Origin of the sequence: Segatella copri, assembly GCF_026015295.1 — a bacterium.
GTDB lineage: Bacteria > Bacteroidota > Bacteroidia > Bacteroidales > Bacteroidaceae > Prevotella > Prevotella copri_C.
The window spans coordinates 1,439,667-1,555,009 of the sequence record NZ_JAPDUW010000001.1; the positions used below are offsets into that span (position 1 = coordinate 1,439,667).

General features: G+C 47.1%; 92 protein-coding genes, 8 tRNA genes, 3 rRNA genes, 1 other RNA gene and 1 pseudogene (1 of these 105 only partly in view). 41 read left to right on the forward strand and 64 right to left on the reverse strand.

Annotated features, from left to right (window positions below; translation table 11 throughout):
- Together ONT18_RS06235 and ONT18_RS06240 are read right to left on the reverse strand one after the other, a co-directional pair.
- Window positions 1–277 carry the 5' portion of an HNH endonuclease family protein gene (locus tag ONT18_RS06235; protein WP_254963903.1) on the reverse strand. 842 nt of this gene lie to the left of the window's left edge, so only the first 277 of its 1,119 coding nucleotides appear in the window; the start codon lies at window positions 275–277; its stop codon lies off the left edge, out of view.
- 9 nt (window positions 278–286) lie between these two features.
- Complete coding sequence (locus ONT18_RS06240; protein ID WP_264904540.1) at window positions 287–1,321, reverse strand: adenine-specific methyltransferase EcoRI family protein; 1,035 nt, start codon at window positions 1,319–1,321, stop codon at window positions 287–289.
- A gap of 841 nt (window positions 1,322–2,162) precedes the next feature.
- Between ONT18_RS06240 and ONT18_RS06245 the strand changes: the two genes are divergently transcribed.
- The 3 genes from ONT18_RS06245 (at window position 2,163) to ONT18_RS06255 (ending at window position 4,539) form a co-directional block, all read left to right on the forward strand.
- Entirely contained in the window at window positions 2,163–2,768 is a 606-nt protein-coding gene (locus ONT18_RS06245) for an HU family DNA-binding protein (protein WP_264904541.1), read from the forward strand.
- Window positions 2,769–2,885: 117 nt separating this feature from the next.
- Window positions 2,886–3,731, forward strand: a complete 846-nt coding sequence (locus tag ONT18_RS06250) for an N-acetylmuramic acid 6-phosphate etherase (protein WP_264904542.1) — start codon at window positions 2,886–2,888, stop codon at window positions 3,729–3,731.
- Window positions 3,732–3,801: 70 nt separating this feature from the next.
- The gene (locus ONT18_RS06255) at window positions 3,802–4,539 is read left to right on the forward strand and encodes an SDR family NAD(P)-dependent oxidoreductase (RefSeq protein ID WP_264904543.1); all 738 of its coding nucleotides are present in this window, start codon (window positions 3,802–3,804) and stop codon (window positions 4,537–4,539) included.
- Window positions 4,540–4,544: 5 nt separating this feature from the next.
- Here ONT18_RS06255 and ONT18_RS06260 read toward each other — a convergent pair whose 3' ends face one another.
- From ONT18_RS06260 to nspC, 12 genes are all read right to left on the reverse strand, one after another.
- A complete protein-coding gene (locus tag ONT18_RS06260; protein ID WP_264904544.1) occupies window positions 4,545–5,705 on the reverse strand; it encodes an esterase-like activity of phytase family protein in 1,161 nt (386 codons plus the stop codon).
- Window positions 5,692–6,327, reverse strand: a complete 636-nt coding sequence (locus ONT18_RS06265) for a 4'-phosphopantetheinyl transferase superfamily protein (protein ID WP_264904545.1) — start codon at window positions 6,325–6,327, stop codon at window positions 5,692–5,694. The genes ONT18_RS06260 and ONT18_RS06265 overlap by 14 nt, the downstream gene beginning before the upstream one ends.
- Window positions 6,328–6,362: 35 nt before the next feature.
- Window positions 6,363–7,670, reverse strand: coding sequence for a gliding motility-associated protein GldE (gldE, locus tag ONT18_RS06270; protein ID WP_194257030.1), 1,308 nt, complete (start codon window positions 7,668–7,670; stop codon window positions 6,363–6,365).
- A 61-nt stretch (window positions 7,671–7,731) separates the two neighbouring features.
- A complete protein-coding gene (locus ONT18_RS06275; protein WP_006849490.1) occupies window positions 7,732–8,079 on the reverse strand; it encodes a single-stranded DNA-binding protein in 348 nt (115 codons plus the stop codon).
- Window positions 8,080–8,108: 29 nt separating this feature from the next.
- Window positions 8,109–8,645, reverse strand: a complete 537-nt coding sequence (locus tag ONT18_RS06280) for a hypothetical protein (RefSeq protein WP_006849491.1) — start codon at window positions 8,643–8,645, stop codon at window positions 8,109–8,111.
- A 33-nt stretch (window positions 8,646–8,678) separates the two neighbouring features.
- Window positions 8,679–8,751, reverse strand: a tRNA-Gly gene (locus ONT18_RS06285).
- Window positions 8,752–8,771: 20 nt separating this feature from the next.
- Window positions 8,772–8,855 (reverse strand) — tRNA-Leu (locus ONT18_RS06290).
- 24 nt (window positions 8,856–8,879) lie between these two features.
- Window positions 8,880–8,961: transfer RNA gene (locus tag ONT18_RS06295), tRNA-Leu, on the reverse strand.
- A gap of 41 nt (window positions 8,962–9,002) precedes the next feature.
- Window positions 9,003–9,075 (reverse strand) — tRNA-Gly (locus ONT18_RS06300).
- 20 nt (window positions 9,076–9,095) lie between these two features.
- Window positions 9,096–9,179, reverse strand: a tRNA-Leu gene (locus tag ONT18_RS06305).
- Window positions 9,180–9,241: 62 nt separating this feature from the next.
- A tRNA-Gly gene (locus ONT18_RS06310) sits at window positions 9,242–9,314 on the reverse strand.
- A gap of 202 nt (window positions 9,315–9,516) precedes the next feature.
- The gene (gene nspC, locus ONT18_RS06315) at window positions 9,517–10,692 is read right to left on the reverse strand and encodes a carboxynorspermidine decarboxylase (RefSeq protein WP_264904546.1); all 1,176 of its coding nucleotides are present in this window, start codon (window positions 10,690–10,692) and stop codon (window positions 9,517–9,519) included.
- A 108-nt stretch (window positions 10,693–10,800) separates the two neighbouring features.
- On the opposite strand from nspC, the gene ONT18_RS06320 reads away from it, so the two are divergent.
- Together ONT18_RS06320 and ONT18_RS06325 are read left to right on the forward strand one after the other, a co-directional pair.
- Complete coding sequence (locus ONT18_RS06320) at window positions 10,801–11,409, forward strand: thiamine phosphate synthase (protein WP_264904547.1); 609 nt, start codon at window positions 10,801–10,803, stop codon at window positions 11,407–11,409.
- Window positions 11,410–11,492: 83 nt separating this feature from the next.
- Complete coding sequence (locus ONT18_RS06325; protein ID WP_264904548.1) at window positions 11,493–12,431, forward strand: ribose-phosphate pyrophosphokinase; 939 nt, start codon at window positions 11,493–11,495, stop codon at window positions 12,429–12,431.
- A 247-nt stretch (window positions 12,432–12,678) separates the two neighbouring features.
- Here the strand turns inward: ONT18_RS06325 and glgP are convergent, their stop codons facing one another.
- Both glgP and ONT18_RS06335 read right to left on the reverse strand, forming a co-directional pair.
- Window positions 12,679–15,237, reverse strand: coding sequence for an alpha-glucan family phosphorylase (glgP, locus tag ONT18_RS06330; RefSeq protein ID WP_119237078.1), 2,559 nt, complete (start codon window positions 15,235–15,237; stop codon window positions 12,679–12,681).
- A gap of 103 nt (window positions 15,238–15,340) precedes the next feature.
- On the reverse strand, window positions 15,341–17,002 hold the full coding sequence (locus ONT18_RS06335) for a glycogen/starch synthase (protein WP_264904549.1): 1,662 nt from the start codon (window positions 17,000–17,002) through the stop codon (window positions 15,341–15,343).
- A 186-nt stretch (window positions 17,003–17,188) separates the two neighbouring features.
- On the opposite strand from ONT18_RS06335, the gene ONT18_RS06340 reads away from it, so the two are divergent.
- Window positions 17,189–17,557: a hypothetical protein gene (locus tag ONT18_RS06340; RefSeq protein WP_264904550.1), complete on the forward strand. Its 369-nt coding sequence runs from the start codon at window positions 17,189–17,191 to the stop codon at window positions 17,555–17,557.
- A gap of 156 nt (window positions 17,558–17,713) precedes the next feature.
- Here the strand turns inward: ONT18_RS06340 and rrf are convergent.
- From rrf to ONT18_RS06355, 3 genes are all read right to left on the reverse strand, one after another.
- Window positions 17,714–17,826: ribosomal RNA gene (rrf, locus tag ONT18_RS06345) — 5S ribosomal RNA — on the reverse strand.
- A 126-nt stretch (window positions 17,827–17,952) separates the two neighbouring features.
- Window positions 17,953–20,850: ribosomal RNA gene (locus tag ONT18_RS06350) — 23S ribosomal RNA — on the reverse strand.
- A 346-nt stretch (window positions 20,851–21,196) separates the two neighbouring features.
- A 16S ribosomal RNA gene (locus ONT18_RS06355) occupies window positions 21,197–22,728 on the reverse strand.
- The 16S, 23S and 5S rRNA genes sit together here, the layout of an rRNA operon.
- Before the next feature lie 673 nt (window positions 22,729–23,401).
- On the opposite strand from ONT18_RS06355, the gene ONT18_RS06360 reads away from it, so the two are divergent.
- Window positions 23,402–25,099: a SulP family inorganic anion transporter gene (locus ONT18_RS06360; RefSeq protein WP_118080486.1), complete on the forward strand. Its 1,698-nt coding sequence runs from the start codon at window positions 23,402–23,404 to the stop codon at window positions 25,097–25,099.
- Between the two features lie 145 nt (window positions 25,100–25,244).
- Here ONT18_RS06360 and ONT18_RS06365 read toward each other — a convergent pair whose 3' ends face one another.
- The 5 genes from ONT18_RS06365 to ONT18_RS06385 all read right to left on the reverse strand — a co-directional run bounded on the left by ONT18_RS06365 (window position 25,245) and on the right by ONT18_RS06385 (window position 30,325).
- Window positions 25,245–25,985: an amino acid ABC transporter ATP-binding protein gene (locus ONT18_RS06365; RefSeq protein WP_118066845.1), complete on the reverse strand. Its 741-nt coding sequence runs from the start codon at window positions 25,983–25,985 to the stop codon at window positions 25,245–25,247.
- A gap of 31 nt (window positions 25,986–26,016) precedes the next feature.
- On the reverse strand, window positions 26,017–27,576 hold the full coding sequence (locus tag ONT18_RS06370) for an ABC transporter substrate-binding protein/permease (RefSeq protein ID WP_264904551.1): 1,560 nt from the start codon (window positions 27,574–27,576) through the stop codon (window positions 26,017–26,019).
- Between the two features lie 13 nt (window positions 27,577–27,589).
- Entirely contained in the window at window positions 27,590–29,269 is a 1,680-nt protein-coding gene (locus tag ONT18_RS06375) for an NAD(P)/FAD-dependent oxidoreductase (RefSeq protein WP_119230137.1), read from the reverse strand.
- A gap of 124 nt (window positions 29,270–29,393) precedes the next feature.
- Window positions 29,394–29,939, reverse strand: coding sequence for a phosphodiesterase (gene yfcE / locus ONT18_RS06380; RefSeq protein WP_006848732.1), 546 nt, complete (start codon window positions 29,937–29,939; stop codon window positions 29,394–29,396).
- A gap of 131 nt (window positions 29,940–30,070) precedes the next feature.
- On the reverse strand, window positions 30,071–30,325 hold the full coding sequence (locus ONT18_RS06385) for a hypothetical protein (RefSeq protein ID WP_264904552.1): 255 nt from the start codon (window positions 30,323–30,325) through the stop codon (window positions 30,071–30,073).
- Between the two features lie 272 nt (window positions 30,326–30,597).
- Here ONT18_RS06385 and thrA point away from each other — a divergent pair, with 272 nt between their 5' ends.
- The 6 genes from thrA (at window position 30,598) to ONT18_RS06415 (ending at window position 37,563) form a co-directional block, all read left to right on the forward strand.
- Window positions 30,598–33,039, forward strand: a complete 2,442-nt coding sequence (gene thrA, locus ONT18_RS06390) for a bifunctional aspartate kinase/homoserine dehydrogenase I (RefSeq protein WP_264904553.1) — start codon at window positions 30,598–30,600, stop codon at window positions 33,037–33,039.
- Between the two features lie 21 nt (window positions 33,040–33,060).
- The gene (locus tag ONT18_RS06395) at window positions 33,061–34,311 is read left to right on the forward strand and encodes a cofactor-independent phosphoglycerate mutase (RefSeq protein WP_006848736.1); all 1,251 of its coding nucleotides are present in this window, start codon (window positions 33,061–33,063) and stop codon (window positions 34,309–34,311) included.
- 75 nt (window positions 34,312–34,386) lie between these two features.
- Entirely contained in the window at window positions 34,387–35,688 is a 1,302-nt protein-coding gene (thrC, locus tag ONT18_RS06400; protein WP_006848737.1) for a threonine synthase, read from the forward strand.
- A gap of 128 nt (window positions 35,689–35,816) precedes the next feature.
- Window positions 35,817–36,773, forward strand: a complete 957-nt coding sequence (locus tag ONT18_RS06405) for a D-2-hydroxyacid dehydrogenase (RefSeq protein ID WP_022120314.1) — start codon at window positions 35,817–35,819, stop codon at window positions 36,771–36,773.
- A 179-nt stretch (window positions 36,774–36,952) separates the two neighbouring features.
- Entirely contained in the window at window positions 36,953–37,246 is a 294-nt protein-coding gene (locus ONT18_RS06410; protein ID WP_118139958.1) for a hypothetical protein, read from the forward strand.
- The gene (locus ONT18_RS06415) at window positions 37,234–37,563 is read left to right on the forward strand and encodes a type II toxin-antitoxin system RelE/ParE family toxin (RefSeq protein ID WP_153093034.1); all 330 of its coding nucleotides are present in this window, start codon (window positions 37,234–37,236) and stop codon (window positions 37,561–37,563) included. The genes ONT18_RS06410 and ONT18_RS06415 overlap by 13 nt, the downstream gene beginning before the upstream one ends.
- 118 nt (window positions 37,564–37,681) lie before the next feature.
- Here the strand turns inward: ONT18_RS06415 and ONT18_RS06420 are convergent, their stop codons facing one another.
- Window positions 37,682–38,710: an iron chelate uptake ABC transporter family permease subunit gene (locus tag ONT18_RS06420; RefSeq protein ID WP_153093035.1), complete on the reverse strand. Its 1,029-nt coding sequence runs from the start codon at window positions 38,708–38,710 to the stop codon at window positions 37,682–37,684.
- A 40-nt stretch (window positions 38,711–38,750) separates the two neighbouring features.
- Entirely contained in the window at window positions 38,751–40,040 is a 1,290-nt protein-coding gene (locus tag ONT18_RS06425) for an ABC transporter substrate-binding protein (RefSeq protein ID WP_264904554.1), read from the reverse strand.
- A gap of 164 nt (window positions 40,041–40,204) precedes the next feature.
- Between ONT18_RS06425 and ONT18_RS06430 the strand changes: the two genes are divergently transcribed.
- Window positions 40,205–40,834 (forward strand): YhcH/YjgK/YiaL family protein, encoded by a 630-nt coding sequence (locus ONT18_RS06430; RefSeq protein WP_264906816.1) that lies wholly within the window; start codon window positions 40,205–40,207, stop codon window positions 40,832–40,834.
- A 4-nt stretch (window positions 40,835–40,838) separates the two neighbouring features.
- Here the strand turns inward: ONT18_RS06430 and ONT18_RS06435 are convergent, their stop codons facing one another.
- The 3 genes from ONT18_RS06435 to ONT18_RS06445 form a co-directional block, all read right to left on the reverse strand.
- Window positions 40,839–43,583, reverse strand: a complete 2,745-nt coding sequence (locus ONT18_RS06435; RefSeq protein ID WP_264904555.1) for a C10 family peptidase — start codon at window positions 43,581–43,583, stop codon at window positions 40,839–40,841.
- Between the two features lie 138 nt (window positions 43,584–43,721).
- The gene (locus tag ONT18_RS06440; RefSeq protein ID WP_264904556.1) at window positions 43,722–44,117 is read right to left on the reverse strand and encodes a hypothetical protein; all 396 of its coding nucleotides are present in this window, start codon (window positions 44,115–44,117) and stop codon (window positions 43,722–43,724) included.
- Window positions 44,118–44,223: 106 nt separating this feature from the next.
- A complete protein-coding gene (locus tag ONT18_RS06445) occupies window positions 44,224–45,321 on the reverse strand; it encodes a hypothetical protein (RefSeq protein ID WP_264904557.1) in 1,098 nt (365 codons plus the stop codon).
- A 525-nt stretch (window positions 45,322–45,846) separates the two neighbouring features.
- Here ONT18_RS06445 and ONT18_RS06450 point away from each other — a divergent pair.
- From ONT18_RS06450 to ONT18_RS06465, 4 genes and pseudogenes are all read left to right on the forward strand, one after another.
- Window positions 45,847–46,563: pseudogene (locus ONT18_RS06450) on the forward strand (ATP-binding protein); the annotation flags it as partial.
- Window positions 46,564–46,717: 154 nt separating this feature from the next.
- On the forward strand, window positions 46,718–47,770 hold the full coding sequence (locus ONT18_RS06455; RefSeq protein WP_007896891.1) for an IS110 family transposase: 1,053 nt from the start codon (window positions 46,718–46,720) through the stop codon (window positions 47,768–47,770).
- Window positions 47,771–48,036: 266 nt separating this feature from the next.
- Window positions 48,037–49,083, forward strand: coding sequence for an IS110 family transposase (locus tag ONT18_RS06460; protein WP_007896893.1), 1,047 nt, complete (start codon window positions 48,037–48,039; stop codon window positions 49,081–49,083).
- Between the two features lie 247 nt (window positions 49,084–49,330).
- Window positions 49,331–49,945 (forward strand): DUF4143 domain-containing protein, encoded by a 615-nt coding sequence (locus ONT18_RS06465; RefSeq protein ID WP_264904558.1) that lies wholly within the window; start codon window positions 49,331–49,333, stop codon window positions 49,943–49,945.
- A gap of 174 nt (window positions 49,946–50,119) precedes the next feature.
- Here the strand turns inward: ONT18_RS06465 and ONT18_RS06470 are convergent, their stop codons facing one another.
- The 6 genes from ONT18_RS06470 to ONT18_RS06495 form a co-directional block, all read right to left on the reverse strand.
- Entirely contained in the window at window positions 50,120–50,629 is a 510-nt protein-coding gene (locus ONT18_RS06470; protein WP_264904559.1) for a hypothetical protein, read from the reverse strand.
- A gap of 56 nt (window positions 50,630–50,685) precedes the next feature.
- On the reverse strand, window positions 50,686–51,699 hold the full coding sequence (locus ONT18_RS06475) for a CHC2 zinc finger domain-containing protein (RefSeq protein ID WP_264904560.1): 1,014 nt from the start codon (window positions 51,697–51,699) through the stop codon (window positions 50,686–50,688).
- 3 nt (window positions 51,700–51,702) lie between these two features.
- On the reverse strand, window positions 51,703–53,235 hold the full coding sequence (locus tag ONT18_RS06480) for a hypothetical protein (protein ID WP_264904561.1): 1,533 nt from the start codon (window positions 53,233–53,235) through the stop codon (window positions 51,703–51,705).
- Window positions 53,236–53,463: 228 nt separating this feature from the next.
- Window positions 53,464–54,084: a hypothetical protein gene (locus ONT18_RS06485; protein ID WP_264904562.1), complete on the reverse strand. Its 621-nt coding sequence runs from the start codon at window positions 54,082–54,084 to the stop codon at window positions 53,464–53,466.
- 131 nt (window positions 54,085–54,215) lie between these two features.
- Window positions 54,216–55,238 carry a hypothetical protein gene (locus ONT18_RS06490; RefSeq protein ID WP_264904563.1) on the reverse strand — a complete coding sequence of 341 codons (1,023 nt, stop codon included), beginning with the start codon at window positions 55,236–55,238 and terminating at the stop codon, window positions 54,216–54,218.
- Complete coding sequence (locus ONT18_RS06495) at window positions 55,225–56,232, reverse strand: hypothetical protein (RefSeq protein ID WP_264904564.1); 1,008 nt, start codon at window positions 56,230–56,232, stop codon at window positions 55,225–55,227. Before ONT18_RS06495 ends, ONT18_RS06490 begins: the two co-directional genes overlap by 14 nt.
- A 970-nt stretch (window positions 56,233–57,202) precedes the next feature.
- Between ONT18_RS06495 and ONT18_RS06500 the strand changes: the two genes are divergently transcribed.
- On the forward strand, window positions 57,203–57,295 hold the full coding sequence (locus ONT18_RS06500) for a smalltalk protein (RefSeq protein ID WP_022121332.1): 93 nt from the start codon (window positions 57,203–57,205) through the stop codon (window positions 57,293–57,295).
- Between the two features lie 37 nt (window positions 57,296–57,332).
- Window positions 57,333–57,911, forward strand: coding sequence for a DNA-binding protein (locus ONT18_RS06505; protein WP_264904566.1), 579 nt, complete (start codon window positions 57,333–57,335; stop codon window positions 57,909–57,911).
- Between the two features lie 258 nt (window positions 57,912–58,169).
- Here the strand turns inward: ONT18_RS06505 and ONT18_RS06510 are convergent, their stop codons facing one another.
- Entirely contained in the window at window positions 58,170–58,457 is a 288-nt protein-coding gene (locus ONT18_RS06510) for a hypothetical protein (protein WP_153085120.1), read from the reverse strand.
- Between the two features lie 238 nt (window positions 58,458–58,695).
- Here ONT18_RS06510 and ONT18_RS06515 point away from each other — a divergent pair, with 238 nt between their 5' ends.
- The 4 genes from ONT18_RS06515 to nrdG all read left to right on the forward strand — a co-directional run bounded on the left by ONT18_RS06515 (window position 58,696) and on the right by nrdG (window position 64,146).
- Window positions 58,696–60,162: an SLC13 family permease gene (locus ONT18_RS06515; RefSeq protein ID WP_117695224.1), complete on the forward strand. Its 1,467-nt coding sequence runs from the start codon at window positions 58,696–58,698 to the stop codon at window positions 60,160–60,162.
- 45 nt (window positions 60,163–60,207) lie between these two features.
- Window positions 60,208–61,041 (forward strand): type II pantothenate kinase, encoded by an 834-nt coding sequence (gene coaW, locus ONT18_RS06520; protein WP_022121336.1) that lies wholly within the window; start codon window positions 60,208–60,210, stop codon window positions 61,039–61,041.
- A gap of 368 nt (window positions 61,042–61,409) precedes the next feature.
- Window positions 61,410–63,629 (forward strand): anaerobic ribonucleoside triphosphate reductase, encoded by a 2,220-nt coding sequence (locus tag ONT18_RS06525; RefSeq protein WP_153113427.1) that lies wholly within the window; start codon window positions 61,410–61,412, stop codon window positions 63,627–63,629.
- Window position 63,630: 1 nt separating this feature from the next.
- A complete protein-coding gene (gene nrdG, locus ONT18_RS06530) occupies window positions 63,631–64,146 on the forward strand; it encodes an anaerobic ribonucleoside-triphosphate reductase activating protein (protein WP_022121338.1) in 516 nt (171 codons plus the stop codon).
- Window positions 64,147–64,207: 61 nt separating this feature from the next.
- On the opposite strand, the gene ONT18_RS06535 is transcribed toward nrdG, so the two are convergent.
- Entirely contained in the window at window positions 64,208–64,624 is a 417-nt protein-coding gene (locus ONT18_RS06535; protein WP_050758648.1) for a 2-amino-4-hydroxy-6-hydroxymethyldihydropteridine diphosphokinase, read from the reverse strand.
- Window positions 64,625–64,999: 375 nt separating this feature from the next.
- Here ONT18_RS06535 and ONT18_RS06540 point away from each other — a divergent pair, with 375 nt between their 5' ends.
- From ONT18_RS06540 to ONT18_RS06550, 3 genes are all read left to right on the forward strand, one after another.
- Window positions 65,000–65,923, forward strand: coding sequence for a glucosaminidase domain-containing protein (locus ONT18_RS06540; protein WP_022121340.1), 924 nt, complete (start codon window positions 65,000–65,002; stop codon window positions 65,921–65,923).
- A 74-nt stretch (window positions 65,924–65,997) separates the two neighbouring features.
- On the forward strand, window positions 65,998–67,287 hold the full coding sequence (locus ONT18_RS06545) for an IgA Peptidase M64 (RefSeq protein WP_264904571.1): 1,290 nt from the start codon (window positions 65,998–66,000) through the stop codon (window positions 67,285–67,287).
- Window positions 67,288–67,311: 24 nt separating this feature from the next.
- Window positions 67,312–67,794 carry a cytidine deaminase gene (locus tag ONT18_RS06550; RefSeq protein ID WP_117695216.1) on the forward strand — a complete coding sequence of 161 codons (483 nt, stop codon included), beginning with the start codon at window positions 67,312–67,314 and terminating at the stop codon, window positions 67,792–67,794.
- Window positions 67,795–67,909: 115 nt separating this feature from the next.
- Here ONT18_RS06550 and ONT18_RS06555 read toward each other — a convergent pair whose 3' ends face one another.
- The 7 genes from ONT18_RS06555 to spt all read right to left on the reverse strand — a co-directional run bounded on the left by ONT18_RS06555 (window position 67,910) and on the right by spt (window position 72,795).
- On the reverse strand, window positions 67,910–69,352 hold the full coding sequence (locus ONT18_RS06555) for a right-handed parallel beta-helix repeat-containing protein (protein ID WP_264904574.1): 1,443 nt from the start codon (window positions 69,350–69,352) through the stop codon (window positions 67,910–67,912).
- A 42-nt stretch (window positions 69,353–69,394) separates the two neighbouring features.
- The gene (locus tag ONT18_RS06560; RefSeq protein ID WP_006849545.1) at window positions 69,395–70,087 is read right to left on the reverse strand and encodes an LrgB family protein; all 693 of its coding nucleotides are present in this window, start codon (window positions 70,085–70,087) and stop codon (window positions 69,395–69,397) included.
- Window positions 70,084–70,389 carry a CidA/LrgA family protein gene (locus ONT18_RS06565; protein ID WP_233338974.1) on the reverse strand — a complete coding sequence of 102 codons (306 nt, stop codon included), beginning with the start codon at window positions 70,387–70,389 and terminating at the stop codon, window positions 70,084–70,086. Before ONT18_RS06565 ends, ONT18_RS06560 begins: the two co-directional genes overlap by 4 nt.
- A gap of 71 nt (window positions 70,390–70,460) precedes the next feature.
- Window positions 70,461–71,027 (reverse strand): AAA family ATPase, encoded by a 567-nt coding sequence (locus ONT18_RS06570; RefSeq protein ID WP_117695213.1) that lies wholly within the window; start codon window positions 71,025–71,027, stop codon window positions 70,461–70,463.
- Window positions 71,028–71,153: 126 nt separating this feature from the next.
- Window positions 71,154–71,227 (reverse strand) — tRNA-Pro (locus ONT18_RS06575).
- A 37-nt stretch (window positions 71,228–71,264) separates the two neighbouring features.
- A tRNA-Pro gene (locus tag ONT18_RS06580) sits at window positions 71,265–71,338 on the reverse strand.
- Between the two features lie 266 nt (window positions 71,339–71,604).
- Window positions 71,605–72,795 (reverse strand): serine palmitoyltransferase, encoded by a 1,191-nt coding sequence (gene spt / locus ONT18_RS06585; protein WP_118192048.1) that lies wholly within the window; start codon window positions 72,793–72,795, stop codon window positions 71,605–71,607.
- Between the two features lie 195 nt (window positions 72,796–72,990).
- Here spt and ONT18_RS06590 point away from each other — a divergent pair, with 195 nt between their 5' ends.
- Entirely contained in the window at window positions 72,991–74,031 is a 1,041-nt protein-coding gene (locus ONT18_RS06590) for a diacylglycerol/lipid kinase family protein (protein WP_117695210.1), read from the forward strand.
- Window positions 74,032–74,229: 198 nt separating this feature from the next.
- Here the strand turns inward: ONT18_RS06590 and ONT18_RS06595 are convergent, their stop codons facing one another.
- Window positions 74,230–74,970, reverse strand: a complete 741-nt coding sequence (locus tag ONT18_RS06595; protein WP_264904578.1) for a tRNA1(Val) (adenine(37)-N6)-methyltransferase — start codon at window positions 74,968–74,970, stop codon at window positions 74,230–74,232.
- A gap of 223 nt (window positions 74,971–75,193) precedes the next feature.
- Between ONT18_RS06595 and lon the strand changes: the two genes are divergently transcribed.
- The 6 genes from lon (at window position 75,194) to ONT18_RS06625 (ending at window position 84,696) form a co-directional block, all read left to right on the forward strand.
- Window positions 75,194–77,659: an endopeptidase La gene (gene lon, locus ONT18_RS06600; RefSeq protein ID WP_264904580.1), complete on the forward strand. Its 2,466-nt coding sequence runs from the start codon at window positions 75,194–75,196 to the stop codon at window positions 77,657–77,659.
- Between the two features lie 2 nt (window positions 77,660–77,661).
- Window positions 77,662–78,789 carry a tRNA guanosine(34) transglycosylase Tgt gene (gene tgt, locus ONT18_RS06605; protein ID WP_022121351.1) on the forward strand — a complete coding sequence of 376 codons (1,128 nt, stop codon included), beginning with the start codon at window positions 77,662–77,664 and terminating at the stop codon, window positions 78,787–78,789.
- 13 nt (window positions 78,790–78,802) lie between these two features.
- On the forward strand, window positions 78,803–80,044 hold the full coding sequence (locus ONT18_RS06610; RefSeq protein WP_119237464.1) for an LptF/LptG family permease: 1,242 nt from the start codon (window positions 78,803–78,805) through the stop codon (window positions 80,042–80,044).
- Window positions 80,045–80,086: 42 nt separating this feature from the next.
- On the forward strand, window positions 80,087–81,808 hold the full coding sequence (locus tag ONT18_RS06615) for a DEAD/DEAH box helicase (protein WP_264904582.1): 1,722 nt from the start codon (window positions 80,087–80,089) through the stop codon (window positions 81,806–81,808).
- Window positions 81,809–81,840: 32 nt separating this feature from the next.
- Entirely contained in the window at window positions 81,841–83,142 is a 1,302-nt protein-coding gene (locus tag ONT18_RS06620) for a ComEC/Rec2 family competence protein (RefSeq protein WP_264904584.1), read from the forward strand.
- Between the two features lie 219 nt (window positions 83,143–83,361).
- Window positions 83,362–84,696: an NADP-specific glutamate dehydrogenase gene (locus ONT18_RS06625; protein ID WP_006847509.1), complete on the forward strand. Its 1,335-nt coding sequence runs from the start codon at window positions 83,362–83,364 to the stop codon at window positions 84,694–84,696.
- Between the two features lie 84 nt (window positions 84,697–84,780).
- Here ONT18_RS06625 and ONT18_RS06630 read toward each other — a convergent pair whose 3' ends face one another.
- The 5 genes from ONT18_RS06630 to ONT18_RS06650 all read right to left on the reverse strand — a co-directional run bounded on the left by ONT18_RS06630 (window position 84,781) and on the right by ONT18_RS06650 (window position 89,231).
- On the reverse strand, window positions 84,781–85,188 hold the full coding sequence (locus ONT18_RS06630; protein WP_117728661.1) for an N-acetylmuramoyl-L-alanine amidase: 408 nt from the start codon (window positions 85,186–85,188) through the stop codon (window positions 84,781–84,783).
- A 15-nt stretch (window positions 85,189–85,203) separates the two neighbouring features.
- Window positions 85,204–85,713 (reverse strand): DUF5675 family protein, encoded by a 510-nt coding sequence (locus ONT18_RS06635; RefSeq protein WP_264904587.1) that lies wholly within the window; start codon window positions 85,711–85,713, stop codon window positions 85,204–85,206.
- Window positions 85,714–85,831: 118 nt separating this feature from the next.
- Complete coding sequence (locus tag ONT18_RS06640; RefSeq protein ID WP_264904589.1) at window positions 85,832–88,342, reverse strand: YfjI family protein; 2,511 nt, start codon at window positions 88,340–88,342, stop codon at window positions 85,832–85,834.
- A 41-nt stretch (window positions 88,343–88,383) separates the two neighbouring features.
- A complete protein-coding gene (locus tag ONT18_RS06645; RefSeq protein ID WP_264904591.1) occupies window positions 88,384–88,803 on the reverse strand; it encodes a hypothetical protein in 420 nt (139 codons plus the stop codon).
- Between the two features lie 146 nt (window positions 88,804–88,949).
- Entirely contained in the window at window positions 88,950–89,231 is a 282-nt protein-coding gene (locus tag ONT18_RS06650) for a DUF3127 domain-containing protein (RefSeq protein ID WP_118063867.1), read from the reverse strand.
- A gap of 390 nt (window positions 89,232–89,621) precedes the next feature.
- Between ONT18_RS06650 and ONT18_RS06655 the strand changes: the two genes are divergently transcribed.
- Both ONT18_RS06655 and ONT18_RS06660 read left to right on the forward strand, forming a co-directional pair.
- Entirely contained in the window at window positions 89,622–90,488 is an 867-nt protein-coding gene (locus ONT18_RS06655) for an Rpn family recombination-promoting nuclease/putative transposase (protein WP_215652712.1), read from the forward strand.
- 182 nt (window positions 90,489–90,670) lie between these two features.
- The gene (locus tag ONT18_RS06660) at window positions 90,671–91,234 is read left to right on the forward strand and encodes a hypothetical protein (RefSeq protein ID WP_264904595.1); all 564 of its coding nucleotides are present in this window, start codon (window positions 90,671–90,673) and stop codon (window positions 91,232–91,234) included.
- Window positions 91,235–92,588: 1,354 nt separating this feature from the next.
- Here the strand turns inward: ONT18_RS06660 and ONT18_RS06665 are convergent.
- The 5 genes from ONT18_RS06665 to ONT18_RS06685 form a co-directional block, all read right to left on the reverse strand.
- Window positions 92,589–93,953, reverse strand: coding sequence for a hypothetical protein (locus ONT18_RS06665; protein WP_264904597.1), 1,365 nt, complete (start codon window positions 93,951–93,953; stop codon window positions 92,589–92,591).
- 275 nt (window positions 93,954–94,228) lie between these two features.
- Complete coding sequence (locus tag ONT18_RS06670; RefSeq protein WP_264904599.1) at window positions 94,229–97,273, reverse strand: type I restriction endonuclease subunit R; 3,045 nt, start codon at window positions 97,271–97,273, stop codon at window positions 94,229–94,231.
- Between the two features lie 49 nt (window positions 97,274–97,322).
- Entirely contained in the window at window positions 97,323–98,399 is a 1,077-nt protein-coding gene (locus ONT18_RS06675) for a restriction endonuclease subunit S (RefSeq protein ID WP_264904601.1), read from the reverse strand.
- A 2-nt stretch (window positions 98,400–98,401) separates the two neighbouring features.
- Window positions 98,402–99,910 (reverse strand): type I restriction-modification system subunit M, encoded by a 1,509-nt coding sequence (locus ONT18_RS06680; protein ID WP_264904602.1) that lies wholly within the window; start codon window positions 99,908–99,910, stop codon window positions 98,402–98,404.
- Between the two features lie 7 nt (window positions 99,911–99,917).
- The gene (locus ONT18_RS06685) at window positions 99,918–100,328 is read right to left on the reverse strand and encodes a hypothetical protein (RefSeq protein ID WP_264904604.1); all 411 of its coding nucleotides are present in this window, start codon (window positions 100,326–100,328) and stop codon (window positions 99,918–99,920) included.
- Between the two features lie 1,046 nt (window positions 100,329–101,374).
- Between ONT18_RS06685 and ONT18_RS06690 the strand changes: the two genes are divergently transcribed.
- Window positions 101,375–102,049, forward strand: coding sequence for an HU family DNA-binding protein (locus ONT18_RS06690; RefSeq protein ID WP_417159017.1), 675 nt, complete (start codon window positions 101,375–101,377; stop codon window positions 102,047–102,049).
- Between the two features lie 97 nt (window positions 102,050–102,146).
- Window positions 102,147–102,242, forward strand: coding sequence for a smalltalk protein (locus tag ONT18_RS06695; RefSeq protein WP_153072405.1), 96 nt, complete (start codon window positions 102,147–102,149; stop codon window positions 102,240–102,242).
- A 103-nt stretch (window positions 102,243–102,345) separates the two neighbouring features.
- Here the strand turns inward: ONT18_RS06695 and ONT18_RS06700 are convergent, their stop codons facing one another.
- The 3 genes from ONT18_RS06700 to rnpB all read right to left on the reverse strand — a co-directional run bounded on the left by ONT18_RS06700 (window position 102,346) and on the right by rnpB (window position 103,750).
- Entirely contained in the window at window positions 102,346–102,753 is a 408-nt protein-coding gene (locus tag ONT18_RS06700; protein ID WP_117728888.1) for a YkvA family protein, read from the reverse strand.
- A gap of 46 nt (window positions 102,754–102,799) precedes the next feature.
- A complete protein-coding gene (locus tag ONT18_RS06705) occupies window positions 102,800–103,237 on the reverse strand; it encodes a hypothetical protein (RefSeq protein ID WP_200758206.1) in 438 nt (145 codons plus the stop codon).
- A gap of 82 nt (window positions 103,238–103,319) precedes the next feature.
- Window positions 103,320–103,750, reverse strand: an RNA gene (rnpB, locus tag ONT18_RS06710) — RNase P RNA component class A.
- 426 nt (window positions 103,751–104,176) lie between these two features.
- On the opposite strand from rnpB, the gene ONT18_RS06715 reads away from it, so the two are divergent.
- The 3 genes from ONT18_RS06715 to ONT18_RS06725 all read left to right on the forward strand — a co-directional run bounded on the left by ONT18_RS06715 (window position 104,177) and on the right by ONT18_RS06725 (window position 107,289).
- A complete protein-coding gene (locus ONT18_RS06715) occupies window positions 104,177–105,646 on the forward strand; it encodes a Do family serine endopeptidase (protein WP_118191767.1) in 1,470 nt (489 codons plus the stop codon).
- Between the two features lie 184 nt (window positions 105,647–105,830).
- Window positions 105,831–106,694, forward strand: coding sequence for a sigma-70 family RNA polymerase sigma factor (locus tag ONT18_RS06720; RefSeq protein ID WP_264904608.1), 864 nt, complete (start codon window positions 105,831–105,833; stop codon window positions 106,692–106,694).
- Between the two features lie 61 nt (window positions 106,695–106,755).
- On the forward strand, window positions 106,756–107,289 hold the full coding sequence (locus ONT18_RS06725; protein WP_022122022.1) for a hypothetical protein: 534 nt from the start codon (window positions 106,756–106,758) through the stop codon (window positions 107,287–107,289).
- A 107-nt stretch (window positions 107,290–107,396) separates the two neighbouring features.
- Here ONT18_RS06725 and ONT18_RS06730 read toward each other — a convergent pair whose 3' ends face one another.
- The 6 genes from ONT18_RS06730 to mtaB form a co-directional block, all read right to left on the reverse strand.
- Complete coding sequence (locus ONT18_RS06730; RefSeq protein WP_118080799.1) at window positions 107,397–109,586, reverse strand: S9 family peptidase; 2,190 nt, start codon at window positions 109,584–109,586, stop codon at window positions 107,397–107,399.
- A gap of 3 nt (window positions 109,587–109,589) precedes the next feature.
- Window positions 109,590–110,369 (reverse strand): gliding motility protein GldB, encoded by a 780-nt coding sequence (locus ONT18_RS06735; protein ID WP_228113421.1) that lies wholly within the window; start codon window positions 110,367–110,369, stop codon window positions 109,590–109,592.
- A 259-nt stretch (window positions 110,370–110,628) separates the two neighbouring features.
- Window positions 110,629–111,876, reverse strand: coding sequence for a DUF4861 domain-containing protein (locus ONT18_RS06740; RefSeq protein ID WP_264904611.1), 1,248 nt, complete (start codon window positions 111,874–111,876; stop codon window positions 110,629–110,631).
- Window positions 111,877–111,909: 33 nt separating this feature from the next.
- Window positions 111,910–112,926: a glycosyltransferase family 2 protein gene (locus ONT18_RS06745; RefSeq protein ID WP_022122032.1), complete on the reverse strand. Its 1,017-nt coding sequence runs from the start codon at window positions 112,924–112,926 to the stop codon at window positions 111,910–111,912.
- 2 nt (window positions 112,927–112,928) lie between these two features.
- The gene (locus ONT18_RS06750) at window positions 112,929–113,813 is read right to left on the reverse strand and encodes a TIGR01212 family radical SAM protein (RefSeq protein ID WP_264904613.1); all 885 of its coding nucleotides are present in this window, start codon (window positions 113,811–113,813) and stop codon (window positions 112,929–112,931) included.
- 74 nt (window positions 113,814–113,887) lie between these two features.
- On the reverse strand, window positions 113,888–115,318 hold the full coding sequence (gene mtaB, locus ONT18_RS06755; protein WP_264904615.1) for a tRNA (N(6)-L-threonylcarbamoyladenosine(37)-C(2))-methylthiotransferase MtaB: 1,431 nt from the start codon (window positions 115,316–115,318) through the stop codon (window positions 113,888–113,890).
- Window positions 115,319–115,343 lie beyond the last annotated feature (25 nt).

Here is a 115,343-nt window from a genome sequence, read left to right on the forward strand (position 1 = left end):
GTAGATAATATTCGCAAATGGACAGAGTACGTTGCTGACCATCTATCATTTCATAACTTCCATCATCCACAACACTCCAATACATGATATTAAGAGGGTATCCTTTGAGGATTGTCTCTATCACAGCTTGCTGTTGTTTGAGTTCATAACGAAACTCACGCTGATAAGGTGGGCGAATATTCAACTTACCATGATAACCATAAACACCATGATTGGGATCATTCGTATAACCTGCTATAAGGTCACGAACTGCTATTTGTTTTGGTTTTATATCCATAATTGACTCTTATTTTTTCTTGATTAATATTCTGGCATAACAACCAACTAATTTTCCTGTTTCATTGCGATAGCACAACTTACCTTTGCGAAAACTTTTATCTTCACGAAATAAAGCTGCACATTGTTCGACAGTAAGGTTAGCACTTACACCACACTCTACCCCCAATTCACCTCCATTACCTATGCCTATAATTTCGAACTGTTCAGGATTATACTTATCCATAAAAGTAATAGGCACTCCCATAACTCCATCATAATCATATGGTATCAGTTCTGTCTTTGACACCTCAATAGCATCATAATTGATGTATTTCGGGTAAGCGTTAGGCGAATATGTCTTATAGAGGATTAAATCTTCATGACGTTTTTGAATATCTAAATTTGTATACCAAATAGAAGGGACATTTATTATCTTTTCACCATGGATATTTTTTTCCGTTTTACCTTCATAATTAGCTTTAAACCACATTCCACCAGAAAAGCCCCTATACCCAGTCCATAGTTTATTTTCTTGGATCAATGGAAAAATCTCTTTATAAGTAAGAGCATTTTTATTCCCTATAATCAAGAACTTTTTATCATATTCCAGCAATTGAGCCACATACTCACGAAACAAAGAAAAAGGGGGATTAGTTACTACAATATCTGCTTCTTTCAGAAGTTCAATACACTCTTTACTGCGGAAATCACCATCACCCTTTAATGGCTTCACTCCTATTTCTTCCGCATCAGGAATATGATTTCCATTTTTGTCACCTTCATAAACAAGAAATACAGCTTGCTCACTTTTATTCATACTGAACAAATCCATATCTTGATTTTTATAGCAAGTAGTGATAAGTTTCTTCAAACCAAGAAACTCAAAGTTGTATGCGAAATAAGTAAAAAAGTTACTTACACGAGGATCATCACAATTGCATAATACTGTCTTACCACGAAAATGTTCACGGTAATGACGGAGTTCATTATTGATGTCTTCTAGCTGCGTGTAGAATTCATCTTTTTTAGCTGCCTTAGCTTTATCTATGGTTCTTTTTGCCATAATATTTTAATTGATAATTAATGAGTTACAAGCACTAACTATCAATCACGCCAAGACGCAAAAAGGGCGTGATGCTCTTATTGCGTTCAGCTATGAGGCAGCCTCGGAATGGAAACCTCAGTCTACATAATAAGAATACACCACGCCTATAGCGATGGTGCATTGCTAATACATATGTAGACTAAGGCATCCCATACCGAATACCTTATCACAATTATTCCTTGTTACGTTATTTCCAATAAGTTTCCGAGGCTTTTGGCTGAACGCGAAATAATAGCGAATGCTTTTGTTTACCAACGATGTCTTGGAAATGGCAGTAGCCAAATCCACTTGCAAAGATACAACAAATTATTGAAACGAGCACACTTTTCATCGAAAAACTTCTATTAAACCTTACCTTTTTTCTTCTTTAGATGCCAGCAAACAGCTCTCACAACGCCTAAATACACCTTATTATTTCATCACGAAATAAGGAAGGAATTGCAATATGATAAAGGGAGTTACAAATTTTACTGCACAACAACTGTTTTACGCTCGCACAACACGTGTTGTGCAAGCGCATAACAGCTGATATGCAAGCGCACAACAGCTGTTGTGCGACTGACGGAAGTGACTTTCCCGGCAACATATACTTACTGTTCCAACAACTTATCCTACTTCTTCCGACAACTTATAAAGGCTTCTTACGATGCTTATTCCTATTGATAAGCAGTTCTAACCCACATCAATAGCACCGCTCATTCGTATCAATCAAACCGCTCATCCATATTAGTGCCATTTTTATTTGGTAGTTTAAGAATAAAAGATTACCTTTGTATCGCTAAACAGAAAGAAGAAAACGATGGCTATTAAATATGAAATACATTATCTTCCCAATGCTGGAGGAAATGAAGAGACTCGCCGATTCGCCCATATCTTTGAGCAAACAGCTATGACTGACAAGGAGATGATCAGCCGAATCGCCAGACATAGCTGTCTGGGAGAAGGAGAAGTTTCGTCCGTACTCATGAAACTGCGTGATATCATAGAAGAAGACCTGCAGGAGGGAAGACGTGTCAACATTCCGGAAATAGGTTATCTCTCGCTCTCGGTAGATCTGGATATGGATGACCTGAAACCCGACAATAAAGTGAGAGCTGAATATGTAAGCGTAAGAGGCATCAAGTTTCGCCCCAATGCAGACCTGTTGAAACAGGTGAAATATAATACCCATTTCGAGAAATCACAATATACTTCCCGCTCCTACCCTTTCTCTGAAGATGCATTGAAGGAGAAAATAAGAGAGTATCTGAAGCATAACCGTTCCATTAACAGAAAAGTACTGGAAGCGGAATTTCATATCCGTAAACAGACAGCACTCAACTGGCTGAAGAAACTGGAAAAATCCGGATTTCTGATAAAAGAAGGTTCCCGGAATGCGCCGGTTTATTTCCTGGCAGAAGAATAGGAGCCCATCGGATGATAGGTCTCATCATGATAGAACTCTCTAGATGACTGCAAGCCATATCCTCCGCGACCATCTAAGCTTCATTACATTAAATCTACCCCCTAAAGATAAGGTAATATGCCAAATAAAGAAGAAAAGAGAATAACAGAGCAGAGCTCGCTCTACGAACATCTGGAAAAGATGAGCGTAGATGAACTCACCGCTCATATCAATGCAGAAAACAAGAAGGTGGCTGTGGCAATAGAACAAGCATTACCCGCCATCAACCAACTGATTTCCGCCATCGAAGGGCAGCTGAAGAAGGGTGGTAGACTCTTCTATGCCGGTTGCGGAACGGGCGGAAGACTGGCTACGCTCGATACCATCGAAGTGCAGAACACCTATGGCATCGACGGTTCACAGATACAAGCCATCTTCCCCGGAGGCATCGGCTGCCTTACGCAAACCAGGGAATCCAGAGAAGACGACCTGGAGAATGGTTGGCACCAGCTCTGCGACAAGCATATCTCAGAGCAGGATTTCGTACTCGGTTTCTCGGCAAGCGGCACAACCCCCTTCGTGCTTTCCATCTTGCAGCATTGCAAGGAGGCAGGTATTCCTACGGGTTGCATCGTCAACAATCCCCACGCTCCTATCGCCCAGGCTGCAGATTATCCTGTAGAAGTCATCACGGGACCAGAATTCGTAACGGGAAGTACCCGCATGAAAGCCGGTTCTTCGCAGAAGATGATTCTGGATATGATCAGCACTTCTCTCCAGATTCGCCAAGGACGGGTGGAAGGCAACAAGATGGTGAACGCCAAGCTTATCAATCATAAACTCATCGACCGTGCCTGCCGCATCTTCATGGAACGCAATCCGCAATATACGGACTACGAAGAAGTGAAACAGCTGATTCTGGAATCAGGAAGCGTGAAGAAGGCGGAAGACCTGCTGAAGAGTAAAAGCGATTTAGATGTTTAGATAGAGTTAGACAAGACTTCACCTCTATAAAATAGGAATATCAAGATTTCACCTTATATAATAGGACTATATGGCAAAGAAAGCAATTGTAATGGGTGCCACATCGGGCATCGGAATGGAAGTGGCAAAACTGCTTGCTGCAAAAGGATGGCAGGTAGGAATTGCCGGAAGAAGAATCGAAAGATTGCAGGCTCTGATTTCGCAGGGCGGCATTACCTGCTATCAGCAAATAGACGTGACTTCTCCCGATGCTCCTGCCCAACTTCAGGAACTCATCGATAAGTTGGGAGGCATGGACTTGTATTTCCATAGTTCCGGCATTGGCTGGCAGAATAATACACTGGATATAGAAAAGGAGTATAAGACTGTGGAAACCAACGGCTTAGGATTCACAAGAATGGTAGATACGGCATTCAACTGGTTTGCTACTCATCATCAGAACAATTCAAAAGCCCGCATTGCCTGCATCACTTCCATCGCCGGAACCAAAGGTCTCGGTGCTGCCCCTGCCTACTCTGCCACCAAGCGATTCCAGAACCATTATCTGGAATGCCTGTCGCAGCAGGCACGGATGCGTCATCTTCCCATCGCCATCACAGATATCCGACCAGGCTTCGTAAAGACCGACCTTATCGCAGGCAGCAGCTATCCGCTGCAACTCAAACCGGAAGATGTGGCGAAGCATATCGTAAGTGCCATCGAAAACGGAAAGGAAGTTAAGGTAATAGACTGGAGATATGATATACTCGTCTTCCTCTGGCGACTCATTCCTAGATGGTTATGGACGAGATTGAGGATTACAACATAACAACTTTATTCCTTTCTGATGACAATCGTCTTGAACCAGTCTTTCAATACTCCCGCATATTGATCCTGCGAATCAGACAGCAGGATGACAACCTGGGAACCATCTTCCAACTTGGGTCCCAGACACATACCTTCGTAATTGGCAAAGGAACGCTTGGAAAGCGATAAGCCGGTTTTCCATTCCGCGAGCAATCTCTTCTTCAAGAAAGGAGTATATGATGAAAACTTCTCTTTCAAAGCAAACTCCTCAGAATTCAAAGGATTGATCAGATAGAGCTTGCACTTGCAGAAAGCACCAATCTTAATCTTCGGGATAAAGACCTCACGCTCCAAAACCAGAAGCTGTCCATCGGGCAAGGCACAAAGCTCACTCACACCCATCACATAGAAATCTGCTTTCTTATGGGTAGAAGGTTGATCCATCTGATAGGCATAGGCTGTCATGTAACGAGAGGCTTTCTTGCTACTCTCTTGCTCGCTACAGTCTTCCTTGCCATTATTTTCCTTGTTACGATTTTCCTTTATCTTTCCCCAATCATACCTCATCAAACGAAGCTGGTTGGCCAATCCGTTTTGAGGAGTAGCAGGCTGTCCGTCTTTGCGGAGCGTGCTCTCAGAAATCGTCCAGAGATACTGACGGACGGAATCAAAAGCCAGAGACTCAAAATTATAATTTGGATAAAAATCAGAAGAAGGCCATCTGCTCTCCCAAAGGTTCTGATGATAGCTAATCTTGGGAGCATTAGCCGAAATAGGCAGAACAGGATACTCCTTTAAACGGCAATATCCTTCGCTTGTTATCACCAAGGTAGAATCAGAAGCCTTCACGATGGCTTCGTGGTCAAAGCCTTTCTCCTGCCCCTGCCAAAACTTTCCGTCGTTCAGCGTTCCATCTGTTCTCTCGGTAACCCCAAGGTTCTCTACCTGTTCCAGTTCGCCGGTCTTGGGATTCACCTGAATCCGGAAGTTGAAGTACAGGGCACTATCCGACTTGTCGCTTACCACCGCATAGATATCATCATGCAGATGAGCAATGCCACTGTAGTTGCCCGCAGTCACGGTTTTCGGAAAAGCCTTCTGGGGATTCTCTCTCACTACTTTCCAATCCTGTGCCCCAGCCAGCAAGCTGAATGCCAGAAAGATGGACAGGATATTACAGCGCAGCATAAGTCAATACAAAATCCATAGTTAACTCGAAATCTACATGCGCCGTCTTTCTGCTCTTGAGATTCTCCACATCACACGACCAGTCTGCCATCGTATCAAACGGCTTCACCCGCATATCCTCAAACATCAGTTTTTCTTCAGAGAATAACTTGAAGACCGTTTCCTTGGCACACCAATGCACCAGCTTGGCATCCAGATCTTCCGCCTTCTCATCCTTGCGCAGGAATTTGGATGCGATGCGCTCTACCCTATCGCTGAAGTATTCGATATCCACCGCCACTTCCTGATTTTTGGAAAGGATAAGCGCAGCGTAACCCTTGGTATGCGAAACGCTGATATGATAACCACGGAACAATGGCTTGCCAGCCTCGTTGTGGGTAATGTCACCCGCATGAGAAAGCAAGCCCTTGGAAGCCCCGTTCGTCTTGAGCATCTCATACATTAATGCACGAATGGCAAGAAACTCCAGTTTCCTGCCATCGTTCTTATATTTCTCTTCCACCTGAGAGCGGTAAGCCTGCAGATGAGGATACTGCCCGAACAACTGTTCTACAGTTTCATCCATCTGCCATAAACCAAGACTCACTCCCGGATAAACTTCTCGTATATTGACAACTGCCATATTTTTTATATTCTGATATTGATGAATACTGATGATTACTTAGAAGAATCCTCCACGTTATCTTTCAAAGGATGTACCGTCACCTTAATCTTGCTGATGCGACGCTCCTCTATCTGCATAACCTCGAAAGTATAGTTCTTATAATCTATCTTCTCGTGCATACTTGGGAAATCGCCCTTAATTTCCAAGAGCAGACCAGCCAGAGAATCAGCATCGCCCTCAACCTCCTCGAACTCTTCGTCATCTACATTCAGGATTTTGCAGAAATCAGAAAGAAGCGTTTTACCTTCAAAGATAAAGGTGTTGTAATTTAATTTCGAGTAGAACTTCTCCTCCTCATCGTATTCATCATTGATTTCACCTACAATTTCCTCCAGAATATCTTCGAGAGTAACAATACCCGATGTTCCTCCGAACTCATCTACAACAATGGCGATATGAACCTTGTTGTCCTGGAACTCGCGAAGCAGATCATCTATCTTCTTGGTTTCAGGAACAAAGTAAGGAGGACGAATCAGGCTCTGCCAACGGAAGTTGGAAGACTTCGTAAGATGAGGCAATAAGTCCTTGATATACAGTACACCACGAATATTATCTGTATTATCCTGATAAACAGGAATACGACTGTAATTATTCTCTTCAATGCACTTTAATACTTCTGGATAAGAACTACGGATATCCAGGTCAACAATATTCTGTCGGCTGGTCATCACCTCCTTGGCTGTTTCATCGCCAAAGCGGATGATACCCTTCAGCATGCTCTGCTCGTCCTTGATATCATTCTTATCAGTCAGTTCAAGAGCCTGTTCCAAGTCATCAACACTCAGCACATGATTTTCCTTCTGTATAATCTTTTCTGCAAGAATACCACTTTTCAGCAAGATAGTTTCTAAAGGCCAAAACAACTTTCTGGCAAACAGAATTCCCCCTACGCACCGACGACAGAACTTCAGAGAATCCTGACGGGCATACACTTTCGGCATAATCTCACCAAAAAGCAAAAGCAAGAAAGTAAGAATAACCGTAATAATCAGGAACTGAAGCCAATAAGCTTTAGGACCAAACTCTACGATTCCTGCGAATACATAATTAAGGAGCATGATGATTGTGACATTCACAAAATTATTGGTTATCAAAATGGTAGCCAACGTACGTTCAGAATCATCACGCAACATCTGTATTTTCTTATCGGCATCAGTCTTTTCATCCTCAAGTTCCGCAACATCAGTTGGTGATAAACTGAAAAAAGCAATTTCGGAACCACTGGCAAAAGCAGACATGCCTAACAATATAGCTGCAAGTACAGCAGCTACAATAACCCCGGCGGAAGGCTGCATCAGCATCACATCACCAAAGGCATCAGTTATGGTGGATATATCCAATTTCTGAGCTAAAAATTAATAATTATTGTTCTCTAGTAGCAGGGCGAGTACTCAACATCTCCATATTATCTACATAGATTTCTGTAATATATTGTCTTCTACCCTGCTTGTCATCATAGGAGCGGTAGCGGATTCTTCCTTCCACATAAAGGCGGTCACCCTTATGCACATACTTCTCTACTACCTTTGCAAGCCCACGATAAAAAACAAGATTGTGCCAATCTGTATGGTCTGGCACTTGGGTACCATTAGGCAAAGTATATCCTTTCTCTGTAGTTGCGAGAGAGACCTGAGCTACTGCCTGATCTGCTTCAAAATAATGAATGTCAGGATCTTTACCTACATTACCAATTAGCATAACCTTGTTCATGACACGAATCTTTTAAATTTCTGAATATTTTATTTCCACATTCCCAGATAGCGGAAATGGAAATTCTTACCTTTTGCAGATGGGAACTGGCTGCGTGAATCTACACAATCGCGCAGATAATCTACGATGCGATTGTAACAATCCAAACCTGATTCAGCTTTAACATCCGCAACGAAATGAGTATCACGGTACTCAAACTTTCCTGTAGCCGGTACCATCACAACACGCTTGAAATCAAGTGATCCTTCATACCAGCCTGGAGCCTCTTGAGCCAAACTGGCAACAACAGGATTCTCCATTCTCTCTGCAGGAGTAGGAGTACGCAATGCTTTCTTATCCTTAAAATCCTGCATAGTTTGCGCCGTAGTCTTTATCACAATAAAATAAACACGTGGGCGTACCTTATATCTTTTAGGATACGTCAAATCGCTAGCGGCATATTCACGAACATCTGCCTCTAGCTCCGCATCCATCTCAATCTCAGGAATACTCTTTAAAAAACCAATAGCATCATCAACACTAGTAACTAATGTCTCCTGATCAAAATATCTTAAATATAAATTCATAAATGGGTATGTTTCTCGAGTTCTAAAAAAAAGAGCGGAAAACGGGACTCGGACCCGCGACCCCAACCTTGGCAAGGTTGTGCTCTACCAACTGAGCTATTTCCGCTTATAAAACAACAATAAAAGTGAAGAGGAGGAGACTCGAACTCCCACGACACAATTGTCACTACCCCCTCAAAGTAGCGCGTCTACCAATTCCGCCACCTCTCCAACACTAAGCTAATTTAAACATTGTGCCCAAGACAGGACTCGAACCTGCACGTTGTGAAACACACGCACCTGAAACGTGCGCGTCTACCAATTCCGCCACTTGGGCCCTAAACTTAAACCTATCTTGGTTTAATACAAAAATAATCGAGCGGAAAACGGGACTCGGACCCGCGACCCCAACCTTGGCAAGGTTGTGCTCTACCAACTGAGCTATTTCCGCTTGTAAGATAACAATACCAGTGAAGAGGAGGAGACTCGAACTCCCACGACACAATTGTCACTACCCCCTCAAAGTAGCGCGTCTACCAATTCCGCCACCTCTCCAAGTATATTGTCATCAATTATCTAACCAAGATAAAACTTGATGTTGTTTCCCAAAAAAAATGAGCGGAAAACGGGACTCGGACCCGCGACCCCAACCTTGGCAAGGTTGTGCTCTACCAACTGAGCTATTTCCGCAGTTTTTCCTATTACTTAGGAGCGTTCCTCTGAATGCGAGTGCAAAGGTACTACTTTTTTCTGAATTACCAAACTTTTCTTCGATTTTTTTGAAAAAAAATGTGCATTTTGCCCTTTTTAGTGAGCAAAACACACATTTTAAGCCTTATTTTGCCGATTTTCAAACTCATCCGGCAGAAAAATCGGGAAAATAGAAATTATACTAATCCATCCTACTGCGATAATCTTCGTAGCTGAAATCTCTTAGAGTTTCCAATTTTCCATCTAAATGTACGATTCCTATTGATGGATGAGTGATTCCATTAAAGGTATTTGTCTTTACCGTAGTGTAATGCAGCATATCTTCGAAAATAACATTCTCGCCTATTTGCAATTCATGGTCAAATTTCCAGAAGCCCATAAAATCTCCACTCAGACAACTGTTGCCACCTATTCTATATATATGTGCGCCCTCAGGAGCCTTCGTCGGATCATCAACCTCCAAGGTTTCTGCATTTCTGACAGCTGGCATATACGGCATCTCCAGACAGTCGGGCATATGACAGGTAAAACTGGCATTTATGATAGCTGTCCTGATACCTTTATCTTCAACCACATCTACTACTTGAGTTACAAGCGGCCCGGTCTGCCACCCAAAGGCACTACCAGGTTCCATAATAATTTTAAGATGAGGATAACGCTGATGAAATCCCTTTATTATATTAATAAGGTGTTCCACATCATAATCCTTCCTGGTCATCAGATGACCTCCACCGAAATTGATCCATTTCAGCTGCGGAAACCAAGGAGAGAATTTCTCTTCGATATGAGCTAACGTACGTTCAAAGACATCCGCCCCACTCTCGCAGTGACAATGACAATGGAATCCTTCTATATCTGAAGGCAAAGTTTGAGGCAATTTATCTGCCGATACACCGAATCGGGTTCCAGGTGCACACGGATTATACAGCAATGTTCCGACTTCAGAATATTCCGGATTTACTCTCAATCCCAGTCTGATGTCAGAATTTGCCCTACGAACCCGTTCATGATATCGCTCATATTGCGTAAGCGAGTTGAAAGTAAGATGACTTGAGCATTGAGCTATCTCATCAATCTCATAATCGGTATAAGCCGGCGAAAAAGTATGCGCCTTACTGCCAAATTCATGATACGCCAGTTTTGCCTCGCTAAGAGAGCTGGCCGTGGTCGAAGAAATATACTCTCTGAAAATCGGAAATGTCTTCCAAAGAGCATAAGCCTTAAAAGCTAGAATAATTTCCATATCGGCACGCTCAGCCACACTCTTGATGAGCGACAGATTGTGTCGCAAACGTTCTTCCTCTAAAACGTAAATTGGTCGATGAATCTCATTAAAATTTGCTAAATTTACTTGCATAACTTGATAAATATTAATTTTATGGTGCAAAGATAGCTTTTTATCCCGAATATAATTGCTAGTTTGCGTTTTTTTTAATACTTTTGCATCATAAAAATCATTTTGACGATGAAATTAGCGATAATGACCAAGTCCACATTCTTTGTGGAAGAAGATAAAATACTATCCTCGCTGTTCGACGAGGGCATGGACAACCTGCATCTTTTCAAGCCAGGTTCGTCACCAATGTATGCTGAGCGACTGCTCACGTTACTGCCTGAAGACAATCTTCGCAAGATTACTGTTCATGATCATTATTACCTCAAACAGGAGTATGATTTAGCAGGAATCCATATAGACGATCCGCTAGCACCGGTACCGGATGGATACAAAGGCAAATTCAGTCGCACCTGCACAGATCTCTCGATGCTGAAAGAGATGAAGAAGAAATCAAACTATGTGTTTCTGAAAAACATCTTCGACTGTATTGAGTTTAAAGATGAAAAGTCTTCCTTCAATCTGCAGCAGCTTGAGAATGCAGCCAAGGCAGGACTCATAGACAAGAAGGTATACGCCTTGGGAGGCATGAGTCTGGAAAATCTCAAGATAGCCAAGGAACTCGGATTTGGAGGAGTAGTAATCTGTGGAGATCTCTGGAACCGTTTCGACATTCACAACGAGCGCGATTTCAAAGAGCTGATTCTTCACTTCGAGAAATTGAGAAAGGCTATCAGCTAATACTGAGGTTCCCGAAAAAAGATTCATCCCCCTACATGAAAATAGATAAAAATAACTATTAATACACATAAACACTAATAGAAATGAGTGACAAGAACTCTTTTTTGGTATTCTCTGGTACTAACTCGAGATACCTTGCAGAAAAAATCTGCGCTAGTTTAGGTTGCCCACTGGGTAATTTGGTTGTAACCAAGTTCTCTGATGGTGAATTTGGCGTATCTTTCGAGGAGTCTATCCGCGGACGCGATGTTTTCCTCGTACAGAGCACATTCCCTAATTCAGACAACTTGATGGAGTTGCTCCTGATGATCGACGCAGCAAAGCGTGCTTCTGCCCGCAATATTATTGCTGTTATTCCTTACTTCGGATGGGCCCGTCAGGATCGCAAGGACAAACCACGTGTCAGCATCGGCGCTAAACTGGTAGCCGACTTGCTCAGCGTTGCCGGTATCGACCGTCTCATCACCATGGATCTCCATGCCGACCAGATTCAGGGCTTCTTTGATGTTCCTGTAGATCACCTCTATGCATCTGGCGTTATTTTGCCATACCTGCAGAGCTTACGCCTCAAGGATATGGTCATTGCTTCTCCAGACGTTGGTGGTTCTAAGCGTGCCAACACTTATGCTAAGTACTTCGGCTGCCCTCTCGTGCTCTGCAACAAGACCCGTGCTCGTGCCAATGTAGTAGCAAGCATGCAGATTATCGGTGATGTAAAAGACAAGAATGTTGTCATCATTGATGATATGGTCGATACAGCCGGTACTATCACGAAGGCTGCCGACATCATGAAGCAGGCTGGTGCAAAGACTGTTCGTGCATGTGCATCTCACTGCGTGATGAGTGGTCCTGCATCTGAGCGTGTTCAGGATTCAGCTCTTGAGGAGATAGTATTCACTGATTCCATCCCTTACACCAAGCGTTGCGCAAAGGTTAAGCAGATTTCTATTGCAGATATGTTTGCAGAAACCATTCGCCGTGTTGAGGATAACGAGAGTATCTCTTCCCAGTACCTGGTATAAGGAAATATCATCATACAAGTTTACAAGGAGTCTTTCTTTTAAAAAGGAAGACTCCTTTTTTATGATTCCATTCTTCCCCTGTTTCTAATCTACATTCACTTTTCACAATTCACTTTTCACAATTCACAATTCACTGTTCACAACTACAATAACACTGTTCATTGTTCGATTTCAAACAAAAAAATCCTGTATCCCCAAAAGAGATACAGGATTCATATATTTATAATGTGACAATGTCGCTATTATATTAGTTCAACCACTTCACGTAGCAGAAGTCCTGACGGTGTGGCAACTTATCATTCTTAGGATACATACGTACGCCTGTCTTGAATGAACCAGCATTGATTGGCTCAATCTCAGCCTCGAATGTAAAGTTGTTACCCTCGTGACCAACCATCTTGAATGGATAAACAGCATAAACCTGCTTGCCATCCTCTGGCTGCTCCTTCAATACAACAAGCTCCAAACCTACTGCATCGTTCAAACCCTGCTCATCGATAACATACTGAACCTTGATCTTCTGACCAGTCTCAGCAGCCATCAGCATGCAGTCGTCCTTAGATACAACGTGGATACCATCCCAACGCTCTGCAACGCTCTCCTTCCAGAGTGCAATCTCCTTAGCAAGTGCATTGTCGTTAGCGCTCAACTTCTTGAAGCGGGCAGCCTCCTTATTGTAGAACTTATCATAGTAGTCATCCAACTGGCGCTTCATTGTATAGTGAGGAGCGATAGTAGCAATAGAGTTCTTTACTACCTGGATCCACTCCTTGCTGAAGCCTTCCTTATTCTTGTTGTAATACATAGGGATGATGTCGTTCTCCAAGAGGTTGTAGATAGTAGCAGCATCAAGCTGATCCTGGTAACCCTGGTTCTGGTATGTACGCTTCTCAGGAAGAGCCCAACCAGCACCCTCGCGGTAACCTTCTACCCACCAACCATCAAGTACAGAGAGGTTGACAACACCATTCATCTCAGCCTTCTCGCCAGATGTACCAGAAGCCTCCAATGGACGTGTAGGAGTATTCATCCAGATATCAACACCTGAAACCAGACGGCGAGCCAAAGTCATATCGTAATCCTCGAGGAAGATAATCTTGCCGAGGAACTCAGGACGCTGACTGATCTCGAAAATCTTCTTGATCAAGCCCTGACCTGCACCATCAGCTGGGTGAGCCTTACCTGAGAAGAAGAACAATACTGGATGCTCTGGATCGTTAACGATCTTAGACAAGCGTTCCAAGTCGGTGAAGAGCAAGTGAGCACGCTTGTATGTAGCGAAACGACGGCAGAAACCAATCATCAAAGCGTTAGGGTTGATACGCTCGAGCAAAGATACTACACGAGCAGGATCACCCTGGTTCTTCAACCATGTCTGGGTGAACTTCTCACGGATATAAGCTACGAGCTTCTTCTTCAATGTCATACGGGTATTCCAGATTTCTGCATCTGAAACTTTGTAGATGGCATGCCAGATTTCCTCGTTGCTCTGGTCGTTCATGAAGTTCTTGTCGAAATATGTATCGTAGAGCTTACGCCACTCTGTTGCTGTCCAAGTTGGGAAGTGAACACCATTGGTTACATAACCTACGTGGTTCTCTTCTGGGAAATAACCCTTCCAGATGTTAGAGAACATCTGCTGGCTTACCCAACCGTGAAGCTTACTTACACCATTAACCTCCTGGCAAGTGTTGCATGCGAATGTAGAGAGGCAGAAACGCTCGTTGTGATCATCTGCATTTTCACGACCCATACCGATGAACTCATCCCAAGAGATACCAAGGCGCTGTGGATAGCCACCCATGTACTTGCCGAAGAGAGCCTCGTCGAAGTAGTCGTGACCAGCAGGAACTGGAGTATGAACAGTATAGAGAGAAGAAGCACGAACCAGCTCGAGAGCCTGGTTGAAGTTCAAGCCATCCTCCTCGATGTAGTCGCAGAGACGCTGCAAGTTGCAGAGAGCAGCATGACCCTCATTGCAGTGATAAATCTCCTTCTTGATGCCAAGTTTCTTCAAAGTCAAGATACCGCCGATACCCAGCAAGATTTCCTGCTTCAAGCGATTCTCCCAGTCACCACCATAGAGTGAGTGAGTGATAGGACGGTCGAACTCTGAGTTCATATCATTATCTGTATCCAGAAGATACAACTTGATACGACCTACATTCATCTGCCATACGTATGCATGTACCTGATAGTTTGTGTAAGGTACATCAACTACCAATGGGTTACCATTCTCATCATATACTCGCTCGATAGGGAGAGAGTTGAAGTTCTGGGCATCATAGTTAGCAATCTGCTGACCATCCATACTCAAAGACTGCTTGAAATAACCATATCTGTAGAGGAAACCAACAGCACACATATCCACGTTGCTGTCAGATGCCTCCTTCAAGTAGTCACCAGCAAGCATACCAAGACCACCAGAGTAAATCTTAACTACCTGGTTGATACCATACTCCATGCAGAAGTAAGCAACTGAAGGGCGCTTAGCATTAGGCTTCACATCCATGTACTCGCGGAACATCTTATAGACGTTCTTAACCTTAGCCATTGTCTCCTTGTCCTTAACAATAGCCTCCTTGCGGTCGTAGCTCAAACGTTCCAAGAGCAATACAGGGTTAGCATTACACTTCTCGTACAAGTCTGGATCAAGACTCTTGAACAAGTCACGACCTTCATAATTCCATGCCCACCACATATTGTGAGCGATTTCATCCAAGCACTTCAACTCCTTAGGAAGGCTTGATTTAATGGTTGTCTCCTTCCATTGAGGAGCATTAGCATAGTCTGCCTTAATTTTCATTGTGTTTTATTTTTAAGATGTATATTTTCTATCTTGCAAACATAGCGATTCTTGCAGAATCCAAATATTTGTTTTATGGCTAACGCCATCAAGAGAGAGATTATTATTTCTTCATACGAACTTCAGCCTTGCGCAGGGCAAAGTCATAAGCATCATAGTAATACTCGATAAAGTGTTTCCACAATGCTTTTTCTGAAAGAATCTCAGCATTTTTACGACACTTGTTCACCTGTGTCTTGGTGAATCCCGAGTACTTAGCTACGGTATCCTTGATAGCATCAGCTACCTCAGAATAATTATAGTCGGTACGCTTGATAACCTTCACACCATCCTCTATCTCACTGTAACTTCCCTTCTCTGAGTTAGCCCAAAGACCGAAACCAGCCAAATCGGTGGTGATACAAGGCACCTTGAACGCAACAGCCTCCAATGGAGTATATCCCCATGGCTCATAATAAGAAGGATAGATACAGAGGTCATTACCCAACACTACATCATAGTAGCTCTTGTTGATAATGCCATCATCGCCTGTCAAGTAGCAAGGTAAGAATATCAGTTTCACCTTGTCTTCCTTATTATTATGCATGTTGAAGTACTTCAGCATACCCAATACATTATCATGACTCATATTATGCAACCAATGGGTAATCTCCGGAACCTCCAATGGCGTGTCAAACTTCTTACCGCTATTCAGACGATCCAACAGATCCTGACGTGGATCTCCTACCCAACCAGGTACGTCAATGAATGCCAATACATTCTTCTTCAAATTGTTGTCACGAAGCAGTCGGTTCATAGCCTCAATATAGACATCGATACCCTTGTTGCGGAACTCGTAGCGTCCGCTGGTAGAAACGATGAGCGTATCATCATCCAAATCTGTACCCATCAAAGCATTGGCTACATCGAGCAAACGCTTTCTTGCCTCCTTACGTTTCTTTGTAAAGGTACTTGCTTTAGGTACAAAACTATTGTCAAATCCGTTAGGCAAAACGAAATCTACCGGTTTATCGAGCAATTCCTTGCACTCGTTGGCAGTAATATCACTCACTGTTGTGAAACAATCAACATACTTAGCAGTCTGCTTTTCTATAGAATGCTTGCTTTGCATATTGAGTTCCTGCGCCATCTGATCACCATTATAGGCAAAAAGATAATCGTAAAGAGGCTTATTATTACCGGCAATACTACGACCGATACTTGTAGCATGCGTGGTGAACACTGTAGCCACCTCAGGAAGATGCTTGTTCACATAGAGCACACCAAGTCCTGTCATCCATTCATTTCCATGATAGATAACTTTCTTGCCTTTTCCAACGACATGTTTGTAGAAACTCTCTACTACCAGAGCGGCAGCATAAGAGAACATCGATGCTTCGTCATAGTCACCATAAGCATGAAGACTATCAACCTGATAGTCCTGCCATAGTTGTCCATAGATCTGGTCTTTAACAGCATAGTAAGGATTGAAATCTACTAAAACAGCTACTGGCTCTCCCGGTATATTCCATCTACCTACTTTAACCTTTAAGCCCTCTTTCAGAGCTTCTGTTTTCCACGCCGCATAAAGCGTATCATCTTGAGAGAAATAAGGATTCACCTTGTCTCCCCAGCAATCAGGACCAATGAAGATTAGTTGATCCTTTAACCTTTCCGTAAGAGTCTTAGCTCGTGTTGAAAGAACGGTGTAGATACCACCAACTTTATTACACACTTCCCAACTAGACTCAAATATGTAATCTGGAAATAATTTTTTCTTTTCCATATATAATTATCAATAAACACCGCAAAGATAGATAAATATTTGCAAAAAAACGAATTAATCTTATTAAAATCCTAAAAAAAATGCAGTTTTCTTGATTTAAATGAATAACTTTGTCGCAGTTAATTAAAAAAAGAGATGAAAAGAAAGATTTTAGCAACATTATTATGCCTAATTAGTATATCTAGTATGGCACAAACAGACAGCACCCTATTCAAGGGGGAGATTACAAACAAAGAGTATGATGTCTATATGAATATAGACTTCTACCATAAGAACCTCAAGGTTCCAGGACAGGAACTGTTCGGTGAAATGCCCGGATATTTCGGTGACAGACGTGATAGTCGCAAATGGCTGATTACAGATGCTGACATAGAAGGAAAGACCGCTCATCTATCCATTATCAATGATTACGGGAGCGAAGATCTTACTGCCGACCTCATAGCCTTGCCCGATGGTAGTTACGAGTTGCAGCAGAAAGATGGAAGTAACCTGAAAATTGCCCGAAACCGGAAATGGGTGAAGATTCCTAAAAAACTGAAATTCACCAAGCAGTAGACAAAGCACTCAGAATATCGCAGAAATGCCCCTCGCTATTATGGTAAATAGCGAGGGGTTATTATATTATATAGCAAGGGTAATTATACTAAATAGCCAGAGTTATTAAACAGAAAAGCCCCGACTACTTTCGTAATCGAGGCTTCTGAAATTAAAAGGAGGCGGCTACCTACTATCCCGCATTGCATTGCAGTACCATCGGCGCAAGTGAGCTTAACTTCTCTGTTCGGAATGGGAAGAGGTGGGACCTCACCGCAATAACCACCTGATAATGGGTTATGACGTATTTGCACACAAGCAAACGTATAAGTAATGTTGAATGTTGATTGTTGAATGTTGAATTACAACTTTCAGCACCATTCAGACTGTACATACAGTTGAAACTATGAACTTTCTAAAGAAAGTGTTCGGGCAATTAGTAATGCTCGGCTTTGACATCGCTGTCTTTACACCTGCATCCTATCAACGTCATCGTCTCTGACGACCCTCAATGGAGTTCTCATCTTGCGGCTGGCTTCGCACTTAGATGCTTTCAGCGCTTATCCAATCCAGACTCAGATACCCAGCGGTGCGCCTGGCGGCACAACTGGTAAACCGGAGGTCTGTCCATCACGGTCCTCTCGTACTAGTGACGGCACCACTCAAAACTCCCACGCCCACGATAGATAGAGACCGAACTGTCTCACGACGTTCTGAACCCAGCTCGCGTGCCACTTTAATGGGCGAACAGCCCAACCCTTGGGACCTTCTCCAGCCCCAGGATGTGACGAGCCGACATCGAGGTGCCAAACCACCCCGTCGATATGAGCTCTTGGGGGGGATCAGCCTGTTATCCCCGGAGTACCTTTTATCCTTTGAGCGACGGAGTTTCCATACACATCCGCCGGATCACTATGCCCCAGTTTCCTGCCTGCTCGGCATGTCTGCCTCCCAGTCAAGCGCCCTTATGCCATTGCACTCTTTGAGGTCGGTTACCAATCGACCCGAGGGCACCTTTGGAAGCCTCCGTTACGCTTTTGGAGGCGACCACCCCAGTCAAACTACCCACCAAGCAGTGTCCTCGCACTAGCGAGTTAGACCTCAGACAGCCAAAGGGCCGTATTTCAAGGATGGCTCCACGAAAGCTGGCGCTCCCGCTTCGAAGCCTCCGGCCTATCCTACACATCGGATGACCAAGGTCAATGCTAAGCTGTAGTAAAGGTTCACGGGGTCTTTTCGTCCCATCGCGGGTAATCGGCATCTTCACCGATACTACAATTTCACTGAGCTCATGGTTGAGACAGCGTCCGGATCATTACACCATTCGTGCAGGTCGGAACTTACCCGACAAGGAATTTCGCTACCTTAGGACCGTTATAGTTACGGCCGCCGTTTACCGGGGCTTCAATTCAATGCTTCCTCTTGCGAGTGACATCTCCTCTTAACCTTCCGGCACCGGGCAGGTGTCAGGCTGTATACGTCATCTTTCGAGTTTGCACAGCCCTGTGTTTTTGTTAAACAGTTGCCTGGACCTATTCTCTGCGCCTCGCTCATCACGAGGACCCTTTATCCCGAAGTTACAGGGTCAATTTGCCTAGTTCCTTAACCATGAATCTCTCAACGCCTTAGTATGTTCTACCCGACCACGTGTGTCCGTTTGCGGTACGGGTGCCGCATGGGTTAAGCTTAGCGGATTTTCTCGGGAGTATGATTACCCACACTATTGGATTCTTCCGAAGAAGACTCCATACTGTCAAGTTCAGCTCGGATGGTGGATTTGCCTGCCATCCTCAACGCCTACACTCTTCAACGGGGACTTCCGTCGCCCCGCGGTGGTTTCACTGCTCCGTCTCCACGTCGCCCCATGCGGCAGTGACGGAATATTAACCGTCTCTGCCATCGCCATCGCCGTTCGGCTTAGACTTAGGACCCGACTGACCCCGGGCTGATTGGCATTGCCCGGGAAACCTTGGTCTTACAGCGGGAGGGAATCTAACCCTCCTTATCGTTACTTATTCCTACATTTGCTTTACTCACCGCTCCAGGATAACTTACGTACACCATTCGACGCTGTGAGTATGCTCCCCTACCGATACTTTTACAATTGCTATCCCGCGCCTTCGGTGTCTGCCTTATACCCGATTATTATCCATGCCCGGACCCTCGACTAGTGAGCTGTTACGCACTCTTTGAATGAATGGCTGCTTCCAAGCCAACATCCTAGCTGTCATAGGGACCAGACTTCGTTAGACTAACTCAGGCAGAACTCCGGGACCTTAGACGGCGGTCTGGATTCTTCTCCTCTCGGGGACGGACCTTAGCACCCGCCCCCTTACTGCCGGACTGCAGACCGTGAGCATTCGGAGTTCGTCAGGACTCGATAGGCGGTGAAGCCCTCTTGTCCTATCGGTCGCTCTACCTCTCACGGTGACCATCCGACGCGGCACCTAAATGCCTTTCGGGGAGTACGAGCTATCTCCAAGTTTGATTGGCCTTTCACTCCTACACTCGGCTCATCCAGAAGCTTTTCAACGCTTATTGGTGCGGACCTCCATCCCGTGTTACCGGGACTTCATCCTGGCCAAGTGTAGATCACTTGGTTTCGCGTCTACCCCCACTGACTGTGCGCCCTGTTCAGGCTCGCTTTCACTGCGGCTACGTGTCTCATGACACTCAACCTCGCCAGTGACGGTAACTCGTAGGATCATTATGCAAAAGGCACGCCGTCACATCTTACGATGCTCCGACCGCTTGTAGGCGTATGGTTTCAGGAACTATTTCACTCCCCTGCTCGGGGTTCTTTTCACCTTTCCTTCACAGTACTCGTTCGCTATCGGTCTCACGGGAGTATTTAGCCTTACCGGATGGTCCCGGCAGATTCGCGCAGGATTCCTCGTGTCCCGCGTTACTCAGGATACCGCTATGCCTGATCTGGCTTCGTGTACAGGATTATCACCTTCTGTGATGTAACTTTCCAGATACTTCCACTCACCATTTCAGTACAATGTCGCGGTCCTACAACCCCGCTGGCGCCTTGCGACGTCAACGGTTTGGGCTGTTCCCCGTTCGCTCGCCACTACTGGGGGAATCATTCATTTATTTTCTCTTCCTGCAGGTACTAAGATGTTTCAGTTCCCTGCGTTAGCTCTCTTACATTGGTAAGAGTAACCGTCCTTCAGACGGCTAGGTTGTCCCATTCGGAAATCTTCGGATCAAGGGTTATTTGCACCTACCCGAAGCTTATCGCAGCTTATCACGTCCTTCATCGCCTCCGTGAGCCTAGGCATCCGCCATACGCCCTTTCTTACTTTCTTTACGACTGTATTCTTGTTACTCGTTTCCGAATAACGAATAAGTAGCTCATACTTTCAGCTGTATTCTAACAAAGTGAAATCTCATCTTGCGATTTGATTTACTTTAGTCTGAACTAAAGTTCATTACTTACAGTTTTGCTTGTGTCAATATGTCAAAGATCTTCTTGCCTTAAAGGCATAGTGGAGATTGTGGAGTTGAACCATTTTGCTTGAGCCATCTCTATATATTATATAACGTATAGGGAATCCCAGTCTCCTGTATTTAATAAAACAGATGGTGCGTACAAGAAGAGAAGCGAACTTTTAATCAGATTCCTATCTCTTCATAGGAAATTCGTCTCTCCAGAAAGGAGGTGTTCCAGCCGCACCTTCCGGTACGGCTACCTTGTTACGACTTAGCCCCAATTACCAGTTTCGCCCTAGGCCGCTCCTTACGGTCACGGACTTTAGGCGCCCCCGGCTTTCATGGCTTGACGGGCGGTGTGTACAAGGCCCGGGAACGTATTCACCGCGCCATGGCTGATGCGCGATTACTAGCGAATCCAGCTTCGTGGGGTCGGGTTGCAGACCCCAGTCCGAACTGAGACAGGCTTTAAGGATTTGATCGTACTTGCGTACGACCGTCTCTCTGTACCTGCCATTGTAACACGTGTGTAGCCCCGGACGTAAGGGCCGTGCTGATTTGACGTCATCCCCACCTTCCTCACACCTTACGGTGGCAGTGTCCCCAGAGTGCCCAGCTTCACCTGATGGCAACTAAGGAGAGGGGTTGCGCTCGTTATGGCACTTAAGCCGACACCTCACGGCACGAGCTGACGACAACCATGCAGCACCTTCACAGAGGCCCCGAAGGGCGTCATTGTCTCCAAATCCTTCCTCTGCAATTCAAGCCCGGGTAAGGTTCCTCGCGTATCATCGAATTAAACCACATGTTCCTCCGCTTGTGCGGGCCCCCGTCAATTCCTTTGAGTTTCACCGTTGCCGGCGTACTCCCCAGGTGGGATGCTTAATGCTTTCGCTTGGCCGCTGACCTATTCAGACCAACAGCGGGCATCCATCGTTTACCGTGCGGACTACCAGGGTATCTAATCCTGTTCGATACCCGCACTTTCGAGCTTCAGCGTCAGTTGCGCTCCAGTGAGCTGCCTTCGCAATCGGAGTTCTTCGTGATATCTAAGCATTTCACCGCTACACCACGAATTCCGCCCACTTTGTGCGTACTCAAGGAAACCAGTTCGCGCTGCAGTGCAGACGTTGAGCGTCTACATTTCACAACACGCTTAATCTCCGGCCTACGCTCCCTTTAAACCCAATAAATCCGGATAACGCCCGGACCTTCCGTATTACCGCGGCTGCTGGCACGGAATTAGCCGGTCCTTATTCATAAGGTACATGCAAAAAGTCTCACGAGACTCACTTTATTCCCTTATAAAAGCAGTTTACAACCCATAGGGCCGTCATCCTGCACGCTACTTGGCTGGTTCAGACTCTCGTCCATTGACCAATATTCCTCACTGCTGCCTCCCGTAGGAGTTTGGACCGTGTCTCAGTTCCAATGTGGGGGACCTTCCTCTCAGAACCCCTACTGATCGTTGCCTTGGTGGGCCGTTACCCCGCCAACAAGCTAATCAGACGCATCCCCATCCATCACCGATAAATCTTTAATCTCTTTCAGATGTCTTCTAGAGATATCATTGGGTATTAGTCTTACTTTCGCAAGGTTATCCCCAAGTGGTGGGCAGGTTGGATACGCGTTACTCACCCGTGCGCCGGTCGACGCCCATCAAAAGCAAGCTTTCGATGTCGTTTCCCCTCGACTTGCATGTGTTAAGCCTGTAGCTAGCGTTCATCCTGAGCCAGGATCAAACTCTCCATTGTAAAATATCATTTCTACTTTGCTATACCCGAAAGTCTAGCGAAGTGTTTGTTGTCTGTACTTAGGACGAATATCCTTTTCGTTTATTGAAGCTTAGTAAACCTGACTTGTCAATTGCTTGACGGTTCGTTTCTTTTTACCCGGTTTCTTTATACTCCCTATATAATAAGGTGTAATCCAAAACCGCTTCTTGTACTACTTGTCTGTTTATGTAAAATCTTTCAAAGAACTCTTTCTTTTGTTGCTAAGAGAAAGTGTATTTCTCAAAAGCGAGTGCAAAAGTACTAACTATTTTTCATTCCACCAAATCTTTTCGCAAAAAAGTTGAGATTTTAGTGCCTTTTTAACACTTGTAAAGACTTTCGGGAGTTTTTCTTACCACTACACTTTATTTTATACATGCATACGCCTGCATGCATGTGCGGGCGCACACCCGCAAGCGCATTAATAATATTGTACTCATATTCCAAGACCGAAAAGAAATCAGGATTCAACTAGAAAAGTATTATCCGGAGAATATATCTATCAAAGAAGAATATTACTATACGAAGAAGAATATTATCGAAGAAAAGGGAGAAACTCAGAAAAACATTTTGCCAATTAAAAAAAATATAGTACCTTTGCACACGTTTTAACGGATAACAAGATTAATTACATATATTTTAAAACTTTCAAATGAAGGCATTAGCAATTAAGTCGAGTTTGTTTTCCTGTTTAAAGACATACAACAAGAAAACATTCATGTCTGACCTCATGGCAGGTATCATCGTTGGTATCGTAGCCCTGCCTCTGGCCATCGCATTCGGTATCGCTTCTGGCGTGACCCCTGAAAAGGGTATCATCACCGCCATTGTAGCAGGTCTCATCATCTCCATCTTCGGTGGAAGCAAAGTGCAGATTGGTGGTCCTACGGGAGCATTCATCGTTATCATCTATGGCATTATCCAGAAATATGGCATGGAAGGTTTGACGATAGCGACACTGATGGCTGGTCTGTTCCTGGTTCTCTTCGGACTTCTCCGTCTTGGAACCATCATCAAGTACATCCCTTACCCTATCGTTGTGGGATTTACCAGTGGTATCGCCGTAACCATCTTCACGACCCAAATCAAGGATCTCTTTGGATTGACGTTGACTTCAAATCCTTCTGATTTTCTGGAGAAATGGGGCGTCTACTTCCAAAGCTTTGACACCATAGATCCTTGGTGTGCCCTTATCGGAGTAGTAAGCGTAGTGGTTATCGCCATCACCCCTAAGTTCAGCAAGAAGATTCCGGGCTCTCTTATTGCCATCATCCTGATGACCGTTGTAGCCTTACTGCTCAAGCAGTTTGCCGGCGTTGAGAGTATCGAGACCATCGGCGACCGCTTCTCTATCAGCAACGAACTGCCTGCAGCTCAGGTACCAGCCATGAATTGGGAGACCATCAAGAGTCTTGTATCACCAGCTATTACCATCGCCATCCTGGGAGCCATTGAGAGTTTGCTTTCAGCAACTGTTGCCGATGGTGTAATCAGCGATCATCACGACAGTAACACCGAGTTGGTAGCTCAGGGTTTAGCCAATATCGCCTCTCCCCTCTTTGGCGGTATTCCTGCAACAGGTGCCATTGCCCGCACAATGACCAATATCAATAATGGCGGTAAGACTCCTATTGCAGGCATCATCCACGCCATAGTTCTGCTGCTCATATTCCTCTTCCTGATGCCTCTTGCCCAGTACATACCAATGGCTTGTCTTGCCGGTGTATTGGTAGTTGTATCTTACGGAATGAGCGGATGGAGAAGTTTCCTGGCATTGATGAAGAATCCGAAGAGCGATGTAACCGTACTTCTGATTACCTTCTTCCTCACCATCATCTTCGATTTGACAGTAGCCATCGAGGTGGGTCTGATTATCGCCTGTCTGCTCTTCATGAAGCGAATGAGCGAAACCACCGACGTGAAAGCTATTACCGATGATGAGATTGACTTGAACAAGGAGTTTGACTTCCTCTCAACCAACCTGGAGCACTATACGATTCCGAAGGGCGTAGAGGTATACGAAATCAATGGTCCTTTCTTCTTCGGAGCTGGTAACAAGTTTGAGGAAGTGATGGCAGCTTTCGGTGACCGTCCACTGGTACGTGTCATCCGTATGCGCAAGGTTCCATTTGTTGATTCAACCGGTATCCACAACCTCACCAACCTCTGCGAGATGAGTCAGAAGGAGGACATTCAGGTTGTACTCTCCGGTGTTTGCGAGAAGGTAAACGCCCAGTTGGAAAAGGCTGGTTTCTACAATATTCTTGGCAAGGATAATATCACAGATCACATCAGCAAGGCTCTGAAACGTGCTGAAGAGATTATTGAGAAGAAAACTGTTAATAGTTAATAGTTTACAGTTAACATTTTACTGATTGTAGACCATCAAATAAAAAAGATGCATTGCTGAATATACCAGTAATGCATCTTTTTTTATTGTCATCAAGTAACTGTTAACTATAAACTGTTAACTATAAACTGTTAACTATCAACTATTACAAAACTTTTCCCAGAAACTCCTGTAGTCTTGGCGATTTTGGATGGTTGAATATTTGCTCAGGACTTCCGTCTTCCGTGATATAGCCGTCACTGAAGAAGAGAACACGATTGGCCACTTCTCTTGCAAATCCCATCTCGTGGGTCACCACCACCATCGTCATTCCCTCGGCAGCAACATCCTTCATCAGCTGCAGTACCTCGCCCACCATTTCCGGATCGAGAGCCGAAGTCGGCTCATCAAAGAGGATTACCTCAGGATTCATCGCTAAGGCACGGGCGATAGCTACGCGCTGTTTCTGTCCGCCCGACAGACTGTCGGGATAACTGTCGGCCTTATCCAGCAATCCGATACGGGTCAGGAGTTCCGTTGCTTTCTCATCAGCTTCTTCCTTTGTCATCTTACCCAATTCTACCGGAGCCAGCATGATGTTGCGGCGTATGGTCATATTAGGGAAGAGATTGAACTGCTGGAATACCATACCCACCCTCTGGCGCATTCGGTTGATATCAACATCGCTTGATGTGATATCCATATCATCGATAAAGATTTTACCCTCGGTAGGTTCTTCCAGAAGGTTGATGGAACGCAGGAAGGTACTCTTGCCACAACCCGACGGACCGATGATGGCAACCACCTCACCTTTCCTCACCGAGGTGGTAATGCCTTTCAGCACCTCGTTGTCGCCGAAGCGTTTACGAAGTCCTTCTATCTTGATTATTTCGTTCATTTTATCCATTGTTTTAAAGCTTTTGCCCTTTCAGGATTCCTCATTTCCTTTCGCTCTTTCTCAGTCTCTTCTCCAGCCTTCTCACTCCTGCGTTCAGTCCGAGAACAAGAACGAGATAGAGGCAGGCTACTACGCCCAACGGCATCATCGCTTCGTAAGTAATGCTTCGGATGATGTCGGAACCCTTGGTCAAGTCTACCAGTCCGATATAACCGCTGATAGAGGTTTCCTTGAGCAGAGTGATAAGCTCGTTACCCATAGCCGGAAGCACATTCTTGAAGGCTTGCGGAAGGATGATGAGACGCATCGTCTTGCCATACGAAAGACCGAGACTTCTGCCCGCCTCCATCTGACCATTATCCACCGACATGATGCCCGAGCGGATTACCTCGGCAATATAAGCTGCCGAGTTCAAGCCGAAGGCGATGACAGCCACCAGTATCTTATTGACATCTGCTGAAGCAAACACCACATAATAGATGATGAGCAACTGCACCATGGTTGGCGTGCCTCGCATGATGGTGAGGTACAGCTGGCAGAGCATGTTCGGAATCTTCCAGTCGCCCTTACGTTCATGACGTGCTCTGACAATAGCTATCAGCGTTCCGAGTATCACGGAAAGGATGATGGCGAAGAAGGTGATGATGAGCGTATTGCCCAAACCCTGCAACAGATACTGATAACGGTTGTCATCTATGAAGCAGGATTTAAACTTATCTATCACTCCCGGCTGGTTACCGGCTGCTTTCACTTCATTGGAATTCACCATGATAACCTGTCGCACATCGGCATAGGAATCTGTAAATCCGATATTCTTCTTCCGTTCAGGAGTAACCGTGATGCCGGCAATACCCGCATCCGCCTTACCAGCCTGTACAGAGGTGATGATGGCATCAAACTCCATATCGAGAATCTCGACATCCACGCCCATCACATCGCCGATGGCATTCGCCACATCCACGTCGATACCCACAATTTTGCCATTCTGGTAATATTCGAAAGGCTCGAAGGTAGCGTTGGTGGCAAAACGGAGACTCGTCTTCAAGCCGAGTTTCTGCAGCGCTTCCGGTCCCACCTTCTTCACGTCAGAAGTCTTTGGCGTATAAGCCACGGCTATGCCCCGTTCCAGATGGCGGTTGACGATGGAATCGATGACGCCATTCTCTTTCAGAATACGGATGGCATGATTGATGGACTGCTGCAACTCAGCATGATCCTTAGCCACGCAGATGGCGAAAAAGGACGCATCGAAGGTTTCGGGCAGGATACGGAGCGATGGGTTCACCCGTTGAAATGCCTTGGCTGGCGCCTCATCGGTCACCATGCAGTCTATCTTACCCTGCAGGAGTGCCTGAATGGCATCGGCTCCCTTGTTGTACCGTTCTACCTTGGTACCGCCACCTTCCTTTTCCAGCTCCGTAGCTAGTCCGTCGCTAGTAGTACCGAGCTGCACACCAATCACAGCCCCCTTCAAATCAGTCTTGCTCTTGATTTGTCTGTCAACATCTGACGCTCCCGAGCCACACGCCACGAAGAGCACACTCAGGAGTAAAGTCAAGAAGCCCAGCTTAAACTTTCCCGTTTTTCTGTATTTCATCATTCCAGGCATTCGTTTATTGTTGTTTCAAATACTCAGCACACATCTCTGCACATCTTTCTCCGTCTACACCAGCCGATACGATTCCGCCTGCATAACCAGCACCTTCGCCACATGGGAAGAGTCCCTGGATGCGGACATGCTGCAGGGTTTCGCGGTCACGGACGATGCGGACAGGCGATGAGGTTCTCGTCTCCATCGCTATCAGTGTAGCCTCGTTGGTCAGGAAACCATGGGCATTCTTGCCGAAGGTCTTAAAGCCTTCCTGCAGTCGCTTGCTCACGAAAGACGGCATCCAGAAATGCAACGGACTCGAAATCAAGCCTGGAGCATAGCTGCTCTTTGGCAGATCATAACTCAATCGATTGTTCACGAAGTCAGCCATGCGCTGTGCCGGTGCAGTCTGCTTCATGTTGCCCTGCTGCCAGCATTGCTTTTCCACGATTTCCTGGAAGTACATCATCTGGAGTGAAGAGTGAGGAGTGAAGAGTGAAGCATTCTTCTGCGCCTTCATTTCCTGCTGTTCGATGACAGACTGATGTTCCTTCACAAACTGCGCCACATCCTCGGGATGAGTTTCCACCACCATGCCCGAGTTGCTCCAGGCAGTACCGCGGTTGCTCGGACTCATACCGTTCACCACGAGCTGTTCCGGTCCTGTAGCAGCCGGAATCACAAAACCGCCCGGACACATACAGAAGCTATAGACACCTCTGCCATCTACCTGAGTAACAAAGCTATATTCGGCAGCAGGCAGATATTTTCCTCTACCACTCTTATTGTGATACTGAATCTGGTCGATGAGTTGGGAAGGATGTTCCAGACGCACACCTACGGCGATGCCTTTTGCTTCGATATCTATCTTTGCCGAAGCGAGATAGCGGTATACATCGCGGGCACTATGACCTGTTGCCAGGATAACCGGTCCGCGATAAGTTTCCTCAGCACCCGTAGCCAGATTCACGGCTTCTACACCTATCACCCTATCGCCAGCTGCAGCATCAGGTGCCGTCAGCTTACCTTCACTCTCAAGGATCAGACGAATCATCTTGGTCTGGAAATGCACTTCGCCGCCACACTTGATGATGGTGTTGCGCATGTTTTCAATAACGCGTGGCAACTTGTCGGTACCGATATGCGGATGGGCATCTGCCAGGATATTGGTATTGGCACCATGCTGGCAGAATACGTTCAGAATCTTGTCTACACTACCCCTTTTCTTGCTTCGGGTATAGAGTTTGCCGTCACTATAAGCACCGGCTCCACCTTCACCGAAACAGTAGTTGCTCTCACCATCTACCTTCTGAGTCTTGGTAATGTTAGAGAGGTCCTTCTTGCGTTCGCGCACATCCTTGCCTCGCTCCAGCACGATAGGACGGTATCCCAGTTCTATCAGGCGCAGGGAAGCGAAGAGTCCGCCAGGTCCCTCACCCACAACGATAACACGAGGTCTGCTGCTCACATCCGGATATTCGGTATGGACATACTGGTCGTCCTGCGGAAATTCGTTGATATAAGCACGCACCTTCAGATTGACGAAGATGGTGCGCTGACGGGCATCGATGCTTCTCTTCAAAACCCTCACCTGGTTGAGCGTTCTTACATCCAATCCCTTTTCTTTGGCGAGATAACGCTTGATGCCTTCCTCGCTTGCTGCCTGTTCGGGCAGAATTCTTATCTGATACTCTTGAATCATTATATTTTGAACTTTGAGCTTTGAACTTTATGATTAGTTTAATGAAAGTGACGAGTGACAAGTGACCGATTCCATATTACGGATTTCGCATTACATTCACAATTCACTTTTCACTTTCACTTTTTCATGCTTCCATTGTAGCCAGTACTTCGAGCGTATCCAGCTGATACATGGTGAACTTACCATCTTCCAATGTTGCAAAGGTTGGCGGATTGCCACCCTTCGGGAAGGTGATGCTGCCGGTATTTACGATGGCCTGCCCCTTCTCGTTATGAGAGAGTTCCCAGAGATGGGAGTGGCCATAGATCATAGCCTCGTAAGGACCCTTCGGCATGTTTTCCTTATTGTATACATGTCCATGAGTCAGAAGATAGCGCTTGCCTCCGTCTACCAGCAAGGCATAGGTCTCCATGATAGGGAAATCGAGGAGCATCTGGTCTACTTCCGCATCACAGTTGCCACGCACAGCGATAATCTTGTCAGCCAGCGCATTCAGTCTTTCTACGATACCCTTAGGATCGATTCCTTCCGGAATGCGGTTGCGGGGACCGTAGTTGATGATATCCCCCATGATGCACATCATGTCACAATGTTCAGCCTCGAAGAAATCGAGGACCTTTTCCAGGGCTGGCAAACAGCCGTGGATATCTGAGAATAAAAGATATTTCATTACTTGATTCAAAAAGTATTAATACTCACCCTCAACCCATTTTTTACCTGATTCAGTATATTTCATCCAAATAACCAAACCGACACCAATGATTGCTGCTATTGCAAAAAGTATTGTCAACATTTCCATAATTATTTCTTTTTTAATTCTACTTTTAATAAATAATTGCCTGCATAAGCAAAACATGCAGCAGCGATTACTGCGCATCCCATGCAAACATAGTTAGTTACTCCCATTGCCTCACCTGTAAACAGTGGCGACAATGCACCAATTCCAATACCGCTGCATACCATCTTTGAAATACCAAAGAAATACTCAGCCAGCATCTCATTTCGTTTGAAATTGCGTTCAACGAGTTGATTTTTACTATTTACTTCTGTAACCATATTGCTAATGCTTTGAATTACATCGGCAAAATTAAGCAAATAATCCGAAACACCCAAACATTTCAACGTTTTTTATATATATAATAAGGTATAAGGGAGAGGAAGAGCCTATAATTATCTACTGAAATAGCTTTTTTATCTACAATATGCTACTTTTTTGTTAAAATCCTTGGCAGTTTGATATATTATTCGTACTTTTGCCCACAAGTTCTGCTTCGGCCCCGGTCGTTTCGGGGGAGGCATTACATTACCAACGTAAAATTCAAGAACATATGAAAGTATTAAAATTCGGCGGAACATCGGTTGGTTCCGTAAAAAGCATCCTCAGCTTGAAACGTATCGTTGAAAACGAGGCTAAGAAACAGAGTGTAGTGGTTGTCGTGAGCGCGCTTGGCGGTATCACGGACAAACTCTTGCAGACCTCTCAACTTGCCCTCCAGGGTGATGAACAGTGGAAAGTAGAATTCGAAGCCATGGTTGATCGCCACCACAAGATGATAGATACCATCATCACCGACACAACAGACAGAGAAAACTTATTCAAATCGGTTGATGCCCTCTTCGAGCAGTTGAAGAGCATCTATTTTGGTGTGTACCTCATCCACGACCTCAGCGAGAAAACACAGGATGCCATCGTGAGTTATGGTGAAAGACTCAGTTCCAAGATTGTTGCCACATTGATTCGTGGAGCCAAATGGTTCGACTCACGCAACTTCATCAAGACTGAGCGCAAGAACGGCAAAGACAAGCATGTACTCGACAGCGAGCTGACCAACAAACTGGTAAAAGAAGCCTTTGCAGAAATTCCACGCATATCTCTCGTTCCGGGTTTTATCAGTCGTGACAAGAACACAGACCGCACCACCAACCTTGGCCGTGGCGGTAGCGACTACACAGCAGCCATCATAGCAGCTGCCCTCGATGCAGAAGTGCTCGAAATCTGGACTGATGTAGACGGTTTCATGACCGCCGACCCACGTGTCATCAAATCAGCTTATACCATCAACGAACTGAGTTACGTTGAGGCGATGGAGCTTTGCAACTTTGGTGCAAAGGTCATCTACCCTCCAACCATCTACCCGGTTTGTGTCAAGAATATTCCTATCAAGGTTAAGAACACCTTCAACCCAGATGCTCCGGGCACCATCATCAAGAACAAGATAGATGGCGACCAGAAGCCTATCAAGGGTATCTCTTCCATCAACGGTACAGCGCTCATCACCGTAACCGGTCTTTCCATGGTCGGTGTGATTGGTGTAAACCGCCGTATCTTCACCGCTCTTGCCAACGAGGGCATCTCTGTGTTCATGGTGTCACAGGCATCATCTGAGAACTCTACCTCTATCGGTGTGCGCGAGCAGGATGTAGAAGAGGCTGTAAAGGTATTGAACAATGAGTTCCACAACGAGATTGCCGATGGTGCCATGTTCCCAATGCACGCAGAGAAGGGCTTGGCCACTATCGCCATCGTGGGTGAAAACATGAAGCATGCCGCCGGTATCGCCGGTAAGCTCTTCGGAACCCTCGGCCGTAGCGGTGTTTCCGTCATCGCCTGTGCACAGGGTGCTTCAGAGACCAACATCTCGTTCGTAGTGAAGAGCGATTATCTGAGAAAGTCACTCAACGTGCTCCACGACAGTTTCTTCCTTTCAGAATACAAGGTGCTGAACCTCTTCATCTGCGGTGTGGGTACCGTGGGCGGAAAGCTCATCGAGCAGATCAAGAACCAGTATGCCGACCTCATGGAGCGCAGCAAACTGAAGCTCAACGTGGTGGGTATCGCTTCTTCCAAGAACGCCATCTTCAACCGCGATGGTATTGATCTCGAGAACTACAGCGAGGAACTGAAGAAATCAGACCCAAGCACTCCAGAGGTTCTGCGCGATACCATCCTGGCGATGAACATCTTCAACAGCGTGTTTGTAGACTGTACAGCCAGCAAGGATGTGGCCGCTCTCTACCAGAGTCTGCTGGAGCACAACGTTAGCATTATCGCAGCCAACAAGATAGCTGCATCAAGCGAATACGAGAACTACGAGAAACTGAAGAAGACTGCCATCCAGCGTGGTGTAGTATTCCGTTTTGAGACCAACGTAGGTGCCGGTCTTCCTATCATCGGAACCATCAACGATCTCCGCAACTCCGGAGATAAAATCCTTAAGATTGAGGCAGTTCTCTCGGGTACGCTCAACTTTATCTTTAACGCCATCTCCAGCGTCGTTCCATTCTCTGAGACCGTGAGACTGGCTAAGGAGAAGGGCTACAGCGAGCCTGATCCACGTATCGACCTGAGCGGTATGGACGTGATTCGCAAGCTGGTGATTCTCTCCCGCGAGGCAGGTTACCGCGTAGAGCAGGAAGATGTAGAGAAGAACCTCTTCGTGCCAGACAAATACTTCAAGGGTTCGCTCGACAACTTCTGGAAGAAACTTCCTGAACTCGATGCCGATTTCGAGGCTAAGCGCAAGGCGCTCGATGTAGAGCACAAACGCTGGCGCTTCGTTGCTACCCTGGATGGCGGCAAGACAAGCGTAGGTTTGCAGGCTGTAGGTCCTGAGCATCCGTTCTACAATCTGGAAGGTTCCAACAACATCGTGCTGCTCACCACCGAGCGCTATAAGGAATACCCTATGATGATTCAGGGCTATGGTGCCGGAGCCAGCGTAACTGCTGCCGGTGTATTCGCCAACATCATGAGTATCGCTAACATTTAACACTTAACATTAAAAGAAGAGATGAAACATATTATCATTCTTGGCGACGGAATGGCTGACCACCCGGTAGAAAGACTGGGTGGAAAGACTCTCCTGCAATACGCCAACAAACCCTATATGGATATGCTTGCCAAGAAGGGCAAGACAGGAAGACTCGTTACCGTGCCAGATGGATTCCATCCGGGTTCTGAGGTAGCTAACAGCTCTATCATGGGCTATGACCAGAACGAAGTTTACGAAGGACGCGGACCGCTGGAGGCTGCCAGCATCGGCTATGAACTGGAGCCTACCGACCTTGCCCTGCGCTGCAACATCATCAATGTGCAGGACGGCAAGATTATCACCCACAACGGTGGTAACCTGGAAACGGAAGATGCGGATGTGCTCATCAAGTATCTCAACGATACCCTCGGCAAGAAATATCCTGACGTCAAGTTTGTTACCGGCATCCAGTATCGCCATCTTCTGGTGGTGAAGCACGGAAACAAGCATATCGACTGTGCCCCACCTCATGATCATCCCAACGAGGAATGGCATAAGCTGATGGTGAAACCTATCTTGCCGGAGATTGGAGGCGATGAGGGTCACATCAGCCGTCGTGATACAGCCGACCTTCTGAACCAGCTGATTCTCGAGAGTCAGGAACTCCTGGAGAACCATCCTTTCAATGTGGCGCGCAAGGAGCGTGGCGAACGAATGGCCAATCTTATCTGGCCTTGGGGCGGCGGTTACCGTCCGCATATGCTCACCCTCTCTCAGATGTATCCACAGATCAAGAAGGGTTCCGTGATTTCTGCCGTAGACCTGATCCGAGGCATCGGCCATTACGCCGGTCTGCGCAACATCATCGTTGAGGGCGCTACCGGTCTTGCCAATACCAACTACGAGGGCAAGGCAGCCGCAGCTATCCAGGCTTTGAAGGACGGCGACGACTTCGTATATGTTCACGTAGAGGCAAGCGACGAGGCAGGTCATGATGGCGATCTGGAGCTGAAGCTGAAGACCATCGAGAACCTCGACCAGCGACTCATCAAGCCTATCTTCGATGAGGTAAGCACCTGGGACGAGCCGGTATGCATCGCAGTTCTCCCAGACCATCCTACTCCGGTAGAGATCCGTACCCACGTCAAGGAGCCTGTTCCTTTCATCATCTATTACCCTGGCATTGAGCCGGATAGCGTAGAGAAGTATGACGAGGTAAGCTGCGTGAGTGGCGGTTACGGCATGCTGCAGCTGCAGGAATTCATGAATGCCTTCATGGCGATCAATTAAAATCAACGGTTTCATGATAGCCCCCAAAGCTAATCATAAAGTTCAATGTTCAAATCTCAAAGTTAAAAGTAAAAAATGAAATATTATTCAACAAATAAGAAAGCACCCATCGCCGACCTTCACAAGGCGGTAGTTAAAGGTCTTGCAGAAGACCGTGGCCTCTATATGCCAGAAATCATCAAGAAGTTGCCACAGGATTTCTTCGACAACATCGAGAAACTGAGTTTCCAGGAGATTGCCTACAAGGTAGCAGATGCCTTCTTTGGCGAGGACGTTGATGCCGAGTCATTGAAGAAGATTGTATACGATACTCTGGCATTCGACTGCCCTGTAGTTGAGGTAGAGCCAAACATCTACTCTCTCGAACTGTTCCATGGTCCTACCCTCGCCTTCAAGGATGTGGGTGCGCGCTTCATGGCCCGTCTCCTGCAGTACTTCGTACGTCAGGAGGGCAAGGAAGAGGTAAATGTGCTCGTAGCTACATCGGGCGATACCGGTTCGGCTGTAGCCAACGGTTTCCTCGGCGTTGACGGAATCCATGTCTACGTGCTCTATCCTAAGGGCAAGGTGAGCAAGATTCAGGAGAGCCAGTTCACTACCCTCGGCCAGAACATCACAGCCCTCGAGGTAGACGGCGTGTTCGACGACTGCCAGGCGCTGGTAAAGTCAGCGTTCATGGATGAGGAGCTCAACAAGCACATGAAGCTTACCTCAGCCAACTCTATCAACGTAGCCCGCTTCCTGCCTCAGGCATTCTATTATTTCAATGCCTATGCCCGCATGAAGGAGAAGGGGCTCGCCGACAAGCTGGTTATCTGCGTACCTAGCGGCAACTTCGGCAACATCACAGCCGGACTCTTCGGTCATGAGATGGGATTGCCTATCCACCGCTTCATCGCAGCCAACAACGCCAACGATATCTTCTACGAGTATCTGCAGACAGGCAAGTATAATCCACAGCCTAGCAAGCAGACCATCGCCAACGCCATGGACGTAGGCGACCCATCAAACTTTGCCCGCATCTACGACCTCTACAAGGGCGATCACGATGCCATCGCTGCCTACATCGGTGGTGCTACATACAAGGACGAGCAGATTGCAGAAACCATGAAGCAGTGCTACAATGAAACCAAGTATGTACTTGACCCTCACGGAGCTTGCGGCTATCGCGCCCTGAAGGAGCAGTTGAAGCCAGGTGAGGTTGGCGTGTTCCTCGAGACCGCTCATCCAGCCAAGTTCAAGGAGAAGGTAGACAGCATCCTTGACAGCGATATAGAGATTCCTGCACGCCTTGCAGAATTCATGAAGGGTGAGAAGAAGAGTATCCAGATGACCAAGGATTTCGCATCATTCAAGAACTACTTGATGAACGAATAAACCATACATACGGAAAAGCCTTTCTCTTTCTCAAGGGGAAGGCTTTTCCCATTAAAATAAACTCAGACTCAGATTTGTCAGGACAGATGGGTCTTGAATTTTATAACAACAGAAAACGGGAAAAATTTATGAAGATTGTTATTCTAGACGGCTATGCCGCAAACCCGGGAGATTTGGATTATCATCTTCTGGAGAAACTGGGCGAGGTGGTAGTTTATCCTCGCACATCAGATGCAGAGAAAGTGGAACGTGCCAAGGATGCCGACATCATCCTTCTGAACAAGGTGCAGATAGATGCAGAGACGCTGGCGCAGCTTCCTAAACTGAAATACATCGGTATCCAGGCTACCGGTTTCAACGTGGTAGACATCGAGGCAGCCAGGAAACAGGGCATCATCGTAACCAATATTCCTGCCTACAGCACCGACAGCGTGGCGCAGATGACCTTTGCCCTCATCCTTGCCGTAACCAACCGCGTAGAGCATTATACCCAGGAGAACCGCAACGAGCGCTGGGCTTACAATAAGGATTTCTGTTATTGGGATACCCCACTGATGGAACTTGCCGGCAAGACCCTGGGTATCATGGGATTGGGCAATATCGGCATGAAGGTTGCCAACATCGCCCGCCAGTTTGGCATGAACATCTGTGCCTGCACCAGCAAGAATTCGAGCAATCTGCCTGAGTGGATCCAGAAGGTGAGCAAGGAGGGTTTGCTTGCCACGAGCGATATTCTCTCGCTCCATTGTCCGCTTTCTGATGACACCTATCATTTCATCAATAAGGAGAGTCTGGAGAAGATGAAGGATACCGCCATCCTGGTTAATACGGGTCGCGGTCCGCTGGTAGATGAGGAGGCCGTAGCTGCCGCCCTTCACGAAGGCAGTCTGGGTGCCTACTGTGCCGACGTAATGGCTCAGGAGCCGCCATCAAAGGAGAATCCGCTCTTCGGCGAGCCTAATGCCTACCTCACCCCTCATATTGCCTGGGCCACCTACGAGGCTCGCGAGCGCCTGAACAAGCAGGTAGCCGCCAACGTAAAGGCATTTCTCGAGGGCAATCCGATTAATGTCGTGAATAAGTAAGGTTCTGTAACATCATGGCAAAAAAAATAGACGGAGAAAATAATATTTTTTCAAATGTTCTTGGATATTTAAATAATTCTTCATATCTTTGCATAAGATAAACTGCACTCGGCAATCTGAAAGCAAGCTTTCATTGCACTCGTTTGCATTATCTTTGCCACAAATAAAAAAGAAAAGGTATGAAAGAGAAGAAATATCACTTACAGGAAGACCATGGTGCTGCTTTTGCAGAAGAGCCAACACCGGCCTATCATGAAAATACTACAGTTGTACTTCCTGGAAAAAAAATCGCCGAAGATAACTTCGATGATGATTTTGAATGGGATAGAATACCTGAAGGATGGGGACCTATCAACGAAGAAGAAGCCATAGCCCGTATAGAGGCCATAGAAGCCGACATAGAGCAAAATGGTCTCATTGACGAAGAGGATATGATAGAACATCTTAAAGCAAAGGGATTATGGCTTATATAAAACCATCTAAGCCATTTAACCAGGAGCTAGAAAAAGTGTTAGCCTATGCTCTATTTGAATTTGGAGTTACCACCGTAAAGCGATTCAACCAAGCATACCAAAGCATTCGAAATCGCTTGGCTATTCACCCTTACTCTTCGCCAAAAGAACCTCTTCTGAAGAGTTTCTTACGTTCATACCGTAGTGCCATCATCATGAAAAATTGGAAAATCATCTATCGGTATGATAAAGAATACGATAGAATTATCCTTGTTGACTTATGGGATATGAGAAGAAATCCCAAGTACCTGATTAGACAGTTCAGAAGAAAACTATAAAAAAGCAGCCAACCTTCAATATCCCAATTGAAAGTTGGCTGTTTCTTTTTCTAACACCTTATTTAAGGACTTAGATGGTTTAATCTAAGCCATAAAACTTTAGTTTTAAGATGTTCTATCATTTCTTTTTCACCAAAACATAGATGATGACGGGGGCACCGAACAGCGGGGTGACGGCATTCAGGGGGATAATGCCACCGTCCGACGGAAGGGTGCAGAAGAGATTGCAGAGAAGGGCTATGGCTGCACCCATCAGCATCGTGACGGGCAACAGACGGCGATGATTCTCCGTGCCGATGATGAGGCGGGCGATATGCGGCGTTGCCAGGCCGATGAAGGCGATGGGACCGCAGAAGGCGGTAACCACAGCCGTAAGAAGACCGGTGATGATGAGCAGAACGATGCGCAGGCGCCTGATGTTGAAACCCAGATTCTCGGCATACTGCTCGCCTAACAGCATGGCGTTCAGTGGTTTTACAAGGAGCAGAGACGCAGCCAGGGCAATGAGGGCTAACGGGATGAAGAACATCATCTGCTGGCTCGAAACATTGCCAAAGCTGCCCATGCCCCAAACCATATACGATTTCACGCCCTCTGCCGTACTGAAGAAATTGAGCAATGAGATGGCGCTGCTGGCAAGATAGCCCACCATCAGTCCGATGATGAGCAGTACCGTATGGCTGCGCACAATGGCAGAAAAGAAGGTGATGATGCCCATCACCACCATAGCCCCTATAAAGGCTGCGATGAGGATAGCCAGGAAACCGCCGATGGCATAGTTGCCGGCATCGCCCAGAAAACCTACCCCTAAATCATCCAGGGCAATATTGCCGCCAAAGGCAAGCATCACGATGGCTACCGCCAGTCCGGCTCCGCTGCTGATACCGAATACGTCAGGACCCGCCAGGGGGTTGCGGAAGGCTGTCTGCAGGAGCAAGCCGCTCGTGGCGAGGGCTGCGCCCGAAAGCAAAGCGGCAATCGCCGCCGGCAGTCGCGATTCCAACAGAATATAGCGGTAGGTTTCGTCGGTCTGAGAGCCCGAAATAATCGCCCCCACGTCCTGCCATGGGATGTTTACACTCCCCCATGCCAGGTTGGCGAAAAACAGTATGATAATGGCGATTGCCCCAAAAACGATGGTTTTCATATACCTAAAACTATTTCTTGTAAAATCTCTGATTAAAGCCCTATTTCTTATAGAATTTCAATTTGCCGAACCGCTCGCCATGAGCCAGGATGATGAACTCTCTGAGCAGCAGTTCGGGATGGAAACTCGTAAGCTCGAAATAAGGTACCGTAGAGGTATCTACCTGATAGATATTACCCCGGTTGAAGGCAGCAAGAGCCTTGTAGCCGTCATATTCCTGAAGCAGTTGAGCCTGCGACAGAGGGGCACCACCGAAATACTTGAATGCCCATACATCCACCTGCTTTCCCTTCGCCAAGATTTGCTCCGGACTCATCGCCAGACTTCCGCTATGTTCATCGTCCTCGAAGATATAACGGGCGTTGGCATCCTTCATCAGAATACCGATAGTACTCTGACCTCCAGGCACATACCATACGTTGCCCGTCTTTCTTTCGGTCAGGATAGAGAGGCCCTTCGGATACCCGGCTGCCTCAGCTTTCAGCTTCAGATATTCCTTTTCTATCTTCGCAAAGAGCGAATCTGCCTTTGGTTCGCAAGATGCAGCAAGAGCGGTCTTCGGTGCATTCCCGTCTTTTTTAAAGAGCATGCCGTAGAATTTCATCCATTCCGCCCTGCCCAATGGCGAAGACTCCATATAGTCGGCAGCCTCGATGATGGGCACGTGCAGCTTGTCGAGCTTGCCATATCCTCCGCTGTTTTCGAAAGGCGAAAGGAGGATGGCTTCGGGTTTCAGGGCGATGATACGCTCGATATCGGGTGCCATGCTCGAACCGCAATCCACAATAGCATTCTCTGCAGAAACATTTCCGGCTGAAGCTTTTCCGGCAGCAGCATTTCCAGCAGAAGCAGCCCTCTTCTTTACATCCGGAATATTGATGTAATCGAGGTCGCAGACACCACGGATAGCCTGCTGGCAGCCCAGTTCGTACATCAGCTGGCAATGGGGAGCGATGAAAACGGCACTTTTCTCCACCGGTGTGCGCACGGTATCGGTAGTGCATCTCGCCCCCGTGCTGCGCCTTTTGGCAAGCATCGCCACCGTCTTATCCCCCTCCTTTCCCTTCGGAATCAGGATGTAGCGATGCAGCATCGTTCCCGCCTTCCAGGGGTTGGCGATGATAGCCTCAGCATACTGATAATCAATGCCTTCTGCAGCATCGGAACTCTCTTCCCCATCACCATGCTTCACGATGGTAAGCAACTTGGCGTACTTCATCTCCAGGGTATCGCCAGCCTCCGCATCAGCAGCAGCCGTCTTTCCTCCCTGGCATGCCGCCATCAGTAGGGCCGCCGTTGCCCCACACAAAAGAATATACAGTTTTTTCATAATCTTACAAAATATGTGTGCAAAGATACGAAGAAATCTCCATTTTCCGTTTGTTTTCTCGAATATTCTTTGTACTTTTGCCCTCAAATTTAACTAACGCTACAATTTAATAAGTCAAAATGAAGAAGATTATCTGTGGCATAGCCCTTTTATTCAGTACATCGATGGCCGCCGGTGCGCATACCTGCTGTCATAATTCAGCACAGAAATGCAGCTGCAAGAGAGGGTATTACACACAGTATTACGGCGATAAGCCCGAACTCATAAAAGAGGCTATAGCTTGGGCAGAGAGCGGCGTCTGGCGCAATGGTTTCGACAAGGCGAAGCCACATTCCAGCGTAAACCTCGCAGATTTCTATCTGCAGTATCAGAAGAATCCGCAGCAATGGCAGGCGCTCTTCGACTATCTGACAAAGACCGATTTGCTGAGCATTCCGAAGGGAAAGCACAAGATTCCGGGTTCCGACCTCATGGTAAGTGTAGAGGACAGCAAGAACGAGCCGCTGGAAAAGCGCCGCAGCGAGAGTCATAACAAGCACATCGATTTTCAGTATGTAGTAAAGGGCACAGAGCGTTTTGGCGTGATCGACCACTACTCCAGCACCCCCAACTGCAAGTATCGTCCCGACGTAATCCACTACGACTACGACCGCCGGAAGGCCCGTTTCTTCGACAGTACCCCCGGCGAATTCTTCATCTTCTTCCCTAGAGACTGGCACATCGCCAAGGTGGCAAATGACACCAGCGACCAGGCGATACGCGTCATCGTGGTGAAGGTAGATTATGTGGAATAATCCTCTATTTGCTAACCACCATTTTCTTGCCCTTCACGATGTAAACACCGGCTGGCAAAGATTGTAGCTTCTTGTCATAACCCACATGCATACCTTGCAGATTGTAGACATGCCCAGAAGTTCCCCTTTGCATGACCACACCTTTGATGTCCGTGTTCTCTTTCTCCACGATTTTTTGGAATGCGGACCAACCATATGCGCTCCGATATAAGGCGGCACTACCTATAGGTACATACAAGGTACAACTTCCTAAATCCACTCCATCAAACTCAGGGATGGCAGACTCAGCTCCCGCCATCCCTCGACTTTTGCCAACGGCTGCATCCGAGGCAAGAGTCGGAGGAATAGGATTCTGCAAAGAAAGTTCCTCCAGCTTGACGCAACCAGCAAAGGCCTTTTCGCCTATCTTGGAGACAGAGGAAGGTATAGTAACCGACGTAACTTGCTGGTTACCCTTAAAGGCATAGTCTGCTATCACGGTGACAGGATATTTAGTGCCATCATCCAACACGAGCGTGTCTGGAACAACATAGTATCCCTCCACATCGGTTCCCGAGCAGAAGGAGGCCGTCTGGGTAGAATCCACTGGCGTGATGCCTGCGGCACCTTGCTCCCAGTATTCCTCGATGCTCTTGAACCCACTCAACTCCTGGTTCTTCTGGTATATCTCCTTATATCCCTTAGGCACGAGCAACTTCGCCTGCGACAAGTCCACCTGTGCCAGCATCTCGTTAGTATTAGGTATCTGTCTCCAAGCCACCTTGAGGGTATTCAGCTTTTGGCATGCGTTGAAGGCCACAGAACCGAAAGAGGTCAAGGAAGAAGGCAACGAGATATATCGCAACGAGCATCCCTGGAAGGCACACTGTGCAAGATAAGAGAATCCGTCGGGCAACGAGATACTCTCAAGTCCCGATCCATTGAAACCCCATCCACCGATACTCTTGAGCCGTGATTTCTGCGGAATGTTGATGTTCCTCAGACTTGACTGGCTAAATGCTCCATAGCCTATCTCCTCTACGCTGGCAGGTATGCTCACTTCCTCCAAGTTACGACACTCGGTGAAGGCGTTCTTGCCTATAGCCACCACTTGGTAGCTATTGCCGTCGCTAGCCGTCACCATCTCTGGAATCACCACATAACCTGCATACGAGTCATACTTGCTGTTCTTATAGGTCACGGTAGCAGTCTTCTTGTCGGCATTCAACTGATAGTAGATGCCATTTATCTCGACCGCACCTTCCTCGATGTCATCATAGATATGATTATTCTCCATGCTGAGTATTCCGCCAGAGACACTGACGTCTATAAAGCTTTGTCTTTTGTCGCCAAATATCACCTTGCGCCAATCGTTTCTTCCCTTGATGCTAACCACAGGATACATCTTGTAAGTTCCGTTGGCTAGTTTCTTATCGAAGGTCACAATGTTTGGTTCCTGTGGCGTAGTCCATATACCTACCGAAAGATTACCATTTATAGGGGCATACTCCACCTTCCCGTCAGAGGTATTCTCGAAGGCGAAGGCGAAGTCGTACTGGAAATGGGCAAAAGTGCTGATGGCTATGCCCATCGAAACTTTATGCCCCTCAACGCACATGAAATCCAGGGAGGAGGAAGCCACGAAGTCGCCCTTTCCACCCTGGTTTTTCTGAATGCCATATATCACATCAGGATTCACGTCGTATCCTGTGGCGGAAATCAGGAAATATCCATTGACATATCCATTCCATCCGAAATTAATGTGATAATAGCCCTCTTGGTTGAAGCCGTCGCATAAGAATTCATGGGCATCACCCTCGCCCTTCGAGTTGCCACCTCCTAGCATGACCGGCCTGCCTTGGCGCAACTCGTTCTGAATCGTGCCCTCATAATACTCGGCCGAGCATTCATTTCGGTCTAACATGTTTATGCTCAGGTCATAATCGAAATAGTCTATCAGCGACTGGGCTGCGGAGCCTGAACTGGCTCCCGTGCCTCCGTCAGCATAACTGGCACCGTTGGCTATGCCACAGTCTGCCATCAGCTTGGCGACAGCCATCTTCGAATCTTCGCTGATGCTTTCGTCACCATATTCATACTGAGGCTGCATCAAGTCCCATCGATAGGTTGACTTGCTGAAATCAGCCGACAAAGTCTGTCCGTTCCATTCATAAGACGCAGTTCCCCGGCCTTGCTTTGGCCACTTATGATAAGCCATGATTTGTGCCATGGCGGTCTGCACACAACCCGTCACATAATTACCTCCCTGATCGTCCTTTGGGCACAGAAGGTTGTAAGGCCAACCTTGTCCCCAAGCGATATCCCCCAGTAGTGGATCCACTGGGTCTTGGTAGGTAATGGTTGTGCCGCCCTGGCTTCCATCCGCCGACTTAAGCAGGCTGATACCTTGCGCATACCTATCGAGGAAAGCCTTGATATAAGCAGGACTGGAACTATAATCCAGGCTGCCTCTCTCCGAATAGCCCAACACGTTTTGTCGGGTGCGCTCATCGGCCGAAACGATGACAAAGCCATCGTTCTTGCCTCTATTGAAGATATAGAAGCAATTTTTGTCACCGACCCTAGCCGTATAGTTGTTGACCAGGTTTTCATTCTGTACCATTTTTTCCCCTCTCATACTTCTTGCAGCATTACTTTTGAAAAAAGATGCGGCAATACGCTTAGCTCTGGCTTCATCTATGCTTTGGGCTGTTGCCGAAAGCAAGAACGATAGCAGGAGCAAGAATGATAAAGTAAATCTCTTGTTCATAATTCTACACTATTAAAGTTCTTAAAATTGTTCTGTGGCAAAGTTAGCGATTTGTTCCCAATGGCGGCGAGCACGTTTTTAGCGATGCGTTCGTCTTCCATCAGGAATTTGAACACAGAATCGTATATCGGAAGACTACTAAATACCAACTTCCTTAACGGATACCACGGAGCAATCATTCACTTGCAACAACACCTGCATGTCATCAGCTCCTTCCTGGTCAAGTCCTTTCATAAGGCAGGTTGGGCATGATGACACCTGACGCCTGGCTAGTTCCTCGCTATAACCACTTATACGACTCAACTGAGCGACTAAAGCCTCAGCATCGTTCACTTGCTCCAAGACCACAGAGTAATTGCCCAAATTGAAATTCGGGTATCCCATTTCCATGGTGATGTTCTGTACAGACCTGCTGGACTCCTCTTTCTCCCGATGCTTGTCGAAAATGCGCAAGCAGAACTTGACGACATACCACAGGACGACAAATACCAAGACCACCATGCCTATCATACACCCCACTGCTTGAACAGCCATGTTACTAGAGCCCCACCCTCTAAAGCAAGACCCTACAAATCCTTTTCCACTAAATATTCCCATAACTACTCTATTTTTTATGATTAATAATGAATAATTCTCCTTGCTAATCTACCCGATGAAGGTTTTCAAATCCACTCTTGGCATAGATATGTCCATCACTACCCTTATAATAGGTACGTTGTGCCAAGACAGAAAGGGCGATGATACCGGCTATGACCATCAGCACCTGAAGGATAATCTTCAGAAGCACGATGATAACTCCCCAGGCTGCTATCAAAAGTCCGACGAGATAAATAACGGAAAAGATGGTGACTATCAAGCCCTTGCCTGCGCCCAGCGCCTCGGCATTCTTCTTGACAGAGATGGCGATACCCGAAAACAAAGTGCCCAAGAAAAGGATGAACATGATGGTGTCGCTTACCATCCCTTGCCATCCAAGCCATAACTGCACGATCATGGCATAGGCTATCAACACCGGTAAGCACGCGGCAAGACTCACCATAGCAGGCTTAAGGCTAAGTTTCCCTTTCTCCTCAGCAGGAACATCAGCGAAGACCAAGGTCTCAAACATCTTAAATGTGTAGAACTGCAAAGCCACAACTGCGCCAAATGGAATTACCCGGAATAAAGAGCCAAAGAACCCATAACGGTCGTTGTCGCACCACCAAAACATATCGCCGCCAAGAACCTTGTAGCCTATCACTTCTATGATGGATATGAGAAGCATGCAAACCGGTATAACCTTCAGAGCCAAAGGAACAGCCGGAGAACTCTTGCGAGCCACGAAGAAAGTGGCCAGTATCATACCCATCAATATAAGTACCAGCACAGCAGGCGTATAGGTGGCATAGAAATGACCCAGGGCGGAGTGTTTCTTCACCGTGTCCTCGCTCAATGGATTGACCGTGCCCTCAGAATTGTCGGCGCTGAACTTCAGATCTCCCATATACGCCATATAGGATGCGCCATCCTTCTTGAATGCCACATAATATCCGTTGGCCTTTCCGCACGACTCGATTTCCATCCCCTTCGGGAATTTCACACTTTGGATAGGCTCGCTTATCTTCCAAAGCGAATCGGGCTTCGAGGCTACCATACACTCGACAGAATCTCCCCAAAGAGGATCCAGTTCAAACTTTTGAGCCGAGATAGACAGACAGCTCAATAACGCGATGAAGAAAAAAGCTAAACGATGTTTCATGATAGTTTGTGATAATTAAATGATAAACTAGGGAAATAGTAGCAATATAAATTGCCATACGTTTGCAAAGTTAGCTTTTTTTTCTGTACGGAGGGGAGTTTTCGGTAAAAAAATAGTTTCATTACGTAAAAACATGATGATTTTTACGCAATGAAACTTCTACGAAGCCGAGAGGACAGGCCTCGCCCACCAAGATGCCGCCCTGACGAAGCGTGAAGGGACCATTGCCCATATCAGTAGCACATCCTGCGCCCGAAGTACGCTGCTGAGCGATTCACGTCATCGCTTAGCGATCATCTGCTACAAAAGTATAAAGAATCCCAGAGATGGCAAAGTGGCAAATCCCCAAAAGATGATGGGGAAAAATCAAATAACATTCATGAGAACCCATGCAACATTTTGCGGATTTCGGCAAAAACAGATAAAAACATTTTGCGGATTTCGGCAAAATAAGGTTAAAACATTTTGCGGATTTCGGCAAAAGTTGTATCTTTGCACGCATAATCAACTAATAATTAGACAAATATGAGTACAGAGACAGTTTTTAGAAGGAAAATATATCAAGACATGCTCAAATGGAAGGAAGAGCGTGATGGAGAAACGGCACTTTTGATAGAAGGAGCCAGACGAATTGGCAAGTCAACCATAGTGGAAGAGTTTGCCAAAAATGAGTATGACTCATACATTCTCATTGATTTTTCAAAGACATCCCCAGAAGTCAATGCCTTGTTTGAGGACCTCTCTGACTTAAACTACATATTCCTTCGCTTGCAGCTCAACTACAATGTAGATCTCAAAGAAAGAAAATCACTCATTGTCTTTGATGAAGTGCAAAACAACCCCAAAGCACGCCAAGCCATCAAGCATCTTGTAAAAGATCACAGATACGACTATATCGAGACAGGTTCATTGATTTCCATTCGCAAGAATGTTCAGTCCATTATCATTCCTAGCGAAGAGACACGCATTTCCATGCACCCCATGGATTTCGAAGAATTCAGATGGGCACTAGGCGACAGCGTAACTATTCCCTTGCTTAGAAAAGTCTTAGCAGCTCGCCAAAGTCTGGGCGATGCTACGCATAGAAAGCTGATGCGTGATTTTAGACTGTATATGTTGGTTGGGGGGATGCCACAAGCTGTAGACAAGTACATCAAGACCAACAATCTCAGTGCTGTAGACACGGTGAAACGTGACATTATCGCTCTATATGAAGAAGATCTCCGAAAGATAGACACTTCTTTTACCTTTGCACCCAGGAATCAAGTTAGGATATTTGGTTAATGGGTGTTAAGGTGAACTATCTTTCTTTCAAGGTATGCCCTTTCTCATGTCATAGTCCTTATATAATCCAGCCAACTTTCTTGATTCCATTTAACTATTAAATGTCAAAATTATGGATAAAGAACTTTACATAGGCGTGGATGTCTCAAAGCAGACTCTCGACCTTGCTTATTATGACGGAGAAAGCATTGATTGGAAGAAAGCCCATATAAAGGTGAGCAACAACAATGCAGGTTTCAAGAAAATTGGTTCATGGGTGGCAAAGGTAAGCAAGGGGTTTGATATAGTCTTGTTCTGTATGGAATATACAGGACTTTACACCCAAAACTTTAGACTGTGGTTGGAAGAGAAACATTATATTTATAGGATGGTGGAACCTCGCAAGATGCATCGCTTTGAGCCAGACTTGGATGATGGACTGCGTTCGCTCGACCGCATCAAGACTGACGAGCTTGATTCTTTCCGCATAGCCATTTACTGTGAGCAGAACCACAGAAAGATTCTTCGCAACCCATCAAAACTTCCTTCTCCTGTATATTTTAAGTTGAAGAGGCTTTTGGCGGAACGCAAGCAGACAGTCAAGCAGTCAGTCCTTTACAAGCAGCAGCTTCATGATATATGTGCGTATGACACAGATTTGTCTGTGGAACGTAAGAATGGGCAACTTAAAACGCTCAATGATGCACTTAAAGGCATAGACAATGAAATTGACATGTACATAAAAGAAGATGCGGACATCAGCAAGAACTTTTCCCTGCTGACATCAATACCTGGTATTGGGCGTGTTGTCGCACTTGAAACCATTGTCTTGACCGAAAACTTCATGGCAATAGATAACCCACGTAAATACGCTTGCTATATTGGTGTCGCTCCTTTCAAGAAAGAATCTGGTACATCTGTGAGAAAAGGCTCGTCAGTCTCTAAGAAAGGTTTTAAACAGGCAAAGGCAGATTTGTCCATTGCCTGTTTGGTTTGCATGCAGCACATTCCGAACATCAGAGATTACTGGGAACGCAAGAGAAAGGAGAAATGCAGTGGAATAGTGTTTAATGCAATCAAGTTTAAGATGATACTCCGTATGTTTGCCGTTATAAAACGAGGTACTCCGTATGTGGAGACGGACAATTATCGAAATGGGAAAAACAAGCAACCAGGAGTGAACTAACAGTGTTTTAAGACCATCACTATACCATGATAGAGTCTCTTGGTTGCTTTTGGCACTACCTTTGCGAGGAATCCTCAAAAGGAAGGAACTCCAGACAGAGGTAGTGAACTTTTTAATCTTAGGCAAAGCCCTTTCCCTTGATATAGTCTCCTCTGCCCGAAATGTCAGACTCAGTGCCTTTTAGGGAATTAGCTGTCCGTCCCAGCTTTTAAAAGATTTGGCTTATCCTGACATAGAGAGTTCCTTTCGTAAAGCGGTGCAAAGATATGAAAAATAAATCATTTGTAGGCATTGACATCTCTAAAAATGTCATAGATGTATCTATATTTCGTGAGGACACCAACATCAAAATGTTCCCTCATGAGGTGTTCAACAACACTCGCAAGGGATTTGGCGATATGTGCTCATGGCTCAAAAAGAGCCGTGTGGTACTTTCCCAAGCCCTGTTTGGCATGGAATTTACAGGTTGCTACTCCTTGGACTTGGAAAAATTCCTCACGTCCAAGAATTACTCTTTCTGTATGCTTAGTACACGTATAGTAAAACATCATCCTATGGGGACAATAGATAAGCGAGACAAGAATGACTCTGCAAAGATAGCTGACTTCCTCTATCGTTATGATGGCACGGAATGTGCCAAGCCATACAAGTTGCCAAGCAAGGCTATGCAACAATTGAAGCAACTTGTCAATGAGCGTAAGTTCCTTGTGGAGCAACGGACAAACTTTATGAACCGAATGCAGATGTTTGAAACGAAAGAGGATTCTGCCATGTATGAGAGCTACATTAAAAAGCTCAATCATGACATTGAGAAGATAGATCAGGAAGAGTGTGAATTAATGTCCAAGGAGGAAGATGTCTTTGACACTTTTCAGAATCTGTTGACGATACCAGGAATTGGTTTTGTCAATGCAACAAACATAATTGCCATCACACGAAACTTTACCGCTTTTGACACAGCTCGGCAATATGCGAGATATGTTGGCGTAGCTCCATGCAGTCACACTTCTGGTACCAGTGTGAAATGGCGTGCCCGACCTTCCGCACACTGTAACGGTCAAGTGAAAGCTGACCTGTCTATGGCGGCATTGAGAGCTGTTGAGTACGATGTGGAAATGCAAATGTTTTATAATCGAAAGTTAGGAGGCAGAAAAGATTCTGATACTAAGCGTAAGGCATTGAATGCCGTCAAGTTTAAGCTCATTTGCAGAATGTTTGCCATAGGCAAGCAAAAGAGAAAATGGGAAGTGTTGAACACCTCTGACGACAGAAAGAACTTACATATTGAAAAGTCCAAAGCAAGTGAACTATGACAATGTACCATTGTCTCTTATAGTCTTGTGAGGACAGATACGGATAACTAATTAGGAATCGAGCAAAAAGCTATTAAAAGAAAGAGTTCCGTATCGTTTTTTTTGTAACAGAAAAGTCAAAAAATGTCTTCTTCTGCTACAGGGGTAGGTATGACTATATGCTTTCTGGGGGCTATTTTGCTTATTTTAACACAAAAAAGCTCTCAAAAATTTGGTGATGTCTTAGGAATCGGGAAAAGCCTCATCCATGTACGATGCCATCCCATCGCAGCTAAGCAAGAATGCAACTAGATATAGTGTATCTTCCGTTATACCAGGAGAAAAAGCTGATAGAGTAACCGACATTGTGCAAATGATGGAAGAATCAAGAGTAGCCAACATAGCCTATCATACCAACGATCCAAATGTAGGACTAGCCTTGACCAAAGACTTGCAACGCTACAAAATGTATGCTTCAGATACAGGACTTTTCATCACATTGGCATTCAAATCCAAGTCATTTACAGACAATGTCATCTATCAAAAACTATTGAGTGACAAACTGGATGCCAACTTAGGATACGTCTATGAGAATGTAGTGGCCCAAATGCTCAAAGCTTCAGGCAAGGACTTGTACTATCATACAATCCTCAAACTAGATGGAAAAGGATATTACGAGATAGACTTTCTGCTATCAGATGGCAGCAAGGTGAGCCCGATTGAAGTAAAGTCATCTGGCTATAAAGCACATACCTCTTTGGACAAATTCTCAGAAAAGTATTCTTCGAGAATCGCCCACAAATATCTAGTTTATACCAAAGATTTGAAGAAGGATGGCGATACGCTTTGCGTACCTATTTATATGGTACCACTACTGCCCTAAACCTATCCTTTCCTCTATTTCGTTCCACAAGTCACACTAACTTCCCCGAGATGACATACGCCTCAACACATATAGAATACCAAATCAAGCAAAAAGCATAATGTGATCCACTTGATTTGGCATTCTTACATAAAGAGAGTCAAGTTGTTGATAAGTGCCACTCTTCTCCCCAACCTACTCTATCTTGATGACCACTTCGCCCCCACGGGCAATGACCTTCTTGATGCGGTCGTAGAGTTGGAGGAAGCGTTCCTGACTCTTGAGTACGAACCCGGACGCATGGGCCTCGCCGATGAGGATGCCACCCTGGCGCAGACGGAACGGACCATTGCCCGGCTGCATCATGGGACAAGGAAGGGCATGAAGCTCTTCCAGACACCCGAACTCATGACTCTTGCGCTCCATGCGGCAAAGCTTGCAGGTTTCGGGGAGAGGAAGAGAGGAAGATGAAGAAGAATCATCCCTTACCGGTTCGAGGAAAAGCATCTGGCGGGCGAAACATTTGCATTTAGCCACCATGATGTGATATTCACCCGGCTCCAGACAGCCACCCTCGCGCTCCATCGTATCACAAATGTACTGATGACCTACAACGATACCCTGGCGATTAACTACTTCCTGACTAAGGCGACCAACAATGGCGCCATGATCTCTACGTAAACGATTTAAAAACAACTTTATCATAACACGCAACAACTTAAAAACAACAATAGAAAAACATTTGAAATTCACATTCACTTTCACATTTTCTGAACGTAAAACGACTGGTAATAATCAGACAAATCCTTGCAACCTTCCGGCAACTGATGGTACACCAGCTGAGGGAACATTTCCTTCAGTTTCATATAAAGACCGATGCCCGGTTTGTCCTGATCAGGCCACATGTGAAGATTCCTTCCCGCTAAAAGATTGCGACATTCTTCATTACAAAGCGTAGCACTCGGGATGGCTATTGCCTTGTAACCCATAGACATAGCGCTCCAGCAGTCGGTACATCCCTCGGTAATAACCAATGGCTCTTTTTCTGCCACCTGCGGCAAGATCTGCATCCCATATACCATCGGCTTGCTACCTGGTGCAAACTTAAACCGCGGTTTTTCTTCAGTCTTATCTCCCAGATATCTGCTCTGAACCGTCAGCAGATTGCCATGAACGTCATAATAGGGAATCAACAGGGAAGGACCATCAAAAAACTTTCCACCAAAGCGATAGCCAGCAATGGAGAAATCTGTGCTCACCACTCTACACCAATAGATATATTCTGGGCGCAGCTTTCTCTGATAGAACAGGAAATCCTTGGCTTTATCTGTCAGTTTCTTACCCATGAGCATACGCATCAGATAATCTACGTCAGGCTTATGCTGAAACTCGCCTCTGAGATTGAGTTTGTCCGTATCACATTCAGATTTTCTATGCTCAGCAACAGCTTTATCCCGATGAAGCACATCCTTACGGTTTCCCGCAGAATGATAACCGGCGCTGATTTTGAATCTTCTGCACAGCCATTGGCAAGCCTCCGAAAAAGAGAGATTCTCCCGTTTCATCACCAGGTCGATATTATCTCCACCCCACCCGCATGCAAAGCAATGACAAGTGTTGGTGGAAGTCCAGAAATGCAAACTCGGATGGGTATCATTATGACTGATACAAAGGGCATTATGATACCGCAAACCCATTCCCAATTCATCAGCAACCTCCAGGATGCTGATAGCTCTAAGTTTAGAGAGCGTATTTGAATCAATATATTCTGCCATCTTCTAATTGTCTTTTTTAGTATTACCATCACCAATAGTGCCTTTCTGCTGCGTCTTTCTAAGCACCTTTCTATCCTCGCCCTTTGCTGGTTTTTCGAGCCATCCCCATCTGCGCCAGTTGCACACCATGTTGCGGGCAGGCGTCTTGAGTTCCTTCTGCTTCAGAAATTCCTCCAGGAACTGATAAGAGAATTCCTGCGGCAACTCGCTGAAATAGTCTACAGTATGATAAGGCTCTCCTTCGCCCTCGGCAGAAATCTGCTCGAAAGCCTTGCCCCACCGCTGCAACATATTCTGCAAGATGCGGTCGGCACAAGCCAGATAGGTCTGCCTAACCAGTTTCCGGATTTCCTTCTCGCTCTTCTTCCCTTCCACTTTGTAAAGCACTTGCATGAGGGCAGCGATGCGGAAGGCAGAAACCGAACTGCGCTTGTAGAAGACATCCATCGACTTGGACATGGTTTTCACCACCTGCTGGCGGCAGTCGTTACACCATTTTACCACCGTCTTGTAGAGCCAGCTCATATCTTCCTCTATCTCCTGATGGAATTTTCCATCTTCCTCGTAGCACAACCCGAAGAGCTTATCCAATGTATTCTCCAGCTCATTACGCTGCGTATCGGTCAACGCCTGAAACTGTGGCGGATTGTCGCCCAGATGACTGATGAGCGGGCATAAGATGGTTCGGGTTACAGCACCACCCTCAATGGCAGCCTTGTTCATATATCTGCTCACCGCACTCTGGGTGCCGCAGAATACGAACGACAGCAAGGCATCTACCATGGCACTATAGCTGGATTCGCTCATGAAATCCTGACCATAGACGCTGCCCAGATCGTATGCCGTCTTGATAACCTGCGAGAGGTCGGCAAACTGGCGCTTGGCAGAATGCACGATGGCAGAAATCTCATCGGCAAATTCGAAGAGCGTCTTCGGAGCACCATAGAGCTTAACTGCTGCATCGCATCGCTTGATAAACATGGTGAGCGATACGGTTTCGGGCAGGATGGTGATGTCGGTCTTCGGTTCGGGTGGCAGCTTGCCGTCCTTCTTTCCCTGGCGTCGCTTCAGGGCAGCATACTCCTGCTCCTTGGCTCTCATTTCGCTGTCGCGCTCGATGAAAGGTTTCATCAGGGTACGCATGATGTATCTGGCAAACGACTTTCCGCTCGACTGCTCGCCCTCTACGATGACCTGCAACACGATGGCCGATTTTTCTCCCTGATTATCATACACATACTGTATTCTTACACGTGTAAGATAAACGCTGAGCATGGCAGCAGCCACCACCAGCGTAGGATACTTGAGGTCAGAAGGCGAAGTGATCATCCATTCTCTGATGCCCGACGGATAATCCTTATCGGCAATCAGGTGATGCATGGGCATCTCTTCATTCTCTTCAGCCTGTTCAGCCAGCTTTTTTCCTATCAACCCAGATGATACCTTGTTATTGATTCCGCCCTTGGTATCCTCAGGCTTTGCCACTGGATTAATCCGAGACGCTTCCTGTGGAGGTATTTTCTTTCCTTTTTCCATAATCCCAATCATTGATTATTTCTGTATGCAAAAGTAAGGAAAAAAAGCCTCCCCGGCAATAGGCGTCCTGCCGGTTCGCCTCCTACTAAGCCTCATCGCCGGCAACTAAGCCTTCCGCTAAGCCTCCAGCTCATCTGAAGGCATAAAAAAAGCACTTTCTGCTTGCAAACGAAGCAAAAAGTGCTGATACTGTATTATTTCTAAAAAATCTTCTGTTCAGATATATTCCTATTCATTTATAATATCACCCTTACTGACATAAGAAAGAACCAAACGGCGAACCACGGCATGAATGTCTTCATTAGGGAATTTCTGGCGATATTTCTCCGTAAGGTCTTCGCAGAAATACATCTTGCTAACAACCACAGAAGTAGGAATATTTTGTATAAACACATCGTATGTTGCAACAGGCTTGCCATCCTTTGTGTCGACAGGCACAATATTCTCCTTATACCAACCTTGTCCAGATGCGGTAGGGAACAATCTATAATTGTCCTTACTCTCCACTTCACCAGCGTTGCGCAGTATATATCCGTCAGCAGACTTATCGTCCTCAGGATTCACCGCATATAGCATAAATAAAGGAGCAAGCGTCGAGTGTTTTTTTATGATAAACTGATATTTTTTGCTTCCTCCAAAAGGAGGGTTTGCCTTCAAATCCTGCTCTATATCCTCACGAATTTTCGGCGCTTCCACCACAAACTCTACTTTGCCAGTATAATTGACGACAGTTTTCGATGACTGTGGATTTGGCTGAATAACCTCACCATTGTCATTGCTGTTGTCACATGCACAAAAAGCCAAGACTACCAACAGTAGTAAGACTGATTTTTTTACTAGATACTTCATATACTAATTTGTTTATTAAACCTATTCTGATATTAAACGTAGAATATGCCTAAAGCTTGCTCTATTTTACGTTTTTAACATTCCATCTAAAACTTGCCAACACTCACAAGAAGCAATCATTTCCCCGCTTCCTACTGCCCCTTACGGTAGATGGCAACAAAGCGGTTAGCGATATTGATGAGTTTCTGCCGGGCATTAGGATCACTTACATCATCAAAACTCCAGTTGGGAAATTCGCCACGCATTTTGGAGAAACGTTTGGAGATGACACTGGCATTGGTCAGGTCGGAAGGCATTTTCAGCTGCTCTGTAAGATACTTGCAGAAAGATGCGCCATTATCAAATTTGCCATCAAAATCTTTTATTTCAGAGAGCGCCACCATAATCAGGGCATAGTCTTTCTTCAAAGGAATAGCCTTCTCGTCTATCATCTTCTGCAAGGCTCGCTTTACTCTTTCTCCCTGGCTCAAGTCGCCCCATTCCTTCTCATTATCTTCTTCCGTTTTTTCCTGCCCGCCGTTTTCCTGATGCTCATCGTCTGTCACTTCCAATTCCAATGTCCTCTTCTGTTCAGGCTCGAATCCGTGCAGATAATCTTCATCATTGTTCTGGCGCATCAGTTCATTAATCTGAGATGAAACGAAGAAACCATCCTCGCCATAATAACCGATACTGGCTGCCAGCCGCTCAACCACATCCCGGTTCTTCACGACTGCTCCGAGGCACCGCTGAGAAAACTCCTGAGTTACGTAGCCTCTCCATTGCCCCATAATCATTGAGCAAAATTGAAACACTTTCGACTCCAAAGGCATCATCTGAAGTATCACAGCTGCCATATACAAGATGACAAATACGATTCTCTGCCGCTCGTCCTGAGCTGTAGCATACCCATCCTCATCAACATAGTTTTTCTCATATTGCCCTATTCCTTCCACAAAGGCTAGGCGGCTCTCGGTATCGGTATGCGAAAACATCATTTTGTCTACGATGCAGAACACCTCATAAAAAACATCCTCGCATGAACATCTGGACGTAGGAAACCACGTCTTATCATTGAAGATATCATGGGTGATGGCTCTGAAAACCTGATAAATCATGTGTTGCGAAAAAGATTTATCTACCATCTGTCTGGTCTTCATCTTAAATAACCTCATCGTCGTAACCATTTAAATCATCAAGAATCACATCAAGAGAATTGATCAAAGCAAACTGAGAATTCCCATGACAATCGCAACAGACAGCATCTCCATTAACCAGAGCAACAATCTCAACATCGGAGATTTTCACCTTGGTTCGTTTCAGCGAACGGGAAGAGGTGCACGGACCTTTCCAATAATATACCTTGATGCCGTAATCTTCCTTGCTGCACAGGTTCACCATCAAGGCAATGTCTCGGTTTGCCTTGTCTAAGTGCAACTGCTTACCTTTATCTGTACCAAATTTTACCTCATACATACTGGCATTGAGACACTCCATTAATGACTGCTGCATCTGTAATTGCATGACAAAGGAATATGGCGCATCGCTGAGAGACTGATGGCGAGGAAAAGAAAACACCACAGCCTTTGGTCTGCAGCCAGCCTTGATTCTTTCAGCCACGGCATCAAAGAAATCACCAGGTGGCAACTTGGCAGAAATCACCATATTCCAGCCATATTGATTCGCCACCCTGTTGATATTATCACGCAGAAGAGCCACCACCTTGTCCTGTCCTCTTTTGCCGCCGAAGATTCTAGATTCTTCCACAAAAAGGAAACCTCTGTTGGGGCGATTATCAATGATTACCTTACAGAAAGGCTGGTTGTGAATTTCATTCTCCTTAAAGTTACTCCAATAAAATTCTTTTTTGTCTGCGCATACATCCAGCACAGCCACACCTTCGCGAAATCCCAATATTCGGTTGTCGTGAATAACATCTTCCTCATTCTTCCGTGATTCCACCAAAGTCATTTTCTTGCTTTTCAGCAAACTGTCCATTACCTTCTCGAAACCAGTCTGACATTCCTGATATTTTTCAGGCGATGACATTTCGAGAAAATCCAAGGGTAGAGTACCCTCGATACTTGAAAGATTCCGGCTTTTGCAGAAATCAAACTTGAAGACAACAAAAGAAGTCTTTTCTGTGCTGTTTTTGATACGTCCAGTCATTGGCTTGCGATTTAAGTTATACCATGAAAGTTATTTTTCATAGCATCTACAAAAGTAATACTTTTTCCCCGAATAAACAAATAAATTCTAAATTATTTTTTATCAAATTGTCTTTTTTTCATAAAACCATCAAAACAAAATGTGAAAGTGAATGTGAATTTGAAATGTAAATCAATGTATCGGGTTGTTCCATCCATTCCTTTTATAGGATATTGTGAATGAAATTCAGTCCTCGCGCGCGTACCTTATTATATATATAATATTAACCTGTTATAATGGCTACTATTACTTAAACACGATTATACGCTTCTCCTTCAGGTAACATTGAAAAACATTTCAAATTCACATTCACATTCACATTTTTGCCTTTCCTTCTATCAACCAGCTAACCCACATAGCAAGTTACTGTGCGCCCGATGCCCCCAAAACTGCGTGGCGACGCACCACCATCTGCGTCCCGACGCAGATGGCGATACGTCGGGACGCTGTTGGCGGTACATCGGGACGCAGTTGGGGGTACGTTGGGACACGCCCTGAAAGGGCAGAAGCTCCTAGCCCAGGGCAACGCCCTGGGTAGCTATTGACGCAATCCCGGCGCCCTGTAAGGGCAAAAGCTTTAAAACCTCAAGCAAAAAATATAAAGCTTTTGCCCTTACAGGGCGTATTGGCTACATCCTTAAAACCCAGGGCGTTGCCCTGGGCTAGGAGCTTCTGCCCTTTCAGGGCGTGTGGCGTCAAGCAAATACATGATTAATGAGGGAGGAATGCGCGTGATTCGGGACAAGGATGCACGTGATTCGGGACAACTATTGTTTTTCAGAGAAAAATGTTGTATCTTTGCACTGTCATTCATTAAGAACGGCAAATGGGAAATTAACCACTAAAAAACGGAGGGGAAAACGACAGGGGTGCACACCTGCCCTATCTCTTTCTAAATGTTGAACCATTAAAAAAAGAAAGGAAAAAGAAAATGAAAAAGGAAGTTTGGAAAACTATCTTGCAGGTGATTATCGCCGTACTTACTGCCGTAGGCACTACGCTCGGCGTTACCAGTTGCATGTAGACTGATTTGTTTAACCATTAAAAAAACGATTTGAATTATGGGTATTAAAGTAAAAGCTATTGAGCGCAACGTAGCGTTCGAAAAAGGTAAGCAAAAGTGGGCATTCGTGATGCAGGCTGAACTCTACAGCCAGCTCAACGCCACGAAGGTGATAGAAGAAGCTGCCGTTCGCAGCGGATTGCCTAAGGCGGTAATCAACGCTGGATGGTCGGCCATAGGCGAAGTGATTGCTGCATGGGCTACCGAGGGCCACAGCGTGGCTGTGCCAGGACTGGGCAGCCTCCGATTCGGTCTTAACTCTACCGCCGTTGAGGATGTGAACAAGGTGAGCGCCAACCTCATCACCCGCCGATACATCATCTTCGTGCCTAACACCGACATCAAGAAGGAACTCGAAGAGACCTCCGTCAACATCACCTGCTACGACCGAAACGGCAAGGTGGTGAAGCAGGTTACCTCTACCGATACGCCTCCTACTACCCCATCCGACGGCGATAATCCATCCGGAGGCGATAATCCATCCGGAGGCGATAATCCATCCGGAGGCGACACCCCATCGGGCGGCGATTCTACTGGCGGAACCGGAAGCGAAAACAGCGGCGATGGACTTGAATAAAAGGTGCTGAGCCTGAAAACTAAAACCCTCCCCAGGTCTTAAAAAGTCCTAGGGAGGGTAAACTTTGTCTGGCAGTTAAATTGTTTACGCAATGTAGCATACCAGACGCCCGAATACAACATGCTAACCCACCTTTCCCCTTACGGAATCAGCATGTCATTAACAATCCTTTGTGCCTCAAATAAATAATACTTTTTTTCAAACTAAATCAACAGCCTAGCCTCACGGCTAAAACGTATATAATGTTCTTACCTTATTTCAAAACATGATGGTAACATATTCTGCAGCGATATCAACCAGCTTCTTGCGGCGGGCTACACCTATTATATAATGAGCCTCCTTCGCCGAACAGTGGAAGTATTTCTTCACAGCTGTTACCAGTTCTTCCTTGCTTATCGAGCAGATACCCTTAGGATAAGCCTTGCGGATAGCCTTCTCGATGTCCGCCATCTTATATTCATGGTGGCGCTTGTGGAAGTACTGCGATACAATGATAGAGAGAACTATCACGAGCAGGATGATAATAAATACTACAGACTTGTTCATTTCCTTATCTCCTTTTAATTGATTAGACAATATTAGGTTCGCTGAATCACCCTTCCGGGTGCTCCAAGTTTTCGGCATCACCGATAGCCGTTATCGGTAAATCCACTGCAAATATAGCATTTTTTCTTGAAACAACAACATTTTTCGGCATTTTTTTCACTATTTCTGCAAAAAAACTTGCTAAATACAAAAAAAACACGTATTTTTGCAAGAAAATAATCCTTAAGACAGAAAGATAATGCAAGAAACTGTAAAGAAAGTATTGAATGGCGATTTTAATCGCAAGAAAGCATTGCTGTTCCTCATAACGGCTCTGCTTACCGTTATCGTCTGGAACCTGCCCATCGACAGCTTCGGCATCGATGGACTCACCATCGTGCAGCAGCGCGTCATCGCCATCTTCGTCATGGCCGTGATGCTCTGGCTCACCGAGGCCATACCGGCATGGGCTACCAGCGTAGTGATCATCTTCGTGCTGCTGTTCTTCGTCAGCGACTCCGCCTTTAAGATCATGCAAGGTTCGGAGGCAGAGATGGGCAAGCTGCTCGACTATCAGGGTGTGATGGCGTGCTTCGCCGACCCTACCATCATCCTCTTCCTGGGCGGTTTCGTACTCGCCATAGCCGCTACCAAGAGCGGACTCGACGTGATGATGGCGAAGGCCCTGATTGCGCCATTCGGCAAGCGTTCTGAGAACGTGCTGCTGGGTTTCATGCTCATCACCGGCATCTTCTCGATGTTCATCTCAAATACAGCCACCGCCGCCATGATGCTCACCTTCCTCACACCGGTGTTCAAATCATTGCCGCCTTCGGGCAAGGGCCGCGTGGCGCTCACCATGGCCATACCTATCGGAGCCAACCTGGGCGGTATGGGAACCCCTATCGGAACCCCGCCTAACGCCTTCGCCTTCAAGGTATTGAACGACCCGGCAGGACTCAACCTGGGTCTCAGCTTCGGCGACTGGATGCTCATCATGGCCCCTATGGTGCTCATCATGCTCCTGATGGCATGGGTCATCATCCGCAAGATGTTCCCGTTCTCTGCCAAGACCATCGAGCTCAACATCGAGGGCAACATGCAGCACAACTGGCGCACCACGGTAGTGGCCGTCACCTTCCTCGCAACCATCGTGCTCTGGGTATTCGGCAAGCAGCTGGGCATCAACGCCAACACCGTGGCCATGCTCCCTATCGCCATATTCGCCCTTACGGGAGTGGTTACAGCCAAGGACCTGAAGGAGATTGACTGGGCTGTCATCTGGATGGTGGCAGGCGGATTCGCACTGGGTTTGGCGATGAACGGCACCGGTCTTGCCGAGGCAGCCGTAAAGAGCATTCCGTTTGCAGAATTCAATCCGCTGGTCATCATGATTGTATCCGGACTGGTATGCTTCATCCTGAGTAACTTCATCTCCAACACCGCCACCGCCGCCCTGCTCATCCCTATCCTCACGGTGGTATGCGCCGGCATGGGCGACAAGCTCAACACCATCGGCGGCACCTCTACCATCCTCATCGGAGTAGCGGTATCGGCCAGCTGCGCCATGTCGCTGCCTATCTCAACCCCTCCTAACGCCATCGCCTACTCTACCGGCCTCATCCAGCAGACCGACATGGTGAAGGCAGGACTCACGGTGGGCATCCTGAGCATGATAGTGGGCTACGCCGTGCTCATCACCTTCTGCAAGATGGGCGTGCTTTAGAGGGGCATGAACTGCGAAAATACACATTATTATATATATAAAGGAATGAAAAAGATTGTTATAGGAATCGACGTAGGCATCTCTACGACCAAGATTGTGGGCATCGATGAAAGCGGCGTAGTGGTAAGCCCTATCCGCATCAAGGCCACCGACCCTATCACCTCGCTCTACGGAGCCTTCGGCAAGTATCTTCACGACAACAAGATTGCGCTGAGCGATGTAGAACAGGTGATGCTCACAGGCGTAGGTTCAGCCTACATCGACGAGCCCATCTACGGACTGCCTACCTCGAAGAGCGAGGAGTTCGTGGCCGACGGACTGGGCGCCCGATACGAGAGCAAGCTCGACCGCATGATTGTGGTGAGCATGGGAACCGGAACATCGCTCGTAAAATGCGATGACAACGAGATAAGGCACATCGGAGGCATCGGCATAGGCGGCGGAACCCTGGCAGGACTGAGCCGCATCATGCTCAAGACCGATGACATCAAGCAGATTATCAACCTCGCCAAGGACGGCGACGTGAGCAAGATAAACCTGCTGATAGGCGACATCAGCGCCAAGCCTTTGCCCGGACTCCCGATGAACGCCACCGCATCGCTCTTCAGCAACGCCAAGGCCAACGCTTCGCGCGAAGACATCGCCATGGGACTCATCTGGATGGTGCTGCAGTCGATAGGTTCGGCTACCATCCTCTCATCGCTCGAATCGGGCATCAAGGATTTCGTGCTCATCGGCAACCTCACCCTGCTGCCGCAATGCCGCGAGGTGTTCCCAGCCATGGAGAAACTCTACGGAGTGAGGTTCAGAATACCGAAATACTCGGAATTCTGCACCGCCATCGGAGCTGCGCTCGACTATAAGCGACAAGCAAAATAATCACCCCCGAATCGCCGCAATGCCCTATACACGGGCGTTGCGGCGATTTTCATTTCCACCCCCTGCACGGCACACAGACAACAAGGGAAAAGCGCACACAAGCGCACAAAATGCGCAACACGCTGATAGATAACAACTTAAACGTTTCGGAAAACAGAAATTTGTCAAAGTTTTCCGAAACTTTTTCGTTTCTACCTGATTATCAGCGACTTAATATTTTTTAACGATAAAAAAGTTGTCCAAAAGTAATTACTTTCAGAAATATTTTATATCTTTGCAATGTCAAAAGGAGGTTCCTGTTTACCTCTTCAAGTCATAATGACTTAATACTAAGTAATTTAAACATCAATCGTAAAAGTAATACTAAAATGATCCAGACAGTAGTAAAGCGTGACGGACGCATCGTTGGATTCAACGAACAGAAAATCATGGCAGCCATTCGCAAGGCCATGTTGCATACCGACAAGGGTGAAGATACCACTCTTATCGAGCAGATAACCGACCACATCTCTTATCGCGGCAAGAGCCAGATGAGCGTTGAGGCCATTCAGGACGCCATCGAGATGGAGCTCATGAAGAGTGCCCGCAAAGATGTTGCCCAGAAGTATATCGCATACCGTAACCAGCGTAACATCGCCCGCAAGGCGAAGACACGCGACGTATTCATGAGCATCGTCAATGCCAAGAACAACGACATCACCCGTGAAAACGCCAACATGAATGCCGACACACCAGCCGGCATGATGATGAAGTTCGCTTCAGAAACCACTAAACCATTCGTCGACGACTACCTCCTCTCTGAGGATGTACGCGACGCCGTCATGCACAACTATATACATATTCACGATAAGGACTATTACCCAACCAAGAGTCTCACCTGCGTGCAGCATCCGCTCGACGTGATTCTGAACCACGGTTTCACAGCCGGTCACGGTTCAAGCCGTCCTGCCAAGCGCATCGAGACCGCAGCCGTGCTGGCTTGTATCTCTCTCGAAACCTGCCAGAACGAGATGCACGGTGGTCAGGCCATCCCAGCCTTCGACTTCTATCTGGCTCCATACGTACGCATGTCGTACCAGGAAGAGGTGAAGAACCTGGAGAAGCTGACAGGCGAAGACCTGAGCAACCTCTATGATGCGCCTATCGACGACTACATAGAGAAGCCGCTCGACGGACTGCAGGGCCGCGAACGCCTGGAGCAGCACGCTATCAACAAGACCGTGAACCGCGTGCATCAGGCGATGGAGGCATTCATCCACAACATGAACACCATCCACAGCCGCGGCGGTAACCAGGTCGTATTCTCAAGCATCAACTACGGTACCGATACCAGCGCCGAGGGCCGCTGCATCATGCGCGAAATCCTGCAGAGCACCTATCAGGGCGTAGGCAATGGCGAAACAGCCATCTTCCCTATCCAGATATGGAAGAAGAAGAGAGGCGTAAACTATCTGCCTGAGGACAGAAACTACGACCTCTACAAGCTGGCCTGCAAGGTAACAGCCCGCCGTTTCTTCCCTAACTTTCTGAACCTCGACGCCACCTTCAACCAGAACGAGAAGTGGCGTGCTGATGATCCGGAGCGCTACAAGTGGGAGATTGCAACCATGGGCTGCCGTACCCGCGTGTTCGAAGACCGCTGGGGCGAGAAGACCAGCATCGCCCGCGGTAACCTGAGCTTCTCTACCATCAACATCGTGAAGCTCGCCATCGAGTGCATGGGCATCGAAAACGAAAAGCAGCGCATCGACATGTTCTTTGCCAAGCTCGACAATATCCTCGACATCACAGCCAAGCAGCTCGACGAGCGCTTCCAGTTCCAGAAGACGGCGATGGCCAAGCAGTTCCCTCTGCTCATGAAGTATCTCTGGGTAGGCGCAGAAAACCTGAAGCCGGAAGAGACTATCGAGAGCGTCATCAACCACGGAACCCTGGGTATCGGCTTCATCGGATTGGCAGAATGCCTGGTTGCCCTCATCGGCAAGCACCACGGCGAGAGCGAGAAGGCACAGGAGCTGGGACTGAAGATTGTTACCTACATGCGCGACCGTGCCAACGAGTTCAGCGAGCAGTATCATCACAACTACTCTATCCTGGCTACTCCAGCCGAGGGATTGAGCGGTAAGTTTACAAAGAAGGACAGAAAGCAGTTTGGCGTCATCCCTGGCGTTACAGACCGCGACTATTATACCAACTCTAACCACGTGCCTGTATACTATAAGTGTACAGCCCTGAAGAAGGCACAGGTCGAGGCTCCATACCACGACCTGACCCGTGGCGGCCACATCTTCTATGTAGAGATTGACGGCGATGCTACCCACAACCCTTCTGTTATCGAGAGCGTGGTAGACATGATGGATAAGTACAACATGGGTTACGGCTCAGTAAACCACAACCGCAACCGCTGTCTCGACTGCGGCTACGAGAATGCTGACGCCCACCTCGAGGTTTGTCCTAAGTGCGGCAGCCACCACATAGACAAGCTGCAGCGCATCACCGGTTATCTGGTAGGTACTACAGACCGTTGGAACAGCGGCAAGCTTGCCGAGCTCCACGACCGAGTAACCCATATCGGAGGGGAAAAGTAAAATGATCAGCGTATTAAGCATCGTACATGATACGATGGTAGACGGTCCGGGCTTCCGCACATCCATTTATTGTGCGGGATGCCCCAACCATTGTCCGGGCTGCCATAATCCGCAGTCGTGGGACATCAGCCACGGCACGATGACCTCTACCGACGAGCTGATGAAGGAAATCATGAGCGACCCCTTCGCCAACGTCACCTTCTCGGGCGGCGACCCTATGTTTCAGGCAAAGGGCTTTGCCGAGCTGGCGCGCGCCATCAGGGAGCAGAGCAGCAAGAGCATCTGGTGCTTTACGGGCTATCTCTTCGAAAACCTCGTGAAGAATCCCGAGCAGCTGGAACTCCTCCGCCAAATCGATGTATTGGTAGACGGCCCCTTCGTACAGGCATTGCGCGATGAAGACCTCTTCTTCAGGGGCAGCAGCAACCAGCGCATCATCAACGTGCAGAAGTCGCTGAAAGAAGGAAGAGTGATAGAACTCAATCTTACAACAGAAAACCCGAATCCGGTATTGTAAATCTACATACCAGATTCGGGTTTCCCGTTTATTTTTTCATGCACGGATTACACGGATTTTCTTATCTTAAATATTTCCTATCCCTCTTAGCATCCTTCTCTTCGAGGTAGCTGATAGAACTCTGAATATAATCACGCTCCCACTCGCTCTCGTGCAATTTCTCATCGCCATAGAGCAGAAGGTCGAGATCCAGCGGAACATCTACCTTACGATAAGGGCCACGGATTCTGCGTCCGCATCTCTGCTCCACACTCCGCAGCGCGGCAAGCACAGACTTCTTAGAGCAGATGGTTTCCCCCAACATCACCTGATTCAGAAACTTGTCTGAATTCTCCAGTCCGATAGGCTCAGTCCACATGCGCGGACCGAAAAGGCTGTTCCTGAACATACAACTCAGATGTTCATGTGCCTTCAACACATTCTCCTCCTGATTTCTGTTAGAGCCGATAGCTATAATTACTTTTGTACGAGTTTTCATTATTAAAATCTTTATTCAAGTTTCGCAAGTTTTACCCCACACGCCCTGAAAGGGCAGAAGCTCCTAGCCCAGGGCATCGCCCTGGGTTATTACGGACGCAAACCTGTCGCCCTGTAAGGGCAAAAGCTTTCAAGTACCAGGCAATTTACAAAGCTTTTGCCCTTACAGGGCGCCTTGCTGATTGCTATTATACCCAGGGCGATGCCCTGGGCTAGGAGCTTCTGCCCTTTCAGGGCGTGCTGCTTCTGGAGCTTTTGGGCCTTCAGCCCGTACTTAAGCCACATGCGAAAGTTCAATATGCAATATTTTGTGCAAAGATATTAAAAATTTTGTAATAAACCGCGATTTATCCGTTTTTTTTTATATTTTTGCAGAATGAATCATCTAAAAGCAAACATTTTAGGGCTCGCTCTGCTCTGCTGCCTCCCGATGGGCGCACAGCTGAAGTGGAACCAGGCCTATCAGACATATATCAACCAGTATAAGGATCTTGCCATCGAGCAGATGCTCCGTTACCGCATTCCAGCCAGCATCACCCTAGCACAGGGACTGTTTGAGAGTGCGGCAGGAAGGAGCGACCTCGTACGCCAGGGCAACAACCACTTCGGCATAAAATGTCACAACTGGACGGGACCAACCCAGTACCACGACGATGATGCCCGTGGCGAATGCTTCCGCGTATACCAGGACGCAAGAGACAGCTACGAAGACCACAGCAAGTTCCTGGCGCGCCAGCCACGCTACGCACGCCTCTTCGAACTCTCGCAGCACGACTACAAGGGATGGGCTCGCGGACTGAAAGCCTGCGGCTACGCCACTAACCCGCAGTATGCCAGCAAGCTGATACAGATTATAGAGCTCTACAAGCTCAACCAGTATGACAAGGCCAAGCGCTACGACCGCTTCATGGCAACCCACAGCGGTACCGACCAGCCTGTAAACGCCGAAGGATTGCTGCACCCTATCCATATCTTCAACAAGAATTACTATCTCTATGCCCGCGAAGGCGACACCTTCAAGAGCATAGGCAAGGAGGTGGGCATCAGCTGGCGCAAACTGGCTCGCTACAACGAGCGCAACAAGCACGCCGTGCTGCACAAGGGCGACATCATCTATCTGAAGAAGAAACGCTCCAAGGCACCTAAGCAGTATAAGAAGCGCCCTCACGTGATACAGCCGGGCGAAAGCATGTACGCCATCTCGCAGAAGTATGGCATCCGACTGGAGAAACTCTACAAGATGAACCATCTCGATCCTAACATCCCAGTAAGCGTAGGAACACGACTGAGGGTGAGATAAGTGATTAGTGATTCGGTCACTTGGTGATTCGGTGAGAAATGTGAATGTGAATGTGAATTTTAAATGAAAATACAATGAAGAGAATGATATTATCCCTCGCCACCATGGCGATGCTGATGGCGCCCGGCACAATAAAGGCGCAAAACTTTGACGACTATTTCACAGACAAGACGCTGCGGGTAGACTATACCTTTGCCGGCAACCAGAAGCAGCAGATGATAGCCGTAGACGAACTCAACGTAATGCCACGCTGGTACGGAAAACGACAACGACTGGCCGAACTCCCGGTAGAGGGCAACGGACAGATAACCGTACGCGACCACCGCTCGGGCAAAATCATCTACCGCAACTCCTTCTCCACCCTCTTCCAGGAATGGCTCTCCTATCCAGAGGCAGAGAAGAACACGCAGAGTTTCGAGAACGTATTCCTCGTTCCGATGCCGAAAGATACCGTAGACATCACCCTCGACCTGCGCAACAACCGCCGCGAGATAACCGCCACGCTCACCCACCAGGTAGCGCCGAAAGACATTCTGATTCATCAGAAAGGCAACAAACCTACACCATACGTCACCCTGCAGCAGGCTGCCGACACCACCCGATGCATCCACATCGCATACGTGGCTGAAGGCTATACCGATGCAGAGATGCCTGTCTTCCTGAAAGATGCGCAGGAGGCTACAGAGGCCATCTTCGCCCACGAACCCTTCAAGAGCATGAGAGACCGCTTCAACATCGTAGCCGTAAAATCGCCATCCCAGCAGAGCGGACCTAGCATCCCAGCCCAGGGCATCTGGCACGAGACCGCCCTCAGCTCTCATTTCGACACCTTCTACAGCGACCGCTACCTTACCACCCTGCATCTCAAAGACCTGCACAACTGGCTGGCAGGTACCCCTTACGAGCACATCATCGTGCTGGTAAATTCGGATAAGTATGGCGGTGGCGGCATCCTCAATTCATACAATCTCACCACCTGCCACCAGAAATGGTTCAAGCCGGTAGTGGTGCATGAGTTTGGCCATTCCTTTGCCGGACTTGCCGATGAATACGCCTACGAGCAGGAGCAGATACCGATGTATCCTCATGATGTAGAGCCTTGGGAGAAGAACATCACTACCCTTGCCGATTTCCACGGAAAATGGGAGAACATGATAGACAAGAAGACCAAGATTCCTACTCCGCTCTCAAAGAAAGAGAAGGAGGCGGTGAGCAAGGTGGGTGTCTTCGAAGGTGCCGGATACAGCGTGAAGGGCGTTTACCGCGGTGTGCAGGACTGCCGTATGCGCATCAACGAAACACCGGAATTCTGCCCGGTATGCAAGAAGGCGCTGCAGGACATCATCGACTTCTACACGAAATAAAGAAATCATAAAAACATTATATCTATGAAAGAGCAAAACCTAAACATCAGATACATGGTGGCTCAGCTCTCAGAGTTGAGCCAGCAGGAGCAGGAGCTCGTAAACAGGGCGAAGGCTGCCACCAGCAATGCGTATGCTAACTACAGCCACTTCTATGTGGGAGCAGCCCTGCTATTGGGCGACGGCAGAATAGTGATTGGAGCCAACCAGGAGAACGCCGCCTTCCCGTCGGGACTCTGTGCCGAGCGCAGCGCCATCTTCGGTGCCCAGAGCAACTATCCCGACCAGCCTATCCTGACGCTCGCCATAGCAGCGAGAAACGGGAATGGTTTCCTCAAGTCGCCTATCTCGCCATGCGGAGCCTGCCGCCAGGTGATACTGGAGATGGAAGACCGCTACCAGCGCCCCGTACGCATCCTGCTTTATGGCGAGAACGGAACCTACTGCTTCGACAGCATCAAAGACCTTCTCCCCTTCTGCTTCGTAGATTCAAACATGAAGGAATAAGATTTACAGAGCCCACTTTAAAAAAGGGGTTCAGGATATAAGGAAAAGCCCTACAGGAAAGTCTGCATGACGCAAACTTCCTGTAGGGCTTTCTTCTTATTCCTCCTTATACTCATTATTCCTCCTTATACTCAAAGCATCCTGCGGCAGGCTGCTCTTTCTTTCTCGGCAAACCATCACGGTCGGTTGCAGGCAGGGTTTCGGCATCTGCCTTACCTATTGCTGCCGACTCCTTGCGCAGATGGAAATCATACTTCAGATTATCGGTGTCGAAAAGGCGGAAATGCTTCTCGGCAAACACCGTCGTATCCTTGACGTCCTCATAAACCACATGGGTGAACTTCAGACTGTCGTCCGTCTCCAGCTTCTCCGTGCGCAACACACAATGGTCGAAGAGGAAATTGAAGGCATCCTCCTCTTTCGGAGCCTCCCAGACCACCTCATCATCATGATAGCCCGTTACGAGCGAATTTCTTACCTCGAAACGAGGCAGCGGAGAGGCAAAACCGATGGCAGACTCGCGGCGCCCGTCAAACGGATAGAACTGGGCTATGGTGCAGCCGTTTACCTCAACATCGCCACCCTCAACATAGAGCGGATGCTTCAGGCAGTTGGTTATCTGCGAGTTATAAATCTGCACCTTGGCAGAATCAACCCTCACACCGTAGCCCTGACTGTTATGAATCGTAGCATTCTCGATGAGCAGTTTCTGCTTCGTAGCATCGCCCGCTTCTATCATCACAGCATCGTAGGCACTATGAATATCAGCAAACGAAATCCTGCAGTCATGAGCCGAAGACATCAGTCTGATTCCCTGCCATTGTCCCGGTGTGCGGTCATAAGGCAGATAATCGAACATGTGGTCCAGCCGGTCGCCCCGCATCACCACTTCCCTGTCCTTTTCGCCCTCAATCTTAAGCGACCCGAACACCTGCAAACCCGCATTCTCGTGGAAATAGAGTTGGGTGCCCGGAGCAATGGTCAGCGTAGCCGCCTCATCAACCCTGATTTCCCCATAAACCACTACCGGCAGCGTGCTCTGCAGCAGCTTGTCTTCCTTCACCTCGAGCGAATTGAGTTTCATCGCATCCCATGAAAACGCCCTCAGGTTCACCTTCTGTTCCACGCCACTTTCCAGCGCAAACACCAGGTTATCGCTCACCAGCTGCGGCTCTTCGCTGTTCTGCATCGCCGAAGTCAGTTCTACGAACACACGTATGCTGTCACCCTTCCTGATCTCCACATTCTGCGTCTGGAATCCCGCTTCGGTGCCCAGATAAGAGCCGTCAACATTCACCCGGTAGCCCTTCTGGTTACCATTTTCCAGACGCACCGACTGGCAGCGCAGAGCCTTGCCCGTACGGTTGTAAACCCAGAAGCTTCGGGTAGGCGTAGGCACATTCGAGAAGGTGGTGTCCATCTTCAGCGTATCTACCGAAAACGAGAGCACATCTCCCCTCGACGTTGAGAAACTCTCATCGTCGGCACAACTGGCAAGAAGGGCGCTCATCGCCATCCCTACACCCATTATATACAAAAATCCCTTTTTCCGTTTCATATCTATAAAAACGGAAAAAGGGAAATATTATTGTATCTGCCTCTACATAAACAGAGCAAAGATGGATGAGCCTACAACCGTCATCACACCGCAAACCACGATGCTCAGACTGCTCATGGCTCCCTCTATGGTACCCATTTCCATCGCCTTTGCCGTACCCAGCGCATGGGCAGAACAGCCGATGGCGATACCTTTGGCAATAGGCTCCTTGATGGAGAGAAGCTTCAGGAACTTCTCGGCAAAGATGTTGCCCAGCACACCCGTTACGATGATGACAACCACCGAAACCGAAACATGACCACCCAACTCCTCAGAAACGCCGATACCGATGGCGGTAGTGATACTCTTAGGCAGGAAGGTAACGTAGGACGCATGGTCGAAATGGAAGATGAGGGCGAGAATGAGCACGGAGCAGAGACTCGCCAGCACGCCCGAAACGATACCGATCAGCACAGCCCGATAATTCTTCTTCAGAAGCTCAACCTGCTGATAAAGTGGCACAGCCAGACAGATGGTGGCTGGTGTGAGCAGATAACTGATGCTGTTGGCGCCCGCCGAATAGGTCTTGTAATCTACGCCCGTCAGCAGGAGCGTGATGATAACGAGGATGATGGAGATGAGCAGCGGGTTCATCAGCGACCATCCCGTCTTCAGCTTCAGCAGCATGCCTATGCCGTAGGCTGCCAGACTGATGAGAACGCCGAAGAAGACAGAATCCTGGAACAACTGGTTCATTTCTTCGCCTCCTTTCCTTTTCTGATTACCAACTGCGTAATCCAGCCCGAAGCACCCATCACGACAAAGGTGCTGACCACCGTAACTACGATATACTGGAACCATGCATTACCGATATCCTGATAAGAATCAATCAATCCTACGGCAGCCGGAATAAACATCACGGGCATGATGGCAATGAGGAAACTGCTGGTTTCGCGGATATGCTTCACCTTGATCAGTTTTGTTTCCAGCGCAAGGAAGAGCAGGATGATGCCATAGATGCTTGCCGGAATAGGCAATGGCAGCAAAAAATGGAGCAATTCCCCAGCAAAGGAGAACGCTATGATTATCAAAAATTGAATTAAAAACTTCATGTTGAATTACTTTAAATTTATATCAAGCTAACGTACTGCTCAATGAGGCTTGCCGTCTCTTCTACGCCCAGGCGCACCGTATCCAGGCAGATGTCGTAATCATCGGCATTTCCCCAGGTAAGGCCTGTATAATACTTATGATAAGCCACTCTGCAATCCTCGGTGTGCTCTACAAACTCCTCAGCTTCCTCATACGAAAAGCCCTTCTCCTCCTGAATCTCCTTGATGCGAGCCTCCAGATTGCCGCTCAGGAAAACAGAAATCAAGTCCTTGCGCTCGCGGAAGATATAGTTGCCGCAACGGCCGATGATGATACAGTCTTCATCGCCTATCATATCGGCAAGTGTACGGAGCGGTTTCTCTGTCAGCGCCCTCTGCGTTTCGCCAAGCGACGACATCGAGAAGAGCAGTTCATCTACCGGCCGCTCATCGAAGAAAGCCTCCATCTCGTCGAGCACTCCTCTCTGTTCAGCCATTTCCATCATATTTTTACGGGTATAAAAAGGAATACCATACTTTTCGGCGAGCAGCTTGCCCACGCGAATAGCGCCACATCCACACTGGCGCGCTATCGTTATAATCATGATTCTATAAAATTAAAACGTATATAATAATTACTCAGTTCCGTTATCCCCCTCCAGCCCATCCAGGGCGGGAGTTTTATATAGCAAAAAAGCTAAGAAGATTTGACTCTTCTTAGCTTTCTTGTGTCGGGGCGACAGGATTCGAACCTGCGACCACCTGTTCCCAAAACAGGAGCGCTACCGGGCTGCGCTACACCCCGCTTGTGCTTTGCTAAAGGTTTGAGTGAGAGAAAATAGTCGGGGCGACAGGATTCGAACCTGCGACCACCTGTTCCCAAAACAGGAGCGCTACCGGGCTGCGCTACACCCCGCTTACTCATCTCTACGATACCTCTTAAGCATTGCTTTAAGCATCATTTCTGAATTGCGAGTGCAAAGGTACTACATTTTTTCGATTCCACCAAATTTTTCCGTAACTTTTTTCAAAAAAAGATGCATTTAAATGCAAAATGGCTAGGAAACAGGCAAAAAATAAGGGCAACCCCTATCCGGAATTGCCCTTATACCTTATTATATATATAGTAGCGGCAAAGAACCGCAACCATACTTGCTGAACTTTTAAATCAGAAATCTGATTTTACTTGATGATTCCCTCTTCTACGAAAATCTTCTTCAAGATCTGGACAGCCCGCTCAACCTGCTCTCTTGTATGAGTAGCCATGAGTGCGAAACGTACCAATGTATCCTGAGGAGCACAAGCTGGAGGAATAACAGGGTTGATGAACACACCTGCATCGTAAGCCATCTTGGTAACAACGAATGTCTTCTCAGCATCGCGTACGTAGAGAGGAATGATAGGACTCTCTGTCTCGCCAATCTCGAAACCTTCCTCGCGGAAACGCTTCAAGGCATAGTTGGTTACATCCCAGAGATTCTCGAAACGCTCTGGCTCATTCTGAATGATGTGGAGAGCCTCGAGAGCTGCTGCTGTGGCAGCTGGAGTGTTAGAGGCGCTGAAGATGTAAGTACGGCAGTTGTGACGGAGGAAGTTGATTGTATCCTTGTCTGATGCGATGAAACCGCCGATAGAAGCCAGACTCTTAGAGAATGTACCCATGATGAGGTCTACCTCGTCGGTCAGACCGAAGTGGTCGCATACACCACGACCCTGCTTGCCGAATACGCCAAGACCATGAGCCTCGTCTACCATGATAGAGCAGTTGTACTTATGCTTGAGCTTAACGATTTCAGGCAAGTTAGCCAGATCGCCCTCCATAGAGAACACACCGTCAACAACGATGAGCTTGATAGCCTCCTGAGGGAGCTTAGAGAGCACGCGCTCCAAATCTTCCATATCGTTGTGCTTGTAGTGGAGCTGGGTAGCGAATGAGAGGCGGCGGCCATCTACGATACTTGCGTGGTCGCGGTCATCGCAGATAATATAGTCGTTACGACCTACTACGCAAGCCAAGACACCCTGGTTTACAGAGAATCCTGTAGAGAAACACAAAGTTTCATCCTTGCCCATAAACTCAGCAAGCTCCTTTTCGAGCTGCACGTGCAAATCGAGCGTACCATTGAGGAAACGGCTTCCTGCACAACCAGAACCATACTTGTCGAGCGCTGCCTTTGCTGCATCAATAACACGCTGGTCATTAGTCAAACCCTGATAAGCATTAGAACCGAACATCAGGATCTTATGACCATCGATGTCGGTTACCTCTGTCATCTGCTTACTTGTGATCTCACGGAAATATGGATACACACCGGCAGCCATATACTTCTGAGGTTCACGATAATTCTTGTATCTTTCTTGTAATTGTCCCATTATTAATAGGTGTACTTTATTTTCTTTTTTTATACTTTTCTAACTTTCAGGGTGCAAAGATACAAAAAAGAACTCAATAAACGGCTTTTTTTATAAGAAAGTTTACTTTTATAGTTTTTTTAATCGATATTTCTTGTTATTTTGGGTATTTTTATTACTTTTGCAGCCTAAATTTTACAAACTCTTGACTATATAATGAAGAAAAAGATACTTTTCATCATGAATCCGATTTCAGGAACAGCCAGCAAGGCGGCAGTTCCCAGTCTGATAGATTCTGGTTTGGACAAAGAGCTTTTTGAGTACGAGATAAGAATGACTGAAAGAGCTGGGCACGCTTCGGAAATTGCTACCGAAGCGAAGAACAACCATGTAGATGTGGTTGTGGCGGTTGGTGGTGACGGAACCGTCAACGAGGTGGCCCGCTCACTGGTTCACTCCGATACTGCCCTCGGCATTCTGCCTTGCGGTTCGGGCAACGGATTGGCAAGACATCTGCTGCTCCCGATGAACCTGAAGAAATGCATAGAGGTCATCAACCAATGCCAGATTAGAGATCTGGATTATGGTGTCATCAACGACCACCCGTTCTTCTGCACCTGCGGCATGGGCTTTGACGCTTTCGTCAGCATGAAGTTTGCCGAGAGCGGCAAGCGTGGTCCTATCACTTATGCAGAAAATATCCTGCGCGAGGGATTGAAGTATAAGCCTGAGACTTACACGCTGGAGGACGAGACGGGCACCAAGCAGTATAAGGCGTTCCTCATTTCCTGTGCCAACGCATCTCAGTATGGCAACAATGCCTATATTGCCCCTCAAGCATCCATGAGCGACGGTTTGATGGATGTCGTCATCATGGAACCATTCGATGTTATCGAGGCGCCTCAGGTAAGTTTCGACATGTTCAACAAGACGTTGGACAAGAACTCGAAGATCAAGTCGTTCCGCTGCAAGAAGCTCCATATCACCCGCAGTCAGCCAGGCGTAATCCATTATGATGGCGACCCTGTGATGACGGGGGCAGAGATTGATGTTCACCTGGAAGAAAAGGGAATCAAGATGCTGGTGAACCCATTTGCGAACAAGAACGACCGCAAGCCGAACATGATTCAGTCTGCCTTTGCCGATTTCTTCAACGACATCAATGCCGTGCGCGATGATATTCATAAAGACATCCAGCGCCAGAGCAAAAGAGTAGAAGCTATCAGCAAACTGGTACAGAAGAAGCTGAACCTTTGAGGGAATGTTGAGTGTTGAATGTTGAATGTTGAATTTAGAGGGAGTGTTGAGTGTTGAATGTTGAGTGTTGAGTGTTGAGTGTTGAGTGTTGAATGAAATGTTCTGAAGTATCGCAAGTAAGCTCAGTTAATCATTAAACCCTATCCATTCAACATTCAACATTCAACACTCAACATTCCCCTATCCATTCAACATTCCTCAAAGGTAGAATTCTTCCGTTATTTTCCTATACCATTCCGAGCGATTTCCCTGCGAATCCATCATTGTTTCAACATGCTCTTCATAAGGCGAAATGCGATGCTTGGCAAAACTCAGCATAAAGCGCTTGGGCTGCTTGCGCTCTACCGTCTTCACACCACACTTCCGTATAAGATAAAAACCTAATATACAAGACTCTGCAACAAACTGCTCCACTACTTCTACGGGAACAATTGCAGAGAAAACACCATCATCAGAAAGTAACCGTTTTACACCCGCAAACAAGTCGCGGAACGGAAGACTGTCCGTATGTCTCGCCATCGTCCTCTTACTGTCCGGATTTTTCAAGCTATCTACAAAGAACGGAGGATTGCTCACTATCGCATCAAAAACACCGGCAGCCTTCAAACCTTCAGCAGTTCCAGAAGCCTCAGCAGCTTCCGAAGCCCCCCCGAAATCCTGCAGTCTGCAGCATTCTATTTCCACCCTGTCGCTAAACGGACTAGCCATCACATTCTCCCTCGCCTGTCCGCAGGCATCAGCATCCATATCAATCCCCACGACCTCAGCCTCAGGAAAACGCTGCGCCATCATGAGCGAAATCAGTCCCGTTCCGGAACCAATGTCCAGAATCCGCCTGCCACCTTGCGCCCATGCACCCAGCAAAACGCCGTCAGTTCCCACTTTCATGGCACAACGGTCTTGCTCTATCTCAAACTGTTTAAATCGAAAATTACCCATAAATTCTTCTGTCTCTTTACAGAAGAAAACGAATGCGCCGCCGATTTATTTTATCGCAAGCAGCAGAAATTGCCACTTCCACCTGCAAAAGCAGCTGCTTACATCTATAAAAACGGGTACTAATATATAGAAAAAGCAATTTTATTATTAAATAATCTATCATCTTCCACGATATTTCACAAAAAATGAGTACCTTTGCACGGAAAATAGAAATCATAACAAAATGGATAATAGAAGAACAAGTACCCGAATACAAATGATTGCAGATTACGAGGGCGACCCGAAAACCCTGATCGAAGACCAGGAAGAAGGCTTGTACCCTACCCTCTGCATGCGAGATATTGTAGTTTTCCCTACCAACATGACCCCTATCGTTGTGGGCAGAAAGGAAAGTCTGAATCTCGTCCGGATGCTGGAAAAGAAGCCAGACACCATATTCTGCGTATTCTGCCAGAAGAACAAAGATACAGAATCGCCCTACGAAGAAGACCTCTACCCTGTAGGTGTCTTCGCCAAACTCATCAAGGTGATCAAGATGCCTGGCACAGAGCAGATGAGCATCATCATCCAGGGTCTGGGCAGATGTCAGATGAAACATCTCGTTCAAAAAGAGCCTTACACAGTAATTGACGTAAAAAGTCTTCCGGAGAAATGGCCTGACGAGAACAACGATGAACTCTTCAGAATGCTCTACGAGAACTTCCATTACGAAGCGACAGACTATATCAAATCAAACGCCAACTATACTGATGAGGCCATCCAGGCCATCAACGAACTCTCGAGCATTCACATGCAGTGCAACTTCATGTGCTCCCTCCTCCCTTTCTCCATCGAGGATAAAATCAAGATGCTGAAAGAGGAAAATCTCAGCGAGCGCATCATGATTGCCATCAGATCCCTGAACAAGGTGCGCCATCTGCTACGCATCCAGACTGAGATTGAGAACAAAACCCACTACGACCTCGATGAACAGCAGAAGGAATACTTCCTCAAGCAGCAGATCAAGAACATCAGGGAAGAACTGGGAGAAGGCAACGCCAGTCCGGAGAAGAAGGAGATTCTGGAGAAGGCGAAACAGAAGAACTGGAGCGAAGAGACAGCCAAGATCTTCAAGAAAGAAATTGCCAAGCTCGACACCCTGAACCCGCAGAGTCCTGACTATTCGATACAGATAGGATTCCTGCAGACCATGGTAGATTTGCCTTGGAACTCCTACACCCAGGACGACCTCAGTCTGACCCGTGCCAAGCGCATTCTGAACCACGACCACTACGGCATGGAGAATGTGAAGGAGCGCATCCTGGAATTCCTCGCCGTAAGAGCACTGAACGGCGGCGGCAAGAGTCCTATCCTCTGCCTCTACGGTCCTCCGGGCGTAGGAAAGACCAGTCTGGGCAAGAGTATCGCAGCAGCCATGAAGCGCAAGTATGTACGCATGTCGCTGGGCGGTCTGCACGATGAAGCCGAAATCCGCGGTCACCGCCGCACCTATGTGGGAGCCATGCCGGGCCGCATCATCAAGAACATGCTGAAGGCAGGCAGCAGCAATCCGGTCTTCATCCTCGACGAGATTGACAAGGTGGCGCAGAGCAATTTCAACGGCGACCCAGCATCAGCCCTGCTCGAAGTGCTGGACCCGGAACAGAACAATGCCTTCCACGACAACTATCTCGATATGGATTACGACCTCTCCAAGGTGCTCTTCATCGCCACAGCCAATGACCTGAGCGTCATTCCGCGTCCGCTCCTCGACCGTATGGAGCTGATAGAAGTAGGCGGCTACATCACCGAAGAGAAGACAGAGATTGCCAAGCGCCATCTCGTACCGGAAGAGCTGGAAAGCACCGGACTCGACAAGGTTTCGCCGAAGGTAAGCTTCAACAAGAATGCCCTCGAGTTCATCATCGAGCACTACACCCGGGAGAGCGGCGTAAGACAGCTGAAGAAGCAGATTGACAAGAGTCTGCGCAAGATGGCTTACAAACTTGCCTGCAACCAGGAGCTGAAGAACTACACCATCACCCCTGCCGAAGTAAAAGACCTGCTGGGCAATCCGCCGTTCAACCGCGACATCTACCAGGGCAACGACTATGCAGGAGTGGTAACCGGACTGGCCTGGACCTCTGTGGGCGGCGAAATCCTCTACATCGAAACCTCGCTCAGCAAGGGCAAGGCTGGCAAACTCACCCTGACCGGAAATCTGGGCGACGTGATGAAGGAATCAGCCATTATCGCACTGGAATACGTCAAGTCGCACATCGACCTGCTGCAGGTAGACTACCGCATCTTCGAGCAGTGGAACATCCACATCCACGTGCCTGAGGGAGCCACCCCGAAAGACGGTCCTTCTGCCGGAATCACCATCGCCATCAGCATCGCCTCAGCCATCACCCAGCGCAAGGTGCGTGCCAACACAGCCATGACCGGCGAGATAACCCTCCGCGGCAAAGTGCTCCCGGTAGGCGGAATCAAGGAGAAGATTCTGGCAGCCAAGCGGGCAGGAATCAAGCACATCGTGATGTGCAGGGAGAACCAGAAGAACGTAGAGGAAATACCGGAGAAATATCTCAAGGGCGTAGACTTCCACTATGTAGAGAATGTGGCTGACGTCTGGCAGTTCGCGCTGACCGACGAGAAGGTGAAAAACCCTACAGACTTCAGCATTGAGGAAAATGATAAAAAAGAATAGAAATGAAATTTGAATTACAAGTAACAGATAAAGCAAGCGATGCGCGTACAGGCATCATCACCACCGACCACGGACAGATCAAGACCCCAATCTTCATGCCCGTAGGAACCGTAGGAAGCGTGAAGGGCGTCCACTTCGAGGAACTCAAGAAGCAGGTCATGGCACAGATTATCCTCGGAAACACCTATCACCTCTACCTGCGCCCAGGTCTTGACGTCATCAGGGCAGCAGGCGGCTTGCACAAGTTCAACGGCTGGGACCGTCCTATCCTCACCGATAGCGGCGGCTTCCAGGTATTCTCGCTCACCGGCATCCGCAAGCTCAAGGAAGAAGGCTGCGAGTTCCGCTCCCACATCGACGGCAGCAAGCACTTCTTCACACCGGAGAATGTGATGGACACCGAGCGCGTCATCGGAGCCGACATCATGATGGCCTTCGATGAATGTCCACCGGGACAGAGCGATTACCAGTACGCCAAGAACAGCCTCATGCTCACCCAGCGCTGGCTAGACCGCTGCATCAAGCGGTTCAACGAAACCGAGCCCCTCTACGGCTATCAGCAGAGTCTCTTCCCTATCGTTCAGGGCTGCACCTTCCCGGACCTGCGCCGCGAAGCAGCCAAATACATTGCCGACAAGGGAGCCGACGGAAATGCCATCGGCGGACTTGCCGTAGGAGAGCCTACCGAGGTGATGTATGAGATGATAGAAGTAGTGAACGAAATCCTGCCGAAAGACAAGCCGAGATATCTGATGGGCGTAGGAACCCCGCAGAACATCCTCGAAGCCATCGAGCGCGGCGTAGACATGTTCGACTGCGTAATGCCGACCCGCAACGGCCGCAACGCCATGCTCTTCACCTATCAGGGCACGATGAACATGCGCAACAAGAAGTGGGAGAAAGACTTCAGTCCGGTAGATCCAGACGGCTGCGACATCGACCTCGTAACCACGAAGGCCTACCTCCACCACCTCTTCAAGGCCCAGGAGCTGCTGGCGATGCAGATAGCCAGCATCCACAACCTCTCTTTCTATCTGCGCCTCGTGACCGATGCCCGCCATCATATCGAGCAGGGCGATTTCGTGGCATGGAAGAATTCCATCATCGACCAGCTTGGCCGAAGAATTTAAGTAAGCAAGCATCATGAAAGATTTTAAGAAAATAAGAAAACACCGCCGGCTCTACCGCACCGGCCGATGGGCTTCCCGCAAGTTCGGGTGGCTCATCAGGGCTGTGCGCTGGCTGGCTCACAAGCTCCGGTTCCTGCGCATATTCAGGTTTCTCAACCCGTTCAGGTACATCAAGAAGCTCGACTGGTACATTATCAAGAAGTTTCTGGGCTACTATTTCTTCTCCATCGCCCTGATCATCTCCATCGCCATCGTCTTCGACTTCAACGAGAACCTGTCAAAATTCACAGAGCACCATGCACCGGCGCGCGCAATCATCTTCGATTACTACGCCAACTTCGTGCCCTATTTTGCCAACCTCTTCAGTGCGCTGTTCGTGTTCGTGGCGGTCATTCTCTTCACCACCAAGCTGGCAAGCAATTCTGAAATCATCGCTATCCTGGCGTCGGGAGTATCCTTCAAGCGTCTCCTCCGCCCATACATGATTACCTGCGTGCTGCTCTCAGCCCTCTCCTTCGGGCTCTCAGCCTACGTCATTCCCCACGGAACCGTTATCAGGCAGAACTTCGAGACGATGTACAAGAACAAGAAGAAGAATACCAGTGCCGAGAATGTACAGTTGCAGGTAGACAAGGGAGTGATTGCCTATATGCAGCATTACGACAACAGCATGAAACGCGGCTACGGATTCTGTCTCGACAAGTTCCAGGACAAGAAACTCGTAAGCCACCTTACAGCGATGGACATCCAGTACGACACCATTTCCGACAGCAAGTATCACTGGCAACTGAGCAACTGGAAAATCCGCAAGCTCCAGGGCATGAAGGAGCATATTACGAGCGGAGCGCAGAAGGACACCATCATCATGATGGAACCTACCGACCTGGTCTATTCCAAGGGTCAGCAGGAAACCTTCACCAGTCCTGAGCTCCGCGATTACATCTCCAAGCAGATCAACCGCGGTTCGGGCAACGTAGTGCAGTACGAGGTAGAATACCACAAGCGCATCGCCTCTTCCTTCGCCTCGTTCATCCTCACCATCATCGGCGTCTCCCTCTCAGCCCGCAAGCGCAAGGGCGGCATGGGAGCAGCATTGGGCGTAGGACTTGCGCTGAGTTTCGGCTACATCATGCTGCAGACGGTTTCTGCCACCTTCGCCATCCAGGCCAATTTCCCGCCTGTTCTGGCAGCGTGGCTTCCAAACTTCCTCTTCGCCATCGTAGCCTACTTCTGCTACCGCAAGGCACCGAGGTAAAAAAGTCAACATTCAACATTCAACATTCAACATTAAAAAAAAATGTATTTCGACGAATTAGATTTAAATGACAACGTGCTCGACGCATTATACGACATGCGCTTCGACACATGCACTCCAGTACAGGAAAAGTGCATTCCAGAGATATTAGAAGGTCACGATGTCTTGGGTGTAGCCCAGACCGGAACCGGCAAAACCGCAGCCTATCTGCTGCCAGTATTGAGCAAGCTCGATGACGGCGGTTATCCGAAAGACGCCATCAACTGCGTCATCATGTCACCAACCCGCGAGCTCGCCCAGCAGATAGACCAGGCGATGCAAGGCTTCGGCTATTACCTGCAGGGCGTGAGCAGCGTAGCCGTATACGGCGGCAACGACGGCAACCGTTACGATCAGGAGTTGCGCAGCCTCCGCATGGGCGCCGATGTAGTCATCGCCACCCCGGGCCGCCTCATCTCCCATATCTCTCTGGGCAATGTAGACCTCAGCAAGGTAAGCTTCTTCATTCTCGACGAGGCCGACCGCATGCTCGACATGGGTTTCTCTGACGACATCAAGACCATCGCGGCAAAACTGCCAAAGACCTGCCAGACCATCATGTTCTCGGCAACCATGCCTGAGAAGATAGAAGAACTGGCTAAGACCCTGCTCAAGAATCCGGTAGAAATCAAACTTGCCGTCAGCAAGCCAGCCGAGAAAATCAAGCAGGAAGCATACGTATGCTACGAAACCCAGAAGATGACCATCATCAAGGACATCTTCAAGGCGGGCGACCTGAAGCGCGTCATCGTCTTCAGCGGCAGCAAATTCAAGGTGAAGCAACTCGCAGCTTCCCTCCAGCAGATTGGAGTAAACTGCGGAGCCATGCACAGCGACCTGGAACAGGCTGAACGCGATGATGTGATGTTCAAGTTCAAGAGCGGACAGTATGATGTTCTCGTAGCTACCGACATTGTGGCGCGCGGAATCGACATCGATGATATTGAGATGGTCATCAATTACGATGTTCCTCACGATACAGAAGATTACGTTCACCGCATCGGCCGTACAGCCCGTGCCAACCGCGATGGTAGAGCCATCACCTTCGTGAGCGAAGAAGACCAGTACTGGTTCCAGCAGATAGAGAAGTTCCTGGAGAAGGTGGTAGACAAGATGCCTCTCCCTGAGGGATGCGGCGAAGGTCCTGAATACATCAAGCTCAACAAGCCGAAGAAGAAAGGCGCAAACGGAAGAAACAACAGACACGGTAACGGCGGAAACGGCGAGGGCGGAAAGAACAGCGCCAAGAACCGCCGACAGAAAGACCGCGACCAGACTTCTCACAAGCGCAAGCCAAACAAGCCAAACGAGCGTCAGGAAAAAGCACCACGCAACAACGAGCAGCAGCCACAGCAGGGTAACAGGCAGCAGAACGCAAAGCAGCAGCCTCAGCAGGGCAACAGGCAGCAGAACGCAAAGCAGCAGCCTCAGCAGGGCAACAGGCAGCAGAACGCAAAGCAGCAGAACAGAAAGCCAGCCCAGCCAGGCGAGCAGCCAAAAAACAGCAACAGCCAGAAGCGCCGCAATAACAGCAATAACAGCAACCAGCAGCGCCCAGGCACCGAGAACAATGTTCGCCCGGGCAGCAACGGCCGTGGCAGAGGCGTAGCCCAGAAAAAGGGCGACAAGCCGGCTGCACGCAAGCACACCCCTATCGTAAATCCACAGAAGAAAGAAAACGCTGTGAAGACATTCATCAAGCGCATCTTCGGATTCAAGAAATAGGAAATAAATCATCTTTTAAAAAGGAAAGAGGAATGATGAAAGAGCTACCCCTCACCCCGCTCATGACCATCAGCCTCACACTGACGATCGGAATCATCATAGCCAAATGGGGCTATGATGATTTCAACATGCGCTTCTGGCTCATCATCTCCATCATTTCATGCGCCCTTGGCAGCATCATCTTTTTCCTTACTGAGTTCTTAAGCCCAAAAGCTTACTTCAGCAGGAGCCACCAGTTTCTCATCTTCTCCCAATGCGTGATGATTCATTTATGCATCCTGAGCCTTGGGGCTTTTCTTACCTGTAAGCAAATAGCTGATTCCCAAACCTCTACACAACTGAAGAACTGGCAGGAACTGTCTTACCTCACACGGGCAAAAATCAATACCGAACGCTATAAAAGCAATATTGAAAGCAAACTGGTTTCCCTTCACTTAAAACAGCAAGACTATGCAGTCATCGCAGCCATGGCGCTGGGCGACAAGAGCGCACTCGACTCGAACACCCGAAACAGTTACTCCATTTCCGGAGCCAGTCACATCCTGGCAGTAAGCGGACTTCATATAGGCATAATCTTCCAGCTTTTCATCTTTCTGCTAGGCGGCAGAAAGTACTCAGTTTACACCATCATCCTGTCCCTCATCTCCATCTGGACCTACGTTTTTCTCATAGGATTACCGGCAAGTGCAGTCCGTGCAGCCATCATGCTTTCAGCCTACAGCTTAAGTTTAGCATTCCATCGTACCGGTCTGCCGCTCAACACCTTAGCCTCAGCTTATATATTTATGCTTTTCATCAGTCCGCTCTATCTTTTCGAGTTGAGTTTCCAGCTTTCGTTCCTGGCAGTAGCCTCCATTCTGCTGTTCTTCACACCCCTTTACACCCTCCTCCCCATCCGCAGCCGTTTCATCCGTTGGGCATGGGGACTCCTTTGCGTTTCGCTGGCAGCCCAGGTAGGAACCCTTCCGGTCATCGTCTACACCTTCGGCAGAATATCGTGCTATTCACTTCTCACCAATTACATCGCCATTCCCGCAGCAACCATCATCCTATATCTTGGAGCAGCCTTAATCCTGTTCTCCCCACTCACGTTATGGGCGCCCATAGCACCGGTTGTCGCCCCACTCATCAGCCTTACATCAGGCGCCCTGACCAGCATCACCCAGTTTTTGAATACAGCCATAAAACTGATCAGCATGCTGCCTGGAGCAAGCATCGAAAACGTAAGAATCAGTCTGCCTCAGGTAATCGGTCTCTACGCTATCATCCTGCTCATTTATGCCCTATGGCGCAGGATAGATAAACAGAAGTCGTCAGAATGCAAGATTCCCTAAAACGGAGATAAAGGCTTAAACCCCGAAAAACGTCTCTTATATAATAAGGTGTGCGTACACAAAAGCGCTACAAATCGTGATTAAGAATGTTAAAAAATATCTTTTTTCTACTTTTTCTGCATTTTTTCTTTCTTTTTGTTGGTGTTTTCAAGAAAAACATGTATCTTTGCAATCAGAAATAAAAAATAAGAATTTAAACACAATAAAAGATTAAAGATTATGAAAGCATCTGAAGTAATCGCGAATCTCCAAAGAAGATTCCCAAATGAGCCTGAGTACATTCAGGCAGTTAGTCAGGTTCTCGGTACTATCGAGGAAGAGTACAACAAGCACCCAGAGTTTGAGAAGGCAAACCTCATCGAGCGTCTCTGCATTCCAGACCGCATCATCCAGTTCCGCGTATCTTGGGTAGATGATAAGGGCAACGTACAGACTAACATGGGTTACCGCGTACAGCACAACAACGCGATTGGCCCTTACAAGGGAGGTCTTCGCTACCACAAGTCAGTAAACTTGGGTATTTTGAAGTTCTTGGCTTTCGAGCAGACATTCAAGAACTCTCTTACTACTCTCCCAATGGGTGGTGCTAAGGGTGGTTCCGACTTCTCTCCACGTGGCAAGAGCAACAACGAGGTAATGCGTTTCTGCCAGGCTTTCATGACAGAGCTTTATCGTCACATGGGTCCAGACGAGGATGTTCCAGCTGGTGACATCGGTGTAGGTGGCCGTGAGGTAGGTTACCTCTTCGGAATGTACAAGAAGTTGACACACCAGTTCCAGGGCGTCTTGACCGGTAAGGGTCAGGAGTTCGGCGGTTCATTGATCCGTCCTGAGGCTACAGGTTACGGTAACGTATACTTCCTCTGCAACATGCTCGCTACCAAGGGTATTGACATCAAGGGCAAGACTGTTTTGGTTTCAGGTTCAGGTAATGTAGCCCAGTACACTATGGAGAAGTTGCTCCAGTTGGGTGCTAAGCCAGTTACATGTTCAGATTCTGACGGTTACATCTACGACCCAGACGGAATCGACCGCGAGAAGCTCGATTACATCATGGAGCTCAAGAACGTAGAGCGTGGCCGTATCAAGGAATATGCAGAGAAGTATGGTGTAAAATATGTTGCAGGTGCTAAGCCTTGGTTTGAGAAGGCAGACATCGCTCTCCCATCAGCTACTCAGAACGAAATCAACGAGGAGGCAGCCAAGGCTCTCATCGCCAACGGTGTAATCGCAGTAAGCGAGGGTGCTAACATGCCTTCTACTCCAGAGGCTATCAAGGTATTCCAGGATGCTAAGATTCTCTACTCTCCAGGTAAGGCAGCCAACGCAGGTGGTGTTGCAGTATCAGGTCTTGAGATGAGCCAGAACTCAGAGCGTCTGAAGTGGTCTCGTGAGGAGGTTGATGCTAAGCTCCACGACATCATGAACGATATTCACGCTAACTGCGTGAAGTATGGTACTGAGCCAGACGGTTACGTAAATTACGTAAAGGGTGCAAACGTAGCCGGCTTCCTGAAGGTAGCTAAGGCTATGATGGCTCAGGGCATTGTATAAGACAATAAATTTTCCTATAAAATATTTAAATAAAATTAATATAATAGGAAATAGCGGGTCTGTGAAGATCCGCTATTTTTGTGTTTACTCCTTCCCCCACTCCTTCTTTACATCAAAGCAGGGACAGGCTTTGTTGGCAAATTCATTATGACCATGAATCGTGGCTAATGGATATTCCTCCTTCAGCTGCTCGATGAGCGAGCGCATTGCCGCTTTCTGGTCTCGGGTTCTTGTATCCTTCGGCTTACCTTTCTTTGATAAGCCGCCGATGTAGCAGACGCCTATACTGATGGAATTATGGCCCTTGCAATGGGCGCCAACCTCCTCTATCGCACGGCCTACATGAATGCTGCCATCACGATAAATCACGAAATGATAACCTATGCAGCGCATTCCGCGCTCCCGGTGCCAGCGGTCAATATCCGCTACGGTAAAGTTGCGACCTTCCTTGGTCGCACTGCAATGAATGATGATTTCCTTTATCTTACGCATGATATTGAATATTAATTATTGAAAAATAAGCAGATAATTAAGGGGGATTTCGTCAACACCCCAATCCCTGATAAACAGATTGATTCTGCACGGTAGATGCTTTTTCTTCATCCTCTTGAATTCCTCATCCAACAACTGGCAAAATTCATTATAGCATTTTTCTGATTGCGTAACGATTCCGGTATAATGAGACTTGCCCAGAATGATACTCTTGTTTCTCAGACGTAGCGGACCGTTGCCAGGCACGAAGCGAGCTCTGCGCCTAACAGTACGAGGCACGTAATTGGATCTTAACAGAATAACAGGCTTGATAACAATTTCATATTTTCCTCTTTCATACTTATTTTTCTTCTTTGTCTCCGACACCTTCTTTTGCTTGGTAGGAATGAGAGAAATCTTATAACGTCCTGCTGGCAAATGACGGTTAGGACGTTCTAAGGTGTCGCAGAAAATCTTGCCACCTATAACCATTGTGCCATCCACACTCCATGGAGTGAAGCGACGGCGGAATATATTGATGTTCATGATAATTTACAATTAATAATTGATAATGAATAATTGGATCAAGGCCGGCCATTAAGGCTGATTTAAGAACCGAAAACCAAAATGACCGGAAATGACCATGACCGGAAATGACCGGATTTTATATGATAGAAGTAACTTTCTGATAACGCTTGTCTGGTAAAATACTGATCAAACCTTGACGCTTCCAATTCTTCAGCATCTGCCTTACCGTCTCATGGGTAGCAGTTGCGCCCTTTACGGCAACACTCTGCTGCTCTGCCTGCTCAAAGGTGAAAGTTACGTCAAGACGTTCGAAGATGGAATCATTCTTACCTCTATGTGTACGATCGTAGGGCGACTGACTGCAATAATTCTTGGATGAGAACGCATCCTCTATGCGACTACGGAAGAAGTAGAGTGCATTGTCCAACTGATAATCTGCCAGGATATTGAAGGCTTCGAGCATGGTTGGTGTCTGCGTCTTTACGAGCATTCCCTTCCACAAATCAGGTGACTCCTTCAGCTGTTTCTCGGCTCCATTGAATCCATGCTTCTGAATCAGCGTTTCCAGAACCTTGCAGAGCATGATGCAGGTCATCATTCTCATGGTGGTTGGACAGATACGGAAACGCTGGCGGGCTTTCACCTTGTCGTCATTTTTCATCGTCTCCAGTCTGATCTGTTCCAGCCATTCCCTACCTTTATCCTCCAGCTTGGGCAGAACCACCTCACCGGTCAGCAAAGGCAGAAGATGAGCAATCTGAATGATGCGGTCGCGCTGGCGTTCGTTCATTACATACATGTTGTCAGAAAGTGGAGTGAAGGTATTATCGGGCGTTTTTGCCACGATTATACGGCTCTGGAAACCATCTGTATAATTGCTTACCACTCGATAGAGCGCATCAGGCGTTCCACACATCACCACGTTCCATAACAGTCTGTCTATATGAACATTCACTGCATCTGCACTTCTTGCTTCACGCTCATAGCTTGTTCCGTCGTAAGCCTGTCTCAACATGACTGAAAAGTCGCTCATTGCCGATTTCCACTTCTGCGCTACGGTGTCAGCTTCCGGAGTAAACGAGAAGGCGTGTTTGCCTTCGGTATTCGCCAGTCTTTCAGCAAGATTTGCCACCGTATTGTTCAGTGTCAAGCATCTTACAGGCAGTTTCGGCTCTTCCGGCTGCTCCTTCTTGTTCTTGGCTGCACGTTTCTTGGCTCGCCATTCATCCTCCTTCTGCAGATACATTTTGTCCATTTCCTTCACTTCCGAAGTCCATGCGTCAATCACGGGGTCAATACTACCCTTGCCAGATGCAAAATCTCCGGCGATGTAGGAGATGAGGTTCAGCGAGTTCATCTTGCCGTGAACGGAAACCTTCACGCCCGTTGCGAGCATTCCGATGGCAGGACAGATGGCTGTGATTACAGGCAGTGCCAGTGCCGGACCCACTGCGCTGATGGAATCCCGAATGCCTTGCGGCAACTTAGGCAGCGCATTATAATAGAACAGATCATCCTTGGCGTTAGCCTCGTCCAGCGCATTTACCAGCGCCTCATTGTCAGCCACCGAACCACCACCCGCATTTCCTTGCTTCATTCGTTCCTGACGGATGGCAGAGAGCACATCCTTCAGTCGCTTAGGCATTTGCGTGATTTTCTCGTTCAATGCCGAGTTGATGCAAACCATCTTTTCCTGTTCGGGAAACCCATCGTAGCAGGGAATAATCTGAGCCAGCAGATTGCGGTCAAAACCACAGATGTGGCGCAGGTTCACAGCCAGCTCAAAGGTCAGCGTATTGCGGTTGGAGCGCATCGGCTCCTGCCCATCATTATACAATTGCCACCACTTCTTAATGATTTCCCCATAAGGAATCCCGAGATAATTGTCCTGAGCAGCAGAAGTAGTTGAAGTAGCAGAAGTTGACGCAGCAGAGGCAGAAGCAGCAGAAGTAGAAATTCTCGAATTCTTTAATTCTTGACTCTTAAAGCTCCCCTGAGGATTCTTCTTGATTTCTTCCTTCCAAGGCTCATAATGCTTGTTCGCTTTGTGCGCCCCTTCCGGCAGTTCCTCGTTTCCGTATCTTTCACGCTCTTCCAGCACTTTCCCTTCAGCAGCCACGGCAGCCTCATCATATTCATCCTTGAAGAGTCGTGGCGAAAGGAATAGCAGATCTTCGCCATCCGATGTGGTAGTGAAGTAAACCCGATTAATATCGTGAGCCGAAGTATCCATTTCGCACTTGAGCATCGTAGCAATCCTCACCTGATTCTCCAGAACCGTCTTGCCCTTTTCGCGTTCAAAAACCGCATGTCCGCCTTGTCGTGCGCTGCGTTCCAGCATCAGAAGTCCGTACTTATCCGGTTCTTTCAGCAGCAGCTTGGCAGCCTTGGCAAAAGCCTCCGGCTCATCCATATCAAACCCGAAAGCACCGCTTGGCAGTTTCATTCCCTTCACCACCCCTTGCGGATAATGGCCGGAGTAATTAAACTGCACCAGTCTCCGTTTCGCAGCATCGTTTCCGGCACGAGCCAGGCGAAGATTCGCCTTCTGCTCGTTGCTTCCACGCAGCTGCTTATACTCCTCTTCCGAAGTGATGGAGCGGGCAACCTTGTGCCCATTCTCCACCTTTATTAAATAACAACTCATCTATCTGTTTCTACTTATCGTTTTAAGTTGAATACAAAATCCTAATGTTTCAGTTGGTAATCCACTACCGCATCAGCACCTTCTTCTGCCTCAACAGCCAGTGTTCGGGCGATGTTGATTCCCTCATGGCAGAACACCTTCAAGGTAAGCTGAACAGCACCGTCCTTGGTCTTGCTCACACGACCATGCGCCAGTTTCTTAATCAGTTCCGACTGAGTTCTGAGGCGGTGCTGCACCACGAAATCAAATGTTCCGTCAGGCATTTGCTGAGCCACGCCCATCGAACGGAATCGAGGAACCTTATTCACCCCCGATTCCTGGGGACTGAAGAGGAAATACTGCTTAGCATCATAGTAAGCCATTCCACCCAACTGCACATGCTGGCAGTCATTATTATTCACCTGCTGGTTCAGAACATTATTCTGAGCATTGTTCTGAACCTTGTTTACTTTCTTAACCATAATCTGAATTGAATTTTAGGAGAAGAAACATCCGGATTGTTGCGCGCTTTACCATGGAAAATCCTCCTCTGTCCCAACTCAGTTAATAACTAAGAATCTCCGCAATAAGTCTCCAAGCGAAGCCTCCTTTTTACCTTTTTACTTTTTTACCCTTTTACCTTTTCAATGTCCGTAACCAGAATATCCTGATAAACCTGACCATTGTGCTCATGGGTTGTAAAGCGGAGCGTAACAGCCACCAGTTCACCCGGAGCATACTTACATTGCGCCATATTGCCGAGCATTGCCGCAGCGTACTGGTTCTCATACTTGCCGCCCATCTCCTGGAGAACGATGTTGCATTTCATCATCTGGCCGTTCTCACTTTTCTGACTCTGCACAGCGAAGGTCTCGCCCTGCTGCACCACTCTCATAATCTGAGTATACATACTATATAATTGTACGAAGAGGTTTCAAGAGCACCAAACCATTTCAGCGTTGTCTTGTTTCTTCGACGCTGCAAAAGTACTGCGAAAACAAAGGCAAAACAATCCCTTTCCCACAACTCCCCCGAAAAACCCACGTATTTGGGAAAAATCGGGCATTTCTTGGGAAAAAGAAAGAAGAATAAGAAAAAGAGAGTTAAAAAGTAAAGAAAAAGGGTAAATCATCCCTCTTTCCCCCCATAAAATCCCTCATTTTTTCCCAACGTTGGGAAAAATCGTAGGAATCTTGGGAAAAATCACCCCCACAACCAATATTTTAACACTCCAGATATTTATAATTCGAAATAAATGCTTATTTTTGCACTACAATTCAGTTAAACGTTTTAAAAGGAAATGGATATGAAACGGATAGAAGAACGTTATATTAGCTTGCTTACCGATTTTGGTTTTAAGCGTATCTTTGGAACAAAGCCCAACAAGGATTTGCTCATCAATTTCTTGAATTCACTGTTTGATGGTTTTCAGGTCATCAAGGATGTGAAGTACTTGAATAGTGAGCACGTTGGTGATGTTTTTGCCGAGCGCAAGGCCATTTTTGATGTATATTGCGAAAATGAGCGTGGTGAAAAGTTCATCGTTGAGATGCAGAATGCTTATCAGAAGTACTTCAAGGATCGTTCTTTGTTCTATTCTACTTTTCCTATCCGTGAACAGGCTCCAAAGGGGGCTGAATGGAACTTCAAGCTTGAACATGTTTACACTGTTGCTCTGCTGAATTTCGATTTGGAAGAAGAGGCATTTGACAAAAATGATATCAACCATGATGTGGGTTTGCTTGACAAGAAGACTCTTAAGGTTTTTAATGACAAACTTTCTTTCAAGTATGTTGAGATAGCGAAGTTCAACAAGACAGAGGAGGAGCTTGACACGCTTTATGATAAGTGGTTATATGTATTGAAAAACCTTTCCCGATTGGATGAGCGTCCTGCTGCCTTGAAAGAGAAAGTGTTTACTAAACTCTTTGAGGAGGCCGAGATTGCAAAGTTCACCCCAACAGAGTTGAAAGAATATGAGGATAGTTTAAAGGCGTATCGTGATGTCAAGAACTCTATAGATACGGCTTTGGAAAAAGGGCGTGAGGAAGGTAAAAACTCGAAAGCTCTCCAAATAGCAAAAAAGATGTTGGATGCTGGCATGGATATAGAAACAGTTATGCAAATAACAGATTTGCCAAAAAGTAAGATTGAGAAACTAAAATGATAAATCTCTATTCATATTTGAATTGATAAGCTGAGTCCGAAATGCTTATTTTGCATTCATTATAGCTTTCACTTCATGTTGATGCTATCATACAACTAACAAGCACGACGTATAGGGAAACTCTCCCAATCATCACACTTGGAGTTGGAAAACGAAAATAATAATATAACAAGGCATGAATTATGAAAAAGATTTTAATGTTTATGGCAATTATGATTGCTGTGGTGTTTTTTGCTAGTTGCAGCAGTAAAACAAAAGAACAACCCAAACCAAAGGAAATTCCTTTTGTTGTACAGACTAAAGAAAACCTTAAAAAATGGATAGACAATAATGCTATTAATCCAGAAGACTTCAAGATAAGCAATTATCAAGTCGTTTGGAAAACGGATAGTCTTTGCGTCATTAATTTCCGTGCTATCGGAGAAAACGGATTTGGCGGTCATGTAAGAAACGAGTTTCAATACTTCAATATAAAGGTTGATGGCATCCTGTATGAATGGTGTGACAATGATAGATACCAAAATGGTGTACTAGATTGCGTTAAGGATGGATTTAAATTCGACTTCATGATTAGCCAAAAAGATAAAACTCTTCTGAGGCTCATTAAAGATAAGAGCAAAGCTGGTGTAATATTTGCAAATGCCTACGTGGATGCTTGTACCGATTATAGTTTTGGAACAGATGGTATTAAATCTGGCAATATATTGAATATGGGTAATATTCAAGTTGCTGATACTATAAGATAACAATTTCCCCACTTGCTTATTTGTAGGTGGGGATTTATTGTACATACAAGACGTTTAAACTATCGAACCGATAAATCATACCAACAGACTATTTTAACCGCTTACAGAAGAAATTTTCACTATCTCTTTGAGTTCTCTGATATTTTGCCTATCTTTGCAATGCAATTATTCTTTGAAACTCATATATCTATCTCAGCCCTGCCGTTGGTACTCAATGGTGGGGCTTTACTTTCGCATTTCTTTTATACCCTATCATATATCGCCCTGCATCTTCATTTTTGGTGGCGTGGGGCATTTTTGTGTTAATTAAACTTAGAAAGGTTAAAGTCAAAAATCCCCGAAAAGCCTATTAAATATAAATTATCCATATTTATCCACAATAAAGCGAGTTAATGAAAAATTTGCTAATTTGGTGGTTTGCAATGATTTATGTACTTTTGCAGCGCTTGTTAGTAGTAGCGCACTAAACAGCGGACGTTTAAGTATATTTGAGTGATTATTCACTTCCCTATACGAAACCCTATCCAGAGTTCGGAGCGCAACACGAACAAAGGATAGGGTTTTCACATTCCCTATTCTTTTTCGAGAGTAAACAAGTAGTCTTGGTGGCTTGTCGGCTAAATACACTCGGCTACACAGACTTAAAACCCACGTCACAAGAGGTGCATGGTGACACCGCAGGAACTGAAGGCAGAAGGCGGGCAGGGCGGGGCGTACCCCGAAAGCTGCTTAGGTTAAGTGCTGTACGATTTGGCAACTGACCCGACCGAAGGGGCTCATTATACTGGGTTCATATAACTTCGAGTGGAATATTCCCACCAATCTCTCATTATTGCTATAAATGATGGGGGTAAGGGGGAGAACCACTCTCTCAGAGGTCTATTGCCTGTTTCATATAACCTTTTTATAAGGAATAATATTAATTATAAATCATTAAATATAGGGAAGATGATTACAAATCAAGTAATGAAGAGACGAATGGGTAATTTTTTGGTCGAGCAAAGAACCAAAGATAGTATGTTCAATGCTACAAACTTGCTCAAACAGTGGAATGAAGCAAGTGGAGAGAAGAAGGAGATTACAAAATTCTTCGATAATCATTGAATCTTTTTCAGAAATGCTTTCCAGCGAACTATACGTGTTGCGTCTGTCGCAAAACTTTCTGTAAACAACTGCAATTCGGGATTGTATGTAAGCCCTCTATTACCGAAAAATACAATATTTTTTTGAAAAGCGGTAATATTCTACGGAATATTTTCAAAAAAGCCGTAGAATATTACCGGAATTATCCTTATTTTTATACCCAGGGACGATAGTTATCTCTAAATCTTCCTCTCTACTTTCCTATACCAATTCAAATACTTCTCATATAACCATCCCTTTTCGCCAGCTTATAATACAGATCCTGGGCGGTATGATAATCGGGATCGGAGCCTTCAAGCCACTCCGAAAAATGGTGGTTGTGGTTCTTCTGCGTTTCCTGCTTGCGGAACGACTCCACCACACATTTCTTTTCTGCATCCGGAAACATCAGGTTCATGCGGGCGGCAAAGGCTGCCTTGTCCTGATTATCACGCACCATGTGGAAAGTATATTTCATCAGGCACCAGACTATGTACCAGCTTTGCTGAGACGTAATGTTGCCCTTTATCCAGAACTTCAACTTCTCCTCCAACTTTATGGAATCTACCCAGTTCACAAAGAACGAGTCGCTGTTACGCTCAAAATCATCAGCCCTGGCAATCTCTGCCTCCCACATTTTATGCTCACCCTGATACTTGAACAGCGTTTCAAAATCCTCGGGCAAAGCCTGCTCCCTGACTAGCGTACGGACAAGTTCTTCTTCCTCATCCTCCTCTCGCTCAAACCAGTCAGAACAAAGCGTATAATTGTTGTATTTATCCTCAACCCCATCCATCACTTTCTGTAAGCTGTCGTTGGTAATGGCTATTCTCCTGCTTTCCATGCGATGCTTCTTTACCTTTACCTCATGTTTCAGATGGTCAGGTAGCGTGCCCTCGTCGAAAATTCGCTTGATATAATGGTAAATAATAACAGCCTCATGGTCGGTGCGGAAAAGGCGGGTTCTGTATAAGGCTAGGAAATCAGCACAAATAGCGGTAACTGTGGAGATGGTTTCAGTCAAAGCCATCTTCAACCCAATAGAGACAAAGTTCCTGTAATGGGAATCAAACTGGGGAAAGTCGTCTCCGGCAGGAACTTTAAGCTTCTCGCATTGCTCGTAAATAGCCTTAGCATAGGGAATCTGACCATACTCCTCTTCCTTATCGAGCAAATAGTCTGAATGCTTCCGGGCGATGGTCTGAATTTCCTGGAGCACCTTCTCTAAAACATCAGTATAAATCCCCATGAATTCATCATCGTAGCTCTTGTAGATGGAAATGTAGACTTTCTTATGGAGCGTATGAATATAATTAAGAAAATCTGTCAACTGTTCGGCAAGGTTCTGGTAAATATGAAAATAACAGGTAAGACCTTTATGCTTCTCTGCATTCCATCGTATTTCACCAATAGCATGCTGAATCTCCTTATACAAATGTTCTGCCTCTCTTTTAAACTGACCCACATCAGTAGTTGTTACTGGAGTGTATTTCTTGACTCCTGTTACTTCATCTTCCACAAAAAGATCTTCTTCTGATGAAATCTTCAGAAGAGAATTGTAGTTATTGTCAGTATTTGGTATTTCCTCTGTCTGCATATTCTTTTTCTAGGTTTGATTTGTTATGTTGTTTAAATAAGCGGCATGGGGTTCCCTGTAAGTACCAGTATTAAGGTACCTGCAAGAACCTACGACAAGGTACAAACAAGTACTGCCCACGCCGTAGAGGAGTGGACGCCTTGCTGTCACCTTCTTCTTGTCGTTTTTGAATTTTGCAGGTTCTAAATACTGTAGAAGTGCAGATAATCAGCGTCAATATCTATATGTTATTTTTCTTGTTTACTTTCTGTTTCTTACTTCAAATTTTAAAGGGTTTATACTACGTTTTCTTCATCATCCGCCCAGTGGTCGCATTGGCGCATCACAGTTTCCAGCGCCTTTTCTGCACCCTCTGGTGGATACTTATACTTTTTGAGCAGTCGCTTCACCATCACTCGCATCTTCGCCCTGGCTGATTCCTTCCGGTTCCAGTCGATGGTGCGGTTGCGGTGCAAGACTTCTGTCAGTTCCCGGGTCAGCGCCACAAACTCCTCGTCGGAGTAAGCCTGCCGCACTCCTTCGGGCGTGGAGAGCGCATCATAGAATGCCTTCTCCTCGGGCGAAAGTCCCAGGTCATTGCCCTCTGCCTCTGCCTGCTTCATCTGCTGAGCCATCTTCAACAGCTCCTCTATCACTTCCTCGTTGGTGAGCAAGCCCTTCAGATAGTTGGAGAGACTCTGGCTGAGCATGTCGGAGAAGAGGTCGCTCTGAACCACGTTGGTCTTCTGCTGCTGCTTGATTTTTTCTTTCATCAGTTTGGTGAGCAGTTCCACCGCCAGGTTGCGCTCCTTCATGTTCTTCACCTCCTGGATGAAGGCGTCGTCAAAGAGCGAGAACTCTATCTGGCGGTCGCCGAAGAGATTGATGACTCCGTCGGTCTTCACACTCTGACGGAGCAGCTCACCGATGCGCTCGTTGATTTCATGGCGGCTGATCTTGCCCTTCTGCGAGAGTTTGAGCATCATCACGCGCAACGCATCCATATAGCACACCTCTGCCTTCTGCTGCTCATTCAGAAGCGAACGGCAGAGCGTGGTGGCGTTGTGAAGCAGATTGCTGTGCTCCATGAAATTCTTCTTGCGCTGAACCATGGCTGGAGAACTCAGGAAGTTGGCTCCGCTCGTAATGGCGAGTGCCCGCTTCGAGTTGTCCTGTTCGAAGAAGCCGGAATAGTCGAAACCATGAAGCTGGTCTCGGCAGATTTCCATCTCTTCCTTCCATTTCACCTTGGCGGTCTTGGCGATGTCTGGGTCTCCGAAGCGGCGGCGGTCACGGTTGGTGTACTGCTGCATGGCACTCTTCAGCGCCTGCGCAATGCCTACGTAATCCACTATCAGTCCGCCTTCCTTGCCCGGGAACACTCGGTTCACACGGGCTATTGCCTGCATCAGGTTATGACCGCTCATCGGCTTATATACGTACATGGTGGCGAGCGACGGAACATCGAAGCCCGTGAGCCACATATCTCTTACGATGGCGATTTTCATCTCATCGTCGTTGTCCTTGAATTTTCTTGCCAGTTCCTTCTTGTAGGCTTCGTTGCCGATAATCGGCTGCCAGTCTTCGGGGTCCTGGTTCGAACCGCTCATCACCACCTTTACCTTCTCCGTCCACTGGGGGCGAAGCTCCAGCATCTTGCGGTAGATTTTGATGGCGATGCTTCGGGTCAGTGCTACGATCATTGCCTTGCCGGTGAGTTCCTGCGCACGGTTTTCCTCGTAGTGCTTCACAATATCCCTTACCAGCGTGTCGATGGTGGCGTCTTCACCCAGGAGTACTTCCAGTCGGCTGTGCTCCTGCTTCGCCTGCCTGATCTGCTCCTCGGTGGCTCCCTCATCGGCCAGGTTGTCGAACTCATCGTTCAGCAGGTTCATCGTGTCTTCGTCGAGGTTCAGGTTCACCACACGGCTCTCGTAATAGACCGGACGGGTGGCTCCATCATCTACCGCCTGACTCATGTCGTAAACGTCGATGTAGTTGCCGAACACTTCCTCCGTGTCTCTGTCGCGGTCGCTGATAGGCGTTCCGGTGAAGCCGATAAATGAGGCGCCTGGCAGGGCTTCTCTCATCTTCTGGCTGAATCCCTTCTTCATCGTCAGACTCTTGTTGTCCCAGTGCTCCTCGCCGTATTGCGAGCGGTGCGCCTCATCGGTCATCACGATGATGTTGCGGCGGGTGGAGAGTGCCGAGTCGCCTTCTTCAAACTTCTGAATGGTGGTGAAGATGATTCCCCCACTCTTTCGGTTACGGAGCAGATTACCCAGGTCTTCACGGCTCTGGGCGTTCTGTGGTTCCTGACGAAGGAAGTCCTGGCAGCGGCAGAACTGACCGAAGAGCTGGTTGTCGAGGTCCTTGCGGTCGGTTACCACCACGATGGTTACTTCGGGCAGTCGCTGCACCAGCTGGTGGGCGTAGAACACCATGGAGAGGCTCTTGCCCGAACCCTGCGTGTGCCAGAATACGCCGATTTTTCCGTTGCCTTCCACTGCGGTACGGGTGCGCTGCAGGGCTTTGCCCACGGCGTAGTACTGGTGGTAGGCGGTAAGAATCTTGGCGTATTTGCCCTGGTTCTTGTCGAAGCAGATGAAGTTCTGCAGAATATCGAGCAGTCGCTGCTGCTGGAACATGCCGAGGAAGAAGGTGCGATAGTCGGCGAAGAGGGTTGACTCGTATGAGCCGTCTATAGTCTTCCATTCCATGTAGCGGTCTTGCTTGGCGGTGATGGTTCCGGCACGTGTTTCGCTCATGTCGCTGATTACGTTAAAGGCGTTGTAGCTGAAGAGGCTTGGAATGCTCTGCTGATAGTTCTTGATCTGCTTGTAGGCGTCGTCGATGGTTGCGTCTTCGGAAATGGCGCTTTTCAGCTCCACCACCACGAGAGGCAATCCGTTGACCATCACCACCATATCGCAGCGCTTGTTCTTATACTCTTCTACTCGCCACTGGTTCACCACCTTGAAGAGGTTTCTTTCGGGATGGTCGAAGTCGATGAGCCTCATCAGGGCTGTTCGTTCTTCGCCATCTTGCAGGAATCCCACCTCCAGACCGTTTTGCATCCAGAGTGTAAACTGCTCGTTGTTCTGTTCTAAAGTACCAATGCTGATGTTGGTGATTTGCTTGATTCCTTCATCCATTGCATCGGCTGGCAGTTCAGGATTAAGCCGTCGCATCGAGGCGACCAAATCGGCACGATAGAAGGGCTCCTTATAGTCGCGCTCCACCTCGTAGCCACATTCGTACGCATAGCCGAGTTCGTCGCGGAACAGGGCAATGAGCGTTTGCTCGTATGCGTCTTCGGTGAATTTCTTGTCGTCTGCCATAATGATATTATTTAATATTTTTTCTCGTTATTTTCTTTCGTTGCTCTTCTTATTCCGGAATTTCCAGCTCGCCTGACATTAAGCGAGGGAGAAGGGTGTCTCGGAGGAGGGAGAGACGGGAGTTCTCCTTGATGTTTGCTCTATGTTTACTAAATAATGTTGAAGTTATACTTTCATATTCTTTCAAAACATTCTCCGGAGCAATTATAACATCTGTGTTCTTTACGTCAGTTTGTGTAATCAGCGGCTGAGTCGAACCTCTATTTATTGCTGAATAATCAATTCCTTTCAACAACTGATAAACGTAATTATAATAACTACTTTCAATTACCAACGTATTGTCAGATGGCCAGCACTTTTCTTGGAAACGTTGTACAACACCATGTGTTCCAACTCTACCAATAACAAGTATAGACCTTTCATATAAAACATCAGATGTAAAACCCATTATATCTGAAGCACCAATTAATGGAATAAACAATTCTTTGGTCTTATCCTTCGACTTTTTCGGAGGTCTTTTGCCGCTTGTTATTTCCGCAATATCTCCCAAACATCCTACTTTCCATCCTTCCGGAATCATTCCCAATTCGCTATCTACGAACTTACCATCCTTGAAAGGCTCAAAGTCAACGAACCAATTCTTGAAAATAGCCTGCGCCATCTCCTCCAAATCAGCATTGATCTTGTTGTTCAACTCTATCTTGCGGTCGAGAGAAGAAAGGATGGAAGCAATGCGGCGCTGGTCTTCAATATTCTTCGGATAAGATATCTGAATATCATTCAATATATTTACCGTCATACTAGGGACTGCAGAACCGACATTCATACTTGCAAAATCTCTTTTACAGATAGAATAAAAAAGGAATTTGGGATCTACTTTGTCAGTATTTATAATGGACCAAAACATTGTATCTACAGTCCAAAATGGGCTTTCAACAAACATAATATTGTTTAGAGTACCCTTTCTTGGAATCAGAATAGAAGGCCCATCATAGAGCTTAGAATCCACGTAGCGCATCAATCCGCCACTTCCATAAACGGGATATTGTCCATCTGCAAGTTTCTTATGGTCTTTTCCATATTTTACTTCAAGAACATTCCCTAGAACATCTTCTTTCCACTCCATTCTTACACCTCCCATCCAATTTTCTTCAACTGCAATCTGATCTCTTCTTCCTGCTTCTTGCTTTCCTCAAACAGCTGCTTCAGTTCTGCGGTAAGATTCGTCATTTTCTCCTCGAAAGGCACTCCGTCGCCTTTGTCTTCGGCGATTCCTACGTATCTTCCAGGAGTTAAAATGAAGTCCTGAGCAGCAATCTGCTCGGTGGTGCACACGGCACAGAAACCCTTTTCATCCTCTAGGGTTCCCTGCTGGAAAGCATGGAAGGTATCAGAGATTTTCTTAATATCCGTATCAGGCATCAGCTCACGAAGCTTGCGGGTTACCATCGTGCCCAGATTGCGAGCGTCGATAAATACGGTCTTGCCCTTCTGCGCCTTGTTACGGCTGATAAACCAAAGACTTACAGGAATACCCGTACTGTAGAACAGCTGCGAAGGCAAAGCCACGATTCCCTCTACCAGGTCGGCTTCGATGATGGCTTGGCGAATCTGTCCCTCGCCGCCACTCTGACTCGAAAGTGCACCATTCGCCAGCACCAAACCTATCTTTCCGTTTGGAGCCAAATGGTGAATCATGTGCTGCATCCACGCAAAGTTGGCGTTGCCAGCAGGTGGCAAACCATACTGCCAGCGCACGTCTTCCTGAAGCGCATTCTGTCCCCATTCATTTTTATTAAAAGGAGGATTGGCAAGAACAAAATCTGCCTTCAATGTAGGATGCTGATCATCGAAGAAACTGTCTGCATATACACTACCCAGATTCGCTTCCAAACCATGGATGGCAAGGTTCATGTGCGCAATCTTCCATGTCTCAGGGTTGCTTTCCTGTCCATAGATACTAATCTTGCGAAGATTACCCTGATGACGCTTGATAAACTTGGCGCTTTGCACAAACATACCGCCCGAACCGCAACAAGGGTCAAAGACTCTACCCTCGTAAGGTTCCAGAATCTCTACCAGCGTGCGGACAATGCAGGAAGGCGTATAGAACTCGCCAGCATTTTTACCTTCAAGTGAAGCAAACTTCTGAAGGCAGTATTCATAAGTTCTACCCAACACGTCATTTTCCTCGCTTGCATCTTGCATTTCAATATTCGTAAAGAGCTCTACCACATCGCCAAGACGGCGCTTGTCAAGCTCCGGACGAGCGAAGTTTTTGGTCAGAATACCCTTCAGTCTTTCGTTTTCACGTTCTATCGCCACCAACGCTTCATCTATCACAATGCCAATTTCTGGAGTACGGGCAGCAGCACTAATCTTGCTCCATCGGGCTTCAGCAGGCACGAAGAAGATGTTCTCGGCGGTGTATTCGTCCTTATCTTCCGGGTCGGCGTATTCGTCGCCCTGCAGCTCCTGAAACTTCTGGTCGAAGCGGTCGCTGATGTATTTCAGAAAGATAAGTTCAAGTACAACTCCTTTATACTGAGCGGCGTCAATGTTGCCTCTCAGAATATCGGCAGCCTTCCATATTTTCTCTTCAAAACCAATGCTGATTGTATCTTGTTTCTTAGCCATAATATGTTTATTTTTCTACGAGCACAAGCTTCCAGTCCTCATTCTGCAGAACGAGGGTCCCGTTGTTGTCCGTAATGGTGAATATCTGATTATCTATCTGTATTTTGTTCTCCTTTATTAAATAGGTGTAGTGACCGCAAGCAACGTTTTCGGTGGTAGTTTGGGTTATTTTACCGCCTTCGTCGAAGTGGTTCACTTCCGTCGTTTCGGAGAAAGAAATAGCATCTGAGGTGAAACTGCAGAACAAAGGAGCCTCTTTTACGTCGATAAAGATACTTCCAACGCGCTGATAAAGGGCTGAAATCTGCCATTCGTGGGCTAAAAATGTGGTTTCGTAATCAAAAGCCTCTGATTTTTCTGTTTCTTCGTCACTAGAACAGGCGGTGGAAGAAAGCATAAAAAAAGCGACTATTATCATATAAAAATAAGATAATATTCGCCAGCGGATAAGAACATGATGATATTGGGCTAACTTTGCCTGAGCAAAATTACCCCCCTAAAACTTTGGACATCAACCAGTTATATCTTTTCATCTTAGTATTGTTATTATGTAGTTTCTAGCTTTCCGGACTATTGCTACGTCAATAATTTGTTAATTGCTAGCAAAGATAATAAAAAGTTGGCAAACCCAAGAATTTTATCACGTTATTTAACGGAAAAATGCAAAATATGGAGGTTAGGAAGATGTTTTACCCCCTCTTCTAAGGGTAAAAAATGCCCCTCCTCGGACGTGAAATCATGCTCCAAAGGTAGGTATTTTTGACAAATACAATGAATTGTGGATATAAAAAATGAACACTAGAGCGGCGTAATGTGCAGTATTTCACATCAGAGAATGTAGATTATTATTATACGCATGCAAATGAAGTACAACTGATATAAACTTTCATAATTACCTCATACACAAGCAATTTAGAACTATCACATACTCTAGCAAACAACCCATTCAAGCATTACATTTAGTGGGTCATTAGGTCAAAGTCATTTAGGGTCATTATGTTTTCCGAGAGTTAAAAAGTCACTATAGATATATATAAATAAATATTTATATATACTATAGCAGTGAAAGTGACATTTACTTTTTCAAATGACCCTAAATGACATTGACACCAAATGACCCCTTTTCATTTCTTCAGCTACTTCCGAGTCTTTTCTTGCTTTTTCATTGTTTCTGCAATAAAGTTCAGATAAAAAACCAATAGAACTTATTGTATTACAGCTACTTATAGCTTTTCTCACATAGAAAGTCAGGGGGAAAGCTTGCATTCTGCCCGAAAATGTTGTATCTTTGCACCGGCAATCGAAAGAACAGCCTTTTGTGCCTTGCTCGGGTCTTCTATTAAGACCAACACGGGTCATAAATGATGGCAGGCGCCGGTCATCAATGAAGACCCCGAAAACGGCAGGAACGGGGCGTTCTGGGGAGTTGCAAAACAAAGGACTCTAAACATACTACAAACGACTATGATTAATTACAGCATCGTAATGCGTAGCGTGAACGCAAATCTTCTGGAGATCAACCAGGCGAAGTCACGCATCAACCAGGCGAAGAAGGAGGGTAAGAATCCTGACCAGAAAGACCTGGAACTCGTGAAGACCGAGAAGCAGAATGCTTTCGCCATCTCACAGTACACCGACATCATGACCATCGAGAAGTTTGCCAAGCACATCACTTCACATGGCAGTGTCTATTCGAGAGCTGACATCAGCGCCATCCTCTACATTGCCGTAGACTGCATGCGTGAGATGTTGCTTGAGGGCAAGAAAATCCGTCTGGGCGACCTCGGTGATTTCTCTCTCCTTCTCACCTCAAAGGGTGCCGAGGATGCCGACAAGTTCACCGCACAGAACATCACCGGCGTGAAGGTTCAGTGGGAGCCAGGTCAGGAGTTCAAGAACCTTCGCGATGACGCCGAGTTCAACCTCGTAGCCAGCCGCAGTGCTCAGGCAGCCGTCATCAAGGCGATTAAGGAGGGTAAGACCAACGTTGACCTCAACGCGCCAACTACTCCGGATAATACGCCAGGCGGTTCTACCCCAGGCGGTTCAAACACCGGTCAGACCGGCAGCGACGGCCAAGGCTCTGAATCAAGCGGCGGCACTACCGGCAAGGACGATACTGGCGACGGCCTTGAATAGCCCAAGGATAGACTGGCTAGGGTGCTAGCCCCTAGCCCAGCCTATCCGCCCCCCAAAAATTCAACATTCAACACTCAACATTCAACATTCAAAAAAAATGAAAGCGAACACTTGGAAAACAATTCTGCAGATAGCCATCAGCATTCTGACCGCTATCGCTACTACGCTCGGAGTAACGAGCTGCATGGGATAAAACAAAATCGACCGCTCACCTCTATATGAGGAGAGCGGTCGTTTTCGTTCTACCGAGAATTCCGGTCATGAAGGGTCAAAGTCATTAAGGGTCATTATCATTTTCAAACCGGTGTATCGGTGGCTGAATCCTTGAAGAGGTCATCGGCTGATGGAATCTCATCTTCATCAAACCACTTCTTCAACTTGTCCTGAGCCTTTGACTTTACATCATCTGAAACCTCACCCCAAACTTTCTTGAGCACAAACAGCAATACGGCCAGGTCATCGCCCAAACCGGCAATAGGGATGGCGTCTGGAATCACATCGAGCGGACTGATGAGATAACCCAAGGCTCCTACGATCAGAGCCTTGTCCTTCAGCGAAACCTTGTCACTCTCTAACGTATAATAGAGAATGAGCGCTGTATAAACCATCTTGGCACCGGCACGTTTGGCAACATGCGAAATCTTCTCGACAAATGCACGCTGGGTGAACTTGTCCTTATAGTCCATAAAGTCTGGTAATGTCATACTACTTATAGTTTATAGTTTATAGTTTATTATTTATAGTTTACAGTTACGACCGCTTCTCGTAGAAGAGGACTGCCTTGATGTAGGTCTCCATCTTAGGCTCCTTATGATGGTTCACGCGATAGGCGATGATCATCTGGAGAAGTGCCTTGACAAAACACGCCAGCAGCAGACCGATGATGACGGCTATGACCGTGGCGAGCATCTTGCCGTTGTCGTAGACGGGTGACTTATCCGGGAAACAGGACAGCACCAGTACGGGGAGGACGGTGATGAAACCGCCGATGGTGAGCTGGCTGCGCTTGGAACCACCCATGTCGAGTATCGACTGCTTATCGAAAAGATAATCATCCAGCTCCATACGGGTAATGCCGTAGTTCTCAAACTTTGGGAAATCGGGCTCATTGCCATATTTCGCTATCTTGCCCGTTACCTTATGTTCGAAATCATCTAATATCTGCTTTTCCGGTTCTCTGAGTTTCATAATCTTGCTAGTTTTTAAAATCGTTTAAAAATGAATGCATCTTATACCTTATTATATATAAAGGCTGCGATGCTGAAAAAAAGAAAGCAGTGCCCCTGTAAGCCGAGTTCTGTGTTCCTATATCAGATATGCTGTTATGCTGTGTTCATACCAGATATAAGAACGTCTGTCATTTATCTAGTCCCAAAGTCACCCTTGGGCTCAAGCACTCTACCCTCCACAGCAGCCCTAAGGCAATCGGACGAGCCGCCCTCAATCTGCGGTATACATGAGCTTACAGCTCCCAGATGGCACAGCCTGGCGATCACCCGCCAGCTGGTGGTCTCTTACACCACCTTCTCACCCTTACTCTCACCACCCCAGACTGGACAAACGGGATAAGTGAAAGCGGTTATTTTCTTCTACCGACACCTACTGTCACCAATAGCTTCTAGTTTCGGAAGTGGGATGCTCTATGCTGCCCGGACTTTCCTCTCGCACCTGAAAGATGCCAGCGACAGACCGGAGCACTGCTTTCGACATGCAAAAGTACAAAAAACTTTTGATACTATCGCACGATTCCTCACTTTTTTATGCATCATTAGTTATTCGCAAGGCTATTTTTCACTCTTTTCCCCGGTTAAACCGAGTTTCTGAGTCCCTATCGTTTAACAGATATTTACCAATCAGCAGAAGATAGTTTCGTATACAAAACTAAGATTTTCGTGCTTACATTCAAATATTTGTGAATTTAGGGCATTTCTTGTTTAATAGCCGTTAAAGTGTTAATTTGAAATGTTAAAACGGAATAAATTTATGCAGAGAATGAAGCGTATCTCAAAAAATGACCCTATATTTGCAACCGGAAAACAGAGCGGTGCATGACAAGCTAACTTTGGCATGATATTAGCTGCTACAGTTCCAAGGAAAAGAAAAGTAAACAATAAAAAAATAAGAGACATGAAAAAATTAAGTAATTATGTTGTGGCTGTGCTCTGCGTTGGTTCGCTCGCATTTTCAGCCGGTGCTTTCATGAAAGTAAATGCTACACCTGCAGTTACCGCTGCGCCAGCAGGTCAGCCTGTAGACTTAACCTATGCTGCCGAGAAGGCGCTGCCTGCAGTAGTACATATTAAATACGTACAGAACTCGAAGGTGAAGACGGTAGATGTGCAGGACGACCCATTCGGAGGATTCTTCGACCCGTTCGGCTTCTTCGGCAACCCGGGACAGGGCAACGGAGGCACACGCAAGCAGAAAGTGCAGACTCCGAAGAGAGAGGCTACCGGTTCGGGTGTCATCATCAGTCAGGACGGTTACATCGTTACCAACAACCACGTGGTAGAAGGTGCTGACGAGCTGACCGTAACGCTGAACGACAACCGTGAATTCTCGGCTCGCATCATCGGAACCGACAAGACTACCGACCTCGCCCTCATCAAGGTAGACGGCAAGAACCTGCCTACCCTGCCTATCGCCGACAGCGACAAGGTGAAGGTGGGTGAATGGGTCATCGCCGTGGGCAACCCATTCGGACTGAACAATACGGTTACAGCCGGCATTATCTCTGCCAAGGCACGTTCACTCGGTGCCAACGGTGTAGAGAGTTTCATCCAGACCGATGCTGCCATCAACGCAGGTAACTCGGGCGGTGCACTCGTCAACACCCAGGGCGAACTGGTAGGCATCAACGCCATGCTCTATTCACAGACCGGTTCTTACTCCGGCTACGGTTTCGCCATCCCTACCTCTATCATGAACAAGGTGGTAGACGACCTGAAGAAATACGGCAGCGTACAGCGCGTGATGCTGAGCATACAGGGAAGCGATGTGCTGAACTATATCAACGCCCAGAAGGAGAACGGCAAGGATGTGAACCTGGGAACCAACGAGGGTGTTTACATTGCCAAGGTTGATGAAGACGGCAACGGTGCTGAGGCAGGACTGAAGGAAGGTGACGTGATTACCAAGGTTGACGGCAAGAAGGTGACCAAGATGGCTGAGCTGCAGGAAATCCTGAACGGCAAGCGCCCTGGCGACAAGATGAGCATCACCTACCTGCGCAACAAGAAGGCAAGCACCAAGACCATCACGCTGAAGAATGCCCAGGGTAATACTTCGGTTATCAAGAGTGCCGACCTCGACGTGCTCGGTGGCAGCTTCCGCCCTATTACAGAGAGCCAGAAGAACCAGCTCAACATCAAGTATGGTGTAGAGGTAATGAAGGTGAACAGCGGCGCCCTGAAGGATGGTGGCATTTCACGCGGTTTCATCATCCAGCGCATCAACGACAACAACATCAATACGATTGATGACCTGCAGAAGGCTGTAAAGAGTGCTTCTACCAGCAAGGACCCAGTGCTCTACATCCAGGGTATATGGCCAACAGGCAAGAAGGCTTACTTCGCTGTTCCGCTGCAGAAAGACTAAGGGTAAGAGTTTTAAGAGAAACGTCTCATGATTGAGTAGTGAAAAGGCTTTTTTACTGCCAAAAAACTCAAGAAACAGACAAAAAACAATAAAATAGTAGGTATTTCTGAAAAATATCTACTATTTTTTTTGGTATTTAAACAAAAAAGTGTATTTTTGCAACTACTTAAAATTTGATGCCAGCATGAGACAATTAAAAATTACTCAGTCAATTACGAATCGCGCAAGCGCATCGTTGGAAAAATATCTTCAAGATATTGCTCATGAGGAGCTGCTCTCTACAGATGAAGAGGTGGAGCTCGCTCAGCGTATAAGAAAAGGTGACCGTAGGGCATTGGAGAGATTAACAAAAGCCAATCTCCGTTTCGTGGTGTCTGTTGCAAAACAATACCAGAACCAGGGGCTCAGCTTGCCTGATCTTATCAACGAAGGAAATGTGGGGCTTATCAAAGCCGCACAGAAGTTTGATGAAACCCGAGGGTTTAAGTTTATCTCTTACGCCGTATGGTGGATTCGCCAGAGCATTCTGCAGGCCATAGCCGAGCAGAGCAGACTTGTGCGCCTTCCGCTCAACCAGGTGGGAAGCGTTAACAAGATAAACAGAGAGATGAGTAAGTTCGAACAGGAATTTGAACGCAAACCGAGTGTAGACGAAATAGCTGACCGCATAGACTTGCCGGAAGACAAGATAGAGGACGCCATGAAGGCTACATCGACAAGTCGCCACCTGAGCGTGGATGCTCCTTTTTCTGATGATGAAGATGGCAGCATGCTCGACCTGATGGCCAATTCGGATGATCCGACCGACAATGAACTGCTGACAGAGTCGCTGAGAGCAGAAATAGAAAGACTGCTCAAGACGCTGCCGGACAAAGACCAGAAAATCATTGCTGCCTTCTATGGCATAGGAACACCGGAACTGACGCTCGAAGAAATCGGAACCAAGTATCATCTCACCAGGGAAAGAGTACGCCAGATCAAGGAAAAAACGATCAGGCGACTCCGGAACAAAACGACAGATAAACTGCTGAAGTCCTATCTGGGATAAGGAAAGATCCTGCATGACTGATGGGGCAGACAGCACAAAACAAAATAAGACAGAAAAAGAAATGAAAATTACAAAAATTGCATTAGCATCTATTGCATTAGCATGTTTCAGCTCGCTCTCTGCATCAGCCAAGAACGAAGTTAAGACTGCATACATCTTTGGATTTGCCTCGTCGTTTAATGACTCTACAGTCTATTTCACAGACGTTCAGAAGGTTGATTCTGCCTATTTCACCCGCAAGAACAAGTTTCTGGTTAGCCGCGAGAACTATTCATACCAGTTGCGCGACTATCTGGAGCAGAAAGGTGCCGGCAACCGCACGTGTATCGTGATGTTTGACTTCAACCAGAAGAAGGCTGAAAAGAAATGGAACAAGCTCTATGCAAGATACATTCAGAAGCCAAAGGCTAAGAAGGCAAAGAACGGACAGCAGATGAACGATGCGCCTAGCCCTTATCAGGTAAAGACCATCAACTCTACAGATTTTCATTTTTCATCTGTTCAGCCTAACGATGAAGAGGTTGAAGAGGTAAAAGTGAAGAAGGCTAAGAAAGCCAAGAAAGAAAAGCGCAGAAAAGGCGCTAAAACTGAATAAGAATTCAAACGTTCCTTACTTCGCAAAGTAATGAGGAGAACATTAAATTAAGAAGCCATTCCCGTTTTCTGCCGGGAATGGCTTCACTTTTTATATCATATCATTTTCTACTTCAAATTCTGCTTGAACCAGTTAGCTATCTGGCGAAGCAGATGGTTACGGGTATTGCCACCCGAAATGCCATGATTACGGTTCGTGTACCACAGGGTCTTGAAGTCCTTGTCTGCCTGAACCAACGCCTCAGCATATTCGAAGGTATTCTGCGGATGAACATTGTCATCTGCCAATCCGTGACAGATAAGCAACGCACCATGCTGCTGCTTTACTCGCTCGATAGGGTTCACCTTGTAACCCTCTTCGTTCTCCTTAGGAGTGCGCATGTAGCGCTCAGTATAAACCGAATCATAGAAGCGGTAGCAGGTAGGAGGAGCCACAGCCACACCTGCCTTGAACACAGGACGGCCCTCGCTCATACTCATCAGCGTATTGAAACCACCATAGCTCCAGCCCCAAATGCCGATATTATCCTTGTCTACATAAGGCAGAGAACCCATGTAGAGAGCAGTCTCAACCTGATCTTTCGACTCTAAATCGCCCAGACGGAGATAAGTAGACTTCTCAAACTCAGCACCTCTACCGCCTGTTCCACGACCATCTACGCAGGCAATGATGAAACCTTCCTGAGCAAGATAATAATCGAAAGCACCGCCATTGCCCATACTGCCCGTGCTCCATGAATCGAGCACCTGCTGGTTGCCCGGACCGGAATACTGGAAGAGGATGACAGGATACTTCTTGCTGGCGTCGAAATCTACAGGCTTCACCATCCAGCCGTCCAGTTTCACACCTTCGGAAGTGGTGAAAGAGAAAGTCTCGCGCTTGCCCCAATTATACTTCCGGGTCTTTTCGAGCAGCTGCTTGTTGTCTTCCAATGTCTTGATAAGCTTGCCCTTGTTGCTGCGTACGGTGAAGACATAAGGATGGCTGTAGCTGCTCCAGGTATTGACGAAATAGCGGTAATCGCCCGAGAAGTAAGCCGAGTTGGAACCAGCCGCATCGGTAAGGCGCTCCACCTTTCCGTTCTTATGAGCCACGTAAACCTGGCGGTCGTGCGCATTGAGTTTGGCAGCCTGGAAATAAACATCGCCCGTCTTCTCATCCATTCCGTAGATAGAGGTAACATCATAGTTGCCCTTCTCTACCTGGCGCAGGAGTTTGCCGTTCATATCATAGAGATAGAGATGCATGAAGCCGTCGCGGTCGCTAGGCAGCAGGATGTTCTTCTTGCCCACGATGCTGTTTTCAATCACCTCTTCCTTTACAAACTTAGGCACACTCTCCTTGATGAGCATTCTGCTCTTGCCAGTGAAAGGATTGACTGCATAGAGGCGCATGTCGTCCTGATGGCGGTTCATCGTATAGACAATCAGACTGTTGGCGTCTGGCGATGTCTTGATGCGTGGATAATAGCCGTCGGAATCTACAGGCACATCGAGCGCCACGGTCTTGCCGTTCTTCATATCATAGCTCCAGAGGCTCACCTTAGAGTTGTCCTGTCCTGCCTTAGGATATTTATAGGAATATTCTCCCGGATAGTCGTGATACTCGCTATGGGTAGGATGAGAACCTTCGAACATCTGCAGAGAATAAGTCTTTACGTGCGATTCGTCGAAGCGTATCCATCCGATGGCAGTTCCATCCGCATTCCATGCAAAGGCGCGGTTGAAGCTGAACTCCTCTTCGTAAACCCAATCAGGAATACCATTGATTACCTCATTGAACTTACCGTCGCGGGTAATCTGGGTTTCCTTATCTCCATCGGTAACAAAGAGATTGTTATCCTTTACGAAGGCGATGTGGCGTGAATCAGGCGACCAGGTAGCCACCTGCTGGTTAACGCCCTGGGAAAGTTTCTTCAAACTCTTCTTAGCAATATCGTATACGAAATACTCTGCCTTGAACGAGCGGCGGTAGATAGCCTCGCGATGGGTCATGATAAGCAATTTCTTGCCATCAGGACTGATTACATAACCCTCAATCTGTTCGAAGGGAGCCTTGACTGCGTTCACATCGAAGAGGATGCTCATCTGCTTGCCCGTCTTGAACGAATAACTGATAACCTGCTTGCCATCATTGCTGATAGAAGCGTACAAATCGGTGCCATCAATAGGGTTAATACCGGTAACATAAGAGGCAGCAAACTCGCCGGAGGTAATGGCCTTCAGGTCGAGTTTATCTGCAGCTTGCATTGCTGAAACCATCATGACAGTTGCAATAAAAACTGGAAATCTTTTCATGTGTTAATCTTTATGTAATGCCTCAATAGGCGAATAATCTTCGTCCTTGAGCAGTTGTTCTACTGTTACTTTAGGGTTGCGCTTTACATAAGCGCAGATTGTCTTCACATACTTGGTCTTGAAAATCTCCTTGCCCATCGCCTTATTGACAGCCCACATAATCTTGCCCATGTGCAGATCGCGGTCGAGCTGCGGACGGGTGTCGAACTGATCCATCGGATAGATGCTCAGCAGATAGAAAGTAAGGCAATCTGGCACAATATACTGGCGCGACATGGTGCTGCGCTGCTGCGGTGTATAGAATTTCTTGTAGAGCGGATAGTTTTCGCCCATGTATTTATCGAGCGAAATTCCTACTGAGTGCTGTCCTACTACGATGCTCTGGTCGAGAGCGCCAATCTGGGCATAGAAACAAGGCTGCTGGAGCTCCGGAATCCAACTGTTCAGACGTGAGAAGGCAGATTTCAGCTGCTCGTTGATGTCTTCCATATTGGCAAATTCTGCCTCAGCATCGGCAATAAGTGACTGCAGGGTAGAATCCTGATAGAACATGAGGAAACGGTTGCTGATATTGGCGTCGGTAATGGTGCCAAGCTGGAGCATTTTCTCTATCAGCGTACGGGTTTCTATCGGGTAATCGGTGTTCATCTGCTGCAGGGCTGAGAAATCACCGGTAGTAAGATATCTGCTTTCCAATCGGTCGTAACGCTGTACTGACAGGGGCACAGCCTCTCCTTCCTCGTTCGGCTTGAACTTAAACTCGCAGGCCGAACTGAGAAGCACGATTGCTAATATGACTATATAATTAAAAAACCTTTTCACGATAATTTACAAATCTTCGAGTTACGACTGCAAAAATACTAAAAATTATTTAAATTACCAAGCTTTTTTGCTAAAAAATCATACGCATTCGCAAAAAAAATGGGTTTTTCTCTTAAATTTGTTTGCAAAATAGCCAGCAATGAGCAAAACGTAAGGCTTTTTTGCTCATTACTGGCTATTTGCGCAGTTTTTCTGCTTATCAGATGATAAAAGAAACTGCTTATCGGATGATGACAGAAACTGAAACCTGAACAGGCTCTTCTATCTGCTTCTTCCAGGCTTTCAACCACTCATACCACTCCTTCTCGCCCTTGAAACCATAGGTTTCGTTGGCACTGGTATAAGCAAGCTTATAACTGAGCTGGCTGCCTGCAGGTTTCACCACCTGAGTATAGCAATCCTTATTGGCTGGCTGCTGACTTACCAGGGCTGACTGTGGCACATAAATGCCCAAGCCTACGGTCTCCAGCTTGTGCTTTCCATCGTCCTTGCCTGTTGGCCAGTCGCTGCCGTAACAGCCTCGCAATCCCTTGCCATCAGCAAATTCGCAGGAACCCTTTACGTTGATGAGTCCTGTAGCAAACTGATAATCAGAAACATCCTTGTTGAAGAATACATCTACGTCGAAATCGCGATGACCGGCATAGATGGTGTAACGGATGGTGGCATTGACAGGCTGCAAGCCCGGAGCCGGAACCCAACCCTTATCCACGACTTCGACGATGGCACGGAGCGGACCTTCTGAAATGACGCGCTGCTCCTGGTATTTCACGTTGTTGAACAGCACCTGGTCTTTTCCGTCCCAGCCACGGAGCGCACCCAGTCCGTAGGTATTGCCTACCCAGAGGCAATCATCGCCCGAACCAGCCTGAATCTGCTCTTCTGAAGGATAGAACTGCGTATCCTGAACCACCAGTCCCTTGTTGATTTTACCATAAAGGTCGATGGTCTGGCGATGGTCGAAATAAACACGCATGGCAATCAGTTCGCTTTCGAAGCAGATGCCATGAGAATGGACGTAGTGATAAGGGTCCTTGGTTTTCTTATCAAACGAGATGCTGCGCAGATAAATATCCTGCCTGTTCTTAGCCAGCTTCCTGTTTCTGCTTGGCAGACAGAGTTCGGCAAAGGTACGTGCCGGATACTGTGCCTGCTCGCCCTCACGATAGAGATGCACCTGATAGGTCTTGATTTCTTTCTTGCCCAAATCGGCAAGGAAACAGAGTTCATCGTTGGTACAATCGCGGTTGGTGTCATCGAGCTGTGAAGGAATCTCCTTACCGTCAACGGTTACTACAGCGCGCTGAATGTCGCCAATAGCGCCCAACTTGCTGAGATCTACCACCACCGGAGCATCGGTTCTTGCCACCTTGGAAGGATTGGAAACCGACACCTGGAAATTAGCCTGCGCCTGGGCTGACAGAACCATCAGCGAAACCAGCGCCATCATCATTTGTTTTTTCTTCATAGATTTTATTTTTAAGTTTTGTTCTATTATTGTCTACAACTGCGAGAAGAGTTTCTTGCCCTTGGCGTAATATTGCCAGATGATAGAGAGATTGTAAACCTGCGGAATCTCCTCCTTCACCCTACCCGCCTGTATCTTTCTGCGATCTTCGTCAAACTCATGTTTCCATGCCTTGAAAGCCCTGCGCGCCTTGAAGATAGCCTTGAAGTCACCCCAGTTGCGATTCAGAACCAATGTCTCGAAAGCAGCAAGGTAATCCAGAAATCTGCGCATACGCATTACATGAGTCAACTCCGTATCACTCAGATTCTTATAAAGCATGGTTAAATTATTTCTAAAATTCAGATAAGTCTTCATCGGATTGCTTTTCGGCAGGGTTCCACCACCCACATGATAAACCTCACTCTCAGGAATGCAATAGATTTTTCTGCCCATCAGACGCAAGCGCCAGCAAAGATCTATCTCTTCATTATGGGCAAAGAAACGGCCGTCTAAACCGCCGGCAGTCCAATAATCCTTTGAGCGGATCATCATACAGGCACCCGTAGCCCACAAGATTTCCTGCTGGTAATCATACTGCCCGTTATCGCGCTCTACCGTATCAAAGATGCGGCCGCGACAGAACGGATAGCCGTATTTGTCGAGGAATCCGCCGCAAGCGCCAGCATACTCAAAGCTGTCCTTATCGTATTCCGCAAGCAGCTTAGGCTGACAGGCAGCCACCTGCTGATGCGAATCCATAAACTCGATGAGCGGTGTAAGCCAATGATGCGAAACCTCCACATCGCTATTCAGGAGCACGTAATATTCTGCATCTATCTGCTTCAAGGCACGGTTATAGCCTTCTGCAAAGCCGAAATTCTGCTCCAGCACGATGGTCTTCACCTGAGGAAACTGAGTCTCCAGAAGGTGCATCGAACCATCAGAAGAAGAATTGTCTGCCACCCAGATTTCAGCATCCTGACGGGAATATTCGATGACATTCGGAAGATACTTTGCCAGCATCTTCTGACCATTCCAGTTTAATATAACGATTGCTACTTTTGCCATATTTATTGTAAACTCTTTAATCTGTTATTCAGGAGATTGGTAAACTCATAGTTCTTGAGTCCCCATTTGGGAGCAACCAGCAGTTCTTTGGGCGACTGACTGACGAAGCGCTCCAGCACCAAATCCTTTCTGAGCAGACGGATGTATTTCACGATGACATCAATATACTCCTCTACCGTGTAAACATGGAAGGGGTGCTCAGCATATTCCTGTGCCAGCCGGGTGCCCCTGATAATCTGCATCTGGTGAATCTTGAGAATATCAAGCGGCAAGGAAGAGATGAGAGGAGCCTGGCGCAGACTTTCTTCCGCATCTTCTCCCGGCAAACCGATGATGATGTGGCCGCCCGTAAGGATTCCCCTGGCATGAGTACGCTCTACGGCACTACGGCAACAGGCAAAATCATGTCCGCGGTTGATGCGTTTCAAGGTTTCATCATTGGCACTCTCAATGCCGTATTCCACCAGCACGAAGGTTCGGTGGTTCAGTTCTTCCAGATAATCGAGCAATTCATCGCTCACACAATCCGGACGGGTTCCGATAACGATTCCCACCACATCTTCCACCTCAAGAGCCTCTTCATACATCTGCCTCAGTTGCTCCACCCTGGCGTATGTATTGGTATAAGCCTGGAAATAAGCCAGATATTTCATATCAGGATACTTCCTGCTGAAGAAAGCCTTTCCCTCCTCCAGCTGTTCAGTAATCGACTTTTTCCGGTCGCAATAGCTCGGATTGAAGGTGCGGTTGTCGCAATACGTACATCCGCCACTCGAAATCCTCCCATCTCTGTTAGGACAGGAGAATCCCGCGTCTATCGAAATCTTCTGAACACGGAAATCAGGAAACTGCTTCCGGATCCATGTTCCAAAATCGTTGTAATACATTGGACTTTGAACTTTGAGCTTTGAACTTTGAACTTTATGATTAGCCCTTTTTACTATAAACTATTAACTATCAACTAAAGAAGCTCTCCCTTCAGCGCCGTCTTATCGTGATTGAAATCACCCAGGCGAACCTTGATAAGCTGGTTGTCGTATTCTTCCTTGGCGAGAGCCGGCGAAAGTTCTACGCGGATATAGTTCTTGGTGAATCCATGCATTGCCTTGCCTCTTGGCGCCTTTTCGAAGAGAACCTCAGCCTCAGTACCGATGTATTGGGCATAGAATTCCTGCGTCTTCTGATCGCTCAACTCCAACAGTCGCTTAGAGCGTTTCTTCTTCTCCTTCTCGTCAACCACATACGGAATCTTCAAGGCAGCCGTGCCCGGACGCTCAGAATAAGGGAAGACGTGAAGCTGGGTAACAGGCAGACTCTTCAGGAACTCATAGCATTCTTCAAAACACTCCGGAGTTTCACCGCGACAGCCCACCATCACATCGACACCGATAAACGCATCAGGCATCTTCTCCTTGATAAGATTCACCTTGTGAGCAAAGAGCGCCTTGTCGTAACGGCGGTGCATCAGCTTGAGCACCTCATCGCTTCCGCTCTGCAGAGGAATGTGGAAATGAGGCATAAAGGCACGGCTCTGGGCACAATACTCTATGAGATCATCATCGCAGAGATCAGGCTCCAGACTCGAGATGCGGTAACGCTTGATTCCTTCTACCTGATCCATCGCCTTGACAAGGTCGATGAATCGCTCGTGGGTAGTCTGACCGAAATCGCCGATATTCACACCGGTAATGACGATTTCCTTACCGCCTTCAGCAGCCGCCTGCTCACATTGAGCCACAAGCGACTGGATGCTCGGGTTGCGCGAATTGCCTCGGGCAAATGGAATGGTGCAATAGGTGCAATAATAATTGCAGCCGTCCTGCACCTTCAGGAAATAACGGGTACGGTTGCCACGCGAGCAAGAAGGCTGGAAGGTCTTGATTTCCTTCGTCTTCACGCTATAATGCTGATGAAGAGCCGCAGCATCGCCATTCTGAGGGGTTTCTGCATCGCCGTTCTGAGAACTTTCTGCATCGACATTCTGAGGAGTCTGAGCAGCCAATCCGTTTTCCTGAGCAAATTTCTGCGCCCATGCATCGCTGAGATATTGAATCAAGTGCGCCTTCTCGTTAGCACCCAACACGAGGTCTACACCCTCTATCTTGCTGACATTCTCAGATTCGAGCTGCGCATAACAGCCCGTCACGATAACGAATGCACCCGGATTGTTTCTCACCATCCGGTGGATAGCCTGACGGCATTTATGATCGGCAACTTCTGTTACCGAGCAGGTGTTAATCAGACAAATATCAGCTTTCTCCCCCTTTTTAGCAGTAATGACGCCCATATCTTCGAGCATTTTGCCAAAAGTGGAAGTTTCAGAGAAGTTGAGTTTGCAGCCTAACGTATAGTAAGCTGCCTTTTTACCTTGGAAGGCACTTGAATCTATCATAAATTATCTTTTCTAAAATTCTAAA

What these genes read in the sequence shown, in the direction of transcription:
- ONT18_RS06465 (WP_264904558.1), top strand. Translation starts at nt 49,331, where the DNA reads ATGTACGATGCCATCCCATCGCAGCTAAGCAAGAATGCAACTAGATAT.
- ONT18_RS06590 (WP_117695210.1), top strand. Translation starts at nt 72,991, where the DNA reads ATGAAGAAAAAGATACTTTTCATCATGAATCCGATTTCAGGAACAGCC.
- ONT18_RS06730 (WP_118080799.1), bottom strand. Translation starts at nt 109,586, where the DNA reads ATGAAAAGATTTCCAGTTTTTATTGCAACTGTCATGATGGTTTCAGCA.
- ONT18_RS06275 (WP_006849490.1), bottom strand. Translation starts at nt 8,079, where the DNA reads ATGAACAAGGTTATGCTAATTGGTAATGTAGGTAAAGATCCTGACATT.
- ONT18_RS06365 (WP_118066845.1), bottom strand. Translation starts at nt 25,985, where the DNA reads ATGGATAAAATGAACGAAATAATCAAGATAGAAGGACTTCGTAAACGC.
- ONT18_RS06455 (WP_007896891.1), top strand. Translation starts at nt 46,718, where the DNA reads ATGGATAAAGAACTTTACATAGGCGTGGATGTCTCAAAGCAGACTCTC.
- ONT18_RS06245 (WP_264904541.1), top strand. Translation starts at nt 2,163, where the DNA reads ATGGCTATTAAATATGAAATACATTATCTTCCCAATGCTGGAGGAAAT.
- ONT18_RS06445 (WP_264904557.1), bottom strand. Translation starts at nt 45,321, where the DNA reads ATGAAACATCGTTTAGCTTTTTTCTTCATCGCGTTATTGAGCTGTCTG.
- ONT18_RS06340 (WP_264904550.1), top strand. Translation starts at nt 17,189, where the DNA reads ATGGCACAAACAGACAGCACCCTATTCAAGGGGGAGATTACAAACAAA.
- ONT18_RS06370 (WP_264904551.1), bottom strand. Translation starts at nt 27,576, where the DNA reads ATGATGAAATACAGAAAAACGGGAAAGTTTAAGCTGGGCTTCTTGACT.
- ONT18_RS06415 (WP_153093034.1), top strand. Translation starts at nt 37,234, where the DNA reads ATGGCTTATATAAAACCATCTAAGCCATTTAACCAGGAGCTAGAAAAA.
- ONT18_RS06630 (WP_117728661.1), bottom strand. Translation starts at nt 85,188, where the DNA reads ATGCGTAAGATAAAGGAAATCATCATTCATTGCAGTGCGACCAAGGAA.
- ONT18_RS06680 (WP_264904602.1), bottom strand. Translation starts at nt 99,910, where the DNA reads ATGGCTAAGAAACAAGATACAATCAGCATTGGTTTTGAAGAGAAAATA.
- ONT18_RS06485 (WP_264904562.1), bottom strand. Translation starts at nt 54,084, where the DNA reads ATGAAGTATCTAGTAAAAAAATCAGTCTTACTACTGTTGGTAGTCTTG.
- ONT18_RS06420 (WP_153093035.1), bottom strand. Translation starts at nt 38,710, where the DNA reads ATGAAAACCATCGTTTTTGGGGCAATCGCCATTATCATACTGTTTTTC.
- ONT18_RS06555 (WP_264904574.1), bottom strand. Translation starts at nt 69,352, where the DNA reads ATGAAACGGAAAAAGGGATTTTTGTATATAATGGGTGTAGGGATGGCG.
- ONT18_RS06750 (WP_264904613.1), bottom strand. Translation starts at nt 113,813, where the DNA reads ATGTATTACAACGATTTTGGAACATGGATCCGGAAGCAGTTTCCTGAT.
- ONT18_RS06650 (WP_118063867.1), bottom strand. Translation starts at nt 89,231, where the DNA reads ATGTATACTCAGATTATGAGAGTGGTGCAGCAGGGCGAGACCTTCGCT.
- ONT18_RS06665 (WP_264904597.1), bottom strand. Translation starts at nt 93,953, where the DNA reads ATGCAGACAGAGGAAATACCAAATACTGACAATAACTACAATTCTCTT.
- ONT18_RS06690 (WP_417159017.1), top strand. Translation starts at nt 101,375, where the DNA reads ATGATTAATTACAGCATCGTAATGCGTAGCGTGAACGCAAATCTTCTG.
- ONT18_RS06540 (WP_022121340.1), top strand. Translation starts at nt 65,000, where the DNA reads ATGAATCATCTAAAAGCAAACATTTTAGGGCTCGCTCTGCTCTGCTGC.
- ONT18_RS06405 (WP_022120314.1), top strand. Translation starts at nt 35,817, where the DNA reads ATGAAGATTGTTATTCTAGACGGCTATGCCGCAAACCCGGGAGATTTG.
- ONT18_RS06570 (WP_117695213.1), bottom strand. Translation starts at nt 71,027, where the DNA reads ATGATTATAACGATAGCGCGCCAGTGTGGATGTGGCGCTATTCGCGTG.
- ONT18_RS06660 (WP_264904595.1), top strand. Translation starts at nt 90,671, where the DNA reads ATGAAAAAGATTTTAATGTTTATGGCAATTATGATTGCTGTGGTGTTT.
- ONT18_RS06720 (WP_264904608.1), top strand. Translation starts at nt 105,831, where the DNA reads ATGAGACAATTAAAAATTACTCAGTCAATTACGAATCGCGCAAGCGCA.
- lon (WP_264904580.1), top strand. Translation starts at nt 75,194, where the DNA reads ATGGATAATAGAAGAACAAGTACCCGAATACAAATGATTGCAGATTAC.
- thrC (WP_006848737.1), top strand. Translation starts at nt 34,387, where the DNA reads ATGAAATATTATTCAACAAATAAGAAAGCACCCATCGCCGACCTTCAC.
- ONT18_RS06535 (WP_050758648.1), bottom strand. Translation starts at nt 64,624, where the DNA reads ATGAAAACTCGTACAAAAGTAATTATAGCTATCGGCTCTAACAGAAAT.
- ONT18_RS06725 (WP_022122022.1), top strand. Translation starts at nt 106,756, where the DNA reads ATGAAAATTACAAAAATTGCATTAGCATCTATTGCATTAGCATGTTTC.
- ONT18_RS06250 (WP_264904542.1), top strand. Translation starts at nt 2,886, where the DNA reads ATGCCAAATAAAGAAGAAAAGAGAATAACAGAGCAGAGCTCGCTCTAC.
- yfcE (WP_006848732.1), bottom strand. Translation starts at nt 29,939, where the DNA reads ATGAAATATCTTTTATTCTCAGATATCCACGGCTGTTTGCCAGCCCTG.
- tgt (WP_022121351.1), top strand. Translation starts at nt 77,662, where the DNA reads ATGAAATTTGAATTACAAGTAACAGATAAAGCAAGCGATGCGCGTACA.
- ONT18_RS06640 (WP_264904589.1), bottom strand. Translation starts at nt 88,342, where the DNA reads ATGAGTTGTTATTTAATAAAGGTGGAGAATGGGCACAAGGTTGCCCGC.
- ONT18_RS06260 (WP_264904544.1), bottom strand. Translation starts at nt 5,705, where the DNA reads ATGCTGCGCTGTAATATCCTGTCCATCTTTCTGGCATTCAGCTTGCTG.
- ONT18_RS06685 (WP_264904604.1), bottom strand. Translation starts at nt 100,328, where the DNA reads ATGATAATAGTCGCTTTTTTTATGCTTTCTTCCACCGCCTGTTCTAGT.
- ONT18_RS06745 (WP_022122032.1), bottom strand. Translation starts at nt 112,926, where the DNA reads ATGGCAAAAGTAGCAATCGTTATATTAAACTGGAATGGTCAGAAGATG.
- ONT18_RS06335 (WP_264904549.1), bottom strand. Translation starts at nt 17,002, where the DNA reads ATGGAAAAGAAAAAATTATTTCCAGATTACATATTTGAGTCTAGTTGG.
- ONT18_RS06595 (WP_264904578.1), bottom strand. Translation starts at nt 74,970, where the DNA reads ATGGGTAATTTTCGATTTAAACAGTTTGAGATAGAGCAAGACCGTTGT.
- ONT18_RS06280 (WP_006849491.1), bottom strand. Translation starts at nt 8,645, where the DNA reads ATGAATTTATATTTAAGATATTTTGATCAGGAGACATTAGTTACTAGT.
- ONT18_RS06460 (WP_007896893.1), top strand. Translation starts at nt 48,037, where the DNA reads ATGAAAAATAAATCATTTGTAGGCATTGACATCTCTAAAAATGTCATA.
- ONT18_RS06435 (WP_264904555.1), bottom strand. Translation starts at nt 43,583, where the DNA reads ATGAACAAGAGATTTACTTTATCATTCTTGCTCCTGCTATCGTTCTTG.
- ONT18_RS06495 (WP_264904564.1), bottom strand. Translation starts at nt 56,232, where the DNA reads ATGACTGGACGTATCAAAAACAGCACAGAAAAGACTTCTTTTGTTGTC.
- ONT18_RS06525 (WP_153113427.1), top strand. Translation starts at nt 61,410, where the DNA reads ATGATCCAGACAGTAGTAAAGCGTGACGGACGCATCGTTGGATTCAAC.
- ONT18_RS06705 (WP_200758206.1), bottom strand. Translation starts at nt 103,237, where the DNA reads ATGAAACTCAGAGAACCGGAAAAGCAGATATTAGATGATTTCGAACAT.
- ONT18_RS06655 (WP_215652712.1), top strand. Translation starts at nt 89,622, where the DNA reads ATGGATATGAAACGGATAGAAGAACGTTATATTAGCTTGCTTACCGAT.
- ONT18_RS06395 (WP_006848736.1), top strand. Translation starts at nt 33,061, where the DNA reads ATGAAACATATTATCATTCTTGGCGACGGAATGGCTGACCACCCGGTA.
- glgP (WP_119237078.1), bottom strand. Translation starts at nt 15,237, where the DNA reads ATGAAAATTAAGGCAGACTATGCTAATGCTCCTCAATGGAAGGAGACA.
- ONT18_RS06410 (WP_118139958.1), top strand. Translation starts at nt 36,953, where the DNA reads ATGAAAGAGAAGAAATATCACTTACAGGAAGACCATGGTGCTGCTTTT.
- mtaB (WP_264904615.1), bottom strand. Translation starts at nt 115,318, where the DNA reads ATGATAGATTCAAGTGCCTTCCAAGGTAAAAAGGCAGCTTACTATACG.
- ONT18_RS06610 (WP_119237464.1), top strand. Translation starts at nt 78,803, where the DNA reads ATGAAAGATTTTAAGAAAATAAGAAAACACCGCCGGCTCTACCGCACC.
- gldE (WP_194257030.1), bottom strand. Translation starts at nt 7,670, where the DNA reads ATGCTGATGCAGCCTTCCGCCGGGGTTATTGTAGCTGCTGTACTTGCA.
- ONT18_RS06700 (WP_117728888.1), bottom strand. Translation starts at nt 102,753, where the DNA reads ATGACATTACCAGACTTTATGGACTATAAGGACAAGTTCACCCAGCGT.
- ONT18_RS06695 (WP_153072405.1), top strand. Translation starts at nt 102,147, where the DNA reads ATGAAAGCGAACACTTGGAAAACAATTCTGCAGATAGCCATCAGCATT.
- ONT18_RS06620 (WP_264904584.1), top strand. Translation starts at nt 81,841, where the DNA reads ATGATGAAAGAGCTACCCCTCACCCCGCTCATGACCATCAGCCTCACA.
- thrA (WP_264904553.1), top strand. Translation starts at nt 30,598, where the DNA reads ATGAAAGTATTAAAATTCGGCGGAACATCGGTTGGTTCCGTAAAAAGC.
- ONT18_RS06490 (WP_264904563.1), bottom strand. Translation starts at nt 55,238, where the DNA reads ATGAGGTTATTTAAGATGAAGACCAGACAGATGGTAGATAAATCTTTT.
- ONT18_RS06325 (WP_264904548.1), top strand. Translation starts at nt 11,493, where the DNA reads ATGAGTGACAAGAACTCTTTTTTGGTATTCTCTGGTACTAACTCGAGA.
- nspC (WP_264904546.1), bottom strand. Translation starts at nt 10,692, where the DNA reads ATGCAAGTAAATTTAGCAAATTTTAATGAGATTCATCGACCAATTTAC.
- ONT18_RS06265 (WP_264904545.1), bottom strand. Translation starts at nt 6,327, where the DNA reads ATGGCAGTTGTCAATATACGAGAAGTTTATCCGGGAGTGAGTCTTGGT.
- ONT18_RS06505 (WP_264904566.1), top strand. Translation starts at nt 57,333, where the DNA reads ATGGGTATTAAAGTAAAAGCTATTGAGCGCAACGTAGCGTTCGAAAAA.
- ONT18_RS06440 (WP_264904556.1), bottom strand. Translation starts at nt 44,117, where the DNA reads ATGGCTGTTCAAGCAGTGGGGTGTATGATAGGCATGGTGGTCTTGGTA.
- ONT18_RS06475 (WP_264904560.1), bottom strand. Translation starts at nt 51,699, where the DNA reads ATGGCAGAATATATTGATTCAAATACGCTCTCTAAACTTAGAGCTATC.
- ONT18_RS06545 (WP_264904571.1), top strand. Translation starts at nt 65,998, where the DNA reads ATGAAGAGAATGATATTATCCCTCGCCACCATGGCGATGCTGATGGCG.
- ONT18_RS06500 (WP_022121332.1), top strand. Translation starts at nt 57,203, where the DNA reads ATGAAAAAGGAAGTTTGGAAAACTATCTTGCAGGTGATTATCGCCGTA.
- ONT18_RS06675 (WP_264904601.1), bottom strand. Translation starts at nt 98,399, where the DNA reads ATGGAGTGGAAAGAAGATGTTCTAGGGAATGTTCTTGAAGTAAAATAT.
- ONT18_RS06635 (WP_264904587.1), bottom strand. Translation starts at nt 85,713, where the DNA reads ATGAACATCAATATATTCCGCCGTCGCTTCACTCCATGGAGTGTGGAT.
- ONT18_RS06510 (WP_153085120.1), bottom strand. Translation starts at nt 58,457, where the DNA reads ATGAACAAGTCTGTAGTATTTATTATCATCCTGCTCGTGATAGTTCTC.
- ONT18_RS06615 (WP_264904582.1), top strand. Translation starts at nt 80,087, where the DNA reads ATGTATTTCGACGAATTAGATTTAAATGACAACGTGCTCGACGCATTA.
- ONT18_RS06425 (WP_264904554.1), bottom strand. Translation starts at nt 40,040, where the DNA reads ATGAAAAAACTGTATATTCTTTTGTGTGGGGCAACGGCGGCCCTACTG.
- ONT18_RS06320 (WP_264904547.1), top strand. Translation starts at nt 10,801, where the DNA reads ATGAAATTAGCGATAATGACCAAGTCCACATTCTTTGTGGAAGAAGAT.
- ONT18_RS06645 (WP_264904591.1), bottom strand. Translation starts at nt 88,803, where the DNA reads ATGGTTAAGAAAGTAAACAAGGTTCAGAACAATGCTCAGAATAATGTT.
- ONT18_RS06375 (WP_119230137.1), bottom strand. Translation starts at nt 29,269, where the DNA reads ATGATTCAAGAGTATCAGATAAGAATTCTGCCCGAACAGGCAGCAAGC.
- spt (WP_118192048.1), bottom strand. Translation starts at nt 72,795, where the DNA reads ATGGGACAATTACAAGAAAGATACAAGAATTATCGTGAACCTCAGAAG.
- ONT18_RS06550 (WP_117695216.1), top strand. Translation starts at nt 67,312, where the DNA reads ATGAAAGAGCAAAACCTAAACATCAGATACATGGTGGCTCAGCTCTCA.
- nrdG (WP_022121338.1), top strand. Translation starts at nt 63,631, where the DNA reads ATGATCAGCGTATTAAGCATCGTACATGATACGATGGTAGACGGTCCG.
- coaW (WP_022121336.1), top strand. Translation starts at nt 60,208, where the DNA reads ATGAAAAAGATTGTTATAGGAATCGACGTAGGCATCTCTACGACCAAG.
- ONT18_RS06480 (WP_264904561.1), bottom strand. Translation starts at nt 53,235, where the DNA reads ATGGAAAAAGGAAAGAAAATACCTCCACAGGAAGCGTCTCGGATTAAT.
- ONT18_RS06515 (WP_117695224.1), top strand. Translation starts at nt 58,696, where the DNA reads ATGCAAGAAACTGTAAAGAAAGTATTGAATGGCGATTTTAATCGCAAG.
- ONT18_RS06430 (WP_264906816.1), top strand. Translation starts at nt 40,205, where the DNA reads ATGGCCGCCGGTGCGCATACCTGCTGTCATAATTCAGCACAGAAATGC.
- ONT18_RS06385 (WP_264904552.1), bottom strand. Translation starts at nt 30,325, where the DNA reads ATGGTTACAGAAGTAAATAGTAAAAATCAACTCGTTGAACGCAATTTC.
- ONT18_RS06240 (WP_264904540.1), bottom strand. Translation starts at nt 1,321, where the DNA reads ATGGCAAAAAGAACCATAGATAAAGCTAAGGCAGCTAAAAAAGATGAA.
- ONT18_RS06255 (WP_264904543.1), top strand. Translation starts at nt 3,802, where the DNA reads ATGGCAAAGAAAGCAATTGTAATGGGTGCCACATCGGGCATCGGAATG.
- ONT18_RS06625 (WP_006847509.1), top strand. Translation starts at nt 83,362, where the DNA reads ATGAAAGCATCTGAAGTAATCGCGAATCTCCAAAGAAGATTCCCAAAT.
- ONT18_RS06670 (WP_264904599.1), bottom strand. Translation starts at nt 97,273, where the DNA reads ATGGCAGACGACAAGAAATTCACCGAAGACGCATACGAGCAAACGCTC.
- ONT18_RS06360 (WP_118080486.1), top strand. Translation starts at nt 23,402, where the DNA reads ATGAAGGCATTAGCAATTAAGTCGAGTTTGTTTTCCTGTTTAAAGACA.
- ONT18_RS06740 (WP_264904611.1), bottom strand. Translation starts at nt 111,876, where the DNA reads ATGAAGAAAAAACAAATGATGATGGCGCTGGTTTCGCTGATGGTTCTG.
- ONT18_RS06715 (WP_118191767.1), top strand. Translation starts at nt 104,177, where the DNA reads ATGAAAAAATTAAGTAATTATGTTGTGGCTGTGCTCTGCGTTGGTTCG.
- ONT18_RS06560 (WP_006849545.1), bottom strand. Translation starts at nt 70,087, where the DNA reads ATGAACCAGTTGTTCCAGGATTCTGTCTTCTTCGGCGTTCTCATCAGT.
- ONT18_RS06470 (WP_264904559.1), bottom strand. Translation starts at nt 50,629, where the DNA reads ATGATAAAGTTGTTTTTAAATCGTTTACGTAGAGATCATGGCGCCATT.